The organism is Pseudomonas delhiensis (assembly GCF_900187975.1).
Taxonomy (GTDB): domain Bacteria; phylum Pseudomonadota; class Gammaproteobacteria; order Pseudomonadales; family Pseudomonadaceae; genus Pseudomonas; species Pseudomonas delhiensis.
Map to the genome: position 1 here is coordinate 109845 of NZ_FZPC01000009.1, position 93859 is coordinate 203703.

The following is a 93859-nucleotide window of genomic DNA, read 5'->3' on the forward strand; positions in this document are numbered from 1 at the left end:
AACACGGACTGCTTCACCTTCCCTTCGCAATCCTGTCAGTTGCACGGGCACCCAGCCAACCGTTACTTACACTGCAATCGGGGTTTTCGCGACCTGAATCGGGTAGTGGCGCAAATGTGAATTCGTATCATTCACACCTATCTCATTCAGGCGTGAATTCCATGGCCCGCACTCCCCTCTTCCAGTCTGCCCGCTGCCTCCTTCTGTTCTGCGGCCCCCTGCCGTTGCTGCAAACCGCCCAGGCGGCCGATTCCGCCCCCAGGGAACTGGATGCCACCGTCATCACCGCCACCAAGCAGGACACCCCGGCGTTCAACACCGCCAACAGCGTCAGCGTGGTGAACGGGGAAAAGCTCGCGGACAGCCACCTGGACACGCTGGGTGACGTGGCCCAGCGCCTGCCCAACGTGTATTTCAGCACCTTCACCCAGCACACACCGTCGTTGACCATCCGCGGCCTGGGTTTCTCAGACGACGAAGGCGACAGCATCAGCAACAGCGTGTACATCGATGGTGTGCCGATGAATGGCATGGTCCTCGGCCAGCTCTACGACCTGGAGCAGATCGAGGTGCTGCGCGGCCCGCAAAACACGCTCTATGGCCAGAACAGCATGGGTGGCCTGGTAGCCCTGCGTACCCGCGACCCGGCGTTCGATGCCGGCGGCAGGCTCAAGCTCGAATACGGCAGTCACAACCGGCAGCGCGCCGAGTTCGCCGGCAACCTGCCGCTTTCCGGGAATACCGCGTTGCGGCTCAGCGCCGGCGGCGAGCAGAGTGACGGCATGGTGGCCAACCCCACCCTCGGGCGCCACGACAGCGCCGGCTGGAACAGCGGTTTCGGCCGTATCAAGCTGTTGCACCTGGACGATGACGGTGGTGAATGGCGCTTTGCCCTGCACCAGATGAACACCCATGGCGACAACGACTACTTCGCCCCCCGCGAGTTGGCCAGGAAGCACGAATCCAACGCCACCGACACCGGCAGAAACGACACCGCATATACCCTGTTCGGCGGTGAATACCGCAAGCGCTACGCCGACGACACGCAACTGGTAGTCAACCTCGGCGCCAACCGGACCGAGTGGGACTACTGGTTGCCCGAATCGATTTTCGGCGGCGAGGCCGGCTACGACATGGAGACCCGCCAGTACAGTGCCGAGGCCCGCCTGAACGGCGAACGGGGAAAATGGGACTGGCTGGTGGGCGGCTTCCTCTCCCATGTGCGCCGGGACGCGCCCTACACCTTCGACCTGAGCCCGTACTACCTGAGCGATACCAAAGCCAAGGTCACCGGCGACACCGCGGCGGCTTTCGGTGAGCTGGGCTGGCGCTTCCAGCCGGACTGGCGCCTGGCCGCCGGCCTGCGCCTGGAGCACAACCGCCGCAGCATGGACTGGAGCAGCCAGCAGAGCGGCCTGTTCGACAGCAACGGCGACGGCGTGCCGGATACCCCGTTCGACAGCCTGGAAGCCTTCGACGACCGCAAGGTCAACGAAACCGAGGCCCTGCCGCGCCTGAGCCTGGAATACAGCCCCAGCGACCAGCACTTCAGCTACCTGGTGCTGGCCCGCGGCTACAAGGCCTCGGGATTCAACACCTATGCCACGGGTGCCGCCGCGGCGGGCAATGCCTATGATCCGGAATACGGCAACTACGTCGAGTTGGGCTACCGCTATCGCGCCCCGGACAATCTTTGGCAAGCGGGTGCGAACCTGTTCTACACCCGCCTGCGCGACCAGCAGGTGATCGTCGAAGATGTCGGCGGCCAGACCTTCACCAGCAACGCCGGCAAGTCCCACAACAAGGGGGTGGAACTGACCGCCACGCTTTTCCCGCTGGCATCGGTGCAACTCAACGCCTACGCCAGCTTTGTCGAAGCGGAGTTCGACGACTACAGCCGCGGCTCGGTGGACTACGCCGGCAAGCAGTTCCCCAGCACCCCCAGGCACAGTTTCGGGGTGTCCATGGACTGGGCCGTCACCGACTGCATCACCTTCGGCACCGGCCTGACCCGCCAGGGCGAATCGAACCTGTACCCCAGCGCCAACATCGAAAACGACGCCTACACCCTGTGGGACGCCAACCTCGACTACCGCCTCAGGCAATGGAGCATCGGCCTGTTCGGCAAGAACCTCAGCGACGCCACCTACTACACCCGCGCCATGGCCAACGACATGGTCATCGCCGGCCAGCCGAGGACAGTGGGAATGCGCGTGGGCATGGAGTTCTGAGCCTCTCGCCGAAGTGTGACCGAGGCTGCAGAAGTGGCGCCCGAATGTGGGAGCCACACTTGAAAATGATAATAATTTGCAATAACATGAATCCTTGAACGCTCGCAGGGATCTCCGAGCCCCATAGCGAATGGACTCGTTCCACCGCCATAAGCAGGGAGACCTGCGAGCCCTCTCCCTATGCCCAGCCCACCTGGGCGCAGGCCCGCGAGGACGACCATGTACCAGCTTCGCGCTTCCACCTTTTTCGACACGGCAATACCGGAGACCGGCCCGCCTGGCTGCCATGTACGCACCCAGGTTTTGCAGCCGGGCCTGGAAGTCTCCCTGGTGTCTTTCGATGCCACCCGCAACCTGAGTATCAGCACCATCGACGACAGTTCGCATCTGCACTTCAGTTGCATGCTCAACGGCGACGTCGACGTCCGTACCGGACAGAGGGGCCTGCGCCTGGGCCAGAACCAGCTGATGGCCAGCTTTGCTCCGGCCGAGCGTTTCGAGCTGGAGTTCGCGCCGGCCCACCGTAACCTCGAACTGCGCATCACCCCGCAACGCCTGCACGAACTGGCCGGCGACGATTACCAACGCCTGGGGGACAGCATCGAACGCAGCTTCTACCTGCAGGTCAGCCACGGCAACCAGAGGATCAAGGACGCGGCGCTGCGCCTGGAACGCCTGCTGGGCGACGAGACCGCCTTACCGTTGCTGGTGCATTCGGCCACCCTGGAGTTTCTCGCCTGGCACCTCAAGGCCTGTACCCCGCAGGACCAGGGGGAACGGGTATCCAAGCGTGAACAGCGGCTGCTGCTTGCCGCCCGCGAGCGCTTGCTGATGGACCTCAGCGCGCCCCCCACCATCGAGCAACTGGCACGGGAAATCGGGCTCAACCAGCTCAAGCTCAAGCGCGGCTTCAAGGCCCTGTTCGATACCAGCATCTACGCGCTGTTCCAGCGTGAGCGCATGGGCAAGGCCCGACAATTGCTGCAGCAGCATGGCGTCACCGATACCGCATCGATGCTCGGCTACAGCAATATCAGCCACTTCAGCGCAGCCTTTCGCAAACAGTACGGGGTACTGCCCCGCGATGCCCGCAAAGGCGCGCTGGAGTAACGCCTCAACCTGCCTGCTGGCGGCGCCACAGTTCGGCATACAGGCCATCCTCGGCCAGTAGTTGTTCGTGGCGACCGCGCTCGACGACACACCCTCCTTCCAACACCAGAATCAGGTCGGCATGGCATACCGTGCCCAGACGGTGGGCAACCACGATCAGCGTGCGCCCCTGGGCCAACTGCGAGAGCCCCCGCTGGATCTCGTACTGCGCCAGTGGGTCCACCGAGGCGGTAGCCTCGTCGAGCAACAGTATCGGCGCATCCTTGAGCAGCGCCCGGGCAATCGACAGGCGCTGACGCTCACCGCCGGACAGGCGCTGGCCATTCTCGCCGATCCGTGTGTCATAGCCCTCGGGCAGGCTGCGAATGAACTCATCGCAGCAGGTCTGGCGACACACCTCGACCACCTCCTCCAGGCTGGCCTCGGGCTTCGCCAGACACAGGTTGTCCAGCACGCTGCCGTCGAACAGCTGCACATCCTGGAAGACGAAACTCGACTGCTGGTAGAGCTGCTCCAGGCGTATCTGCCGCAGGTCGACGCCTCCCAGTTCAATGCTCCCCTGCTGCGGGTCGTGAAAGCGCGCCAACAAGTGCAGCAGGCTGCTCTTGCCGGCACCGGAGGGACCGACGATCGCCACCATCTGCCCTTCCTCGACGACGAACTCCACCCCCTGCAGCGCCCATTGCGCTTGACCCGGATAGCGCAGGCCGACATTTCTGAAGACGACCCGATGGCCATGCAGCGAGGCCGGCGCCAGAGGTTCCTGCACCTCGGGCAATTGCATCAGTTCCTGCAGACGGGTTTGCGCCTGGGCCAGGCCGCGCAACTCACTCAGGTAGGCCGCGGCATCCAGCAAGGGATCGAGCAACCGGTTGGCCACCAGGGCGAACAGCATCCAGCTCAGGGCCGACAGCTGCGACGTCGCCGCCAACCAGGCCGCAACGGCCAGCATGAGCGCCAGGCTCATGTCGATGCAGATGCGATACAGCTGAATCGCACTGCCGGCCCAGGCTTCCACCCCCAGGCTGTGACGCTCGATGGCGCGGAACTGGCAGTCCAGCCGGGTACGCCAGGGCTCGGCACGATCGAACAGACGCAAGGTACGCAGACCGCCGATGAACTCCACCAGCAACCCCGCCGCTTCGAGAAAGCCCTGCTGCTTGCGCCGCCCCACCGCGAGGAAGAAGCCGCTCAGCAGGTTGAGCATGGCGAACGCCAGGGGCAAGGTCACCAGCAGCGCCAGGGTCAAGCGCCAGTCGACCCATACCAGCACCAGCATGAACATCAGGGGCACGCTCAAGGCCGCCAGCAGCTCGGCCAGGACATGGGTGAAAATGCTTTCGATACGCTTGACGTCCTCGGTCAAGCGCTCCCCCAGCTGGCCGATCCGCTCACGCCGCAATGCCCCCAGGGGCAGCCGCCCGACATGGTCCAGCAAGCTCCGGCGATAGCCGTGCATCAGTTGATAGCCGCCGAGAAATGTATTGAGCTGGCCGAAGTGCGAACACAGCAGCTGTACCATCAGCAATGCCAGCAGCCCCACTGCCAGCCAACCCGGCGACGCAGACTGTGCCAGGCCCTGGTTGCCCGACGCGGGATCACCCAGCCAGAAAAAGCCGAGGAAGAACGGCGCCATGGCGCAGGCCCGCTCCAGCACCCGCAGGGCCAAGCCCAGCCAGAGGCGCGGCGCCCGCGTATCCGCAGTGGCCATCACCTGACGCAGCCCTTCAGTCAGCCACTGCATGCTGCGGGCTCCTGTTGCGGATGGACCACTGCTCGGTCTCGAACTGGCGCCGCCATTGCTGCGCATACAGGGGGCTGCGCTCCAGCAATTGCGGATGCTGCCCCCGGTCGGACAGTACGCCGCGTTCCAGCACCACGATCTGCTCGGCATCGCGGACGCTACCCAGACGATGGGCAATCACCAGCACGGTCTGCTCCGGCCAGGCCTGGCGCAGATCGCGATAAAAGCGCTGCTCGGTACGGCTATCGGCGAAGGCCGTGGCTTCGTCCAGCACCAGGACCGGCGTCTCGGCCAACAACGCCCGGGCCAGCCCGATGCGTTGCCGTTCGCCACCGGACAAGCGCACGCCCCGCTCGTCCAGCGGCGTATGCAGGCCCTGGGGCAAGGCACGCACGAAGTCTTCGGCCTGTGCCACGCGCAAGGCGGTGAACAGTTGTTCCTCGCTGGCGTCGGGGCGGCCGATCAACAGGTTGTCCAGCACGGAGCCCCGAAAGACGAAAGCCTCCTGGGAAACCACGCCGACCGTCGCCGCCCGCGTCGCGTCGCTCATCGCGGCCAGGGGCCTGCCGCCGACGGTCACCCGCCCGGAATCGGCGTCAAGAAGGCCGCCAAGCAGCCAGGCCAGGGTACTTTTGCCGCTCCCCGACGGGCCGACCAACGCAGTCATCTGCCCGGCAGGCAGGCACAGGTCGATCTCGCGGAGCACCGGCCGCCCGTCATAGCTGAAACACACCGCCTCGAAACGTACCTCCAGCGCCCCCTGTGGCACCTGCTCGTTCCCTTCTGCGGGTTGCGGCCACTGCAGCAGAGGGGCGAAGCGCCGTACGCCACCGATGATTTCCTGAATCTGCGAGTTGAACCGCGCCACCCGCAACAATGGCCTGAGCATGCCGGTGCCGAGGATCAGCACCAGTACCAGGTCGGACAGCCCCACTTCGCCCCGCGCATGCAGCCACAGGCCCAAAGGGAAGAGGATGGCCACGTTGGCCCCCAGCAGCACCGTGAACGCCGACCAGCCAGGCACGCTCAGGGCGATCATGCGGCCGATCAGGCGCCGGTAGCGATCCAGGGCTTCACGCATACGCTTGAACGAGCGCGAGTCCTGGCGGAAGGCTTTCATCAACAGGGCATTGCGCAGGTATTCCAGTGTCGCGCCGTCCAGATCGTCCACGGCGCCGGCGTACTCCCGCAGCCGTCCCTCCAGGCCGCGCATCATCCAGCCCTGGGCGAGCAACGCCAGGGGTACGGGAAGCAAGGCACAGAGGGCCAGGCGCCAATCGACGGCGCACAGCAACGCGAACGCCCACAAGGGGCTCAGCAATGCCGCCACGCACTCGACGCTGTGGTGGGCGATGAATTGCTCCATGCGCTCCACGTCCTGGATCAGCCGCCGCTTGAGTTCACCGCTGGACAAGCGGACGAGCCAAGGCAGGGGCGCCCATGACAAATGCCGCACCAGGGCCCTGCGGGTGTTGAACAGTACCCGATAGGCCGCCACGTGGCTGAGGTAGTAGGCGAAGGTGTAGAGCACGTACTTGAGCAGCACGCACAGGGCCATCCAGCCGGCCAGCTCCAGCAGACTGGCGCTTGGCGCCGGTTCCTGCAGAACCAGGTTCACCGCCTGGGCCAGCAGCACGAAAGGCAGCAACTCGACGCCGGCAGCCAGCACCGCCATCGCCACCGCCCCGCCCAGACGCCAACCCTGCCCACGCAACAGCCAGCGCCAGGCAGGCCTTTGCCCTCTGCTGAACTCGCCCCCCATGACCGTCCCCACTCGCCAACAGTGCCGACAGCATCCGCTACGCCCTGGCCAGGGGACTGCCCTGATCGGTTCTGACAGACCCCGGATGAGGACTATTGCCCTCCCGCCATGGCCCTGCGCCCTGCCATCCGGGAACGTCGACGGCTTGGGCATAAGCTCATGACAAAAAATGCCGATCGGGGCTGAGGCGTTCGGTTTCGGGGAGTCCCTCTACAAAACATAACAATAATCATTCTCAAATTTTGGAATTTCCTGCGACCCTGCAAAAGGAGCAAGCCCATGCCCACTCTTCACTGGCGTGACACCCAGGCCCGGAAATTCGTGCAACAAGGCTATTGGGAACCCCGGAGCCTGAATGAGCACTTGCAGGAGTGGAGCCACCGATTCGGCCCGCGCATCGCCCTGGTTGAAGGCGAACAACAGCTCAGCTATTTCGACTTCGAACAGCAAGTCTGCTGCCTGGCCGGTGGCCTGGCCGACCTGGGTATCCAATGCGGTGACCGGGTACTGCTGCAACTGCCCAATGGCATCGCTTTCGCCAGCAGTTTCTTCGCCCTGCTGCGCCTCGGCGCCTGGCCGATCCTGGCCATGCCGGCCCACCGCGAACGGGAGATCCAGGCCCTGTGCGAGCTGGCCGAGCCGACTGCCTACATAGTCGCCGAACGTTTTCTCGGCTACGACTACCGGCCCATGGCCGAGCGGCAACTGGGCAGGCAAGCGAGCCTGAGGCACCTGATCATCGCCGGCAAGCCAAGCAATGCCGGGGTCCCCCTGAGCGCGTTGAACGGAGAAATTCGCCGCCCAGCCGTCGTGGATCCCCTGGACACCGCCCTGTTGCTGCTGTCCGGCGGGACCACCGGCACCCCGAAGCTGATTCCCCGCAGCCATGCCGACTATGCCTATAACGCCAAGGCATCGGCTCGCCTGTGCGGCTTTGCTGGCGACTCGGTATACCTGGCCGCCCTGCCCATTGCCCATAACTTCCCACTGGCCTGTCCAGGTCTGATCGGAACCCTGTCGATGGGCGGCAAGGTGGTGTTCGCTCTTACCCCGGGGGCCGACGAAGCCTTTGGCCTGATCGCGCGCGAAGGCGTTACCCACACCGCGTTGGTACCATCTCTGGTCAAGCTGTGGCTACAGGCCCGGGAATGGGACAAGAGCGACCTGTCCAGCCTGCGCCTGTTGCAAGTGGGTGGCGCACGCTTGCCGGCGGAACTGGCGGCGCAGGTCACACCGATATTGGGCTGCGCCCTGCAACAGGTGTTCGGCATGGCCGAAGGCCTGCTCTGCTACACCCGCCTGGACGATCCTCAGCAGGTGGTACTCAATACCCAAGGCCGCCCCCTTAGCGAAGCTGATGAAGTGCGTCTGATCAGTGCCGACGGGCAACCGGTAGGCGACGGTCAAACCGGTGAACTGATCGTGCGCGGCCCTTATACCATTCACGGTTATTACCGCGCCGAGGCACACAACCAGCAGGTGTTCGACGCCGAAGGTTTCTACCACTCCGGCGACCTGGCGCGCTGGTCCCCGGATGGAAATCTGGTGGTCGAAGGCCGCCTCAAGGAACAGATCAACCGTGCCGGCGAGAAAATCGCCGCTGCTGAAATAGAGCAGTTGCTGCGTGAACACCCCCAGATCCAGGACGCCGCGGTGATCGCCCTGGCCGATAAGCGTCTGGGTGAACGACTGTGCGCCTGCGTGATTGTGCGAGGCGACCAAACTCTCGAACTGACTGACCTGCGCCAGCACTTCCAGGCCCTGGGTCTACCCCGCCACAAATGGCCAGACCAGTTGGAAACCCTGCACAGTTGGCCGCTGACCAGCATCGGCAAACTCGACAAGCGCCAGCTGCAACAACGCTTCCAGGATGAAGCCGCGTCGCGCGCGGCCTATCTGGAGTGCTGCGTGCCCATCCGCGAAAAACCTCAGGAACTGGCAGCAGCGCTGGTCAAGCATTACCTGCCCGACGACCTCACCCTCTACGAGCACAACGGTGAGTGGGCCCTAGGCATTGGCAGCGCGGCATGCATCCGCTTGCTTGGCAACCAACTGCAATTGAGCATCGCCGAGCAGCGCAGGCAATGGCCCGCAGAGGACCTGCCCGAAGCCCTGGGCAAAGCCCTGGGGGAGCTGCCCTTCCAGGACTGGCGAGCCTACGGTACCGCCTGCTTCGAACTGGCCCGGCGCCTCCATGGCCTGCCTGTGCAGGATGGCAGCCGTCCGCCGCTTCGGTTGGATATCCCGGCCGTGGATATTCGTCTGCGCGACGGCACGGCGCTGATCCGGGCCCTGCAGCCCGAGGCACTGGCCAGCGCAAAAGCTCGCTTGCAGGAACTGGATGCCAAGCCACTTGCTCCCATCCGCACCGGCCATGCCCAGCCGAACGTGGCAACCCACGACGCCGCGCTTTATCGCGGTCAGGTGGCCAGCGCCGTGGCGGAAATCCGGCAAGGCCGATACCAGAAGCTCATCCTGTCACGCAAAGTGCCACTCAAAGGCAATCTGGATCTGGTGGCCAGCTATCGTGCCGGGCGCCAGGCCAACACCCCGGCCCGCTCCTTCATCCATCACCAGGGCGACTTCGCCTGCGTTGGCTTCAGCCCGGAAACCGTGGTCGAGGTCAGTGCCCAAGGCCTGGTCGGCACCCAGCCCCTGGCCGGCACCCGCGCGCTGGGAGACAGCGTCGAGAAAGAAGCGCAACTGCGTGACGAGCTGTACAGCGACCCCAAGGAAATCGCTGAACATGCGGTTTCGGTCAAGCTGGCTTTCGAGGAACTGCAGGCGATCTGCGAGCCGCAACAGCTGGGGGTCAGCGAGTTCATGGCAGTTTCCCGGCGTGGCAGCGTGCAACATCTGAGCTCGCGGCTCAGAGGCCAGCTCCGGGACGGCTGCAACGCCTGGCATGCCTTCGCCGCGCTGTTCCCGGCGGTCACCGCCTCGGGCATTCCCAAACGTGAGGCCCTGCAGGCCATCGCGGCCCATGAGGGGGCCCCCCGTGACCTCTACAGCGGCTGCGTGATGATCTGCGACAGCCACGGCATGCTCGACGCCGCGCTGGTGCTGCGCACAGCGTTCCAGCATCGCGACCAGGCCTGGGTCCAGGCCGGCGCTGGTATCGTCTCCCTCTCGCTGCCGGAGCGCGAACTGGAAGAAACCCGTGAGAAGCTCGCCAGCATCGCGCCCTACGTACACCTGGCCGAACCTCAGCTGGCAACCGTGCGGCAAACAGCCGAGGTGCAGCCATGAGCACGCTGCACGCTACCCTGCTACGCCAGCAGATTCGTGCCTTGCTACCCCAGGGCGAGTTGTTGGACGACAGCGCCAACCTGATCGAACGAGGCCTGGACTCACTACACCTGATGCGTTTGGTCAACGAATGGCGCCAGGCTGGTGCCCAGGTCACCTTTGCCGAACTGATCGAACAACCGTTCCTTGAGCACTGGCTGCCGCTGCTAACCAAAACCAGCGGGATACCAGTAGCACTCCTGCCTCTGCCTCGTGACGAACCACCCCCACAGGCGCCCTTCGCCCTGACCGATGTACAGCACGCGTACTGGATAGGCCGCGGCGATGAACAACTACTCGGCGGAGTCGGTTGCCACGCCTACCTGGAATTCGACGGTGCGACTCTACAACCCCGGTGCCTGGCAACGGCCTGGCAAGAGGTGCAGCAATGGCACGGTATGCTGCGTGCCCGCTTCGACGATGAAGGCAGGCAGCAGGTGTTGGAACGGGGCCAGTCCCGGTTACGCGTGCAGGACCTGCGTCAGCTGGACGAGGCCACCGTACAGCAGGCCCTGGTGGCGACCCGTGAACGCTTGTCGCACCGGCGCCTGGCGGTGGAGCGCGGCGAAGTCGCCGGGCTGGAGCTGAGCCTGTTGCCAACGGGCGCCTGTCGCCTGCATTTCGACATCGACCTGCTGGTGGCCGACGTCCATAGCCTGCATCTGATCCTGCGAGATCTGGCTACTCGCTACCGTGGCGAAGCACTGCCGGAAGCCGGCCGGGACTGGTATTTCGCCCGTTACCTGGCCGTACGCCCAGCCCCTTCGGCCAGTTCCGCCCTTTATTGGCAGGCACGCCTGGACCAGTTGCCGGCGGGACCGGAGCTGCCGCTCGCACGTCCTCCCGAGTCGATCGAGCAGGTACGCTTCTCCCGTCGCCAGCAACGGCTGTCGGTCGAGGTCTGGACGCGCCTGCGCGAACAGGCTGCACGGCACTGCGTGACCCCTGCCATGCTGCTGGCCGGATGCTTCGCCCAGGTGCTGGGGCGCTGGAGCCGCGTGCCGCACTTTCTCCTCAACCTGCCGCTGTTCGATCGCCAGGGCGGCCAGCCAACACTGGACCAGGTGGTAGCGGACTTCACCAACCTGCTGTTGCTGGAGGTCGACCTGCGTAAGCCCGGCACCTTCGCCGAACAGCTGAAACGCCTGCAGACGCAGTTCCACCGAGACATGGCCCATGCCGACTATTCCGGCGTCCAGGTGCAACGAGACCTGGCTCAACGCCATGATGGCCAGCGCAGTTTTTCCCCCGTGGTGTTCGCCTGCAACCTCGGCACGCCGCTGCTCGACCCGGCGGACGCCGACGTCCTGGGTCGCCTGAACTACATGATCTCGCAGACCCCGCAGGTCTGGCTCGACCATCAGGTATACGAAGAGGACGGCACCCTGCTGCTGGCCTGGGATGCCCAGGACACGCTGTTTCCGGAAGGCCTGCTCGACGCCATGTTCGGTACCTACATCGACCTCTTGCATGACCTGCAGGGGCCAGCAGCCTGGGATTCACCAGTGCTACCGGATCTACCTGAGGAGCAGCAGGCGCTGCGCCAACGGGTCAATGCCACCCAGGCCAAGATCCCCGTCCGTACCCTGCTGGAAGCGCCCTTCGCCATTGCTGGCGAACGCCTGGCGCTGATCGATGGTGAACGCCGGTTGAGCTACACCGCCTTGCGGGACGGTACCCTGAGAATTGCCAGTTACCTGCTGGAACAGGGAATACAGCCCGGTGACGCAGTGGGCGTGTGCCTGCCACGTGGCAGCGACGCAGTGATCGCCCTGTTCGGCGTACTGGCCGCTGGTGCCTGTTATGTGCCGATCAGTCCCGGCCAACCACCTGCCCGCCGCGAGCGCATAGCGCAACGTGCCAACATTCGCAGCCTGATAGATATGGAACTGCTGCAGCAAGCCCTCGATTACGTGCCCTTGTCCGCTCCCGTATACGTCGATCCGCAGAGCCCGGCCTATGTGATCTTCACCTCCGGCTCCACCGGTGAACCCAAGGGCGTGCAGGTCAGCCACCGTGCCGCCTGCAATACCCTGGACGATCTCAACCAGCGCTTTGCCGTCGGCCCCGAGGACCGCGTACTGGCGGTCTCGGCGTTGGATTTCGATCTGTCGGTCCACGACCTGTTCGGCGTGTTGGCGGCAGGTGGCTCTGTGGTACTGCTGGATGAACAGCAACGCCGCGACGCCACTGCCTGGCTCAGGCTGATCCAGCAACACCAAGTGACCTTGTGGAACTCGGTGCCATTGTTGCTGGACATGCTGCTGACAGTGGCCGAAAGCGATGGGCGCACCCTGCCCTTGCGCCTGGCCTACCTGTCCGGCGACTGGATCGGCCTCGACCTGCCGGCCCGCCTGGACGCCGCCACTGCCGGCGGCTGCCGACTGATTGCCATGGGCGGCGCCACCGAAGCCGCCATCTGGTCGAACTGGCAACCCGTGACGCTGCCCTTGCCTGAACACTGGACCTCGATCCCCTACGGCACGCCCCTGGCCAACCAGTGCTTCCGCGTGGTCGACAGCCTGGGCCGCGACTGTCCGGACTGGGTCTCCGGCGAGCTGTGGATCGGCGGGGTCGGCGTCGCCGACGGCTATCGCGGTTCGGAACAGCTCAGCGCCGAGCGTTTCGTCCAGCATGAGGGCCAGCGCTGGTACCGCACTGGCGACATGGGTCGTTACTGGCCCGACGGTTGCCTGGAGTTCCTCGGCCGCCGCGACCAGCAAGTCAAGGTCCGTGGCCACCGCATCGAACTGGGTGAAGTGGAAAGCGCCCTGCTCACCCTGCCCGAGGTACGCCAGGTAGTGGTGCTCGCCACGGGGAAACCGCTACGACTGATGGCCGCAGTGGTCGGCAGCATCGATTGCAGCGACGATCTCTGTCAGCACCTGGCCCAGCAGTTGCCCGAGTACATGCTGCCCAGCCAATGGTTGCTGCTCCCCAGCCTGCCCCTGAGCGCCAACGGCAAGCTCGACCGGCAACAGTTGTTGCAACTGGCCGAACAGCAGGCACCGCAAACCGACCAGCAACGGCAGCCGCCTTGCGGAGAAGTGGAGCAGCGGGTCGCGGCGATCTGGCGTGAGCTGCTGCATTGCCCGCAGGTCCACCGCCAGGACGATTTCTTCCGCCTGGGCGGCGACAGCCTCCTGGCCACTCGATGTAGCACCCGTTTGCGCCGGGAAGGTCTGGCTAGCAACCATAGCCTGCGCCAATTGTTCGCCACACCGCGCCTGGCCGATTTTGCCGCAACCCTGCTGCCGGTCGGCGCCCCCCCAACGTTGCAGGTAGTACCGGACCTCGCCAACCGCTATCGAGGCTTCCCCCTGACCGAAGTCCAACAGGCCTACTGGCGCGGGCAAAGCCAGGACTTGCCATTGTCCTGTGGCACTACCTACCTGATCGAACTGGATGGCGAACGCCTGGATGTGCCGCGTTTCGAGCGGGCCTGGCAGCGTCTTGTACAGCGCCATGAAATGCTCCGCGCCGAATTGCTTGACGACGACCGCCAAGTAATCCTGCAACAGGTGCCACCAGTACAGGTGCAGCAGCATTGGCTGAAGTGCGGCGACGCCGAAACCGCACGACAGCAGTTGGCCAAACTCTGGGCGCAGCGGCCACGCCAGCGGCGCAGCTGGCCACTGTTCGAAGTGCATGCGGTGAATTACACCGGGCAACGCTGTCGCCTGGGGCTGTTCTTCAACTACCTGACGTTGGACGGCCTGAGCATCAAGCTCCTGCTGGGAGAACTGGCCCAGCTCTACACCGAGCCCGATCATCCGTTATCGCCAATCGGCTTGTCGTTCCGCGACTATGTTCTGCAGGTCCAGCCCAGCCCCGAACAGCTGGAACAGGCCCACGCCTATTGGCGTGAACGCCTCGACGATCTGCCTGGGCCTCCAACCCTCCCTCTGCGCTGTTCGCCGCAGAGCCTTGAGGAAACCAGTTTCAGTCGCCGTGAATTCCGCCTGGAAGCCAACCAGTGGCAAGCGCTACGCCAGCGGGCACGAGAGTCGGGGATCACTGCCTCGGTACTGCTGCTCAGCGTCTATGCCCAGGTGCTGGCCCGCTGGAGCAACGGCCATGCCCATACCCTGAATCTGACACTGTTCGACCGGCAGGACATCCATCCGGACATCGGGCGAGTGCTTGGTGACTTCACCTCGCTGGTGCCGGTGAGCTTCTACCCCGAGGTTGGCCGCAGCTTCCTGCTCCAGGCCCAGCAGATACAGGCGCAGATCGCCGATGTGCTGCAACACGCTGCCTGTTCCTCGATCTGGGTCCAACGGCAACGGGCACACCGGGTCGGTCCGCAGGCCGCGGCATTGCCAGTGGTGTTCACCAGTACCCTGGGGTTGGCCGACGATCTGCTGGGCGAGCTACCCGAGGACTTTCCGGATATCGTCCCCGGCGGTCTATCGGAAACCCCGCAGGTCTGGCTCGACCATCAGTTGTATGAACATCGCGGCGCCCTGGTGCTGTGCTGGGACGCCGTGGACGCACTGTTTCCGGAAGGCCTGCTGGACGCGTCGTTCGCTACCTATACCGAAGCGCTGGTGCGATTGATCGACGCCGACTGGCAGTACCCCCTGGCGCTGCCACTGCCTCCTATGCAGGCCGCTGTGCGCCGGCAGGTCAATGCCACAGCCCGCCCCATAGCCCCACGTACCCTACTCTCCGCCCCCTTTGCCATGAGTGCCGAACGCCTGGCGCTGATAGACGGAGAAAGCCGGCTGAGCTATGGCCAGTTGCGCGAGGCAGCCTTGCGCGTGGCAGCGGGTCTGCTGGCCCAGGGCGTAAAGCCTGGCGAGGCCGTTGGCGTATGCCTGCCACGTGGCAGCGACGCAGTGATCGCCCTGTTCGGAGTGCTCGCCGCTGGCGCCTGCTATGTACCGATCGGCATCGCTCAGCCCACGGCACGGCGCAAGCGTATCGAGCAACGCGCCACTATCCGCTACACCCTCGATACCCAGCAACTGCCGCAACTGCTGGCGCAAGCGCCGCTGTCAGCCCCCGTAGACGTCAGCGTGGACAGTCCGGCCTATGTGATCTTCACCTCCGGCTCCACTGGCGAACCCAAGGGCGTGCAGGTCAGCCACCGTGCCGCCTGCAATACCCTGGACGATCTCAACCAGCGCTTTGCCGTCGGCCCCGAGGACCGCGTACTGGCGGTCTCGGCGTTGGATTTCGATCTGTCGGTCCACGACCTGTTCGGCGTGTTGGCGGCAGGTGGCTCTGTGGTACTGCTGGATGAACAGCAACGCCGCGACGCCACTGCCTGGCTCAGGCTGATCCAGCAACACCAAGTGACCTTGTGGAACTCGGTGCCATTGTTGCTGGACATGCTGCTGACAGTGGCCGAAAGCGATGGGCGCACCCTGCCCTTGCGCCTGGCCTACCTGTCCGGCGACTGGATCGGCCTCGACCTGCCGGCCCGCCTGGACGCCGCCACTGCCGGCGGCTGCCGACTGATCGCCATGGGCGGCGCCACCGAAGCCGCCATCTGGTCGAACTGGCAACCCGTGACGCTGCCCTTGCCTGAACACTGGACCTCGATCCCCTACGGCACGCCCCTGGCCAACCAGTGCTTCCGCGTGGTCGACAGCCTGGGCCGCGACTGTCCGGACTGGGTCTCCGGCGAGCTGTGGATCGGCGGGGTCGGCGTCGCCGACGGCTATCGCGGTTCGGAACAGCTCAGCGCCGAGCGTTTCGTCCAGCATGAGGGCCAGCGCTGGTACCGCACTGGCGACATGGGTCGTTACTGGCCCGACGGTTGCCTGGAGTTCCTCGGCCGCCGCGACCAGCAAGTCAAGCTCCGTGGCCACCGCATCGAACTGGGTGAAGTGGAAAGCGCCCTGCTCGCCCTGCCCGAGGTACGCCAGGCCATGGCCGTGGTGCTGGGTGACCCGCCCAGACTGGCGGTGGCGGTAGTGCTGCATCGGGAAGTCGCGCCGGACCACCTGCGCCAGCAGCTGCGCGACAGTCTGCCGGACTACATGATTCCTGCCAGCCTGCATACCCTCGACAGCCTGCCCTCGAGCATCAACGGCAAAGCCGACCGCGCGGCCCTGCGCCAGCAGTTGCTGGCCTGTCGCGGAGCAGAGACCGACAGTACCGGTGAGGCCCCACAGGGAACCACCGAGCAGGAAATGGCAGCGCTGTGGAGCGAGATACTGCAACGCCCGGTTGTCGATCGACACATCGACTTCTTCCTCCTGGGCGGCGACAGCCTCAGCGCCACGCGCCTGATCGAAGCCGTGAAACGTCAGAGAACGGGCAACCGCTCCCTCACTCTGCGCGAACTCTTCGCCCATCCCAGCATCGCCGAGCTGTGCGCGTACCTGATCGCGCCTGGTGAAGCCCCCCAGCATCCTCACGCCACGCACTTCGAGGAAGGCAGCCTATGAACGCCCTCGACATCTCCGCTCTCCTGGCCGACTGCGAAGCCCTGGGCATCCAGCTTTGGACCGAGGACGGCCAATTGCGATACCGCGCGCCGAACGGCGTCATGGACGACACCCTCAAGCAACGCCTGCGCGAGCACAAGAACGGGCTACTGGCCCTGCTCGCACCGCAGGAAGTCCAGGTGCAGGCCGATCCCCGGCATCAGTTCGAACCCTTCATCCTGACCGACGTACAGGCGGCCTACCTGGTGGGACGCAGCGACGCCTATGACTATGGAGGCGTAGGCTGCCACGGCTACGTAGAACTGGATGGCCCAGGCCTGGACCCGAAGCGTCTGGAACTAGCCTGGCACACCCTGATCCTGCGTCATCCGATGTTACGTGCAGTCATCGCCCAAGCCGGCTTCCAGCAGGTCCAGCAGCGGGTGCGCCTGCCTCCATTGGTTTGCAACGACCTACGCGGGCACAGCGCCTCGCAGGAAGAACAGGCGTTGCTTGCCACCCGTACGGAACTGGCCAACCGCGTCTACTGCGCCGATACCTGGCCCCTCTATGAACTTCGCCTGAGCCAGCGTGACCAGGGTAGCCGAGTACATCTGTCCATCGATCTGCTGATCGCCGACTTCGTCAGCATCCAGTGCCTGCTATGCGAGCTCGACCAGCTTTACCACGAACCCGAACAAGCATTGCCGGAGCTGCAACTGACTTTCCGCGACATCCTCCTGGCCGAACGCGCGGCCCGTGACGCCCCGGCGGCCCGCGCTCGACGCGAGCGCGACCGCGACTACTGGCTGCAGCGCCTGCCGACACTGCCAGACGCTCCCGAACTGCCACTACTGGAACAACAGCAGCCAGGCACAGGCTTCGATCGTCATGCCTTGTACCTGGACTCCCGGCAATGGCAAGGCTTCTGCCAACAGGCCGCCGAATTGCGTCTGACGCCCTCGGCAGCAGTGCTCGCGGTGTTCGCCGAAACCCTTGGCCACTGGTCGCGGCGCCCGCACTTCAGCCTCAGCGTCACGGTGCTCAGACGTCCGCCGTATCATCCGGACATCGGGCGCATCGTCGGCGACTTCACCGCAATCAACGTGCTGGCGGTGGAGCCACCCGGCGCCAGTGACTTCAACCAGCGCGCCCAGGCCTTGCAGCAGCGCCTATGGCAAGACCTGGAACACGAAGCGTTTTCCGGCGTAGAGGTGCTGCGCGAGCGGGCCCGGCTGCAATCCCGCAGCCTGCTGCCAGTAGTGTTCACCAGCACCCTGGGCGTGGGCGACAACCGCCATGCCGAGGGCGACTTCCTGCGCGGAGCCAGGCTGGGCTACGGCATCACCCAGACCCCGCAGGTGTGGCTCGACTGCCAGGTGTCCGAACGCAATGGCAGCCTGCTGATCAACTGGGACGTGCGCCAGGGCCTGTTCGCCGAAGGCCTGATCGAGGCCGCGTTCAGCAGCTTCCACGGTCTGCTGCTGGAGCTGGCCCAGGGGCCCGGCGCCTGGCACCGGACGCAGCCACTAACCCTGCCGGCGACCATGGCCGAGCGCCGGCAGGCCAGCAATGCCACCGAACGAGACTTGCCGGTACGTTGCCTGCACGACGGCTTTCTCGACAGCCTGCGCGCCATTCCAGACGCTTGCGCACTGATCTGTGCCAGCGGCCACTACAGCTACCACCAGTTGGCAGAACGAGCCAATGCCGTAGCCGAATGTCTGCGCGACAGCGGCTGCCAGCCGGGCAGTCCGGTGGCAATCATCCTCGACAAAGGACTTGAGCAGGTTGCCGCGGTACTCGGCACCCTGTTGGCAGGTGCGGTCTACGTGCCAGTGGACAGTGGCCAGCCGGATGCCCGACGTGATGCCATTCTCGATGATGCGCGAATTCGCTGGGTGCTGACCGACGCCGGGCAGCGCGAAAGCCGCGCATGGCCTGGCAACGTGGCCCTGATCGCCGTGGACAGCCTGTCCCCACTGCCGTTCCGCCAACTGCCCCGACACCACCTCTGTGACCCGGCCAACCTGGCTTATGTGATCTACACCTCGGGCACCACCGGCCGCCCCAAGGGCGTGATGATGAGCCACCGCGCCGCCTTCAACACCGTGGCCGACATCAACCAGCGCTTTGCGGTAGACGCCAACGACCGCCTGCTGGGCCTGGCCAACCTGGGCTTCGACCTGTCGGTCTACGACCTTTTCGGCACCTTCCTCGCCGGCGCGACTCTGGTGCTGCCATCTCCCGCGCAGCGCAGCGACCCGGCGCACTGGGCCAGCCTCATCAACCGCCACGCTGTCAGCCTGTGGAACTCGGTACCGGCACAAATGCAGATGCTCTGCAGTTACCTTGACGCGGAACCAGCCACCACACCCCTCAGCCTGCGCCTGGCGATGCTTTCCGGCGACTGGGTCGGCGTCGGCCTGCCCGCCGCGATCCGCCACCATTGCCCGGCATTACGCCTGATCAGTCTGGGCGGCGCCACCGAAGCGGCCATCTGGTCGATCAGCCATGAGATCCACCAGGTACCGCCAGGGACGCGCAGCATTCCCTATGGCACGCCACTGGCCAACCAGCGCTTCCATGTGCTCGACAGCGAGTTGCAGACGCGCCCGGACGGCGTAGCCGGCGAGCTGTACATCGGCGGCGCCGGCCTGGCCGAGGGGTACCTCAACGATGCCGCACGCACGGCCGAACGCTTTATTCACCATCCCCATAGCGGCGAACGCCTGTACCGTACCGGCGACTTCGGCCGTTACCGTAGCGACGGCCTGATCGAGTTCCTCGGCCGCGAAGATACCCAGGTCAAGCTGCGTGGCCACCGCATAGAACTCAGTGAGATCGAAAGCCTGCTGCAGGAGCATCCGGACGTGGCCCAAGCGGTGGTGGTGCTGGCCGGCGAGGCCCAGGAGCGGCGCCTGGCCGCCTTCGTTACGCCTCGGGGCCTGACCACCGCCACGCACGACAGCTGGAACGCCGAACTGGCGGCTTGCGCCATGGATTGTGGCGAACGGGCCACCCTCGGGCTCGACCGGGCGCTGCTCGCACAATGGGTGGACATGGCCAACCACATCGCCCTGCTGGATATGCTCAAGACCCTACGTGGCGCCGGCCTTTTCGTCGATCCACAGGCCTGCCACAGCATTGCAAATGTACAGCAGCAATGCCGCGTTGCTCCGGCCCATAGACGCCTGATGCGACGCTGGCTCAAGGCACTGGCCAGCGAAGGCTGGCTAATCGAGGACAAGGCCACGGCCAGCTATAGACTCGGCAATGCGCCGGACGAGCGACAGAGCGCCCAATGCTGGCAAGCCATGGACGAACTGGAAGCACGCCTGCACTACGGCACTGAGCTGCTGCGCTACCTGCGTGACTCCAGCGACCGCCTGCCACAGTTGCTCAGCGGTGAGGTCGACCCGCTGGCCCTGCTGTTCCCCCAGGGGCGCATGGACACGGCGCTGGCGGCTTATAACGACAACCTGCTGATGCGCTGCATGAACCAGGTGATCTGTGCCTGCGTGCTCCAGATCGCCAGTACCCGGGCGCACAGCGGACGACCCTTGCGGATCCTGGAAGTCGGCGCCGGCGTGGGCGGGACCAGTCGCGAGCTGATCCCGGCGCTGGACGGTTTCGCCGTGGACTACCTGTTCACCGATGTTTCGGCCTTCTTTCTCAACGAAGCGCGGGAGCAGTTCGCCGACCGGCCCTGGGTGCGCTTCGGTCTGTTCGACATCAACGCCGACGCCCTCGGCCAGGGCCTGCACGGCAGCAGCTGGGACGTGATCGTCTGCGCCAACGTGTTGCACAATGCCCGCCACGCCCCGACGGTGCTACGCAACCTGCGCGAACTGGCTGTACCCGGCGGGCACCTGTTGGTGATGGAAGCAACCCGGGAGATTCTCTCGCTGCTGACTTCCATGGAGTTCAAGGAAGGCCTGGACAACTTCACCGACTTGCGCGCCGACAAAGACCAGACCTTCATCAGCCGTCATCAATGGCAGGAACTGTTCGAGGATACCGGAGCTGAGCTGGTCGCCGCGTGGCCGGTAGCCGAAGACCCGCTGGACTGTGCCGGGCAAACCACCTTCATCGTCCGCTTCCCATGCGAACAGGTCGAACTGAACCGCGAGGACCTGCTGCATTACCTGCAACGATGCCTGCCGAGCTACATGCTGCCCAGCTACCTGGAAGTGTTGGAATGCATGCCGTTGTCGCCCAATGGCAAGATCGACCGTACGTGCCTGAGCGCTCGCCTGCCCGGCCACGGCAGCCGCCAGATGGTCCTCGGCGAAGCCCCCCGAGGAGACCTGGAACAGCGCATCGCCGCGCTCTGGAGCGCCGCCCTGGGTTGCAACGACATCGCCCGTGACCAGGACTTCTTCGCCGCCGGCGGCGACTCGCTGCTGGTGGCACAGATCGTCGCCAGGATGCGTGAACAGATTCCGGAAAGCGCGTGCTGGGAGTGGGATCGACTATTGCGTGAAGTCCTGCGCGAACCGACAGTGCAAGCCTTGGCCACACGCTTGCAGGAAAGCCCCGATGAGCGCGACGACGAGCCCGCCAGCCGGCACTCGCCCCTGAACGTGCTGGCCCCGGCCCGAAGCATCGATTGCAACACCGTGCATGTGCTGGTGCACGATGGCAGCGGCACCCTCGCGCCCTACCGCGCCTTGCTCGGCGCCTTGCGCAATGAGCCAGCGCGCCAGGGCGCGATCCTCGGCCTGAGCCTGCCAGGGGAAGCCGACTACCTGGCGCGCCCTGCCGCAGGTTTGATCGAATGGCTCGGTGCCGAGTACGCCCGCTACTTGCTCGATTACGGAGTGCAGCGCTTCGAGCTGGTGGGTTACTGCATGGGTGGCTTGCTGGCCATCGAGACTGCCCGGGGGTTGCTGGAAGCCGGGGCCGAGGTAGGTATGGTCAGCGTCATCAGTAGCGACCGCTTCCGTTACCAGATCGACGACGAACTGCTGCTGGAACGGGCCTTCGGCCGCCTGCTCGGCGCCACCATCGAAGCCGCTGGCCACGAGATAGAAGATGCCGTACTGCACCGGGCCCTGGAGCATCTGGTCAAGCGCCACGGCCCGCGGTTGCCGGCCGGTTGCCTACAAGACCTGGACGGTGAATGGGCCCCGGTCGCCGAGTGTTATCGCCGCCTCGCACAATGTCCCGCCGAACAGCGCCTGGCAACCCTCGCCAGCTGTGTGCCGACCCAGGCCGCCCCCCTGTCGGCCGTGCAGGCACACAGCCTGTTCCGGGTATTCCGCCATAGCCTCGACGCCGTCGCGGGGTATCGGCCCGCCCCCTTCGCCGGCAACCTGCAGGTACTGCTGGACGACCAGAGCCTGCATTTCCTGCCGGGTCTGCAAGGTAACATGCGAGGCTTCTGGAGAGACCTCGCTCTTGGCGACATTCGCCTGCTGAACATCAATGGCAACCACGTGAGTTGCATGCAGCCTCCCCATGTTGACCAGTTGCTGCCGGTGCTGATGGGTGAGGTGTCATGAGCGCGCCACTGATCGGCCTGGTCGGCTCCGGCGGCAGCGTCGGTGGCGCAGCACTGGCCCTGCTGCGCCACCGACCGGGGCTGCGCCTGCGCTGCGGACAGCGACGCCCACAGGCCCAGTCGGCAACGCTGGAGACACATCCGCTGGATGTTTTCGATGCCGCGCAACTGGAGAGGTTCTGCGAAGGTTGCCAGGTGGTGCTCAACTGCGCCGGCCCCTCCTGGCTGATCGGTGAGCGTGTTGCCTGTGCTGCCCACCGGGCCGGCGCGGCCTATGTCGATGCCTTCGGCAATACCGCCTTGCTGGAGGCGCTGCAAGGAGCCGATAGGCCCTCGATCATCGGCGCCGGGGTCTTCCCCGGCCTCACCGCCCTGCTGCCACGCTGGCTGGTCAACCAGGGCCTGGAACGCCCGACCCACCTGCGAATCCTCTCTGGCGGCCGCGAACCTTGCAGCAGCGCCGGCGGCGCCGATGTACTGCTCAGTGCGCTGGGCGGCTTCGGTACGCCCAACGCCCACTGGTACGACGGCCAGGTGCAGGCCCTGGTACTCCCCCCGGGCACCGAGGAACTACCGGGCTTCCCCGAACTGGCCCACCGCTCGTCCTACCTGACCAATGAACTGCTGCAACTGGCCCAAGCTCTGGAACTGCGCGAAGCGAGTTTCTGCAACGTGTTTTCCAACCCCGAGTTGCCCACGCTGATCGCCAGTCTGTGCCAGCGCCTGAGCCAATCGCATGACCCGCACAGCCTGCAACAGGCAGTGGCGCAACTGGTTCGCGCGGCAGACCTGGAGCTGCAAGGGCGCACATCGTACTACCGCCTGGTGGTGGAGCTGGAGGGTTGGCGCAGCCAGCGACCCTACTGCCAACGGGCGGTATTGCGCAGCCACGACAGCTACAGCCTGAGTGCCACAGTAGCGGTATGCGCCACCGTACGGCTGCTGGAAGACGATGCCTGGAGTGGTGCCCATTGGGCGGCACAGGCCCTGCAACCCGCCACCGTCATCGACGCCGTCCTTCAGCAGGCCTGCAATGACCTGAGCCTGGTCGAACTGCCCGGACAACAGGCCCGTAATTCCGGCAAAGAAGAAGGAGCCCTATGAACCAGCCTCTGCGTGTCATCGTTTGCGGCACCACCTTTGGCGCCATCTACCTGCAAGGTATCGCCCGCCTGCCACAACACTACCGGCTGGTAGGCATCCTCGGGCGGGGCAGCGAGCACTCCCGCGCCTGCGCCAAGCGTTGGCAGGTCCCCTTGTACGAGTGCGTCGCGGCTCTGCCGTCCGAAGTCGATCTTGCCTGCGTGGCGGTACGCTCGGCGGTAGTCGGCGGCCCGGGCACCGAGCTGGCCAAGGCTCTGCTCGAGCGAGGCGTTCATGTGATCCAGGAACATCCGGTGCACCACGACGAGGTCGCCGCATGCCTGCGCATAGCCCGGCAAAGGGATCTGCAGTACCGGCTCAATCCGTTCTACAGCGACCTGGCGCCGGTACGTTGTTTCATCGATGCCGCGCGACACGTCCTGGGCCAGCGGGAGGCGTTGTATGTCGACGCCGCTTGCAGCGTGCACGTGCTGTTCCCGCTGGTGGAAATACTCGGCCAGGCCCTTGGCGGCCTGCGCCCCTGGGCTTTCACCGTGCAACCCCAAGACACAGGCCCCTTCCTCAACGTAGCGGGTAACCTGGCCGGGGTGCCCCTGGCCTTGCGCGTGCAGAACCAGCTAAACCCGGCCGATCCAGACAACCACACCCAGGTGTTGCATCGCATCACCCTGGGCACCAGCGGCGGTACCCTGAGCCTGACCGATACACATGGCAGTGTACTGTGGAGCCCGCGGGCCCATGTCCACCGCAACCCCCAGGGCGTGCTGGAAATGGATGGTGACTCGGCGGCCCTGGACCTGGCCGTCAGCAGCCTGATAGGCCACCCGCAGCCACCGACTCTGCGCCAGGTATTCGCCAAGCTGTGGCCAGCCAGCATCGCCTGCAGCCTGGAGCGTTTCCACCTGAGTCTGCAAAAGCCCGCCGAGCCAGCCCTGGCACAATTCCACCTGAGTTGCTGCAAGGCCTGGCAGCAGTTGGGTGCCGAGTTGGGCCCGCCCCAGATCATCAACCCGGCGCCTCCGCTGCCACTGGACCTGGGTCAATGGCCTCCGCCGCGGGAGAGCATCTCATGCTGAACGAAATCAGACAGTTGCAGCAGTACCAGCAACGCTGGTTCCGCCGTTTTACAGAGCGGCCCCGAGCACGCCTGCGCCTGTTCTGTCTGGCCCACGCTGGTGGCGGTGCACGCTTCTTCGCCAACTGGGCACAACTGTTGCCCGAAAGCATCGAACTGGTCGCCATCCAGCTACCAGGGCGCGAAGAGCGCATCGACGAGCCGCCAATCGAGCACATGACGCCACTGGTCAGCGCCATCAGCAATGTTCTGCAGCCTTGGCTGGACCGGCCTTACGCAATGTTCGGCCACAGCATGGGCGCCGCAGTGGCCCACGAACTGTGCCTGAGCATACAGCGCCAGGGGCTGCCACTCCCACTGCGCCTGCTGGTGTCCGGCCGCGAAGGACCTAGTCGCAATCACAGCAGCAAGCTGCACAAGGCCTCAGACGAGGACTTCCTGGCTGCGATCATGGCTCTAGGCGGCACCTCGCCGGCGTTGCGGGAATCCCCGGAGCTGTTCACCCTGGCGCTGCCGGTCCTGCGCAACGACTACCGCTTGATCGAGACCTACCACCCCAATCCACGGCGGCCGCCCTTGAGCCTGCCGATCGAGGTGCTGTTCGGACAGGACGACCCGGAACTGCACCCAGGTGATGCCCAGGCCTGGACGTTGGAGAGCAGTCAGGGCGTACGCCTGCACGGCTTCCATGGCGGACATTTCTACCTGACGCCGCAGCGTCAGGCAGTGACGCAATGCATCAGCCGATGCCTGGGAGAGTACTCCCCGGAGTCCCTGGAAATGCCCTAGGTTCGGCCATCGTCCAGACCAGCTCCGGCGGTGCTGCTGCGAACCTGCCGCAGCACCGCCAGCGCCGCGCATAACGCCAGCAGGCCAATGCCGAGACCGCTGGCGTACCCCCAATAACCAGCCACGCCGATGGCCAGTGACGACACCAGGATTTCGCCAAGGGTTTGCAGCCCCTGGAACACCGAGCAGTCGGTACCGGGCTGCTCTCCTTGCTGGGCGAAACGCATCGCCAGGGTATAGGACGCTACGCTGGTGACACCGATACCCAACCCACCCAGCAATGTCGCCAGCCCCACATAGCCGCTGCCGGCGAGGCTTGGTTGCAGTACCAGGGCAAGCCATAACAGCCCGGCAGCCCCCACCAGAAGCAAGCCGCAGAGCAGAGTGTTCCAGCGCGAAACCCGACGCAGCAGCAACCCGGCCAGACCGCAGCCGAGGATGATCGCCAGCAATTGGCCAACCCCGGCCAGCACACCGACATCGCTCATCGACCAGCCGATGTCCAGCAGGATGAGCCTGGCCAGGCCGAAGAAGATCGCCCCAGCAAGGGTCACCAGCATCACCAGGGCCGTGAGCCGCCCGGAAAAGCGCCGCTTGAAAAAGCGGCGCAGGCTGGCCTTGGACGGAGCCACCAGCGGCGCCGGCTCGCGCCAGAACAGCGCCGGCAGGCCACACAGCAGCGCCACCGCAGCCAGTAGAAGAAAGGCAGCGGACGCATCGAAATGATCGAACAGCACCATGGTGCCCGGCCCCCCAAGCAGCATGCCGCCCATGAAGCCGGCAACCTGGAAGGTATTCACCCGGCCCAGGCTGGCGCTGGGCAAACGCTCTGCGGCCAGGCCGTCGACAGCGATGTCCTGGGTGGCGCAAAGCAGCGAGAGCAAGGCGATCAGGCCCAACAGCACCCCCATGTTGGCTACGTCGAACGGTACCAGCGCCATCAACGTCAGGGTCGCTACCGAGCCGGCCTGCAACGGCAGGATCCAGCTACGGCGGCGACCGATGCGCTCACTCCAGCGGTTCTCCACCGCCGACGCCCACAGCAGCTTGGCGACCCACGGCAAGCTGGCCAGGGGCGTGAGCGCTACCAGGTCCAGCGAGGCACCCATGTTGCGCAAGAGAGTCGGATACGCCTGGAAGGCCAGCCCCACGGGTAAGCCTTGGGCCAGATACAACCCACCCACCAACAGCAGAACCTGCCATGCACGCCCCTGCTCACGCGGCAGGGGCTTCGCTTCTACGGCAACCGACGTCATGTGCTCCCCCAAAACCAAAGCTGCAAAGGCGCCATGGAAGTCCATGCCCCCTCAAGGCGCCACCCGAAACCAGCGGCGCATCCCCCGAATAGGAATTAACTGTGTGGACGGCGGCGCAGCACCGCGGCCGGGATCAGTGCGTCGCCCAGCGGCTCCAGGACAAAACCCGCTACGCCAGCCTCCTGGGCAACCTGTTCCAGGCCAAAGGTGTGCCAGTCATGCTTGGCGCTGAAACGGCGCACCACGCTGTTGCCGGCCAGCACCTGGTAGTCGAGGGTCCAGTGCATCAGGTCCCCACCCGCCGGCTCACCCTGCAGGAAGACCCGGTAGAGGTGCTCGCCGATCTCGGCACAGGCCACCTGCATCAGCGGCACCGGCTGCGGCGTGTCGAGCATCATCACATCGACAATCACGATGCCGAGCTCATCCAGGCGCTCCGACAATTGCTGCCATAGGCATTGGCGCTGGAGTGCATCGAGGTAGCCGAGAGTGCCGCAGATCACCGCCGCTGACAGTTGTGGCGGCAAGGTCACCTGCTCTAGCGTGCCTGCCAGCACAGTGACCCGCTGACGCAGATCGGCGCTGCGCATCAGCCGGCCAAGCAACGCCGCTCGCATGGCCGCCGAGGGTTCCAGCGCAAGAATCCGAGCCTGGGGCAAGGCATCGGCGATCACTTGCACGCACGGCCCGGTGCCAGCGCCGACATCGAGAATCAGCCCCTGCGGATCGACCTCCTGCAACGCCGCGCTTATGGAGTCTCGACGTTTCAACCATTGCTGCTCGCTGAGCACGTCATAGAATTCTGCGGACAAGGCATAGGGATCGGAGTACTGAATGGACACCATGGGAAACCTCCCGGGGTACTGAAATTTAAATGATAAAAAGTCTCACTATCATTTAAACATCATCAGCGTCCCTCGTCCTATGCCAGGGAGCGGATGCATTCTCCGACAAAGATTGTTGGCCTGGCTTGAATTTCCGTCTGAATTCGTCCATAGCCATTTGGCGAGGGCTGACAAGCTTCCAGCGCTACGTTGAAACCGAATGTGCCATCAGTGTCTGGTGCAATTGCGGAAGATGGCACTCCCCTGCCACCAGCCGGGACGGTATGGGTGATGTAGAGAAGGCAAGAAGCCAGCCCCCGAGACCTGAAGTGCCTGATGCCGAGGTTCGGCCCTCTCCTGTTGGAGAGAGGGCCGAAGCCCGTTTCTCAGGCGAACTCGCAGCGGAACGCGCCCTCCTCCACGCCGACGCTCAGTTGGCGGTAGCGATGGCCCTCGCGGGTGGCGCTGAGCAGGCTGTGGCTGATCTGCGGCAGCAGGGCGTTGACCAGGATGGCGTCGACCATCCGCCCGCCCGACTCCACCTCGGTGCAGCGGCTGACGATGAGTTGCACCAGCGCGTCGTCGAAATGGCAGTCGATACCGTGGTTGTCGAGCATGCGCTGGCCGATGCGCTGCAGCTGCAGGCGGATGATCTCGCCCAGGGTGGCGTCGTCGAGCGGGTAGTAGGGCACCACCAGCAGCCGCCCCAGCAGGGCCGCCGGGAAGACCTCCAGCAGCGGCGCGCGCAGCGCCTCGGCCAGGGCATCGGGGCTGGGGCGTTCGGCGCCTTCGCGGCACAGCGCCTCGACCACTTCGCTGCCGACGTTGGAGGTGAGGATGATCACGCTGTTGCGGAAGTCGATGTGGCGGCCCTCGCCGTCCTCCATCCAGCCCTTGTCGAAGACCTGGTAGAAGACCTCGTGGATGTCCGGGTGGGCCTTCTCGATCTCGTCCAGCAGCACCACGCTGTAGGGCCGGCGGCGCACCGCCTCGGTGAGCACGCCGCCCTCGCCGTAGCCCACGTAGCCGGGCGGCGCGCCCTTGAGCGTGGAGACGCTGTGGGCTTCCTGGAACTCGCTCATGTTCAGCACGATGGCGTTCTGCTCGCCGCCGTAGAGGGTTTCCGCCAGGGCCAGGGCGGTCTCGGTCTTGCCCACGCCGGAGGGCCCGCAGAGCAGGAACACGCCCACCGGCTTGCGCGGGTCGTCCAGCCGCGCGCGCGAGGTGCGGATGCGCCGGGCGATGGCGTCCAGCCCCTGGCGCTGGCCGATCACCCGCTGGCCGAGGGTCTCGCCCAGTTGCAGCACCGCCTGGATCTCGTCCTTGAGCATCCGTCCCAGGGGGATGCCGGTCCAGTCGCAGACCACCGCCGCCACGGTGTTGGCGTCCACCGCCGGGAAGATCAGCGGGGCCTCGCCCTGCAGCGCCTGCAACTGTTCCTGCAGTTCGGCCAGGCGCTGGCGGGCCTCCGTTTGATCGTCGCGGGCATCGGCCTGGGGTTCGCCGGCCAGCGCCTGGCGCAGGGCGATGATCTCCAGGCCCAGGCATCTTTCCTCCTGCCAGCGCAGTTGCAGCGCCTGCAACTCGCCACGCGCCTGCTCCAGGCGCGCGCCCAGGGCCTGCACGGCCTCGGGCTCGCCCAGGCCGATGCCGCGCTCGCGTTCAATGACCTCCAGTTCGATCTCCAGCGCCTGGATGCGCTGGCGGCAGTCCTCGATGGGCGCGGGCTCGGCGTCCTGGCTCACCGCCACCCGCGCGCAGGCGGTGTCGAGCAGGGCCACCGCCTTGTCCGGCAGCTGCCGGGCGGGGATGTAGCGGTGCGACAGGCGCACCGCGGTGACCACCGCCTCGTCCAGCAGCAGCACGCCATGGTGGCTCTCCAGGGCGGCGGCGATGCGCCGCAGCATCAGCAGGGCGCGCTGCTCGTCCGGCTCCTGCACCTGCACCACCTGGAAGCGCCGCGTCAGCGCCGGGTCCTTCTCGATGTACTTCTTGTACTCCGACCAGGTGGTGGCGCCGATGGTGCGCAGCTGGCCGCGGGCCAATGCCGGCTTCATCAGGTTGGCGGCGTCACCGGTGCCCTGGGTGCCGCCGGCGCCGACCAGGGTGTGGATCTCGTCGATGAACAGCACCGTGGGCACGGTGCTGGCCTGCACCTCCTCGATCAGCGCCTGCAGGCGCGCCTCGAACTCGCCCTTGACCCCGGCACCGGCCTGCAGCAGGCCGATGTCCAGCAGGCACAGGCGCACCCCGCGCAGCGGCGCCGGCACGTCGCCGCTGGCGATGCGCAGGGCCAGGCCCTCGACCACCGCGGTCTTGCCCACGCCGGCCTCGCCGGTGAGCAGCGGGTTGTTCTGCCGGCGGCGCATGAGGATGTCGATGATCTGGCGGATTTCCTCCTCGCGCCCGGCCACCGGGTCCAGCTCGCCGCGCCGCGCCCGTTCGGTGAGGTCCTGGGCGAAGCGCTGCAGGGCACCCTGCCCGGCCGCCTGCGCCGGTGCGGCCTGCTCGGCGTGCAGGCCCAGGGCCGACTCGCTGGAGCCTTCGACGATGCTGTGCAGGCGCTGCTGCAGGGTCTCGGCGTTGATCCGCGAGAACTGCGGCGAGATGGCCCGCAGCTGGTTGCGCAGGTTGACGGTGGTGAGCAGGCCCAGCAGCAGGTGGGCGCCGCGGATGCTGGCGCTGCCGTCCTGCAGCGAGGCGAACACCCAGGCGCGCTCCACGGCGCTGTCGATGTGCTCGCCCAGGTCCTGCACCGAGCCGGCGCCGCGCGGCAGCCGGTCGAGCACCGCCAGCAGGTCCTCCTGCAGGGCCTCGGCTTGCAGGTCAAAGTAGGCCATGACCCGCTGCAGGTCGCCCTGCGGCCGCTGCAGCAGCTGGTAGAGCCAGTGGGCCAGCTCGACGTAGGGGTTGCCCCGGAGCTTGCACAGGGCGGTGGCTTGCTCCAGCGCATCCAGCAGTTCGCGGTTGAGCTTGCTGAAGAGGACGTTTCGACTGATCTCGGCCATGGGCCAGAACTCCGTTCAGGGGGTTGGAAAGACGGTGCAGCCGCGGTCCAGCGGCTCCACGGTGTAGGCCAGGTCGCCGGCGTCGGCTTCGCTGTGGCGCTGTCCGCACCAGCTGCTCAGGCCCAGCCGGGCGCCATCGCCCAGGCTGGCGCCCTGGACCTGGTCGCAACGCAGCAGCAGGCGCAGTTGCCAGAAGAACTCCAGGCCCAGGTATTGGCGGACCCAGTCGCGCAGCTCGCCGGTGCGCGCCGCGCCGGGCAGGAAGGCCTGGTAGTCGGCCATCTCCAGCGGCCCCAGTTCGATGCAGAAGCCGTGCTGCAGGTCCAGGCGCGCCAGCCCCAGCAGCATGGCCTCGCCCAGGCGCGCCACCTGGCGCCCGGCGCTCAGCTGGGCACGCTCGGCGGCCTCGATGGGCAGCCAGGTCGGGCAGTTCTCGACAAGGCGCAGCGGCAGGCCGAAGTAGTGCCGCAGGACCTTTTCCAGGCCTTCGGCGTCGCGGCACTGGCGCGCCAGGTGGCCGGCCAGGGCGTACTTGGCGTGGCTGGGCAGGCTGTCCCGCGGGGTGGCGTCGGGGCCCAGGCCGATCAGGCAGGCCAGGTAGCGGTCGAAGTTGCGTTGCTCGGCGCGGTCCAGCGAGACCGTCGGCTGCGCGTCAGCCCAGGCCCGGTAGAACAGCAGGATCAGGCGGTGGTGGAAGAGGTCGCAGAAGTCCTGCAGGCTGCGGTCGCCGTGGTGCTGCACACGCTCGCGGACGTATTCCGTGAGGTGCAGCGGCAGCGGCCCGTTGGGCCCGAACAGGCCGAAGCTGAAGATGCTCAGCTCGTGCAGCGGGCTGCCGGGGCGCGGCTTCACCGCCGCCAGGGTCGAGGACGCGAAGGACATGGACGCCTCCTGCCCCAGGCGCAGCGGCTCGTCCCGCGGGTAAGGCGCGCGGCCCAGGCGCCAGGGGCTGCCGCCCTGGGCGTCGAGGCGGCGCAGTAGCTGGAACAGGTCGTGGCGGTGGGGCTCGGCCATCAGCCGCTGCCAGAAGTCCTCCGCCAGGCGCGCAGTGGGGGCGGCGGCGCTCACAGCAGCCCCCGGCGGCCACGCCGCGCGGCCCAGCGGCCGATCTCGCCGCGCTGCTGGCCGAGCAGGCGCGTCTCGACGAAGCTGTTGAGCGTGACCAGGCGGCCGAACAGGCGGTCGAGCACTGCCCCCAGCAGGTAGGGGCTGGCGCCGGAGAAGGCCTGCTCGTCGACCATCAGTTCCACCGCCAGGCCCCGGCAGAAAGCCGCCGGGCCGGGTTCGGCGAGGTTGCGGTAGATCGGCCGCAGGCGGCACCGCGTCAGCCCCTGCACCTGCCGGGCGACGCCGGGCTCGGCGAGGTCGGCGTACAGGCTCAGCAACTGGCGCAGGGCGCTTTCGCCATGCTCGCCGTCCATCAGGCTCAGGTAGCTGAACTGCAACTGGCTGATCAGCCCCCAGGCCACCTGGTCCTGGGCCAGCGCCGGGCGCGGCGGCGTCGGCCCGCGCAGCAGGCGCACGGCGCTCACCGGCATGGCGTCGGGGACCAGGAAGCGCCCCGGGTCCTGCCCGCGCAGCAGCAGCGGCAGGTCGCGGCTGCTGCACAGCACCTCGGCGCTCAGGTACTTGAGGTCGCCGCGCCAGGGCGACTCGCGTTCGTCCACCAGCGAGACGAAGACCTCGCTGCCGGCGTACTGCGCGCCGGCCCCGCCGCGCCGCGCGCGCTCGGCCAGCAGGCGCGGCTCGCGGCGCAGCGAGAAGTAGGCGCCATGGTTGGCGTGGTCCGCCGCGTAGGTGCAATAGAACGGCCGGAACGCCTGCTCGCTGTCCAGCGCGGCGGACAGCCCGTGCACGCTGCGCACGCAGAACACCTCATGGTCCAGCGGGCGCGCCCGGTCGACCACCAGGTGGTATTCGGGCGTGCGCTCGCTGAGCACGATGCGTTCGGCGGTGCGCGGGAACAGGTTGATCACCGGCGTGCAGTGCAGCGCCAGGTGGGAGGCGTCGACGTGGCGCGCCAGTTCGGTGTCCTGGCGGTCGAGCAGCACGATGAGTTCGAAGCCCTGCCCTTGCAGGTCCGCCGCGCCATCGAAGAACGCCTGCAGGCCGCCGATGCTGAGGAACAGCAGGCGCGCGGGGAAGGCGAAGTATTCCTGCAGCAGCCGGTAGCCGTCGAAGTTGCGCAGGTCCACCGGCAGCAGCGCCTCGTCCTCGGCGAAACCGTCGTGGCGCAGCGCATCGGCATCCAGCAGCAACCGCCGCGGCTGCTCGCCGAGGCCCTGGCAGACCACCCCGACGCTGTGCTGCATGAGCAGCTCCAGCAGCGCCTGGGCCTGGACCTCGGCAGCGCTCAGGTGGAACGCCAGGCGCTCCAGGCGCAGGTCCTTCAGGGCCAGTTGGCCGAGGGTGCGCAGGCGGATGCGCAGCGCCGCGCGGCAACGCCCGGCGTCGGCGCCCAGGCCGGCCAGCGGCAGGTCCGGCGGCAGCCCGCCGAGTTCCACCAGCTCCAGCGCCAGCGGCTGCAGGGTCACTTCGTGGGCGGTCAGGTAGCTGCAGGCGGTGCCGCTGCGGCGCAACGCATCGGATTCGATGGCGGTGCCACGCGGCACCCGGTAGCCGCCGTTGATCTCGCCCTTGCGGATGTCCGGGCGCAGCTCGGCGATGGCCATCGACGGCAGCGGCGACAGGTAGTGGGGATGGAGGATTTCCAGCAGGCGCTGGGAGAAGCGCGGGAACTCGGCGTCCATCTTCAGCTGGATGCGCGCGCAGAGGAAGGCGAAGCCCTCCAGCAGCCGCTCGACGTAGGGGTCGGCCACTTCGCTGCCGCTCATGCCCAGGCGCGCGGCGATCTTCGGGTGGCGCTCGGCGAACTCGCCGCCCATCTCGCGCAGGTACAGCAGTTCACGCTGGTAGTAGTCGAGGAATTTGCCGTCCATGCTCAGCCCAGGTCCTTGAGGTCGAAGGTGCCGCTCTCCAGGTCGACGTCGGTGCGGAACAGGAACTCCTGTGGGACCGGGGTGCACCACAGGCGGCCCTTGATCTCCAGCGCCAGGCTGTTGCCGCAGGTGCCGCCCTCCTGCGGCGCGAGGCAGCGCACCTGCAGGCCCTCGGCGAGGATGCGCGGCTCGAAATCGAGGATGGCCTGGGCGATGCCCTGTTGCAGGCGTTGCAGGGGGATTTCCGAGAGGCAGCGGCCGGCCAGCGGCGCGATGCCGAAGTTGAGCGTCGAGCGCCCGGCCAGCGGGTGCGCGGCGAAGTCCTCGCGGTCGCCCGCGGCCACCGAGTTGAGCAGCCAGCCGAGGTCGCGCAGGACCATCCGGCGCAGGGCGCTCTGGCAGATGAAACGCTGCTGCGCGGATTCCTGCCGCTGCTGCGGCTGGTCGTCGGTCAGGCGGTCCAGCAGCGAGGGCTGCAGGCGCGGCTGGCCGGCCCGGGGCGCCGGCCCCATGGCTTCGCGGCCGTGCCGGGCGCCGCGGCGCGCCAGGAGCGTGGCCGGCGCGGGTCTTTCCAGGCCGCTCATGGCCGCCCCTCCCCGCCATGCGCTATCTGCTGCCCTGCGCCCAGGGACGCCCGCAGCGCCGCGCACTGCTTGTCGTAGGCCTGGCGGAAGGTGCGGCCGAAGGCGCCGCGGATGTCGCTGTCGGCGTCGGCCTGCAGGTAACGGTAGCGCTGGACGAAGGCATCCCAGCACTGCGCCTTGCGGCGCATCGCCAGGAACCGCAGCGGGCCCTGTGGCGCCTGGGCTTCCAGGGCCTCGGGGGCGAACTCGGCGAAGACCGCGGCGAGGATGGCACGGATGCCCTCGACCATGCCGACCTGGTGCGCCTGCAACTCGACCATGGCCGCCTGCGCGGCCTGTTCCGGGGCCATGAAGCCGGGCATGGGCGTGCAGAACATCTGCATCAGCGCGGCCTGGCCCGAAGGCAGTATCTGCAAGGGGTTGCCGGGCGCGCCCGAGGGCGCCTCGGTGCCCGCGCGGATGCCGCGGCGGAAGATCTCCCGCGAGGCCAGCAAGGCCACGCTGCCCTGGGCCAGCACGGCGAGCACCCGGCCCAGTTGCTGCAGTTGTTCGGCCGACCAGTGCGGCTCGGCGCCCAGGCCGTCCAGGCCGAGGCCGCCGAGCAACGCGCCAAGCCCCGTCGGCCCGGCGGGGTCCACGGCCGGGGCTTCCGGCGCGGGCGCCGGCCCGATCTCGGCGGCCGGCGATGCCTGTTCCTCAGCAGCGGGCTCCTGGGCCAGCGGCGGCGGCGCCTCCAGCGAGGCCGTCAGCGGCACCGCGCCGCCGAGCAGGAAGTCGAAATCATTGGCGCCAGCCTCCGGCTCGCACGGCGCGTCGAAAGCCACGACGTCGGCCGGAGCTGCCGGTGCGGCCGCTGCCGCCGACAAGGGCATCTCCAGGGCGTCGCCCTCGGCGAGCTGGGCCACCGACTGGCTCAGCGGCAGCATGCCGATGTCGATCAGGTCGTCGATGAAGCTGCTGTTGGCGGCCGGCAGGCCGTCGAAGAGCACGGTGGGGCTGGTGTCGGCGAGGATGTCGGGCTGCGCGGCGGCGTACTCGTCCACCGGGAACAGCCGGTGCGGGCTCTCCACCGGCGGCGCCAGTCCCCCCAGCGCCAGCAGTGACGCGCAGCCCAGCAGGGGGTCGGCCGCCTCCTCTACAGCGGCCGCCGGCGCCAGCAGCGGGTCCAGTGGCGGCTGCGGCGCGAGCGCGTCCAGCGGAGCGACGAATTCGTTGTCCAGCGCCGCCCAGACCTCGCTGGGCACCGGCGCCTGCTTCACTGCCGGCGGCGGCGTATCGTCCCCCGCGGCCTCGGCCAGTGGCTGGCAGGCCTGTAGGCGGTAGCCGGCGATCTGCAGGACGTCGCCCTCCTGTACCCGGTACTGGCGGCCGGCCTCCAGCGGCGTGCCGTTGAGCGTCTCGGCACGGGCACCGCCGCAGCTGCTCAGGTGGCAGTCGCCGCGGGAGGAGATGTAGACGATGCTCTGCAGCGACGCGATGGTCTGGGTGCTGTCCGGCAGAACCAGGTGGTTGTGCGTGTCCTGGCCGATGCTGCCGCCAGGCACGCTGAAATCATGGAACCCCTTCGGCGGCCGCTCGGCCGCGGGGCTTTCGACGATGGTGAAGCGCATGGGGCTTGCTTCCCTCTCCGACTGGGCCGGCTGGACCGGCACGCCCGCTGCGGGGCGCAGGTTGGCGGCCGGCCGGGGCTCACCCGGCCGGCCGCGAAGGTGGAAAAGGCGCCCCGGCGGGGGCGCCTGCGTGGTCAGGCCACGCGGTTCTGCTTGATGTCCCAGGCGGCGCTGCTCTCCGCCCCCTTGCTACCCTGCTCGGTCTGTTCCCAGTACTGCTGGGTGACCTTCGCGGCCTGGAAGCTGTAGAGCATGCTGACCAGGTCGCCGGTGTCGGCGCCGGTGTACTTGACGCCGGTCACCAGCACCTCCTCGAGGATGATCCGCGTGTACTCCACCTGGGAGCCGCCGGCCTTGCACACCGAGACCTCGACCTTGGGGATGTGCTTGCCGCTGGCGCAGTACTTGAGCAGCGCCGGCGTGGACTTGTCGATCTGCGCATTGATCAGCAGGTCGTCGAAGTGCACCTTGCCGGCGCCACCGCCGCCGCCGACGCCCATGTTGCCCGGTTGCACGGCCCCCCAGGTGAAGGACACGACATCGGTCCAGCCCTTGTGGTTGGAATCCTTGGACTCGCCGGTTGCGCCCTCGACGCGCATGAACATATCGATAGACATATGGTTACCTATGAATGACTGATGATCTCGCCGCCCCTACCGGGGCGGTGCCAAACGTCCCTGCCTTCGCGGCCGCGCGAGCCGCTTTGGCGGGTTTCTGTTTTCCTGCACGCAAGTCAATGCCTTCAGCCGGCCTGGCCCTCCCCGCCCTTGAGCGATGGCAGCTTGGAGACCAGGCGCAGGGACACCGTCAGGCCTTCGAGCTGGTAGTGCGGGCGCAGGAAGAACTTGGCCGCGTAGTAGCCGGGGTTGTCCTCGATCTCCTCGACCTTCACCTCGGCCGCCGCCAATGGCTTGCGCGCCTTGACCTCCTGGGAGGAGTTGGCCGGGTCGCCGTCGACGTAGTTCATCACCCAGTCGTTGAGCCACAGCTCCATCTCGGCGCGCTCGCGGAAGGAGCCGACCTTGTCGCGCACGATGCACTTCAGGTAGTGGGCGAAGCGGCAGCAGGCGAACAGGTACGGCAGGCGCGTGGCCAGTTGGGCGTTGGCGGTGGCGTCGGCGTCGTAGTACTCGGCCGGCTTCTGCAGCGACTGGGCGCCGATGAAGGCGGCGAAGTCGGAGTTCTTGCGGTGCACCAGGGAGATGAAGCCGTTCTTGGCCAGCTCCGCCTCGCGGCGGTCGCTGATGGCGATCTCGGTGGGACACTTCATGTCCACCCCGCCGTCGTCGCTGGGGAAGCTGTGGCACGGCAGGTCGCCCACCGCGCCGCCGGACTCGACGCCGCGGATCGCGGTGCACCAGCCGTACTCCTTGAACGAGCGGTTGATGTTCGCGGCCATGGCGAAGGCGGCGTTGGTCCAGGTGTAGTTGCCGTGGGTGGCGCCGTCGGTGTCTTCCTCGAAGTCGAACTCGTCCACCGGGTTGGTGCGGATGCCATAGGGCAGGCGCGCCAGGAAGCGCGGCATGACCAGGCCGATGTAGCGCGAGTCCTCGGATTCGCGCAGGCTGCGCCAGGGCGCGTACTCGGTGTTCTGGAAGATCTTGGTCAGGTCGCGCGGGTTGGCCAGTTCCTGCCAGGACTCCATCTGCATCACGCTGGGCGCCGCGCCGCCGATGAACGGGCAGTGCGCCGCCGCGGCGATGCGCGCCAGTTCGCCGAGCATTTCCACGTCCTGCGGGCCGTGGTCGAAGTAGTAGTCGCCCACCAGGCAGCCGAAGGGCTCGCCGCCGAACTGGCCGTACTCCTGCTCGTAGATGTGCTTGAACACCGGGCTCTGGTCCCAGCCCACGCCCTTGTAGCGCTTGAGGGTGCGGCCCAGTTCGCGCTTGCCGACGTTCATCACGCGGATCTTGAGCATCTCGTCGGTTTCGGTGTTGTTGACCAGGTAGTGCAGCCCGTGCCAGGTCCCTTCCAACTGCTGGAAGTCGGGGTGGTGGATGATCTGGTTGACCTGCGCGGAGAGCTTCTCGTCGATCTCGCCGATCAGCGCCTGGATCGCCCGGTAGGCGTCGGCGCTGGTCACCACGCAATGCTCCAGGGCCTGCTGGGCGAGGGTCTTCACCGCGTTCTCGACCGCCTCGCGGGCCTGGTCGGTCCTGGGCCGGAACTCCTTCTGCAGCAATGCGCTGAACTCGTCGCTGGTGACGCTCTGCAGCGCCTCGGCCGGTCGTTGCACCTGGGTATTCATGGGCGTCCCTCCTCTGCGGTCTCGACGGCATCGACGGGCGCGTCCGGCTCCACGGGGGCCGCGCGGTTGGGCAGGCGGCTGAGCGACTGCATCAGCTCGGGGTTGGCGAGGATCTGCGAGATCAGCTCCTCGGCGCCGCTCTTGCCGTCCATGTAGGAGAGCAGGTTGAACAGCTGGGTGCGCGCCTCCAGCAGTTGCCGCAGCGGCTCGACCTTGTTGGCCACCGCCGCCGGCGAGAAGTCGTCCATGCTCTGGAAGCTCAGCTCGACGTTCAGCCGCCCCTCGCCGGTCAGGGTGTTGTCGACGTCGAAGGCCACCCGTGGGCGGATCGACTTCATGCGGTCGTCGAAGTTGTCGACGTCGATCTCCAGGAACCTGCGCTCGTCCACCGGTGCCAGCGGCTCGGCCGGCTTGCCGGAGAGGTCCGCCATCACCCCCATGACGAAGGGCAGCTGGACCTTGTGCTCGGCCCCGTACATTTCCACGTCGTACTCGATCTGTACCCGTGGCGCGCGGTTGCGGGCGATGAATTTCTGCCCGCTGCGGTACTTCTTGTGCTTCTGGCTCACTTGCCAATCTCCTGTGCGTACAACGCTTCGAATCGATGCCCTGGGGCACTCCCGGGCGGCCTCATGGCGAATCCCTGGAGGTGCCCAGCACCAGGTTCAACCGGTCCATGGCCTCCGGCGCCAGGTCCTCGACGATGCCGAGGAAGTCGCGGGCCACCAGCCGGCGGATGCGCTCGATCAACAGCGGCGCCGGATGGCTCGGCTCATGGGCCTGGAAGTAGTCGCGCACGCCGTCCAGCGCCTGCAGGGCCTGCTCCCGCGAGGCGATGCGGGTACCGGGGCGGTACGCTTCGTCGGTGGCGCCGGCGGCGCCACCAGGCACATCGGCGGCCGGTGCCGCCGTGCCCTCCTGCAACAGCAGGGCGAGGCCGCGGCGCAGTTGCTGCATGTCCGGTTGCGCGGCCTCGTCCAGTTGCCGGCCGGCCAGTTCGCGCAGCGCCTCCAGGCGCTCGGCCATGCCGGCCAGGGTCGCGTGCAGCGGCGTGCCCGCCTGCAGCAACTGCTGCAGGCGCGGCCGCCCACCGGGGAAGCCTTCGGGCGCCGCGCCGCTGCCATCGAGCAGCGCCACCGCATCGCGCAGGGAAAGCGGTGCGGCGCCGCCCACCAGCGGGCAGGCGCGCAGCATCTGGGTCAGCTCGCCGCGGTCGCCCAGTTCGGCCAGGCAGCCGATGCGCGGCAGCGGGTCGAACTCGCCGTCGAACTCCAGCGCCGGGTGCAATCCGTCCCAGTAGCGCTCCAGGCTGGCGTGGATCAGCGCCAGGGCCCGGGCGTAGCCGTCCAGGCCGTGCAGCTGGGTCCAGGCCTTGCCCAACTGCACCATCACCCGCAGGTCGCGGGTGCGCTGGCACAGCTCCAGCGCCAGGCGCTCGACCTGTTGCCAGTCCGGTGCCTCGGCGGCGATCAGGGTGCTGCCGAACTCCTGCTCCGGGCGGTAGGTGGCGGCCTGCTCCATGGCCAGGAAGCCGGCGTCGTATTCCAGGTTCTCGCCGCAGGGCAGCGGGCCCTCGATGGGTTGCAGCAGGGCTTGCAGGTCGAATTCGCTCATGGGCGATCTCCTTCTCCGGCGTTGCCGAACAAACGGATGAACAGCGCCACGTCGGGCTCGCCGCAGTGGTGCAGCAGGTCGACGCCGGGGCCGTCGTCGAGCCAGCGCCACCAGTAGCTGGAAGCGCCGCCGGCGATGCATTCGCCCAGCGCCGGCAGCGCCGCGGCGGCCTCCTGGCGGCTGTCCAGGGTGAGCAGGGCATGGTCGAGCGCCTCCACCGCCCAGCGCTCGTGCAGGCCCTGGCGCAGCAGGCTGCCCAGGCGGGCGAACCAGGCCGCCAGCACGGCCGGGGAAAGCCGCGCCCAGTCCATCGCCGTGCAACTGCGCAGGGCGCACAGCGGGTAGCGCCGCCCTACCCTGTCGCTGCCGGCCAGCAGGCAGCCGATCAGCAGTTGCGGCCGCGGCCGCTGCAACGGCAGGACGAAGTTCCACAGCCGCTGCTCGGCGGCGAAGCCGTGGCCGTCCTGGCGCAGGCGCAGCAGCCCGGCGTCGCACCAGTCGACCCAACTGTCCTCGAGTTCGGGGGCCAGGCGCCGGCCGACGAAATCGCCGGCGCTGGGAATCTTGCCGTACCAACCGATGTCGCCCATCAGCGACTCCACGCGAATCATGCCGGGATCATCCTCAGGGGCAGTTGAAGGCCATGGCCTCGAAGGGGTTGCGGATGCTGTTGGGGGTGAACTCCAGGGTCACCCGCCGGCCGTCCAGCTCGAAGGTCGCCAGGCGCGACAGGCGCGAGCTGCCGGGCGCCAGGCGGGCCTTGTCGAGCAGGCGGTTCAGCGCCCAGTCGCCGGTGGTGCCCAGGCTGCTGCTGGCGCCGTTGACCAGGTTCAGCTGCAGGTTGACCCGCGAGCTGTTGCGCGTGCCCGGCCAGCCGATGGCCATGGGCACCTGCGGCCCGTGGCTGTAGCGCAGCACCTGGCCGTCGACGTCCAGCACCATGTTCAGCACCTCGCTGTCCATGCTCACCGGCGTCACCGTGAGGCGGTAGCCGGGCAGTTCCTGGCTGGCGTTGAAATAGGTGTCGCGGATCGAGCGCGCCTGCTGGAAGGCGCGCAGCAGGCCCTCGCCGCCGGGCAGCGTCTTGCCGTCCACCCCCGGGTTGAAGCGCCATGTGCGCCCGGAGGTGTCGATGCGGCCTTCCAGGTTCTGCCGGAAGAAGCTCTCCATCAGGCCCTTGTTGGGGGCGAACATGCGGGCGAAGTCGGCGGCGGCGATGTCCATGGCGGCGCCGCGCTGCAACGGATAGCGGCCGGCGATGGCCTGCCGGCAGAAACTGCCGACCTCGGCGCCGATGCGCCTGCGGGTGCTCTCCATTTCCTGCAGCTGGGTGTCGGTGCTGGCGCCCACGCTGAGCGACAGCAGCATGCCCTGGAACGGCTGCGGCAGGCGCCCGGCCTCGGCCTGCAGGCGGGTGATGACGTCCCCCGCCGGCACCGGCATGCCGCTGTTGGCCGCGCCCTGCACCGCGGTCAGGTAGTTGTAGAGGCCATCGGTCTGCTTGAGCACGGCGTCGAAGGGGATGCCGCCCTCGGCCTTGTCCGCGCCGGGGCTGCCGGCCAGTTCGATGAAGGCGCCATAGTGGTTGATCACCACTTGCTCGGGCTGGCTGGCGGCGTCGATCTCGACGTGGCTCTCGCGCTGGGAGAACAGCGCGTCGAACAGCCCGCCGGGGCTGCTCGGCGAGGCCGAGGCCTTCTCGTTGACCAGCGACTTGGCGGCGCGGTCCACGCGCTCGTCGGTGAGGTTGACGTTCTTCACCAGGTTGAGCAGCAGCCGGCGCAGCGGCGAGTCGGCCGCCGACAGCAGGCGCGCGGTGCCGATGCGCTGGGCGAGGCTGGCCACGTTGGTCAGCTCCAGGTCCGCCAGCAGGCCGTCCCAGGTGCGGATGAAGTCGCGCATGTAGAGCAGCCGCACGGTCTTCTCGACGTCCTCGCGGGCCTCGGCCTGGGCCGTGAAGCCGAGCACCCAGCCGTCCTCGCGGCCAAGCACCTCGACCACGCCGGGCAGTTGCTTGTCGAACGCCAGCCAGTAGCCCTGCGGGGTGAACAGGCCCGGCAGGCCCTCGCCCAGGGGCAGGCCGCTGCGGCGCTTGAAGGCCAGCTCCGCCTGGGGCCCGGCCAGTTCGGCGACGCTCAGCGACTTCAGCGCCTCGGGCTTGAGCAGCATGCGCTTGAGGCGCCCGTAGATGCGTTGCGCCAGGGGCACCTGGGCCAGGTAGGCGCGCACGGCGTCCTCCAGCTTTTCGTCGCGCAGGTAGGGCGAGGCCTGGACCTGCTCGTCGAGCAGTTGCCCCAGGTGCCATTCCAGCTGCTGCCACTGGGCCTTGGTGCCGGCCTGGGGCTGGCTGCGCTGCAGGTTGTAGATCAGCCAGGCGCGCAGGAAGCGGCCGTCGTACTGTTCGGGCAGGTAGAGCATGCGGTAGGCCTTGAGCGCCTCGAAGCTGAAGTCCGGGTCGGTGCGCGGGTCCTGCCGCAGGATGTGCTGCACCTGGAAGGCGGCCAGCGGCAGCAGCAGCTCCTTGAGGGCGCGCCGGTACAGCGCCTGGCCGGCGCTGCCGACCAGTTCGCCGCGGTACAGGCCGAAGCCGTAGCGGCCGGGCGGCGCCTGCAGGGCGAACTGCTGGCTCTGCGGCAGGTGCAGGATGTCGTCGAGGTAGGGCAGCAGGCGGAAGAAGTCCTGGGCGTCCAGGCGCTGCAGCGTCTCGCCCTGGCGCTCCAGGGGCGCGACCTTGGCGCGCACCTCGTCCAGGTAGGCCAGGTTGTTGCGGTAGCTCCAGGCCCAGCAGAAGCCAGCGGCGCCCAGCGCCAGCAGCAGGCACAGGTAGCCCAGCCAGTGCAGCGCGCGGTTGCGGTATTCCCACCAGCGGTTGCTGCCGGCAAGGCCCGCCTCGCGGAACACCACCTCGCGCAGCACGCCGAGGAGGAAGAAGCTGCGCCCGCGCTCGGGCAGCGCGGCCTGCTCGCCGGCGGCCTGGCCGGGCGCCGGCGCGGCCAGGCCCAGGTAGCGGTTCAGCTCGCCCATCACGCGGTCGAAGGGCTGCCCTTCCTGGGTGCCGCTGGTGAAGTAGATGCCGCGCGGGGTGAAGCTGGCGCTCTCGAAGCTGGACGAGGCGAAGACCGTGAGCAGGTAGGCCTTGAGCGGCTCGCGCAGGGCCAGGAACTCCTGCGGGAAGCGGTAGCAGGCGCCGCGCTCGGCCAGCCCGCTGGCGGCGCCCAGGACCTCCGGCAGCGCGCTCTGCAAGCGGTCGTGGAGCAGGGCGAACTCCTGGTCGTAGGCGCCGGGCAGGTCGAAGTCGGCCTGGCCGCCCCAGGCGCGCGGGAAGGTGAAGCCCCAGACCTGGGCGCGCTGCTCGGCGTCGAGGTCGGCGAAGTAGGCGGCGAAGCCGTCGAGCAGGTCGGCCTTGGTCAGCAGCACGTAGACCGGGAAGTCGATCTTCAGTTGCTCGTGCAGCTCCAGCAGGCGCCGGTGCAGGGCCTGGGCCTGCTCGTACAGCTCCGCCTCGGAGGCGCCCAGCAGGTCGGCGATGCTGATGGTCACCAGCACGCCATTGATCGGCTGGCGCGCCCGGTACTTGCGCAGCAGGCCGAGGAAGCCGAGCCACTCGCCGGCGTCCTGCTCGCGCTGGCTTTCCTGGGTGGTGTAGCGGCCGGCGGTGTCCAGCAGCACCGCCTCGTCGGTGAACCACCAGTCGCAGTTGCGGGTGCCGCCGACGCCGCGCAGGGCGGCGCTGCCGAAGCGCTCGGCAAGGGGGAAGTGCAGCCCCGAGTTGACCAGGGCGGTGGTCTTGCCGGCGCCCGGCGCACCGATGATCACGTACCAGGGCAACTGGTACAGGTGCTGCCGGCCGAAGCGCAGCAGGCCGAACAGCCAGCGCGGCCAGCCGGAGGCGCGGGCGTCGCGGTCGAAGCGCATCCGCCGCAGCAGGCGGGTGGCCTCCTCGAAACGCTCGCGCAGGCGCGGCTCGGCCCCCTGCCCGCCGCCGGCGGCGCTCTCCCCTTCCTGGCTCATGCGCTTGAGCAGGTGCCGGTTGCGCCAGCTGCGGTACAGCGCCGGCAACAGCCGCGCCAGGCCCCACAGCAGACAGATCAGGGTGATCGTCAGGGTGCGGTTGACCTCGCTCTCCAGCGGGCGCAGGTCGCCGACGGCCAGCAGCGGGCCGGCGGTCCAGATCAGCATGGACAGCGCGGCTATCCCCATGCCGCCCCAGAACAGGCGGCTGGCGAATACCGAGAGCAGCGAGTTGAACAGCGAAGCGAACATCAATGGGCCTCCGTCAGTGGGCCACGCCAGGGGTGCGCCGGTCTGCGCGGGGGAACCTGCAGGGCGATCTCCACCCGCCGGTTGAGCGCCTTGTTGGCGCGGCTGTCGTTGGGCGCCAGCGGCTCCCGCTCGCCGCGCCCCTCGGCCTGGATACGGCCAGCCAGCGCCGCGGAATCCAGCAGCAGGCGGCCGACCGACTCGGCACGGGCCTGGGACAGTTCCCAGTTGGAGGCGAAGCGTGCGCTGCGGATGGGGTCGGAGTCGGTGTAGCCGAGCACCAGCACCTTGCCTTCCAGCTCGCCGAGCACCTGGGCCACGCGCCGCACCAGCGGCAGGTAGGCCGGCTGCATGCTCGAGGCGCCGGAGGCGAACAGGCCATCGCCGCGCATGATCACCACGCTCTGGTGCTCGTCGTCGCGCACCGTGACCAGGCCTTCGGCGATCTCCTTGTGGAAGAAGCGCTTGAGGCTGATGCGCGGTTCCAGCGGCCTCGCCGCCGGCATCTCCAGCTCGACACGCGGCAGTTGCACCTGGTAGATGGCGCTGAGCACCGGTTCGGTGGCGTCGCCCAGGCGCCAGTTCAGGTTGATGTAGGTCAGGCAGGCGCACAGGCCGAACAGTGCCGCGCAGGCCCACAGCGGCAACATCGGCCGCCAGGTGCGGCTGCCCACGGGGGTGTCCAGGGCATGCGCCGACAGCGCTCCGGAATAGGCGCCACGGCTCGTGCGGATCACCTGCTGCAGGCGCTGCCGGAGGGTTTCCAGATGGCTGCGGCCGCCATCGAGGACGCGGTAGCGGCCCTCGAAGCCGAACAGCAGGCAGAGGTTCAGCAGTTCCAGCAGCGGCAGGTTCTCCCTGGGGTTCTGCGACAGGCGCGCCAACAGCTGGAAGAACTTCTCGCCGCCCCAGGTCTCGTTGTGGAAGGTCACCAGCAGGCCGTTGCGCGACCAGACGCAGGCCTGGCCCCAGGGCGTCAGCGAGATGGCCTCGTCGAGCACCGTGCACAGGCAGTAGCGCGCGCCGATCAGCACCTCGTGGCCGAGGCCGGCCTTCTGCCCGTTCACCTCGAAGCGCCGCACCTGTTCGATGAGCTGGTGCCGCAGCGCGGCCGGGTCGGCATGCAGCGGCGCATGGCGCAGCTGCGGTATGGCGTTCAACAGCGGCGTCGCCGCCTCCACCAGCGGGTTGCGCGCCCGCAGCGGCAACCGCTCTCCCGCGCGCCGGTCCATCCCGACCTGGCGCGCTGCCTTGGCTGACTCTTCCATCGTCGTCCTCAACATCCTCTCCTGGAACCACGGGGCCCTTCCCCGCGGCGCCTAACCTCGCCGCCGCTCAACCCTGCTCGTTGCGGATGGCCCAGAACTCCATTTCCAACCCGGGAAAATGCCCCGCCACGTGCAGCGCGAAGGCCCCGGAACGTTCCATCTGCGACCACAGTTCCCCGCCCCGCTCGATCTCGAAGTAGGTGAAGCCGGAGTGGTAGGGAATCTGCCGCGGCGCCACCGGCATCGGCTGCAGGGCGATGCCCGGCAGTTGCAGTTGCACCAGGTCGCGGATGCGCTGCACCGGCGCCACCTTCAGTTGCGCCGGCAGGTGCGTGCGCAGGCTCTCCGCCGGCAGGTCGGCGCGCGCGGCCAGGACGAAGCCGAAGTCGTCGAGCATCGCCGGGTTGGCCAGCGAGGCCACGCTCAGGCCGTGGGAGCGCTCGACGATGGGGATCTGCAGGGCGCTGTCCTCGTGGATCACCGACAGGCCCTGGCGCAGCAGCAGTTGCAGGCGGCCGAAGCAGCCCGCCAGGTCGTCGTGGTCGTACACCGGCAGCTCGCCGGCGCTGAGCATGCGCCGCGGGGTGAAGGTGGCCAGCTCGCCGGCCAGCGCCAGCCAGTCGGCGAACAGCCGCTCCGGGTGCAGGCTGGCCAGGCTGATGGCGTGGCTGACCTGGCCGAGGTGGCGGTTGATCAACTGCAGCAGCAGGAAATCGGCGATCTCCGAGACGCCGGCACGCCCGGCCTGCTCCAGGCGCTGGCCCATCTGCTGGCTGCGCTGCTGCAGCAGACCCTGCAGGTCGCGTTGCAAGGCCAGCAGGTTGTCGTCGCGGCGACAATTCAGGGTCGGCGGGATGTAGCCGGCGTCCAGGCGCAGGCCGTTGTCCGCGCCGCGCTCCAGCACCCGCACCACGCCCATGGCGATCCAGTTGGCGTTCAGCTCGTTGGCCGGCATCAGCCGCAGGCGCAGGCGGCTGGCCTGGATCTGCGCGCTGCCCACCGCCACCGCGTTGAAGTCGTCCACCTCGGCCTCGTAGGCCAGGTGCCGCGCCAGGGAGTCGGCGCGCTCGGCGAAGATCACTTCCTCGCGCCCCGGCAGTTGCACCGGCAGGGCCAGCACCACCGCCTGGCCGCCCTTGCTTTCGCCGAGGGCCAGGGGCGGCGGCGCCTCGCGGGCGCCGCGGAAGGCGAAGTAGGTGCCGTCGGGCATCACCCCGCTGGCGGCGTCGAGCGCCACCAGCCCCTGGCGCAGCGCGGCCTGGTCGACGTCCAGTTCGAGGAAGCCCCAGTGGTGGCCGTGCAGGGCCATACCCCAGTCGGCGATGCTGCGCTCCAGGTAGCTGACCGACTGCTGGAAGTGGTGGGGCCGCAGGAACATCCCTTCGGTCCAGACGATCTTGTGTGCTTGTTTCATGCTGGGCTTTCTCCTTCAGCGGCAGTCCGCGCCTTCCGGGGCGCAGGGGGTCAGGCGCAACCCGCCGGCGCCGGCGAACACCTGCGCATCCCAGCGCGGCGTGCGCGCGCCTTCGCCGGCGGCCTCCGGCCACAACTGCGCCAGGGGCGCCACGCCCGGCTCGGGCAGGCTCAGCACCAGGCGCCAGGTGTTCGCCTGCAGGTCCTGGAACTCGCCGAGCACACCCAGGTAGCGCATGCCCGGCGGCACCTCGAAGCGCACTGCCCTGCCCTGCTGTCCGGGCAGCAGGAAGAACTGCTCGCTGCCCAGCAGGCTGTCGCCCAGCACCGTGGCCGGCTCGTTCTGCAGCGAGAAGAAGTCGCCGTTGAGGAACTCCTCCTGGCGCCGCAGGTGGAACAGCCGCAGCTTCAGCGGCGCCGGCTGCAGGCTGGTGCGGTTGGCGTTGAGCCGGGCGTCGGCGTTGAACAGCACGCCGTACTCCAGCGGCGCGGCCGGCTTGAGCTGCTCCAGCGGCGCCGGCTCGCTCCAGGGCCACAGGCCACAGCCGGTGGCCGAGGCCAGCAGCAGGCCGAGCAACAGGCGCCGGCAGGCGGCGGTGATGGATGCTCCGTGCATGCCGCTCAGCTCCCCATCAACGCGATCTTCAGTTGGCTGGGCAGCAGGCGCGCGCCGACGACGTTGGTCAGGTTCTGCAGCGTCAGGCTGGTCATGCGCGTGGCCGGCAGGCCCTGGAGGATGAAGCTGCCGACCCCGGTGATGTGCCGCGAGGGGCCCATCACCGTGCCCGAGACCACGCCGCCGCAGCTCCCGGGCGCGTCGCCGAGGGTCAGCGGCACCAGGGTGCCGAGGTTGTGCACCGGCCCGCCGACGAACAGGATGTTGGTGATGTTGGGCACCGCCGTCGCTCCCAGGGCGAGGTTGACGTAGGGCACCGGCAAGGGCACCGGCGGCGTCAGGCAGACGTCCGGGACCGCGATATCGAGGCCACCGGCTTGGCAATTGGCGAACATCAGCGTGCTCCTTCTTCAGCCGACGTGGATCTGCTGGGCATCGAGCTTGGCCAGGTCCTGGGAAGTGATCAGCGTGTTGCGCGCATGCAGGCGCAGGCTGTCGTCGGCCTGGTAGTCGAGGTGGCCGGCGCGCACGTGCTCCACGCCGCCGACCTGGCGGAACAGCGACTGGCTGACCTGGCTCAGGGTGCGCCACAGCGTCTCGCAGGTGCCGCCCACCCAGCGCGCCGCGCCGACCCAGGCCGACAGTTCGTCGCCGCTGTAGCGCAGCGCCTGCACGCGGCATTCGCCGGTATCGGCCTCCAGGGCGAAGGCCGGCGCCGCCATGGCCAGGCGCTGGCCGGCGTCCAGGCGCAGTGCGCCGCCGGGGGCGCAGATGCTCAGGTCGCCGGCTACGCTCAGCCGCGACGGCGTCTGCGCCCGGGCCCGCTCCAGCACCGCGAGCATCCAGTAGCGGCGCTCGGCCAGCGCCAGCAGCACGCTGTCGCCTTCCTCCGGCGCCAGCAGGCAACTGGCCGAGCGCTGGCAATGCCAGCCGCGCCCCTGCGCCTGCACCATGAAACTGCCGTCGGCCAGGCAATCCACCACGCTGCCCTGCAGCAGCCCCAGCGACGGCGCCGGCATCGCCGCGGCGTGTTCGACATTGATCATCGTTGCTTCCTCCGAATTGAACCGGCTCATGCCTGCCCTCCGGCATTGCGCTCGGCGCTGAAAAGCTCGGCCGCGGCCAGCTCCGGATCGCTCCAGAGCACGCCCTCGTCCCCCGTCCACTGGCTGTCCTGGGTGTTCGCCCCATGGAAGACCGTGCGCTGGCAGTACGCCTCGCGGAAATCCGCGCCAGCGAGGTCGGCGCGGGTGAAATCGGCATGGGCCAGGCGTGCGCCGGCGAACACCGCGCGTTCGCCATGACAGCCCTGGAACACCGCCTGGCGCAGGTCGGCGCCCTGGAAACTGGCGCCGGCCAGTTGCGCCAGCGGCCACAGGCTCTGCCGCAGCAGGCTGGCGTCCAGGCGCGCGGCGCACGCATCGGCGCCGGCGAACAGCGCCTGCTCGGCGCGCACCTCGGACAGGTCGGCGCCCCGCAGCGAGGCCCCCTGGAAATTCGCCCGGACCAGGCTGCAGCCGTTCAGACGGGCGCCGTCGAGGTGGCTCTCGGTGAACAGGCAGGCGTCCAGGACCTGGCCGGCCAGGTCCATGGCGCGCAGGTCGCAGCGGTAGAACAGGCACTGGGCGAAGCGCGCGCCGGCCAGTTGCACGGCGCGCAGGTCGAGGTCGTGGAAGCCCGCGCGCTCCAGCTGGCAGCCGGCGAGTTTCAGCTGCGCCAGGGCGGTCCGCGAGAAGCTGCTCTGCAGCAACTGGCCACCGCTGAATTCGACGGCCTCGACCTCGCCTTCCAGCCATTGCACCTGCTCCAGGCGGCAGGCGGAGAAGTCGCAGGCCCGCACCTGGCTCTGGTTGAACAGGGTGCGTTGCAGGTGCGCCCCGGCCAGGCTGCAGCGCTCCAGGTGGCAGGAAAGGAACTGGCCGCCCTCCAGGGACGCGCCGCGCAAGTCGCAATCCTCGAAGCGGCACTGCTCGAACAGGCAGTCGCGCAGTTGCATGCCATGCAGGTCCAGGCCCTGCCAGCGGACCTGGCGGAAGATGCTCCCGTCCAGATCCAGCCCTTGCAGGTCGATGCCCTCCAGGCTGCAGGCCTCGATCACCTCGCCGCGCGCCAGGCGCGCCTGCAATTGCTCGCGGTCGATCATGCCCTGGCCTCCTGGCGTGTTACCTCGGGTGGCACGCCGCGCGTCCGCGCCCAGTACGCGCCGTCGAAGCGCGTTCGGCCATCCAGGCGCACCTGTGAGAGGTCGGCGCGGAACAGGTTGGCGCGGCTGAAGTCGGCCCCCGGCAGGCGCGCCTTGCCCAGCAGCGCCTCGATCAGGTCGGCGGCCAGCAGGCTGGCCTCGCCCAGGTCGCTGCGGATGAACAGGCAGCCGCTGGCGTCGCAGTCGTCGAAGTCGGCGCCGCGCAGGCAAGCCTCGGAGAAATCCGTCAGGCGCAGGCGGGCATGGCGGAAGTACGCCCCGGCCAGTTGGCCGCCGCGGAAACTGCATTGCTCCAGCAGGGTGCCGGCGAACACCGCGCGCTCCAGGCTGGCCTGGGGGAAGGCGCACTTGCGCAGGCTGGCGCCGCTGAAGTCGGGGCGCAGCGCGGGGCTGCCGATCCAGGCGCAATGGGCCAGGCTGGCCTGGCTGAAGTCCAGGTCGACCAGGCGGCAGTCGCGCCAGGTCAGCTTGTGCAGCTGGGCCTGCTGGAAGCGGCAACCCTGCAGCAGCGCCTCGCTGATCGCCAGGTTGTCGAGGCTGGCGCCGTCGAACAGGCAGTCGATCAGGATGACCCGCTCCAGTTCCGTCGAATGCAGGCGGGCGGCGCTGAAGTCGCAGCGCTGGAAGCGCACCTCGCCGAACAGCGCCCCGTCCAGGCAGGCCTCGTGGAAATCGGCGCCCTCGCCGAACGCCTGGGCCAGGCTCGCGCCCTCCAGCTGCGCGCCGCGCAGCGAGGCGCCGGTGAGGTCCGCGCGGGCCAGCATGGCCTCCCGGCAGTCGCCGGCGTCCAGCACGCATCTGCTCAGGTCCGCGCCTTCCAGCAAGGCCTGGCGCAGGCAGGCGCCGCGCAGGTCCAGGCCGGACAGGTCGGCGCCGGTGAGGTCCAGGCCCGACAGGTCGCGGGTGGTGCGCAGGCGTTCTTCCACCTGCTCGCGCAGTTCCCTCGCCTGCTCCTGGGGCAGGCGCTCGGCCGCCTCCTGGGCCAGCGCCGCGCGCAGGTACAGGCGGTGCAGCAGGTCCTGGCTGTGGGCCAGGCGCTCGCCGCTCCATTGCTGCGGTTGCGCAGCGGCGTTCTCCTCCAGCAGGCGGCGCATCCGGCGAATGCCCTCCGGCCCCTTCTCCGGCGCCTGCTGGATGTGCTGGGCCGACGGCTGTTGGCGCGCCGCCTCGGCGCGCGCCAGGGCGTCGCTCTTGAGCGCCATGGCCTGGGCGTGGACCTGGTCGTAGAAGGCCGGCAGCTCGTCCAGGCGCGGCGGCGGCAGGCTCGAGGGTGGCAGGTCCGCAGGCATGTCCGCGCGCTCGCCGACGCGGGCCTGGCGCTGCGCCTGCAATTGCTGGCGCTGCGCCTCGCGACGCTTGAACTGTGGGTGCTCGAAGGCCGGCACCTCGGTGTCGAACCAGGCGCCCAGGGCCTCGGCGGGCAGCAGGTCGGCGTCGCGGAAGGCGTGCAGGGCGCCGCGTTCCTTGTCGCTGCGCTGCCGCCAGACTTGCTGGTAATGCTCCAGGCCGCGCGGCTGCCCGGCGCTTTCCAGCGCCGGCATCAGCGCCAGCACGTCGTGGGCATCGTCCTCGGCGATGGGCACGGCGGCGTGGTAGACCAGCACCATCTGCTCGCGGTGCGGGAACAGCCACAGCGTGGTCGGGCGCAGGTCGAGCAGTTCGCAGCGCTCTTCGCCGTCCTGCTGGCGCAGCACCAGGCAGCGCGCCCGCCAGTCCGGCAGGCGGCCCTGCTGGCAGGCCTGGCTGGGGTGCATGTTGCGGATTTCGAAGGCCGCGCCCGGCGGCAGGTGGTCCTGGTCGAAACGCTGGTCGGGCGGCGCCATGTTGAAGAACCCGGCGTCGCAGTCCTCGGCGAAGCCCTGCCCACCCATCTCCGCATGGCCATCGCCGAGCAGCCGCAGGCGGCACGGCCAGTCGGCCTGCAGGGGGCCGAAACCGGCGGCGCGGCCCTCCTCCCCCGGCCGCGTCGGCCACTGCGGGTACTCGATGTTGGGCAGCGCCTGTGGTCCGGCCGGCGCCTCACCGGCGCCAGGCATGCCGCGGCCCAGCGGGTTGTCGGCGCAGCCCTCGCCGCCATAGGCCAGGTCCCAGCCCAGGCGCATCCGCTCGAAGGCCAACGGCGGCGTGCAGCCATGTTCCGGCGTCCATTGCCGGTCGCCACTCACCCGCAGCGTCTTGCGCAGCCCGCCGAGGGCCAGGCTGACCTCGCAGGCCGTCTTGTCGCGCTGGTGCGCGGTGCTGGCGAAGCCGCAGGCCAGCACCTCGGCCCTGGCCTTGGGCAGCGCCAGGTCGAGCACCCCGCCGCAGTCGGCCAGTTCCTCGCCGGCCAGCGACCAGAGCTCCGGTTCCGGCCTGAGCAGGGCCGGGCCCTGCAGGTTGGTCAGCGCCATCGTGGCGATGCCCAGGTAATGCCGTCCGGCCCAGGTATAAGGTCGGCTGAGAAGTGCGAGTCGAAATGGCTTGACGATTTTCACGCCGTTCCCCGTTCCGTTTCGATGAGACGAAAGTGTCCTTCAGCCGCCATTGCATGGCGGCCGTGGAAAGTCTTTTTCAATGAACGATGTCGAACTTACAGATAGACCGTGAGGTCCTGGGAGTTCAACTCCAGCTTGCCCATGTTTATGCGCTGCCTGAATACCTTCAGCACGGTATGGTCGATATTTATCTTGGCCCCGGTGATGGCCAGGAGTACCGGATATATATCCGCTTCCAAGCTGGCCATATCGATGGAAACCCCGGCAAGTTCCGCGCGTATTCCAATAAGCCCGATATCGTAGTTATAAACACGCAGGGCATTCGTGGAGAACATGTTCGCGGTCGGTGCGATCAAAGTGAATACCGGCATGTCAGCCCCCCAGGACAATGGTCATGTTATTGGTGATCTTGATATTCACGTCGTTGAGCACATTGGTGTTCTGGTCATGTGCCACCGTGGTGTTCTGGTCATTCTCGACCGAGATGTTCTGGTCGTTTTCCACCGAGATGTTCATATCCCTTTCCGCGTGCATGTCGAAGCGCTCGACGCCGCGGGTGTCGTCCAGGCAGAAGAAGCTCGCGTTCTGCGCCGTGCCGTCCTTGCTGCGGCTGACGATGCCCATCCTGGTGGCCTGCGCCGGCAGGTCCCAGGGCGGCATGTTGTCCTCGTTGTACACGCGCCCGGTGATCAGCGGGCGGTCCGGGTCGCCGTTGACGAAGTCGACGATCACCTCCTCGCCCACCCGCGGCACCTGCACCGCGCCGTACTTCCAGCCCGCCCACCAGCCGCTGGACACCCTCACCCAGCAGGAGCTGGTGTCGTCGCCGGCGGCGTAACGGTCCCAGTGGAAGCGCAGCTTGACCCGCCCGTACTGGTCGGTCCAGATGCTCTCGCCTTCCGGGCCGACCACCTCCGCGGTCTGCGGGCCGCTGGTCTTCGGCCAGGGCGTGAGCCGCTGCGGCCGCCAGTTGACGGTGGCCGGGATGGCGTCGAAGTCGATGCGGTGCTCGGGACGGTCCTCGCTGTTGCTGGCGTAGCTGTTCTCCTGGAAGAAGTAGCGGGCGCGGTGCACCAGGTATTGCTGGTCGTCCGCCTGCCGCGGCGCGCCCTGCAGCTGGAACACCCGGCCCGGCGCCGGGCCCAGGGACGAGGCGCTGCCGTGCATGCTGGCGTGGCGGGCTTCCAGCGCCTGCTGGCGCACGCGCACGTAGAAGTCGCCCTGGTCGCGCTCGGTGTAGACCCCCGGCCACTCGAACAGCCGGGCCTTGTCCTGGGCGTGGGAAGCGGGGTTCTGGCCCACGCTGAGCAGCCTGGCGCGCGGCTTGAGGTAGTTGTAGTCGTCCAGGCTGACCTGGCTGGAATGGATGGAAGCGGCCACCGTCCACTCGCGGATGCAGGCCCGCAGGTCCACCGCGCCGCCCTCGGCCAGGCGGTAGTCGATGCTGGCGTAGCCGGGCAGCGCGTCGTGCCCCTGGGGCGCGTCGGCCAGCACCAGCACGTGCTCGCCCTGCTGGTGGGTGAAGTAATAGTAGATGCCCTCGTGCTCCATCAGCCGGCTGACGAAGGCGAAGTCCGTCTCCTGGTACTGCACGCAGTAGTTCCACACGCGGTAGCCGGCGGACAGGCGATTGACGAAGCCGATGCGGTACTCGCCCAGCACCTGGGCGAGGATTTCCGGCACCGACTTCTCCTGGAAGATGCGGCAGTCGCTGCTCTGCGTCAGGTACCACAGCCCCGGGCGCACCAGGGCGCGGTAGATGTAGTGGCGGTTGCCGCCGGCCTCGCGGCCGGACAGCGCCATGCGCGTGATCTTGCCGTTCAGGTAGCGGCTGCTGGCCGGTATGTCGCGAATCTCCAGGGTCAGGCTCTTGCCCAGCAGCGCCGCGATATCCAGGTTGTTGTGCGGATGCAGCAAAGTAACTTCGAACTCATACAGATCGGAAAGCGCTTCCGTCCCGGAAAGGGAATGGAACAGCAACTCCCCGACACCCAGTGACTCAATATCCACCACGAACAAGCGACTCGAAAGATCCATCTCTCCTCCGGCCAATTCACCACTCGTTTATATGAGAAAGCTGCTGGCGAAACAGTCTTTTAAACTTCCGACAAAGAATACACCCAACTTATCCGGCAACAAGCGCCAAATTGCCACAGTCATGCCAAACGACCACAGGAATTCAAATATCTCCATGCAAATCAAGGCATTGTAGAAGTCCACGAGAAAACAAATTAGCACCAGAAAAATACAAGTAACCAACAATAAAAACAGCACAATTAGATTTGTCCCAAACATAAAATCAAACTCATGATACTTGTCCCAAAAAAACTTCCAGAACTTGGTGCAAAACTCCTGCCGTTACCTGCAAGGTTCAACCCACGGTGGACACTCGAACGGTTGCCGATGGCGTTTACCGCTTGCAGCGGAACCCTGGATTGAAAAACGCCGCTTCACCCTTCGGAGAAACGGCGTCTTCGCCTGATGCAGGTCCGGCGCACCGCAGCCCCTCGGCCACGACCTCAGACCCTGACGTGGTCCATCAGGCCCTGCTGGTGGTTCGCCAGGTCGTTCAGCGACCGGCTGATCCACGCCGACTCCCGGGCCTGGCCGGACAGCGACTCGGTCACGTCGCGGACACCCGCCACGTTGCGGTTGGTCTCCTCGACGGCGCTGGCGATCTGCAGGTTCATGTCGTTGATCACCGTCACCGCCTCGCCGCCGGCATGACATGAGCGGCTGTCTCCAACTAGGTGCCGCGCTTCAGCAGCATCCTCTCGATATGCCCGATGGCCGCCCGCGGCTTGAGCTTTTTCGGGCAGAAGGCGATGCAGTTGTAGATCGAGCGGCAACGGAACACGCTGAAGGGGTCGTCCAGCGCCGCCAGCCGCGCCTCGGTGGCCGTGTCGCGGGAATCGGCGAGGAAGCGGTAGGCGTTCAACAGGCCCGCCGGGCCGATGAAGCGGTCCGGGTTCCACCACCAGGACGGGCACTGCGTCGAGCAGCAGGCGCACAGGATGCACTCGTACAGGCCATCCAGCCTGGCCCGCTCCTCCGGCGACTGCAGCCGCTCGATGGCCGGTGGTGGCTCGTCGTTGATGAGGTAGGGCTTTATCCGTTCGTACTGCCTGTAGAACGTCCGCATGTCGACGACCAGGTCCCGTATCACCGGCAGGCCGGGCAATGGCCGGATGACGATGTCCACGTCGCCGCGCAACGGCCTGATCGCCTGCCCGGATGGCAGTTGCCCGCCGTGGAGCAGGGTCGAGACACTGGTGATGCAGGCCAGGCAGTTGGCGCCGTTGATGTTCATGCCGTCGGAGCCGCAGACGCCTTCGCGGCAGCTGCGCCGGTAGGTCAGCGTCTGGTCCTGGGTCTTCAGGTGCTCGAGCAGGTCGAGCACCATCAGGTCCTCGCCCGGCTGCAAGTCGTAGGTGTAGTCCTGCAGGCGCGGCGCTGCATCCTGTTCCGGGAGATAACGGTAGATACGGACTTTCATCTCGCTCACCTCCGGGCCGATCTCCAGCGTGGACCTTCCAGGCGATCTGGCCAGGCCTCTGTCGGCAGCCCAGGAATTATACGACTCATCGATATGAGCAGCACCGGCAGCGGCGCCGAGTTGCTGGCCAATGGCAAGCTATGTGATGATTAGTATCGATTCTCATTTACCAAAAGACTCTGATGGCCGCGGGACACCACCCAGCGGCGTGGTGACTGTCTGTGAGTTCATCTGCCTATGCCACTCCCCCATCGCTGGAGACGCTGTACTGCGACCATCACGGCTGGCTGCAGGCGTGGCTGCGCAGGCGCCTGGGGCACGCCAGCGATGCCGCGGACCTGGCCCACGACACCTTCCTGCGGCTGATCGGCGGGGCCAGCCAGCCGCGCTTCGCCAGCATGGCCGAAGTGCGCGCCTACCTGCGAACCACCGCCAGGAACCTGTGCATCAACCTGTGGCGGCGCCAGGAAATCGAACGCGCCTGGCTCGACACCTTGGCGGCGCTGCCGGAAGAGCAGTGCCCCTCCGCCGAGCGGCAGGCCGCGGTTCTGCAGGCCCTGGAGGAAATCAGCTGCATGCTGCAGACGCTGTCCGCCAAGGCGGCACGGGCCTTTACCCTCGCCGTGGTGTGCGATATGACCGACGACGAGGTCGGTGCGCAGCTTGGGGTTTCCGGGCGCATGGTGCGCAAGTACGTGGCCCAGGCCATGCTCGCGTGCCTGACGTTGCGCGCCGGCGAGACGGCTGCCGCGTTGCGCCAGGAGCCGCTCTACTGATGGCGGGCCCCGGTCACGAAAGGCCCCTGCCCTCGCACGCCGTGCTGGAGCAGGCGGCCTACTGGTACGCCACCCTGCGTGACGGCCAGGCCAGCGCCCAGCAGCGCGCCCACTGGCAGGCATGGCTGGGCGCGGATCAGATGCACGAGCAGGCCTGGCGTTATGTCGAAGGCGTCAGCCGCAACTTCGAGCCGCTGCGTGGCCGGCCCGACACGCACCTGGCTGCCGATGCGCTGGGTATCGCCGCCGAACGCATGCATTCGCGTCGCCGGCTGCTGACCGCGATGGCGGCCGTCACCACTGGCACCCTGTGCGGCTGGCTGGGCTGGCGTGAAGCGCTGCTGCCGCCCGCCCTGGTGGCCTGGGGCGCGGATTACCGTACCGCCACTGGCGAGCAACGTGCGATAACCCTGGCCGATGGCTCCCGCGCCTGGCTCAACACCGCCAGTGCCATCGACCTGGCGTTCAGTGCCCGGGCCCGCCGCGTCACCTTGCTGCGCGGCGAGGTGTTCATCGCCACCGCCAAGGGCGCGCGGCCCTTTTACGTCGAGACCGAACATGGGCGCCTGCAAGCCCTGGGCACGCGCTTCAACGTGCGCTGCGAGGGCGAGCGAACCTGGCTGGCCGTCTATGAAGGCGCTGTGGAAATACGCACTGCCAAGGGCCCCGTCCGCGTGCTGAAGGCCGGCCAGCAGGCGCATTTCAGCGCCAGCCACATCGGTGACAGCCAGGCCGCCGACGCGGCCCGTGAAGCCTGGACCCAGGGCTCGCTGCTGGCCGACAACATTTCCCTGCGCGAGGTGGTGCAGGAGCTGCGCCGCTATCGCCACGGCCACCTCGGCGTTGCCGACGAGGTGGCCGACCTGCGGGTGTATGGCAACTTCCCCATCCAGGACCCCGAGCGTGTGCTGCGCATGCTGGCCTCGGCGTTGCCGATCCGTATCGAACAGCCCCTGCCCTGGTGGGCGAGCATCGAAGCCCAGCGCTGAGCAAGGCGGGCAAAAAAATCGGAAAAAGGGTTCCGGGTTTCGCCTGCTCGCTGGTTTACCCAGTGAGAAGACGTGAAACATCGCCGCATCGGTGCCTCGAGGGGCCGTATGGCATCGGCTGTCGAGGGTCTTCGCTCATCAACCCTTGTCCCCAGAGGAATGCCGTCCATGTCCCTCCGCTGTCACCCGCGCGCTGCCCACCCGGGTGTTGTCGCACACGCTTTTGCCCTGCGCCCGCTGACCCTGGCGCTTCACCTGGCGCTCTCGGGTAGCGCCATGGGCCTGGCCGGCTGGTCGCCGGTCGCCATGGCCGGGGACGGCGTCGTGGCCAGCGCCGAGCGCAGCTACGACATTCCCGCCGGCCCGCTGGCCAGCGCGCTCACGCGTTTTTCCCGTGAGGCAGGCGTGTACCTGGTCGGTGCCGGCAGCGTGGCCGAGGGCGTGACCAGCCCGGGCCTGCAAGGCAGCTACACGGTGTCGGACGGCCTGGCCGCGCTGCTTTCCGGAACCGGCCTGGAGGCCGTTCAGCAGGCCGATGGCAGCTATGGGCTGCAGAGGGCGCCAAGCGCGGAGCCCTATCGCCTGGCTCCCGTCATCGTCAACGCCCAGGCGGTAGCGGACGACCCCTCCGCCTCGGTGGTGACCCGGGAACTGTGGGTCGGCGGCAAGGTGGCGACCAACATCCAGAATACCCCGGCCTCGGTTTCCGTCGTGACCCAGAAGGAAATCGAGCAGCGCAGCGCCAGCACGACCGAGGAAATCCTCCAGTACACCCCGGGGACCATCACCGACTACTACGGCACCGATGACCGCAACGACTACTTCCTGATTCGCGGCTTCCAGGCCACCACCTACCGCGATGGCCTGACCCTGGGCTCGATGCGCGGCGTGCGCGAGGAGCCTTTCGCCTATGAGCGCGTCGAGGTGCTGCGCGGCGCCAACTCCACGCTGTTCGGCCCGGCCGACCCGGGCGGCTCGGTGAACTTCGTGACCAAGCAGCCGCGTTTCAGCAGGTTCGGCCAGGTCTATGCGACCTACGGCTCGTTCAACCACATGGAGGCCGGCCTGGACACCGGCGACGCGAACGAAGACAAGACCCTGGCCTACCGCTTCACCGGCAAGTTCCAGGACAGCGATCGCGAATACGACCACTCCCAGGACGACAACAACTTCCTCATGGGCGGCCTGACCTGGGCGCCGACGGCCTATACCTCCGCTACCCTGGTGGTGGATCACCTGCGCCAGGACAACACGCCCAACAGTGGCGGTTACCCCATGGACAGGGAGTATGACCGCGACAAGTTCTTCGGCGAGCCGAGCTACAACTTCCACGACGTCGAGCGCACCAACGTCAGCGCCAACTTCACCCATGATTTCGACAACGGTTTCACCCTGCGCAGCAACCTGCGCCACAGCGACCTGAGCGATGAATACGGCTATGCCTATATCAGCGACGCTTCCGGGCATACCGGAACCCTGGTCGACCGTGGCTACCTGGGCTCCGACAGCGACGCCGAGCAGTTCAACGGCAACCTGATGCTGCAGTACGACGCGCGCTTCGAGAACATCGACAGCAGCAGCATCGTCGGCGTGGAATATCTCGACTCCTCTGCCAAGAACGTTTCCGTCTATGGCTCCGCCGACCCGATAGACGTTGCCAACCCGGTATACCGCGGCGTTTCGCCGGCCATCGTCTACCAGGACAAGGACCAGGACAGCACCATCAAGTCGGTGTTCCTGCAGCAGAACCTGTCGTTCTTCGAGCGTTTCATCGTCACCGCCGGCATGCGCAACGACTCCATGGACGTTTCCGAAACCGACCACCTCTCCGGCATCAAGTCCTCGGACAATTTCTCGGAAAACTCTTTCCGTGGCGCGTTGACCTATATCGTCAACGATGAGGTTTCCACCTACGTCAGCATGGTGGAGTCGGTTTCCCCGCCCGAGGTCGGCGTCACTCCTGAGCGCGGCACCCAATACGAAGTGGGTGTGAAGTATTCGCCCCAGGAGATGAACGCGCTGTTCTCCGCTGCCGTCTACCAGCTGACCCAAGACGACGTCGCCACCGCGGTCGTGCAGCCGAACGGCGTCATCGACCAGCAGACCGTGGGCTCGCAGCGTGTGCGTGGCCTCGACCTGGAGGTCAAGGCCGAGCTGACGGAGAACCTGAGCCTGGTCGGCGGCTACTCCTACATGGACACCGAGGTGCTTCGCGGTGCGCTGCAGGTATGGGCCGGGACGGGTTACGAGGTCGTGTCGATCAAGGGCAACCAGCTCGTCTCCGCGCCCAAGCACTCGGCTTCGCTCTGGAGCTATTACAGCGTGCCGGGAACGGATGTCAGCGTCGGCCTGGGCGCCCGCTACACAGGGGCCTACTATTTCGGCGACTTCAACGACACCGGCAAGAGCGACGCCACCACGCTCTTCGATGCCGCGTTCAACTACCAGATACTCAAGGACACCGACCTGGCCATCAACGTCAGCAACCTGTTCGACGAGCAGCACGTGGTCGGTCGCGGTAGCGCGGACTACTACAACCCGGGCCGCGAGATCACGGCCAAGGTGAGTTACAACTGGTGAGACCGGGACGCGCTACCCGATCGATTCCGCTCGGGTAGCGCGCCCGGCTGCAGCTTGTGTGTGGGCAATGCCGCGAATTGAAAAGACCGCCTGGGGCAACCCGGCGGTCTTTTCTGTCTGGGGCTCGGCGGGAGGGAGGGCTGAGCGCGCCTTCTTCAGGCGGGGCAGTGTACCGCTGTCGATCAGCATCGCATGCACCGGCATGCACCTGCTCCGGCCCGCACTGGGCTGGCCACATGCGCAGGACATGCTCAGTTACCGGATGAACCATCCTTTCCAGTCGCTTTAGGACTGTGCTTAAAAGTCCGGGCTGGGGGTGGATTCCAGTGGCTTTCGCAGAAACGAAAAAAGGGCCTTTCGGCCCTTTCTTCAGCGACTTACAGCATTCACCGAACCCTGCAAGTCAATATTTGGAGCGGGAAACGAGACTCGAACTCGCGACCCCGACCTTGGCAAGGTCGTGCTCTACCAACTGAGCTATTCCCGCGTCGTGTTGACGGGCGCCATTCTATCTTTTTCTGGAGCCTCGTCAACCCTTTGATTCAAAAAAAGTTATTTCTCTTTCGGGGTGGTGCTCAGGTGCGGCCAGGCGGCCAGCAGGTAGTGCAGCATGGACCACAGGGTCAGGGCCGCGGCGACGATCAGCAGCCCGTAGCCCAGCAGCACCCAGAAGGTGAACACCGGGGCGTTGGCCAGCAGGATCACCAGGGCCGCCATCTGCGCGGCGGTCTTCCACTTGCCCAGGTTGGACACGGCGACGTGGGCGCGGGCGCCCAGTTCGGCCATCCATTCGCGCAGCGCCGAGACCACGATCTCGCGGCCGATGATGATCACCGCCGGCAGCGTCAGCCACAGGTTGGCGTGCTCTTCCACCAGCAGCACCAGGGCCACCGCGACCATCAGCTTATCCGCCACCGGGTCGAGGAAGGCGCCGAACGGCGTGCTCTGGCCCAGCTTGCGCGCCAGGTATCCATCCAGCCAGTCGGTCGCCGCGGCCAGGGCGAATACCGCGCTGGAGGCCAGGTGGCTGCCCGGGAACGGCATGTAGAACAGCAGGATGAAGATCGGGATGAGCAGGACGCGGAGCAGAGTGAGCAGGTTCGGAATATTCATCGGGACCACTGGCCGGTGAGTTGAGCCCGGCATTCTACTCGCTGTGCAGGGCAGCATAAATCTGCTCGGCCAGCTTTTTGCTGATGCCCGGGGCTTTGGCGATCTCCTCGATACTGGCCCGGCCCAGTTCCTGCAACCCACCGAAATGCTTGAGCAGCTCGCGGCGGCGCTTGGGCCCCACGCCCGCCACCTCTTCCAGGCTCGAGGTGCGCCGGGCCTTGCCGCGGCGCGCGCGGTGGCCGGTGATGGCGAAACGGTGCGACTCGTCGCGGATCTGCTGGATCAGGTGCAGCGCCGGGGAATTCCCCGGCAGGGTGAATTCGTGCTCGGCATCGTTGAGGTAGAGGGTCTCCAGGCCCGGCTTGCGCGTCACGCCCTTGGCCACGCCGAGCAGGATCAGCCCGCTCACCGCCAGCTCCTGGAGCACTTCCCGGGCCATGGCCAACTGGCCCTTGCCACCGTCCACCAGGAGGATGTCGGGCATCTTGCCCTCCCCCTCCTTCAGGCGGCTGAAGCGCCGCGTCAGGGCCTGGTGCATGGCGGCGTAGTCGTCGCCGGGGGTGATGCCCTCGATGTTGAAGCGGCGGTAGTCGGACTTCAGCGGGCCCTCGGGGCCGAACACCACGCAGGAGGCCACCGTGGCCTCGCCGCTGGAGTGGCTGATGTCGAAGCACTCCAGGCGTTGCGGCGGCTCGTCCAGGTCCAGCGCCTCGGCCAGGGACTCGAAGCGCGCGGCGACGTGCTGGCGGTTGGCCAGGCGCGCGGCCAGGGCCTGCTCGGCATTGGTGATCGCCAGTTGCTGCCAGCGTGCGCGGGTGCCGCGCACCCGGTGGCTGATCTCCAGTTCGCGGCCGCGGGCGCTGGCGATGGCCTCCACCAGCACGGGGAAGTCCTCGTGCACGGCGTTGACGATCAGCTCGGCCGGCAGTTCGCGCTCGTGGTGGCTCAGGTAGTACTGGCCGAGGAAGGCCAGCAGCACCTCGCTCAGGTCTTCCTCGATGCCCACCTGGGGGAAGAAGTTCTTGCTGCCCAGCACCCGCCCGCCGCGCACGCTGATCAGGTGCACGCAGGCGCCGCCGGGGTTGACCATGGCGGCGATGACGTCGACGTCGCCGTTGCCGCCCTCCATGCTCTGCTGGTCCTGCACGCGCCGCAGGATGGCGACCTGGTCGCGCAGCTCGGCGGCGCGCTCGAAGTCCAGGCGCATCGCCGCCTGCTCCATGTCGCTGCTCAGCTCGTCGGCCAGCTGGTTGCTGCGGCCTTCGAGGAACATCACCGAGTGGCGCACGTCCTCGGCGTACTCCTCGGGGCTGACCAGGCCGACGCAGGGGCCCTTGCAGCGCTTGATCTGGTACTGCAGGCAGGGCCGGGTGCGGTTGCGGAAGTAGCTGTCCTCGCACTGCCGCACCAGGAAGGCCTTCTGCAGCAGGGCCAGGCTCTCGCGGATGGCGCCGGCGCTCGGGTAGGGCCCGAAATAGCGGCCCTTGGCCTTCTTGGCACCGCGGTGCAGGGCCAGGCGCGGGTATTCGTCCTCGCTCGACAGGTAGACGTAGGGGTAGGACTTGTCGTCGCGCAGGAGGATGTTGTACGGCGGCCGCCATTCCTTGATCAGCGTCTGCTCCAGCAGCAGCGCCTCGGTCTCGTTGGCGGTGATGGTGGTCTCGACCTGGGCGATGCGCGCCACCAGGGCAGCCGTCTTGGGCGCCAGGCCGGTCTTGCGGAAATAGCTGGCCAGGCGCTTCTTGAGGTTCTTCGCCTTGCCGACGTAGAGCAGCTTGGCGTCCGCATCGAACATGCGGTAGACGCCGGGGCGGCCGCTGCAGGTGGCGAGGTAGGCCGCCGAATCGAACACCGCGCTCATCTAGTTGCTGGCATCCACCATGCCGTGGCGCACCGCCAGCAGCGCCAGCTCGACGTCGCTGGTGATGGAGAGCTTCTCGTAGATGCGGTAGCGGTAGGTGTTCACCGTCTTGGGCGACAGGCAGAGCTTGTCGGAGATGCTCTGCACCTTGTGGCAGTTGGCGATCATCAGGGCGATCTGGATCTCGCGCTCGGACAGCGAGTCGAACGGCGAGCCGCCCTTCTCCGGCTCGAAGGACTTCAGCGCCAGGCTCTGGGCGATCTGCGGGCTGATGTAGCGCTGCCCGGCGAAGACCTGGCGGATGGCCTGGACCATTTCCTCAAGCGCCGCGCCCTTGGTCAGGTAGCCGGAGGCGCCGGCCTGCATGAGGCGCGTGGGGAACGGGTCTTCCTCGCAGACGGTCACGGCCAGGACGCGCACGTCCGGCTGGCTGCGCATCAGCTTGCGGGTGGCTTCGAGGCCGCCGATGCCGGGCATCTTCACGTCCATCAGGACGACGTCGGGCCTGAGCTCGCGGGCCAGCCGCAGGGCGTCCTCGCCGGACTCCGCCTGCCCCACCACCTGCAGGCCCTCGATGTCGGCCAGCATGCGGGTAATTCCGGTGCGCACCAGATCGTGGTCATCGACCACCAGCACCTTGATCACACAGCACCTCATGCATAAAGAGTGGAACCGGGCGCTGTGCGAGCGCCATCGAATCCGCGAACCTTAACAGAAAGCGATGCCCTGACCTAGCTTGGAACACAGCTGTCAAATTGCAAGCGCCAACGAACCAGCGAGCCCCCCCCTGGGCGCCCGCGCCAAGCTCACCAGGCCGCCAGCGAAGCGTCAAGGATGGGCATCACGGCCATCCTTTCGGCTGAGACCGACGGTCGCGGGCCATGCATCGACGCTCGCCCGGGCGGCCGCGACACGGCCGGCCGGGGCCCGCCCCGACGAACGTCCCCGCCGCGTTACCAAAAGTGCCCGCCACGCACCAGCATGACGCACGCCGCGGCCAGGAAGTTACCTTTCGATGCTCCACCGGCAGCCTGCCGCCCTCCCCCATTCCCCCCGAATTCCCGGCAGATCAAATACTTGCACCTCGGACAGCCGTCCTGGCACGGCATCTGCTTGATTGCATGCATGGATAATTGGATACATAAATCCAAAAGGAGCGCCCCATGCGCCTGGTACCCAACTACGACCGCCAACCCGTCACCGCCGAGGAAGAGGCCTACAGCTACCTGCTGGACGCCATCTGCAAGGGCCAGTACCGCACCGGCGACCGCCTGATCGCCGAAGACATCGCCAACGACATCGGCATGAGCCGCATGCCGGTGCGCGAGGCCTTCCGCCGCCTGGCCGCCGAGGGCCTGGTGACGCTGCGGCCGAACCGCGGGGCCATCGTCAGCGGGCTGAACCTCGAGGAAATGCGCGAAGTCTTCGAGATGCGCAGCGCCCTGGAAGGCCTGGCCATCCGCCTCGCCGTGCCGAAGCTGGGCGAACGCCAGCTGGCGCGCCTGGAACGCCTGCTGGACGAGATGGACGACTACCGCGACGACAGCGCCGAGTGGGTGAGCCGCCACCGCGTCTTCCACGAATACCTCTGCAGCCTGGCCGAGCGCCCGCGGCTGCTGCGGCAGATCAACGCGCTGTACTCGGTGATCGAACCGCACATGCGCCTGTGGCTGCAGCACGTCGACAAGCCGATGAGCGCCCGCGAGGAGCACGCGGTGATCCTCGACGCCCTGCGCAGCGGCGACGCCCGCGAAGCCGAGCGGGTGCTCTGCGAGCACATCGAGGGCACGGTGCCCTCGCTGCTGAAGTTCCTCGAAGCGGCGGGCGCCTGAGACCCGGCCTTCGCCTGTCCCGTTGAACTGCCACGGCAACCCCCCCACTGGAGCTGAACATGTTCGTACGCAGGATTCCGCAGTGCCTTCTCGCCCTCTGCCTCACCGCCCCGCTGGCCCACGCCGACGCGGTGAAGATCCCCGACCGCCTGCAGGCCGCCGACAAGGTGGTGTTCTGCGGCGGCATGGACTCCCCGCCCATGGGCTTCTACGACGCCTCGCAGAAGCTCACCGGGGTGACCGTCGACCTCGGCGAGGCCATCGCCAAGCGCCTGGGCGACAAGCGCATCGAATGGCGGGTGACGCCCTTCTCCGGGCTGATCCCGGCGCTGCTGGCCAGGCAGTGCGACATGCTGGTGGACCAGCTGTTCGACAAGCCCGAGCGGCGCGAAGTGATCGACATGGTCAACTACATGTACTCCAGCCAGGCCGTGGTGGTCGCCAAGGGCAACCCCAAGGGCATCCACACCCTGGACGACCTGTCCGGGAAGAAGGTGGCGGTGCTCAACGGCTCGACCATCCGCACCCTGCTCGACGCCCATAACGAGAAGCTGAAGCAGGCCGGCAAGGCGCCGATGAAAGTCATCGTCTACAACACCGACACCGACGCCTTCCAGGCCCTGCGCATCCAGCAGGCCGACGCCTACGGCACCACCGTGGAAACCGCCGGCTACTACCAGGGCATGGCCCCGGACCTGTTCGAGATCGGCGTGCCGGCCTTCGCCCGCATCCTCACCGGCCTGGGCATCCGCAAGGAAGACAAGCAGCTCAGCGAAGCGGTGCAGCAGATCATCAGGAACATGCAGGCCGACGGCAGCTACCAGGCGTTGCTCGCCAAGTGGCACATCGAAGGCGACAAGCTCGACTGAGCCGAGGTAAGCGACCATGAACTTCAGCTGGGACGTGTTCTGGCAATACCTGCTCAAGCCGAGCGACATCTACCTGTACGGGCTCTGGCTGACCTGCGTGATCGCCGTCAGCGCCATGCTCCTGGGCTGCGTGCTCGGGCTGCTGGCGGCGCTGATGCGGCTGTCGTCCAACCCGCTGCTGCAGTACCCGGTGCGCTTCTACGTGTGGCTGATGCGCGGCACCCCGCTGCTGGTGCAGATCGTCTTCCTCTACACGGCGCTGGCCGCGGGCGGGGTGTTCCGCTTCGAGGACCTGGACCTTGGGCTGTTCGTCCTGCCCGGCAACATCCAGGCGGCGATCATCGCCCTGGGCCTGAACGAGGGCGCCTACATGGCCGAGATCATCCGCGCCGGCATAGGCGCGGTGGACAAGGGCCAGTACGAGGCCGGGCGCTCCCTGGGCATGACCTTCGCCAAGCTGATGCGGCGCATCGTCCTGCCCCAGGCCTTCCGCGTCATCGTCCCGCCGCTGGGCAACGAGTTCAACGTGATGCTCAAGAACACCACCCTGGTCAGCGTGATCGGCGTGCAGGAGCTGCTGCTGAGCACCCAGATGGTCACCTCGGCGACCTTCCGCGTGTTCGAGCTGTACCTGGTGGTGGCCATCTACTTCCTGCTGCTGACCACCCTCTGGGGCTTCTTCCAGCGCTGGCTGGAGAAGCGCTTCGGCAAGTCCGAGGGCAACGCCCCGGCGGCGCCGAGCCGGATGTTCGGCCAGCAGGCCATGAAACTGCTGAGGGGGCGCTGAGATGATCCCGACCGCGAAAGAAGTGGTGATCCAGGCCCGCGACGTGCACAAGGCCTTCGGCGAGCTGGAGATCCTCAAGGGCGTGTCGCTGGACGTGCACAAGGGCGAGGTGGTGGTGCTGATCGGCGCCTCCGGCTCGGGCAAGACCACCTTCATCCGCTGCATCAACCTGCTGGAGGACATCCAGGGCGGCAGCATCCGCGTCAACGGCGCGCTGATGGGCTACCGCGAGCGCGCCGACGGCAAGCTGGTGCGCGACTCGGAGAGCAACATCGCCCGCCGCCGCCGCGACATCGGCATGGTGTTCCAGCGCTTCAACCTGTTCCCGCACATGACCGTGCTGGAGAACATCATCGAGGCGCCGACCCAGGTGCTCGGCCTCCCCCGCGGCGAAGCCATCGAACTGGCCCGCCGGCTGCTGGCCCGGGTGCGCCTGGCGGACAAGGCCGAGCACTACCCGGCGCAGCTCTCCGGCGGCCAGCAGCAGCGCGTGGCCATCGCCCGCGCCCTGGCGATGAAGCCCCAGGCGATGCTGTTCGACGAACCCACCAGCGCGCTGGACCCGGAAACCGTGGGCGAGGTGCTGCAGGTGATGAAGGAGCTGGCCGAGGAAGGCATGACCATGGTGGTGGTCACCCACGAGATGGGCTTCGCCCGCGAAGTGGCCGACCGCGTGGTGGTGCTGCACCAGGGCGAGCTGATCGAAGAAGGCCCGCCGGCCCAGGTGTTCGGCAACCCCCACCACCCGCGCACGCGGGAATTCCTCAGCCGCGTACTCTGATTCAAGGACGCCCTCCATGCTGCGTTTCTCCGCCCACGAATACCCCTATGCCTCCCAGCGCCAGAGCGTCTTCGCCCGTAACGGCATGGTCGCCGCCTCGCAGCCGCTGGCCGCCGAGGCCGGCATCGCCATGCTGCGCGCCGGCGGCAACGCCATCGACGCCGCCATCGCCACCGCGGCGGCGCTGACGGTGGTCGAGCCTACCGGCTGCGCCATCGGCGGCGACGCCTTCGCCCTGGTCTGGGTCAAGGACAAGCTGCACGGCCTGGACGCCAGCGGCCATGCTCCGGCCTCGCTGAGCATCGACGCGGTGAAGTCCGCCGGCCACGCGAAGATGCCGGTGCACGGCTGGCTGCCGGTCACCGTGCCGGGCATTCCCTCGGCCTGGGCCGCGCTGTCCGAGCGCTTCGGCAAGCTGCCCTTCGCCGACCTGCTGCAACCGGCCATCGCCCTGGCCCGCGACGGCTTCCCGGTGTCGCCGGTGGTGGCCCACCAGTGGGAAATCGCCCGCCGCGAATACCAGGCCAGCCGCGAGCGCGAACCGGCCCTGGAAGCCTGGTTCGCCACCTTCCTGGTCGACGGCGAGGCGCCGCGGGCCGGCCAGCTGTTCCGCAACCCGGCCCAGGCGCGGACCCTCGCCGAACTGGCCGAGACGAAGTGCGAAAGCTTCTACCGCGGCGCCATCGCCCGGCGCCTGGCCGCCCATGCCGCCGCCAGCGGCGGCCACCTGGGCGCGGCGGACCTGGCCGGCTACCGGCCGAAGTGGGTCGAGCCGATCAAGGCCAGCTACCGCGGCTACGACGTCTGGGAAATCCCGCCCAGCGGCCAGGGCCTGATCGCCCTGATGACGCTGAACATCCTCCAGGGCTTCGACTTCGACCAGCGCGACAGCCAGCTCACCTGGCACCGCCAGCTGGAAGCGATGAAGAAGGCCTACGCCGACGGCCTGCACTACATCACCGACCCCGAGCACATGCGCGTGGCCTGCGCCGACCTGCTCGGCGCCGACTACGCCGCCCGCCGCCGCCAGGAGATCGGCGAGCGCGCGCAGCCACCGCGCCACGGCGACCCGCACGCCAGCGGCACGGTGTACATCGCCGCCGCCGACGGCGAGGGCAACATGGTCTCCTTCATCCAGAGCGCCTACCACGGCTTCGGCTCCGGCGTGGTGCTGCCGGACAGCGGCATCGCCCTGCAGAACCGCGGCTCGGAATTCAGCCTCGAGCCCGACCACGCCAACGCCCTGGCCCCGGGCAAGCAGACCTTCCACACCATCATCCCCGGCTTCCTCAGCAAGGACGGCGTGGCGGTCGGCCCCTTCGGCGTGATGGGCGGCTACATGCAGCCGCAAGGCCACGTGCAGGTGGTGATGAACCTGGTGGACTTCGGCCTCAACCCGCAAGCGGCGCTGGACGCCCCGCGCTGGCAATGGCTGGGCGGGATGAAGGTGGGCATCGAGCAGACCGCCCCGCGCGACCTGGCCTTCGCCCTCGCCCGCCGCGGCCACGAGGTGCAGGTGGCCTGCGACCTGACCGACTACGGCCGCGGCCAGATCATCGTCCGCGACCCCGTCACCGGTGTGCTCTGCGGCGGCACCGAACCACGGGCGGATTCGCATATCGCGGTGTGCTGAGCCGCCCCGCTCCTACGGGGTGGGAAAGCCGTGTCTCACGGCAACTGCAGGAGCGGGCCCTGCCCGCGATTCGCGCGCAGGGCGCGCTCCTACAAGGGGGCACGGTGCATGAGCAACCCGGAGCGGATCTCATCCGCAAATCGCGCCGGAACGTCCGGCTATCGCGGACAGTGGAATACCATGCCTCATGATGAACTGTAGGAGCGGGCCCTGCCCGCGATTCGCGCGCAGGGCGCGCTCCTACAAGGGGGCACGGTGCATGAGCAACCCGGAGCGAATCTCATCCGCGAATCGCGCCGGAACGTCCGGCTATCGCGGACGGAGTCCGCTCCTACAGGGTGATACCGCCCATCTTCCCCGTCGGCCCATCACCGCGTAGGGCGCATAACGCCTACGGCGTTATCCGCCGCCCCCAGGGACCGCAACGGCTCAGGCCGCCAGGCACTGCTCCAGGCCGGCCTCCAGCCTTTCGCGCAGGCCGGCATCGGCGCTGGCGATGAACACCAGGCAGTTCTCCCCCTCCTGCGCCTGCGCCTCCAGGAACTGGCTGCGGCCGCCCACGTACTGCAGCCACAACGGCTGTTCGCGGCCGCGGAGCTGGACGCGGCCCTTGAGGCGGAACAGGCCCTCCGGCAACTGCTCGAGCCAGGCGCGCAGGCGCTGCGGGTCGAGCTGGCCGGTGTGGCGCCAGGTCCAGCTGTCGAACAGCTCGCCGTGGTTCTGCCTGCCCACCGCCTGCAGGCGCTGCGGGCGGGCGTCCGGGCGTTCGCCGTAGAGCAGCGCGTCGGGGATCTGCGCCTGCACCGTCTGCAGCATCCGCCGCGGCTCGCCGAAGCGCTGGCGCAGGGCCTGCAGTTGCTCCGGCGCGGCGATGTCGGCCTTGTTCAGCAGCAGCAGGTCGGCCGCGGCCGCCTGGCGCCTTTCCAGTTGCGCGTATTCGCCTTCCAGCGGCTGGCTGCGAGCGGCGTCCACCAGGGTGACCAGCGCATCCAGGTGCATGTGCCTGCGCAGTTGCGGGTAGCCCAGGGCCTGGACGATCGGCTGCGGGTCGGCCACGCCGCTGCATTCGATGACGATGCGCTCCACCGGCGGCTGGACCTGGGCCAGGCGGCCGAGCTGGGCCAGCAGGTCGTCCTGCATGGTGCAGCACAGGCAGCCGTTCTGCAGGGCGTACACCGCGTCGCTCTGCTCGGCGATCATCTCGGCGTCCACGTTCAGCTCGCCGAAGTCGTTGACGATCAGCGCCAGGCGCTGCCCGGCGCATTGCCGCACCAGGCGGCGCAGCAGGGTGGTCTTGCCGGCGCCGAGGAAGCCGGCGACCACGGTCACCGGGATGCTCATCGGTCGTCCCCCATCACCTGCGGCACCTCGCCCTGCCATACCGCCTGCAGCGGGCCGTTGGCGAAGGTGCCCTGGCGGTCGTACACCGGGCGGCCCTCGACGAAGGTCTGCTCGACCTGGGTACGGTGGATGTAGCCGCGCGGCGGCTGGGCGAAAAGGTTGCGGTCGAGGACGATGAAGTCCGCCGACTTGCCGGCCTCGATGCTCCCGGTCAGCGCCTCCAGGCCCATGGCGTGGGCGCCGTTGAGGGTCGCCACCTTCAGCGCCTGCTCCAGGCCGATGGGCTCGCCGAAGCAGGCCGGGTCGTCGTTCCAGGGGTTCTGCCGGGTGACCATGGTCTCCAGGGCCAGCCAGGGGTCGATGGAGGCCACCGGCCAGTCGGTGCCCATCACCGCGATGCCGCCGGCGGCCAGCACGCCCTTGTAGTCGTAGATGCGCTTCAGCCGCTCGGCGCCGTAGCCGGAGCGCGCGCCGCTGGCGAAGGGCGTGGGGTACCAGGCCGCCGGGGAGAACTCGGCGATCACCTCCAGCTCGCGGAAGCGCCTGAGGTTGCCCGGGTGCAGGATAGTGCTGTGCGCGCACTGGTGGCGGATGCCGCTGAAGCCGTTGCGCCGGCGCGCCTCGGCCACGGCGTCGAGGAACACGTCGGAGGCGCCGTCGCCGGTGCAGTGGGCGATGACGCGGATGCCGCGGCGGTCCATGTCCACCACCATGTCGGTGATGTGCTCGGGGGTCAGGTTGAGCTTGCCGCGCCAGCTGTCCTCGCCCGGCCAGGGGCTGATGAGGAAGGACGAGCGCGGCTCCACGGTGCCGTCGAAGTGGAACTTCACCGCGTTGGCCGACAGCCGCGCGCTGCGGTAGTAGTGGCGCTCGCCGCCGAGCAGTTCCCAGCGCCGGCGCACCGGGAAGATGTCGTCCTGCCAGCTGATGGCCGCTTCCACCCGCAGGGTCAGCTGGCCGGCGTCGTCCAGCTCCTTGAGCGCCTGCAGGCGGCGTTCGCAGACGTGCACGTACTTGCTGGCGGTCACGCCGCGGGCGCTCTGGAAATGCACGCCGTCGCGGTAGGCGCGGCGCAGCACCTCGATGGGCGTCGGCGGCATGGCGGCGTGGATCAGCGCGTAGGCGCCGTCGATCAGCAGGCCGTTGGGCTCCCCGGTCAGCTCGTCGCGCTCCAGGTAGCCGTTGCGCGGGTCGGGGGTGCTGGCGTCGATGCCGGCCAGCGCCAGGGCGCGGGAGTTGGCCATCATGGTCCCCCACATGCGGTCGAGCAGCGCCACCGGGCGGTCCGGCAGCACGCTGTCGAGCCACTCGCGGCCCGGCTTCAGCCCGGCCTCGCGGAAGGTGTAGCGCACCCAGTACTGGCCGTAGACCCAGCCGTCGCCGGGGTGGCTGTCGGCGTAGGCGCGGATGGCCGCGGCCAGTTGCTCGGGGCTCGGGTCCTCGATGCCCACGTCGAGGTCGTCGGCGTAGCGCGGCGCCAGGGCCAGGTCCGGGTGGGTGTGCATGTCGTGCAGGCCGGGCATGCAGAAGGCCCCGCCGAGGTCGTGCTGCAGGGTCCGCGGCCCCACCAGGTGCTCCAGCGCCTCGGCGCGGCCGACGGCGAGGAAGCGGCCGTCGCGGATGGCCACGGCCTCGGCCCAGGGCTGCGCCGGGTCGAGGGTGTAGAAGCGGCCGTTGCGCAGCAGCAGGTCGGCGTGGCGGTTGGCAGGCGAATGGGACGAACGGAAAGTATCGGGCGCCGTCATCTCGGTGCTCCCTTGTCGTTTTGCGCCGAGTATAGGGAGCTGCCAGCGGCCGCGGACTAGCATAAGATGACAACTCGCTAGCCTCAGATAACAACAACATCCATGCCCGACCAGCAGTCCGAGATCGACTACGCCGCGCGCCAGCTGTACCAGCGCTTCCTCGAGGAATGGCAGGCCCGCCCGCACCTGCCGCCCCTGGCGCCGCTGCTCGCCGGCCTGGGCGTGCCGGCCGCCGAGGCCGCCGCCGGCATGACCTTCGCCCGCTACTACCGCCTGCTGCGCCAGGCCGCCGGGCTGCTCGGCGCCAGCGACTTCTTCCTGCGCCTGGGCCAGCGCTACAACCTGTTCGACCTCGGGGTGATCGGCTACGCGCTGATCAGCGCGGCCAACCTGCGACGCTCCTGGGACATCTCCCTGGGCCAGCCCTCCAGCCTGCTGCCCCACCCCATCCACGTGGCCCGCGAGGAACACGGCGAGCACCTGGTGCTGGCCCTGCAGGCGCCGCCCTACAGCCCGATGGAAAGCCAGGCGCTGCTGGAGGAATGGTTCAGCAGCACCTGGCGCTGGCTGTGCCAGCGCCTGCCGGAGCTGGCCGAGTGCGACGGCATGCAGGTGCGCCTGCCGTTCGCCGCGCCGGCCCACGCCGCGCTCTATGGCGACATCTTCCCCGGCCGCGTGGAATTCGCCACCAGCCGCGCCGAACTGCGCATCCCCAGGGCCTTCCACGACCGCCCCTTCTCCACCTCCAACCCCTCGGTGCTGCGCCTGTGCCAGGCCCAGGGCGCGGCCACCCTGGCCAGTTTCGAGAGCGGCGAGGCGCTGCCCGACGACCTGCGCTTCTACCTGCTGCAGAACGCCCGCGTGCCGCTGCCGGACCTGGAGCAGGCCGCCGCGCACTTCCGCCTGCCGCCGCACACCCTGCAGCGGCGCCTGCGCGCCCACGGCCTGACCTTCAAGGGCGTGGTCTACGAGGTGCGCATGGCCCTGGCCGAGCGCTACCTGCTGGCCAGCCACATGAGCCTGCAGGAGATCGCCTTCCTGCTCGGCTACGAGCACGTCACCAGCTTCCACCGTGCCTTCCTGCGCCATGCCGGGACCACCCCGGAAGGCTTCCGCCAGCGGCGCGCGCAAGCGCGCCAGGAGTGACCCCATGCGTTTCCCCTCGATGACCGCCCTGCGCGTGCTCGACGCCGTCGCCCGCCTGGGCAGCCTGTCCGCCGCGGCCAGCGAGCTGAGCCTCACCCGCAGCGCGGTGAGCCACCAGTTGCACAGCCTGGAGGACTGCCTGGGCACCGCGCTGATCGAGAAGGCCGGGCGCGGCATCGTGCTGACCTACCGCGGCGAATACTTCGCCCGCGAGACCCAGCGCGCCCTGGCCATCCTCAACGAGGCGCGGCGCTTCACCGACGCCCAGGAGATCGCCGGGCGCCTGTGCGTGAGCTGCACCCCGGGCTTCGCCACCTACTGGCTGTGCCATCAGATCGGCCAGTTCCAGCGCGCCCACCCGCAGGTGGAGCTGAACCTGGTGGCGCCGCGCATCCCCGACGACGTCAGCAACCGCGACGTCGACCTGTTCATCGCCTACGGCGTGGGCGACTGGCCGGACCTGCACGTGGAGCTGATCGCCACCCTCGACACCTTCCCGGTGTGCAGCCCCTCGCTGCTCAACGCCGCCGGCGGCCTGGACTCGCCCGAGGACCTGGCCAACCTGCCGCTGCTGCACATGGTCGACCACTCCGACTGGCTGCTGTGGGCCGCGGCCGCCGGGGTGCGCGACCTCAACGTGCGCAACGGCATCGTCTTCTCCGACGCGCACCTGGTGCAGTCGGCGGCCATCGCCGGCCAGGGCGTGGCCATGGGCGACGCCCTGGTCAGCGGCGACGCCATGGCCAAGGGGCAGTTGGTGCGGCTGTTCAACGTCTCCATCGAGCCGCCGAACCGCTACTACTTCGTCACCGACGCGGCCAAGACCGAACGCCCCGACGTGCAGGCCTTCAAGGCCTGGATGAAGGCCGAGCTGCGGCTGTCCGAGCAATTCCGCAAGGGCAGCCGCGGCGGCGTGATAGGTGAAGGAAACAGGTGAAGGAATTTGAACAATGACGGCGAAAAAACGCGATTGAAGCGAAGAGGGATTTGACAATACTGCGCAAAAGGGCTGCTGACCGAAGGGTCGGCAACCCGAGAAGAACAAGAAAAAACGAGGTAAATGCAGTGGAGCGACAGCCCCAACTTCGTGCCATCGACATCGGCAAGCGCTATGGCGATTTCCACGCACTGAACGATGTCTCCATCGACATTCGCCAGGGCGAGTTCCTCACCCTCCTCGGCCCCTCCGGCTCCGGCAAGACCACCTTCCTGATGATCCTCGCCGGCTTCCAGGACCCATCCAGCGGGCGCCTGGAGGCCCACGGCCAGGACATCACCCGGCGCCCGGCCGAGAAGCGCAACTTCGGCATGGTGTTCCAGGGCTACGCGCTGTTCCCGCACATGAGCATCGACGACAACGTCGCCTTCCCGCTGAAGATCCGCGGCGTGAAAGCCGAGGAGCGCAACCGCCGGGTGCGCCGGATGCTGGAAGTGGTGGGCCTGGGCGAGCACCGCGGCAAGCGCCCCGGCGAGCTGTCCGGCGGCCAGCAGCAGCGCGTGGCCATCGCCCGCGCGCTGGTCTTCGAGCCCGACCTGCTGCTGCTCGACGAGCCGCTCTCGGCGCTGGACAAGAACCTGCGCGAGCAGCTGCAGGCGGAGCTGCAGCGCATCCACCGCCAGGTCGGCACCACCTTCGTCTTCGTCACCCACGACCAGAACGAGGCCCTGGCGCTGTCCACCCGCATCGCCATCTTCAACCGCGGCCGCGTGGCGCAGATCGACAGCCCGCAGACCATCTACAACCAGCCCAGCAACCGCTTCGTCGCCGAGTTCCTCGGCAAGATGAACCTGTTCCCGCTGAGCCAGGTGGGCCGCGCCGGCGCCCTGGCCCGCGGGCGCTTCGGCGACGCCGAGCTGCACGCCGAACCCTCGGCCGCCCTGGACGCCGCCGCGCCGCTGCTGGCGGTGCGCCCGGAGCACATGCAGCTGCACAGCGCGCCGCCACTGGTGGAAGGCCACAACGTGGTGCAGGCGGTGCTGACCACCAAGACCTACCAGGGCGCCAGCACCGAGCTGGGCCTGGCCACCGCCGCCGAGGGCGCGCCGCCCATGAGCCTGGCGGTGCACGCCGAGCACCAGGCCGCGCGCCTGGACCAGGGCGCCCGCGTGTGGCTGAGCTGGCCCATCGAGAAGAGCCTGCTGCTCGCCTGATCGCCGGGGCGCCCGCGCGCGCCCTCCCCCTTTCGCCATCCCCTGTCTGGGAGCTGCACACATGTTCAACCCGCACCAGCAAGACTGCATCGAAGTCCTCATGGACAAGGCCCGTCGCGGCCAGGTCGACCGCCGCACCTTCCTCAAGGGCATGGGCCTGCTGGCCGCCCTGCCCCTGGCCCTGCGCAGCGGCGTCGGCTTCGCCGCCGGCGACAAGCCGCTGGTGGTGGTGAACTGGGGCGGCGACGCCATCAAGGCATTCGGCAAGGCCTGGACCGAGGGCTTCTCCAAGGCCACCGGCATCCCGGTGAAGATCGACGGCAGCGGCCCCACCGAGGGCGCCATCCGCACCCAGATGAGCAGCGGCCGGGTGAGCTGGGACGTGGTCGACGCGGAAAGCTCCATCCTGCAGAACCTCGGCAAGGAAAACCTGGTCGAGCCCATCGACTACAGCATCGTGTCGAAGGACAAGGTGCTGCCCGGCTTCGCCTACGAATACGGCATCGCCGACTACATGCTCAGCTACGTGATCGCCTACGACAGCGAGCGCTTCGGCGACAAGGCGCCGAAGACCTGGAAGGACTTCTGGGACGTCGAGACCTTCCCCGGCAAGCGCACCCTGTACAAGTGGATGAACGGCATGCTGGAAGCCGCGCTGCTGGCCGACGGCGTGCCGGCGGACCAGCTCTACCCGCTGGACGTGCCGCGGGCGCTGAAGAAGATCGACGAACTCAAGCCGCACATCCTGGCCTTCTGGGGCTCGGGCGCCGAGACCCAGCAACTGTTGATCGAGGGCGAGGTGAGCATGGGCGCGATCTGGAACACCCGCGCCCAGGTGATCACCGAGGACAGCGAAGGGCGCATCAAGTGGAACTTCGACAACGCCCTGCTCGGCTGCAGCAACTGGGGCGTGCTCAAGGGCAACCCGGCGGGCAAGGACGCGGCCATGCGCTTCATTGCCTACGCCCAGGACCCGCAGTCCCAGGTGGAACTGTTCAAGCTGTTCGGCAACGGCCCGGCCAACCCCGCCGCCGCCTCGCTGATCCCGGCCGACCGCAGGCACCTGAACTGCACCGACCCGGACAACCTGCCGCGGCAGATCATGCTCAGCCACGAGTGGTACACCGACCACTACGCGGCGACCCTGGAGCAATACCTGACCCACGTTTCCAAGTGAGGTGAGCGCCATGGCGGAGAATCCTTCGCGGCTGAAGCTGGCCTTCCTGCTGGCGCCGCTGCCGCTGGTGCTGCTGCTGTTCTACGTGCTGCCCTTCGCCGGGGTGGTGGGCTGGAGTTTCAGCCTGCCCACCCCGGGCATCGAGCAGTACCAGCGCATCGCCAGCGACCCGGCGATCCACGACGTGCTCTGGCGCACCTTCCGCCTGTGCACCACGGTGAGCGTGGCGTCGCTGCTGATCGCCTACCTGATGGCCTACTGCTGGGTGTACAGCCCGCCGTTCTGGCAGCGCATGGTGGAAATCTGCGTGTTCATCCCCTTCTGGCTGTCGGTGCTGGTGCGCGCCTTCGGCTGGCTGATCGCGCTGCGCAGCAACGGCCTGCTCAACGGCTGGCTGCAGGCCCTGGGCATCACCAGCGAGCCGCTGCAGCTCACGCGCAACGAGCTGGGCGTGGTGATCGGCATGGTCCACTTCATGGTGCCCTTCGCGCTCTTCCCGCTGGTCTCGACCATGCGCCGCCTCGACCCGCGCGTGCTGCTGGCCGCGCGCGGCCTGGGCGCCGGGCAGCTGCGCACCTTCTGGAGCATCTTCGTGCCGCAGACGGTGCCCGGCATCCTCGGCGCCTTCATCATCGTCTTCGTGTTCTGCCTGGGCTTCTTCATCACCCCGGCGATCCTCGGCGGCGGGCAGACGGTGATGGTGGCCGAGTACGTCTACCTGCAGATGTTCCAGACCAGCAACTGGGGCCTGGGCGCGGCGCTCAGCGTGGTACTGCTGGCGCTGGTGGCCGGGCTGATCTGGGCGCTGCTGCGCATGACCCGCGTCGATAAACTGGTGGGCTGACGAGATGAACGCACACGAAAGCAAGGCACCAAGCCGCCTGCTCGCCGCGATGGCGATGATCTTCATGCTGTTCCCGCTGCTGGCGGTGATCCCGGTGTCCTTCACCGGCAAGCGCTTCCTCTCGATGCCCGACGGCAACTGGTCGCTGCGCCACTACAAGGCGCTGCTGGACAGCCCCGAGTGGCTCTCGGCGGTGGGCCAGAGCCTGGTGGTGGCCAGCGCCACCTGCGTGGTCGCCACCGCCCTGGCGGTGAGCTTCGCCCTGGGCATCTGGTACCTGCGCTCGCGCTGGGCGACCCTGCTGATCGGCCTGGTGCTGCTGCCCATGGCCATCCCGCCGATGATCTCGGCGATGGTCCTGTACTTCATGGAAACCACCGTCAGCAAATTCGCCCCGGGCCTGGGCTACGACACCCTGTTCGGCCTGACCATCGCCCACATCGTGATGGTGGTGCCCTACGGCGTGGTGACCATGCTGGTGGCGCTGAGCCAGCTGGACCGGCGCATCGAGCTGGCCGCGCGCAACCTCGGCGCCAGCCTGGCACAGACCACCTTCCTGGTGGTGCTGCCGAACCTCAAGCTGGGCGTGGCCAGCACCGCGCTGCTGTGCTTCGCGCTCTCCTGGGAAGAGATCGCCGTGACCCTGTTCGTCACCAGCACCGAGGTCAACACCCTGCCCCGGCAAATCTGGTCGGGCCTGCGCGACAACATCGACCCGGCGGTGGCGGCCATCTCGGTGCTGCTGATCGCCCTCACCCTCCTCGCCCTGCTCGGCCGCATGCTCGCCGGGCGCGCCGCCGCAAGGCCCGCCGGGCACTGAGCAGCCAAGCCGGCGGCGTTGTCCGGGGGATTGTCGGCGCCCCGGACAGCGCCGCCGGCCTGGTTCACCTACAGGCACCACGGGGCCGCTTTTCGTAGGAGCGAGCTTGCTCGCGAAGGGGGCTTGCCGGTAGCTGCTGTGTTTGTGGTGGAGACCGTCCCCTCTCCCCAGCCCTCGGCTGCGCGCCCCGCCCTGAAGGGAGAGGGGGCTTGTTCGTGCCGAGAGAAAGAATGGTTTCAGCCGGAAACCTTCGGTGCTACCGGCTAACTCCAGAACACCCAACTCTGCCCAACGGTCCCCTCTCCCTTCAGGGAGAGGGTTAGGGAGAGGGAGCGGAGTCAACCCAAAACACTGCGGTTGCCGGCAAGCTCGCTCCTACGAGAAGCCGAGCCCGCCCGTATGGAGCGGACCTCGTCCGCGATAGCCGGAGGTTCCGGCGCGGTTCGCGGATGAGATCCGCTCCTGCGCTGCGCCACTCACGCCATTCCCATGTAGGAGCGCGCCCTGCGCGCGAATCGCAGGCAGGGCCTGCTCCTACAGGTTTCCATGAGGCACCTGTCCCACCGTAGGAGCGGACTCCGTCCGCGATCCCGCCGACATCTGGCAAGCACATCCAAGCACTTGGCAGACAGGCACAAGGCCAGCAGCGCCCGTGGCCTTAGCATCCCAGGCAGTTTCGTCCCCTGCCAACAATAACGATACGGATGCACGCCATGACCAGACCCACCGTCCTGCGCCCGACGCTGCTCGCCCTGCTGATCGCGGGCAGCGGCCAGGCCAGCGCCTATTCGCTGTATTCCACCGACGACACCCACCTCAACGCCGACCTCACCGCGGTCTACGCGCTGCTGCACAGCCAGGAGAACTACGCGCAGAGCGGCACCAAGGACAAGGGCTCGTCCTCCTGGCAGGAAGGCTTCATCAAGTACGGCCTGAGCGGCGACCAGCGCCTGGGCGAGGCCGGCACGGCCTATGGCGCCTTCGCCCTGCTCAGCTCGGCGACCTGGGGCGACGGCGACGCCGCCGGCTTCACCGACGGCTCCGAGCGCACCACCAAGATCGAGGACGCCTACCTGGGCTGGCGCTCCGGCAAGCTGTTCCCGGTGCTGGGCGAGGACGGCATCGACCTGTCCTTCGGCCGCCAGAACATCGTGGTCGGCGACGGCTTCCTGATCAACGGCGACGCCCTCAACTTCGGCAACGGCCTGGCCGACGGCATGTTCGACCGCGGCGGCGCCTACTACCTGGCCGGCCGCCGCAGCTTCGACGAGACCGCGGTGCTGCGCATCGGCGGCAAGCAGGGCTGGCGCGGCGACATCATGCGCCTGAAGTCCGACAACCCGGCCCAGGCCAAGCCCGAGCTGTACGTCGGCACCCTGGAACACGTCGACGAGGCCGGCACCCTGGGCCTGACCTACATCGACATCACCGACATCGACGAGCAGTACGCCTCCCCCGCGCAGCTCGACCGCAAGGACATGAAGACCTGGAGCGTTCGCGGCCAGGGCAATGCCGGCGTCGAGAACCTGTTCCTCTCCGGCGAGTACGCCTGGCAGGACAAGCGCCACGCCGACGACGAGAACGCCTGGTACCTGGAAGCCGGCTGGACCTTCGCCGACGCCGCCTGGAAGCCCTACCTCAGCTACCGCTTCAGCCGCTTCTCGGAAGGCTTCGACCCGCTGTTCTACGGCTTCAGCCGCGGCTTCGGCACCTGGTTCCAGGGCGAGGTGGCGGGCAACTACTCCGGCCCCTTCAACAGCAACACCCGGGTCCACAACGTCGGTGCCAAAATCCAGCCGACGGAGACCTTCGACGTCGGTCTGCAGTGGTTCCGCTTCGACACCATCGACAAGGACCTGGGCAACCTCGGCGGCCACGAGATCGACCTGTACGCCGACTGGACCCTCAGCCCGCACCTGACCATCACCCCGCTGGTCGGCGTGTACAAGCCGAAGAAGAGCGCCGAGCAAGGCGGCACCCAGATCGGCGGCAACGACGACAACCTCTACACCCAGCTGATCTTCACCAGCACCTTCTAAGCCACGCACCGCAAGCCCGCCCCGCGCCACCGCCGGCCCCCATCCCGGCCATGGCGCGGCGGCGGGTTTCGCGGTTTTCATGGAGGCCTTTGCATGCGCAGCATCCTGTCCACCCTCCAGGGCCGCATCACCTGCCTGGCCGGCCTGTGCCTGCTGGGCGTCGCCGCCACCCTGATCGGCCTGTCGCTGTACCAGGCGCGCCAGGACAGCCAGGTGATCAAGGACGACAGCGGCAAGCTGTTCGCCGACGCCGCCCGCGCCAGCCTGCAGACCCAGGGCCAAGTGCAGGCCCTGCAGCTGCAACGCCAGTTGCAGGACAAGCTGCTGCTCGGCGAAGGCCTGTCGCGCACCCTGCTGGCGCTGCGCGAGCAGAACCGCCAGGGCAACCTCGGCGCCGAGGCACTGCGGCGCAAGCTGGTGGCGGAAATGGGCGGCACCCTGGGCGCACACCCGGAGCTGCTCGGGCTCTTCGTGGTGTTCGGCGTCGACACCCTGGACGGCGCCGACGCCAGCTTCAAGGGCCGCGACGAACTGGGCAGCAACGAGAACGGCCGCTTCACCCTCTACCTGCTGCGCAGCGGCGGCCAGCAGCAGAGCGTGGTCGGCACCGAGCAGGTGCTGGCCGACACCACCCCCGGCCCCAGCGGCCAGCCGTACAACGCCTTCTTCACCTGCCCGCGGGAGAGTCTGGCGCCCTGCGTGCTCGACCCCTACTTCGACGACGCCTCCGGGCAGCGCCGGCTGGTCACCAGCATCACCCTGCCGCTGCTGGAGAACGGCAAGTTCGTCGCCGCCGTGGGCTTCGACATCGACCTCGCCGCGCTGCAGCAGAGCAGCGTGGCCGGCAGCCGCCAGTTGTTCGACGGCCAGGGCCGCATCCGCATCCTCAGCCCCAACGGCCTGCTGGCCAGCGACAGCGCCAACGCCGCCGGCCTCGGCCAGCCGTTCAAGGACGCGGCGCTGCCCCAGGTGCTGGGCGACATGGCCCGGGACCGCTCGCTGACCTACGACCAGAGCGCCGACGTTTCCGTACTCAGCAGCCTGGCGCCGCTGCCAGGGGCCAAACCCTGGGGCATCCTGCTCAGCGTGCCGCGCCAGGTGCTGCTGGCCCCGGCGCAATCGCTGAAGAACACCCTGGACGCCCTGCGCGCGCGCAGCACCTGGCTGGAAATCGGCCTGGGCGTGCTGGTGGCGCTGCTGGGCATGGGCGTCATCACCCTCACCGCGCGCGGCATCAGCCGGCCGATCCTGGGCCTGGCGCGCATGCTGGAAGACATCGCCGACGGCGAAGGCGACCTCACCCGCCGCCTGAACCACCCGCGCCACGACGAGCTGGGCCGCCTGGCCCTGGCCTTCAACCGCTTCCTCGACAAGCTCCAGCCGAGCATCGCCGCGGTACAGGCGGCCAGTGGCGAGGCCCGCGCCGGCGCCGACCAGTCCGCCGCCATCGCCCGCCGGACCAGCGACGGCATCCAGCAGCAGTTCCGCGAGATCGACATGGTGGCCACCGCCCTGCAGGAGATGTCCGCCACCGCCAACGCCTCGGCCCAGAGCGCGGCCAGCGCCGCCCAGGCCGCCGGCGAGGCCGAGCGCGCCAGCCAGGACGGCTACGCCACCATCGCGGCCACCAGCGCCGGCATCGACGCCCTGGCCGGCGACATGAACCAGGCCATGGGCGAGCTGCAGAACCTGGCGCGCAGCAACGAGCAGATAGGCGCGATCCTGGAGGTGATCCAGGGCATCGCCGCGCAGACCAACCTGCTGGCCCTCAACGCCGCCATCGAGGCGGCGCGCGCCGGCGAGTCCGGGCGCGGCTTCGCCGTGGTCGCCGACGAGGTGCGCGGCCTGGCGCGGCGCACCCAGGACTCGGTAGAGGAAATCCGCCAGGTGATCGAGAACCTGCAGGCGCGCAGCCTGTCGGTGGCCGACGCCATGCACGCCAGCTACCGCCAGGCCCAGGACAACGTCGAGCAGGCGCGCCAGGCCATAGACGCGCTGCAGCGCATCACCGGCGCGGTGAACCTGATCAGCGACATGAACCTGCAGATCGCCAGCGCCGCCGAGGAGCAGAGCAGCGTGGCCGAGGAGATCGGCCGCAACATCGGCACCATCCGCGACGTCACCCAGGCCCTGTCGGACCAGGCCGAGCGCTCGGCGCACCTGAGCCAGCAGCTGAACCAGAGCGCCGAGCAGCAGCACCGCCTGGTGCAGCAGTTCAAGGCCTGATCAGCGCGGGCGGTAGCCCTGGCTCAGCAGCCAGCCCTGGAAGATGCGCCGCTGCTCCGCCGGCAGCGCGGCCAGCACCCGGTCCTGCGGCTCGCTGCGCAGGCGCCGCAGCCAGGGCGCCAGCTCCAGGCCCTGCAGGTGCCAGATGCCCAGGGGCTGGTCGGGGCTGACCACCACCTCGGCCTCGTCCACCAGGCCGTCGCGCAGCACCGGGGCGCGCTCGATGCGCAGGGCGTCGAAATCCGCCGGGGCATGGCTGGGCTGCGCGTCCGGCCAGGCGCGGCGGGCCTGCCAGAAGGGCTGGTCGGCCCACTGTTTTTCCTCGGCGTAGAAGTCGCGGCCGACGCGGGCGAAGCGCAGGAACAGCTGCTCCACCCGGCGCTGGTGGAAGCGCCTGGCCAGGTCGCCGCGCGCCGGCGCGCGCAACAGCGTGTTGATGACCGCAGGGGCCTGCAGCGCCGAGGACAGCGACTGGAAGATGCCGTTGCCGGACAGCGGGTCCACCGCCATAGCCGCATCGCCCACGCGAATCCAGTTCTCGCCGCAGGCCTCCAGGCAGAGGATCGGCGTGCTGCTGCGGGCATGCAGCTCCAGGCCCTGCTCGGGGTGGCCGCCGAAGAATGCCTGGCTGAGTTCGGCGCGCTGGCGGCGTTCGCGGCAGTAGTCGAGTAGCTGCTCCTTGGGTGGCAGAGCGCTGCTGGCCACGTCCAGGGTCAGCTGCCAGTAGCAGCGCCCATCGGCCAGCCGCGCCATCCACGCCCAGCCGTCGGCCAGGCTCTGCACCGCGCTGGCCACCGGCCCCGGCGCACCCTGCCAGCGACTGAGCAGGCTGAGGGTTTCCGGGCCGCGGCGGGCCTTGCCGGCCTTCTGGTTCAGCGGTGCCTGGCGGCCACGGGCTTCCACCAGAAATGGGGTTTGCAGTTGCTGGCCGCTTTCCAGGCGCACGTGGTGGCCCGTGGCGTCGGAGTCTACGCCGAGCACGCGGTCTTCCTGCACCTGGATGCCGGCCTCATGCAGGTCCTGACGCAAGCCCTGGTCGAACAGCGGGCGGTCGAGGATGAATTCGACGTTCTGCGCGCTCTCGGCGCCGTTCCAGTTCACCCGCCGTTGCGAAGGCGGCGCGGCGCAGGCCAGGGCGTGGTTCAGCCCGGCGTGGCGCAGGCCGTCGAGCACGCGTTGGGAGACGCCTTCGACGGCGGCGAAGCGGCGCCATTCGCTGATGACGGTGACGGGGTAGCCGAGGCGGCGCAGGCCGATGGCGGTGGCGGTTCCGGCGGGGCCGGCGCCGAGGATCAGGATTGGGGGCATGGGGGTGTTCGCTGGGGGGGTTGGTGATGGCTGCAGGTCCGTTCCCTCTCCCTAACCCTCTCCCTGAAGGGAGAGGGGACTGTACGGAGCAGTGGCGAAGTTAGGCATGTAGCCGGCAGTCGCGGAGCAACAGGATGACTCCGGACTCCCAACCACGCCGAACGGCCCCCTCTCCCTTCAGGGAGAGGGCTGGGGAGAGGGAAAGAAACCCCAACCCCACTCATAACCCCACCTTCCGCTCGATCCCCTTGTACACGGCCCCCTCACGCATCAACGCCAACAATTCTTCATTCGATAACGCCGGCCGCTCCCCCAGCAAAGCCACCAGGTGCCCACAAAAAGCCGCACACCCCAGACTCGCCCCCGCCTGCCCCCCAACCCGCACAGCCGCCCCGAAATCCGCCTGCGCACTGCCCAGCCAGGACCACTCGCCCTCGCCACACCGCGCATCCCCGGTCACCCGCACCACCCCCGGATAGGCCGCCGGAAACACCGGCTCGCCCCGCGCCGGGCTGGATGCGCAGACCAGCACCCCGGCCGCCACCAGCTCGGCCACCGCCTCACGCAGCAGAGGCCGGTCCTGGCGCACCCCCAGGCTCAGGTTGACCACGCGCACGCCCTGCCCGCCCAGCCACTGCAGCGCGGCGGCGATCTGCAACGGGCTGGTCACGCCGCGCCCGTCGAACACCTGGGCCACGCTGAAGCGCGCTTGCGGCGCGCGGGAAAGAATCGCCTGGATCACGGCCGAGCCATGGCCCAGGGCATCCGTCGCCAATGGCAGTCGGTCCAGTCCATCATCGGCCAGACAGAAACGCTGGCCGGCCAGCACGACACCGGTCTGTACCTCGGCGTGGCCGCTATCGACCACGCCCACCCGGATCTCAGCCACCCTGCCCTCCCACGGCCACCAGCGGCACCTCGCGCACGCTCAGCCGGCCGTCCTGCAGTTCCAGGCGCAGGTCGGCCTCGGCCAGGGTCGAGGGGCGGTGGCTGACGAGGATGCGGGTGCGCCCGGCGAACAGCCGGTCGATGGCGGCTATCACTTCGCGCTCGGTGCTTTCGTCCACCTGCGAGGTGGCTTCGTCGAGGATCAGCACCAGCGGGTCCTGCAGCAAGGCGCGGGCGATGGCGATGCGCTGCTTCTGCCCGCCGGAAAGCTGCTGGCCGCGCTCGCCCAGGGGGCTGTCGAGGCCCTCGGGCAGGCTGGCGACCAGGCCGTCCAGCTGGGCCAGGGTCGCCACCCTTTCGATCTCTTCGCGGCTGACGTGGGGCGCGCTGTACGACAGGTTGTCCGCCAGGCTGCCGCGGAACAGCACCAGCTCCTGGCTGACCACGGCGATGCGCCGGCGCAGCTCGAACAGGTCCAGCTCGCGCAGGTCCACGCCGTCGAGCAGGATGCGCCCCTGGTCCGGGTCGTAGAAGCGTTGCAGCAGGTCGGTCAGGGTCGACTTGCCGACGCCCGACGGCCCGCTCAGGGCCACCTTGCGTCCGGCCGGGATGCAGGCGTCCACGCCCTCCAGCAGCGGCTGGCTGCGGCCGGCGTGGTTGAAGCTCACGCCCTCCAGGCGCAGCTCGCCGACGCTCGGCATCGGCCGCGGCTGCGCCGGCGACGCCACGCCCGGCGCCTCGCCGCGCAGCTCCATCACCCGGCCCAGGCTGACGGTCATGCGTTGCAGCGCCACGTACAGGCCCAGCAGGCTCTGCACCGGGCCGATGGCCATGCCCAGGTAGGTGGAGAAGGCGATCAGCGAGCCCAGCTGCCAGGTGCCCTGCACCACCCAGTAGCCGCCGACCAGGAAGGCGCAGGCGCGCGACAGCGACATCAGCGTTCCCGGCAGCGCCTGGGTGAAGAACTCGGTGACCTGCAGGCGCAGCAGCTGGCCCAGGTAGCCCTGCCCGAGGCCCTCCAGGCGCCGCGCCTCGCGGCCCTGCTGGCCGGCGGACTGGATGAACTTCATCGCCGGCAGGGTCTCGACGAAGAACGACGACAGGTCCGCCGAGCGCTCGCGCAGCTGGCGCGCCTCGCGCTCCACCTTCTTGCGCATCCAGCGCAGCCAGAGCACGTCCAGCGGGATCAGCACGGCCACCAGCAGCGACAGCTTCCAGCTCAGCGTCAGCAGCAGCGCCAGCGAGCCGACCAGGCCGATCACCGCGGACACCGCGGAGAACAGCGAATCCACGGCGAAGCGCTGGATCTCGGCGACGTCGCCGTCCAGCCGCGACATCAGGTCGCCGATGCGGCGGCGTGCGAAGAAGGTCGGCGAGAGGCTCTGCAGGTGGCGGTACAGCGCATCGCGCAGGGCGAACAGGATGCGCCCGGACAGGCGCGTGTGCAGGTAGCGGTTGAGCCCCGAGAGGACCGTGCCCACCAGCCCGATCACGATCATCGCCCCGGCCAGCAGCGCCAGCATGGGGAAGTCGCGGGCCAGCAGGCCGTCGTCGATCAGCAGCTTGGTCAGCCAGGGTTGCGCCAGCGCCAGCAGCGAGGCGCACAGGGCCAGGCCCAGCAGGCCGAGGATGGCCAGGCGCTGCGGGCGGACGAAGCCGTACAGCCAGTGCAGCGCGTCCTTGAGGGCCTTGGGGTCGTCGCTGTCGATCAGGCGGGTGAAGAACATCAGCCGCCCTTCAGTTGCTTGAGCTTGCGGTACAGGGTGGCGCGGCTGATGCCCAGCGCGTCGGCCGCCGCCGAGACGTTGCCCTGGTGGCGGTCCAGGGCCTGGCGGATCAGCTCCATCTCGGTCTCGCGGATGCGCCCGCAGGGCTGCCGCTCGCCGGCGGCGAGCTCTTCCAGGGTACTGTCGGGCAGGTGCTCCAGGCCCAGCGTGGCCTCGCCTTCCCCGCGCATGGCCAGGGCGGTGCGCAGGACCATCTCCAGCTGGCGGATGTTGCCCGGCCAGTGGTAGTCGGCCAGCAGCGCGAAGAGTTCGTCGTCCAGGCGCACCCCGGGCGCGCCCAGCCTGGCCAGCAGGCCCTGGGCCAGCTCGCCGAGGTCGTCGCGCTCGCGCAATGCCGGCAGGCGCACGCTGATGCCGTTGACGCGGTAGTAGAGGTCCTCGCGGAACTGCTTCTCTTCCACCTGGCGCTTGAGGTCGCGGTGGGTGGCGCAGATCAGCGCCACGTCGATGTCCTGCTCCTCGCCCGCGCCCAGCGGCGCCACCTTGCGCTCCTGCAGCACGCGCAGCAGCCGCGCCTGCAGGGCCAGGGGCATGTCGCCGATCTCGTCGAGGAACAGGGTGCCGCCGTGGGCCTGCTGCAGCCGGCCGACCATGCCGCCGCGGCGCGAGCCGGTGAAGGCACCCTCGCGGTAGCCGAACAGTTCGGATTCGATCAGGCCTTCGGGGATGGCCGCGCAGTTCACCGCGATGAACGGCTTGCCGGCCCGCGCACTGCCCTGGTGCAGGGCGCGCGCCACCACCTCCTTGCCGCTGCCGGTCTCGCCCAGCAGCAGCACCGGCAACTCGTTCAGCAGGCCCTGGCGGGCCATGCGCAGGGCGCGGGCGTAGCGCGGGTTGCCGCCAGCCAGGGCCTCCAGGTCCGGCGCAGCCGGGGCCGGGCGCTGCGGCTGGCGCGCCGGCACCGACACCGCGGTGCTGCGCAGCGGCGCCTGCAGCACCTTGTAGAAGAACTCGCCCTTGGCCGTCTGCAGGCTGCCCAGGGCGCCGGGCTGCAGGCGCGCCAGCAGCTGTTCGCCGCGGGCACCCAGCAGGTCCTCGCAGCGGCGCCCTATCAGTACCTCGCGGGCGGCGCCGAGCAGTTGGCAGGCCGGCGTGCTGAGGGCCAGGATGCGGCCCTCCAGGCTCAGCGCCAGCAGGCCCTGCCAGGGCGAATCCAGGTACTGGCGGCGGCTGTGGAAGGACAGCACCACCTGCCCCGGGAAGCTGGCGGCGAACAGCCGCTCCTCGATCTGCACCGCGGCGCGGTTGAGCAGGCTGAGGCTTTCCACCGGGCCGGCCAGGGGACCTTCGCGGGTCAGGTCGAGCACGCCGAGCAGCGTGCCCTGGGGGCAACTGATGGGCACCGAGGTGCAGGAGAAGCGGCTGAGGCGTTCCAGGTAGTGCTCGCCGCAGTCGATCTGGGTGGCGCGCCCTTCCACCAGGGCGGTGCCCAGGGCGTTGGTGCCGCGCGCGGCCTCGCTCCAGCAGGCGCCCAGGGTGATGTCTTCCAGGCCGATGCGGCGCAGGCGCTCGTGGGCGCCGGCCACCGAGACGATGGTGGCGTCGGCGTTGGCAAGGATCACCAGGGCGTCGTGGCCCTGGCGCTGGCGCAGGAAATCCAGCTCGGGGGTGGCGGCGTCGAGCAGCAGGCGGTTGTTCTCCAGCAGCAGCTCGATGCCGGCGCGATTGTCCAGTTCCTGGTCGTTGGCGCCGCCGCAATCCAGGCCGTGGCCCAGGCTGCGCCGCCAGGAGGCGTCGATTTCCTCGCGCAGCACGCCGGCGGGTAGCTCGCCCTCGCGCTGCAGGCGTTCACGGGCCCGGTGGGCCTCGCGCAGCAGGTCGCTGCCTATTGTTCTTGTCATGTCGATCTCGGCTCCGCTTGTCCGCGCAGTGCATGGCCGCGCGGGACGCTCAGGCTGGTCAGGGACTGTCTACACCCGTCCTCCCCTTGAGTAAAGAGGACGCTCGGTTGCCCGGCAACGCACGCAATTAGCGGGCCAGCCGGCTTGAGGCGAAGTGATTGACAGCCCCTCGACGCAGGTTTACGTTAACGTAAAGGTAAACGAACGAGCAAGCCCGATGCCGACCACCTACAGCATTTCCGACCTGGCCCGCGAACTGGACGTGACCACCCGCGCCATCCGCTTCTACGAGGAGCAGGGCATGCTCAGCCCGGAGCGCCGCGGCCAGGAGCGCATCTACAGCCCCAAGGACCTGGTGGCGCTGAAGCTGATCCTGCGCGGCAAGCGCATCGGCTTCTCGCTGGCCGAGTGCAAGGAGCTGATCGACCTCTACGACCCCAGCAGCGGCAACCGCAAGCAGCTGGAGACCTTCATGCAGAAGATCGCCGCCCGCCGCGCGCAGTTGGAGCAGCAGTTGCTCGACATCGAGCAGATGAAGCTGGAACTGGACACGGCCGAGGAACGCTGCCTGGCGGCCCTGGCCGAGACCGAGAAGAAACAGCGCGCCAACGCCTGACGCGCCCTACCCCGCATTCCAAGTACAACAAAGGTGCAACCATGAGCTACCCGTCCCTCAACTTCGGCCTCGGCGAAACCATCGACATGCTCCGCGAGCAGGTGCAGGGCTTCGTCGCCAGCGAACTGGCCCCGCGCGCCGCGCAGATCGACGCCGACAACCTGTTCCCCGTGGACATGTGGAAGAAGTTCGGCGACATGGGCCTGCTCGGCATCACCGTCGCCGAGGAGTACGGCGGCGCCAACATGGGCTACCTGGCCCACGTCATCGCCATCGAGGAGATCAGCCGTGGTTCGGCTTCCGTCGGCCTGTCCTACGGCGCGCATTCCAACCTGTGCGTCAACCAGATCAAGCGCAACGGCAACGCCGAACAGAAGGCCAAGTACCTGCCCAGGCTGATCAGCGGCGAGCACATAGGCGCGCTGGCCATGAGCGAGCCCAACGCCGGTTCCGACGTGGTCTCCATGAAGCTGCGCGCCGAGAAGCGCGGCGACCGCTTCGTGCTCAACGGCAGCAAGACCTGGATCACCAACGGCCCGGACGCCAACACCTACGTGATCTACGCCAAGACCGAGCCGGAAAAGGGCGCCCACGGCATCACCGCGTTCATCGTCGAGCGTGACTGGAAGGGCTTCAGCCGTGGCAACAAGTTCGACAAGCTGGGCATGCGCGGCTCGAACACCTGCGAGCTGTTCTTCGACGACGTGGAAGTGCCGGAAGAGAACGTGCTCGGCGCGGTCAACGGCGGCGTGAAGGTGCTGATGAGCGGCCTGGACTACGAGCGCGTGGTGCTCGCCGGCGGCCCGATCGGCATCATGCAGGCGTGCATGGACGTGGTCGTGCCCTACATCCACGACCGCAAGCAGTTCGGCCAGAGCATCGGCGAGTTCCAGCTGATCCAGGGCAAGGTCGCCGACATGTACACCCAGCTCAACGCCAGCCGCGCCTACCTGTACGCGGTGGCCCAGGCCTGCGACCGCGGCGAGACCACCCGCAAGGACGCCGCCGGGGTGATCCTCTACACCGCCGAGCGCGCGACGCAAATGGCCCTGGACGCCATCCAGATCCTCGGCGGCAACGGCTACATCAACGAGTTCCCCACCGGCCGCCTGCTGCGCGACGCCAAGCTCTACGAGATCGGCGCCGGCACCAGCGAGATCCGCCGCATGCTGATCGGGCGCGAGCTGTTCAACGAAACGAAGTGATAGCCACAAGCGGCAAGCTTCAAGCTGCAAGCCGAAGCCAGAGCACCCGCTTGCGGCTTGAAGCTTGTAGCTTGCAGCGCGCGGAGAACCTATGACCATCCTTAGCACCCAGATCAATACGCGCTCTCCTGAATACGCCGCCAACGCCGCGACCATGCTGGAGAGCGTCCAGGACCTGCGCGCCCTGCTCGGCCGCGTTCACGAAGGCGGCGGCGCCGCCGCACAGGCCAAGCACACCGCGCGCGGCAAGCTGCTGGTGCGCGAGCGCATCAACCGCCTGCTCGATGCCGGCTCGCCGTTCCTCGAGGTTTCCGCCCTCGCCGCCCACGGGGTTTACGGCGAAGACGTGGCCGCCGCCGGCGTGGTCGCCGGCATCGGCCGCGTGGAAGGCGTGGAATGCATGATCGTCGGCAACGACGCCACGGTGAAAGGCGGCAGCTACTACCCGCTGACCGTGAAGAAGCACCTGCGCGCCCAGGCCATCGCCCAGCAGAACCGCCTGCCGTGCATCTACCTGGTGGACTCCGGCGGCGCCAACCTGCCGCGCCAGGACGAGGTGTTCCCCGACCGCGAGCACTTCGGCCGGATCTTCTTCAACCAGGCCAACATGAGCGCCCGGGGCATCCCGCAGATCGCCGTGGTGATGGGCTCGTGCACCGCCGGCGGCGCCTACGTGCCGGCCATGAGCGACGAGACCATCATGGTCCGCGAGCAGGCCACCATCTTCCTCGCCGGCCCGCCGCTGGTGAAGGCCGCCACCGGCGAGGTGGTCAGCGCCGAGGACCTCGGCGGCGCCGACGTGCACTGCAAGACTTCCGGCGTGGCCGACCACTACGCCGAGGACGACGAGCACGCCCTGGCCATCGCCCGCCGCTGCATCGCCAACCTCAACTGGAGCAAGCAGGGCAAGCTCAACACCCTGCCCCCGCGCGCGCCGCTGTACCCCGCCGAGGAGCTGTACGGGGTGATCCCGGTGGACAGCAAGCAGCCGTTCGACGTGCGCGAGATCATCGCCCGCCTGGTCGACGGCAGCGAATTCGACGAGTTCAAGGCGCTGTTCGGCACCACCCTGGTGTGCGGCTTCGCCCACCTGCACGGCTACCCCGTCGCCATCCTCGCCAACAACGGCATCCTCTTCGCCGAGGCCGCGCAGAAAGGCGCGCACTTCATCGAACTGGCCTGCCAGCGCGGCATCCCGCTGCTGTTCCTGCAGAACATCACCGGCTTCATGGTCGGCCAGAAGTACGAGGCCGGCGGCATCGCCAAGCACGGCGCCAAGCTGGTCACCGCGGTGGCCTGTGCCCAGGTGCCGAAGTTCACCGTGATCATCGGCGGCAGCTTCGGCGCCGGCAACTACGGCATGTGCGGCCGCGCCTACGACCCGCGCTTCCTGTGGATGTGGCCCAACGCGCGGATCGGCGTGATGGGCGGCGAGCAGGCCGCAGGCGTGCTGGCCCAGGTCAAGCGCGAACAGGCCGAACGCGCCGGCAACGCGCTGAGTGCCGAGGACGAGGCGAAGATCAAGGCGCCGATCCTCGAACAGTACGAGCGCCAGGGCCACCCCTACTACTCCAGCGCGCGGCTGTGGGACGACGGCGTGATCGACCCGGCGCAGACCCGCGAGGTCCTCGCCCTGGCCCTCTCCGCCTCGCTCAACGCGCCCATCGAGCCGACCAGATTCGGCGTATTCAGGATGTAAGCGGCTGCAGGCTACAGGCTACAGGCTGCAGGCGAGAGCGCTTCTGCCTGCAGCCTGTAGCCTGCGGCCTGCAGCCCAAGAGGCCCTTATGACTACTTTTGAAAACATTCAGCTCGACATCGACGACCGTGGCGTGGCCAGCCTCTGGCTGAACCGGCCGGACAAGAACAACGCCTTTAACGCCCAGACCATCGCCGAGCTGATCCGGGCGCTGGACCAGGTGGCCGACGACGCGCGCGTGCGCCTGCTGGTGCTGCGCGGGCGCGGCAAGCACTTCTGCGGCGGCGCCGACCTGGCCTGGATGCAGGAGGCGGTGAAGCTCGACTACCAGGGCAACCTGGCCGACGCCCAGCAACTGGCCGAATTGCTGAACAACCTGCACCTGCTGAAGAAACCGACCCTGGCCGTGGTCCAGGGCGCGGCCTTCGGCGGCGGCGTGGGCCTGGTGGCCTGCTGCGACATGGCCCTGGGCAGCGAGCAGGCGCAGTTCTGCCTGTCCGAAGTGCGCATCGGGCTGATCCCGGCGACCATCGGGCCCTTCGTCACCAAGGCCATCGGCCAGCGCGCGGCCACCCGCTACGCCCTCACCGCCGAGCGCTTCGACGGCAAGCGCGCCCGCGAGCTGGGCCTGCTGGACGAGTGCTACGGCGCCGAGGAACTGGATGAGAAGGTCGAGGCCTGGATCGCCAACCTGCTGAACAACAGCCCGGCCGCGCTGGTGGCCTGCAAGGCGCTGTTCCAGGAGATCGGCGCCGGCGAGCTGAGCCCCAACCTGCGCCGCTACACCGAGGCCGCCATCGCCCGCATCCGCATCAGCCCCGAGGGGCAGGAAGGCCTGCACGCCTTCCTCGAAAAGCGCAAGCCGGCCTGGCAGAAGAGCAGCTAGAAGCTTTAGGCCGCAAGCCCCAAGCGGCTTGCCGCCCTCCAACGGAGCAGAACAATGATTACAACGCTACTGATTGCCAACCGCGGCGAGATCGCCTGCCGGGTGATGCGCACCGCCAAGGCCCTGGGCCTGACCACCGTGGCCGTGCACAGCGCCACCGACCGCCACGCCCGCCACGTCGAGGAGGCGGACATCGCCATCGACCTGGGCGGCGCCAAGCCGGCCGAATCCTACCTGCGCGCCGACGCCGTGCTGGCCGCGGCCAAGGCCGCCGGGGCCCAGGCCATCCACCCCGGCTACGGCTTCCTCTCGGAGAACGCCGGCTTCGCCCGTGCCTGCGAAGCGGCCGGGCTGGTGTTCCTCGGCCCGCCGGCCAGCGCCATCGACGCCATGGGCAGCAAGTCCGCGGCCAAGGCGCTGATGGAAGACGCCGGCGTGCCGCTGGTGCCCGGCTACCACGGCGAAGCCCAGGACTACGCCACCTTCCAGCGCGAGGCCGCGCGCATCGGCTACCCGGTGCTGCTCAAGGCCGCCGCCGGCGGTGGCGGCAAGGGCATGAAGGTGGTGGAGCGCGAAAGCGAGCTGGCCGAGGCCCTGGAATCCGCCCAGCGCGAAGCCCAGTCCGGCTTCGGCGACGCGCGCATGCTGGTGGAGAAGTACCTGACCAAGCCGCGCCACGTGGAAATCCAGGTGTTCGCCGATAAGCACGGCAACTGCCTGTACCTCAACGAGCGCGACTGCTCGATCCAGCGCCGCCACCAGAAGGTGGTGGAGGAAGCCCCCGCCCCCGGCCTTTCCGCCGAGCTGCGCCGCGGCATGGGCGAAGCCGCCGTGCGCGCCGCCCAGGCCATCGGCTACGTCGGCGCCGGCACCGTGGAATTCCTCTACGACGAGGGCAGCGGCCAGTTCTTCTTCATGGAAATGAACACCCGCCTGCAGGTGGAACACCCGGTCACCGAAGCCATCACCGGCCTCGACCTGGTGGCGTGGCAGATCCGCGTGGCCCGTGGCGAAGCGCTGCCGATCAGCCAGGAACAGGTGCCGCTGAACGGCCACGCCATCGAAGTGCGGCTCTACGCCGAGGACCCGGAAGGCGGCTTCCTGCCCGCCAGCGGCCACCTGGCGCTGTACCGCGAACCGCCGGCCGGCCCCGGCCGCCGGGTGGACAGCGGCATCCGCGAGGGCGACGACATCTCGCCGTTCTACGACCCCATGCTGGCCAAGCTGATCGCCTGGGGCGAGAACCGCGAGGAAGCCCGCCAGCGCCTGCTGGCGATGCTCGCCGAAACCGCCGTGGGCGGCTTCAAGACCAACCTGGCGTTCCTGCGCCGCGTGCTGGCCCACCCGGCCTTCGCCGCCGCCGAACTGGACACCGGCTTCATCGGCCGCCACCAGGAACAACTGCTGCCGGCGGCGAGCGAGCTGCCGCCGCCGTTCTGGCAACTGGCCGGCGAAGCCTGGGCGCAGAGCGAGGCCGAGCGCGTGCGCGGCGACGACGCCCACTCGCCGTGGAGCGCCCGCGACGGCTGGCGCAGCGGCCTGCCGGGGGAAACCGACCTGCACCTGCTGGCCAAGGGCGAAGCCCGGGTGGTGCGCCTGCGCCATGCCAATGGCGTGCGCGGCGCAACGCTGAAGGGCGAATGGCTGGAAGTGGACGTCGAAGGCGTGCGCCGCCGCCACCTGGCCCTGCGCCAGGGCGACAGCCTGTACCTGGAATGGCAGGGCGAACTGGTGCCGGTGCGCCGCTACGACGCCATCGCCGAGGCCGAGGCGGCCCACGCCCACCACGGCGGCCTGGGCGCGCCGATGAACGGCAGCATCGTGCGCATCCTGGTCGAGCCCGGGCAAACGGTGGAAGCCGGCGCCGCCCTGGTGGTGCTCGAAGCGATGAAGATGGAACACAGCATTCGCGCGCCGCACGCCGGCGTGGTGAAATCGCTGTATTGCAGCGAAGGCGAACTGGTGGCCGAGGGTACGGCGCTGGTCGAACTGGAAGAAGCCAGCGCCTGAGGCTGGCCTCTTCGTAGGGCAATGAAATGGACTCCTCCCTCCTACGGCATCTAGGTGCCAGACTGATGTGTTGGCAACAGTCCCGGAGGGGGAGTCACGATGAACAT

Annotated in this window: 62 protein-coding genes, 1 tRNA gene and 4 pseudogenes; 31 read left to right on the plus strand and 36 right to left on the minus strand. The window is 68.2% G+C overall.

Annotated features, from left to right (window positions below; genetic code table 11):
• Positions 1–161: 161 nt before the first annotated feature.
• Both CHC02_RS10200 and CHC02_RS10205 read left to right on the plus strand, forming a co-directional pair.
• On the plus strand, positions 162–2231 hold the full coding sequence (locus tag CHC02_RS10200) for a TonB-dependent receptor (protein WP_089391355.1): 2070 nt from the start codon (positions 162–164) through the stop codon (positions 2229–2231).
• Positions 2232–2561: 330 nt separating this feature from the next.
• Positions 2562–3341 (plus strand): helix-turn-helix transcriptional regulator, encoded by a 780-nt coding sequence (locus tag CHC02_RS10205; protein ID WP_244160945.1) that lies wholly within the window; start codon positions 2562–2564, stop codon positions 3339–3341.
• A 4-nt stretch (positions 3342–3345) separates the two neighbouring features.
• On the opposite strand, the gene CHC02_RS10210 is transcribed toward CHC02_RS10205, so the two are convergent.
• Entirely contained in the window at positions 3346–5085 is a 1740-nt protein-coding gene (locus CHC02_RS10210; protein WP_089391357.1) for an ABC transporter ATP-binding protein, read from the minus strand.
• On the minus strand, positions 5069–6760 hold the full coding sequence (locus CHC02_RS10215; RefSeq protein ID WP_208604349.1) for an ABC transporter ATP-binding protein: 1692 nt from the start codon (positions 6758–6760) through the stop codon (positions 5069–5071). The genes CHC02_RS10210 and CHC02_RS10215 overlap by 17 nt, the downstream gene beginning before the upstream one ends.
• 366 nt (positions 6761–7126) lie before the next feature.
• On the opposite strand from CHC02_RS10215, the pseudogene CHC02_RS30845 reads away from it, so the two are divergent.
• The 7 genes and pseudogenes from CHC02_RS30845 to CHC02_RS10245 all read left to right on the plus strand — a co-directional run.
• Positions 7127–8701, plus strand: a pseudogene (locus CHC02_RS30845) ((2,3-dihydroxybenzoyl)adenylate synthase); the annotation flags it as partial.
• Between the two features lie 81 nt (positions 8702–8782).
• Positions 8783–10096 (plus strand): annotated as a pseudogene (locus tag CHC02_RS30850) (salicylate synthase); the annotation flags it as partial.
• Positions 10093–16536, plus strand: a complete 6444-nt coding sequence (locus tag CHC02_RS10225; RefSeq protein WP_089391360.1) for a non-ribosomal peptide synthetase — start codon at positions 10093–10095, stop codon at positions 16534–16536. The pseudogene CHC02_RS30850 and the gene CHC02_RS10225, both read left to right, overlap by 4 nt.
• The gene (locus tag CHC02_RS10230) at positions 16533–22022 is read left to right on the plus strand and encodes a non-ribosomal peptide synthetase (protein WP_089391361.1); all 5490 of its coding nucleotides are present in this window, start codon (positions 16533–16535) and stop codon (positions 22020–22022) included. Before CHC02_RS10225 ends, CHC02_RS10230 begins: the two co-directional genes overlap by 4 nt.
• Complete coding sequence (locus tag CHC02_RS10235) at positions 22019–23125, plus strand: saccharopine dehydrogenase NADP-binding domain-containing protein (RefSeq protein ID WP_089391362.1); 1107 nt, start codon at positions 22019–22021, stop codon at positions 23123–23125. The genes CHC02_RS10230 and CHC02_RS10235 overlap by 4 nt, the downstream gene beginning before the upstream one ends.
• Complete coding sequence (locus CHC02_RS10240) at positions 23122–24201, plus strand: Gfo/Idh/MocA family oxidoreductase (RefSeq protein ID WP_089391363.1); 1080 nt, start codon at positions 23122–23124, stop codon at positions 24199–24201. Before CHC02_RS10235 ends, CHC02_RS10240 begins: the two co-directional genes overlap by 4 nt.
• A complete protein-coding gene (locus CHC02_RS10245; RefSeq protein ID WP_167364834.1) occupies positions 24195–24989 on the plus strand; it encodes a thioesterase II family protein in 795 nt (264 codons plus the stop codon). Before CHC02_RS10240 ends, CHC02_RS10245 begins: the two co-directional genes overlap by 7 nt.
• Here the strand turns inward: CHC02_RS10245 and CHC02_RS10250 are convergent.
• The 24 genes and pseudogenes from CHC02_RS10250 to CHC02_RS10370 all read right to left on the minus strand — a co-directional run bounded on the left by CHC02_RS10250 (position 24986) and on the right by CHC02_RS10370 (position 54802).
• Positions 24986–26290, minus strand: coding sequence for an MFS transporter (locus tag CHC02_RS10250; protein WP_208604358.1), 1305 nt, complete (start codon positions 26288–26290; stop codon positions 24986–24988). The genes CHC02_RS10245 and CHC02_RS10250 overlap by 4 nt on opposite strands.
• Positions 26291–26340: 50 nt before the next feature.
• Complete coding sequence (locus tag CHC02_RS10255) at positions 26341–27090, minus strand: class I SAM-dependent methyltransferase (RefSeq protein WP_089391365.1); 750 nt, start codon at positions 27088–27090, stop codon at positions 26341–26343.
• 365 nt (positions 27091–27455) lie between these two features.
• A complete protein-coding gene (gene tssH, locus CHC02_RS10260) occupies positions 27456–30077 on the minus strand; it encodes a type VI secretion system ATPase TssH (protein ID WP_089391366.1) in 2622 nt (873 codons plus the stop codon).
• 15 nt (positions 30078–30092) lie between these two features.
• Complete coding sequence (gene tssG / locus CHC02_RS10265; RefSeq protein ID WP_244160974.1) at positions 30093–31145, minus strand: type VI secretion system baseplate subunit TssG; 1053 nt, start codon at positions 31143–31145, stop codon at positions 30093–30095.
• The gene (gene tssF / locus CHC02_RS10270; protein ID WP_089391367.1) at positions 31142–33016 is read right to left on the minus strand and encodes a type VI secretion system baseplate subunit TssF; all 1875 of its coding nucleotides are present in this window, start codon (positions 33014–33016) and stop codon (positions 31142–31144) included. The genes tssG and tssF overlap by 4 nt, the downstream gene beginning before the upstream one ends.
• A 2-nt stretch (positions 33017–33018) precedes the next feature.
• Positions 33019–33600: a type VI secretion system baseplate subunit TssE gene (tssE, locus tag CHC02_RS10275; protein ID WP_089391368.1), complete on the minus strand. Its 582-nt coding sequence runs from the start codon at positions 33598–33600 to the stop codon at positions 33019–33021.
• On the minus strand, positions 33597–35210 hold the full coding sequence (tagH, locus tag CHC02_RS10280; RefSeq protein ID WP_089391369.1) for a type VI secretion system-associated FHA domain protein TagH: 1614 nt from the start codon (positions 35208–35210) through the stop codon (positions 33597–33599). Before tagH ends, tssE begins: the two co-directional genes overlap by 4 nt.
• Positions 35211–35344: 134 nt before the next feature.
• A complete protein-coding gene (locus tag CHC02_RS10285; RefSeq protein ID WP_089391370.1) occupies positions 35345–35827 on the minus strand; it encodes an Hcp family type VI secretion system effector in 483 nt (160 codons plus the stop codon).
• Positions 35828–35952: 125 nt separating this feature from the next.
• Positions 35953–37458: a type VI secretion system contractile sheath large subunit gene (gene tssC / locus CHC02_RS10290; RefSeq protein ID WP_089391371.1), complete on the minus strand. Its 1506-nt coding sequence runs from the start codon at positions 37456–37458 to the stop codon at positions 35953–35955.
• The gene (tssB, locus tag CHC02_RS10295) at positions 37455–38027 is read right to left on the minus strand and encodes a type VI secretion system contractile sheath small subunit (protein WP_089391372.1); all 573 of its coding nucleotides are present in this window, start codon (positions 38025–38027) and stop codon (positions 37455–37457) included. Before tssB ends, tssC begins: the two co-directional genes overlap by 4 nt.
• 61 nt (positions 38028–38088) lie before the next feature.
• On the minus strand, positions 38089–39072 hold the full coding sequence (gene tssA, locus CHC02_RS10300; protein ID WP_089391373.1) for a type VI secretion system protein TssA: 984 nt from the start codon (positions 39070–39072) through the stop codon (positions 38089–38091).
• A complete protein-coding gene (gene tagF / locus CHC02_RS10305) occupies positions 39069–39683 on the minus strand; it encodes a type VI secretion system-associated protein TagF (protein ID WP_089391374.1) in 615 nt (204 codons plus the stop codon). The genes tssA and tagF overlap by 4 nt, the downstream gene beginning before the upstream one ends.
• Positions 39684–39696: 13 nt before the next feature.
• On the minus strand, positions 39697–43335 hold the full coding sequence (tssM, locus tag CHC02_RS10310) for a type VI secretion system membrane subunit TssM (RefSeq protein WP_208604357.1): 3639 nt from the start codon (positions 43333–43335) through the stop codon (positions 39697–39699).
• Positions 43335–44600, minus strand: a complete 1266-nt coding sequence (locus tag CHC02_RS10315; RefSeq protein ID WP_208604356.1) for a DotU family type VI secretion system protein — start codon at positions 44598–44600, stop codon at positions 43335–43337. The genes tssM and CHC02_RS10315 overlap by 1 nt, the downstream gene beginning before the upstream one ends.
• 67 nt (positions 44601–44667) lie before the next feature.
• Positions 44668–46014 (minus strand): type VI secretion system baseplate subunit TssK, encoded by a 1347-nt coding sequence (gene tssK / locus CHC02_RS10320; RefSeq protein ID WP_089391376.1) that lies wholly within the window; start codon positions 46012–46014, stop codon positions 44668–44670.
• Positions 46015–46029: 15 nt separating this feature from the next.
• On the minus strand, positions 46030–46629 hold the full coding sequence (tssJ, locus tag CHC02_RS10325; protein ID WP_089391377.1) for a type VI secretion system lipoprotein TssJ: 600 nt from the start codon (positions 46627–46629) through the stop codon (positions 46030–46032).
• A gap of 5 nt (positions 46630–46634) precedes the next feature.
• Positions 46635–47024, minus strand: coding sequence for a DUF4150 domain-containing protein (locus tag CHC02_RS10330; RefSeq protein ID WP_089391378.1), 390 nt, complete (start codon positions 47022–47024; stop codon positions 46635–46637).
• A gap of 15 nt (positions 47025–47039) precedes the next feature.
• Positions 47040–47675: a DUF3540 domain-containing protein gene (locus CHC02_RS10335; RefSeq protein WP_208604355.1), complete on the minus strand. Its 636-nt coding sequence runs from the start codon at positions 47673–47675 to the stop codon at positions 47040–47042.
• A 26-nt stretch (positions 47676–47701) separates the two neighbouring features.
• Positions 47702–48772 carry a pentapeptide repeat-containing protein gene (locus CHC02_RS10340; protein ID WP_089391380.1) on the minus strand — a complete coding sequence of 357 codons (1071 nt, stop codon included), beginning with the start codon at positions 48770–48772 and terminating at the stop codon, positions 47702–47704.
• A complete protein-coding gene (locus CHC02_RS10345; RefSeq protein ID WP_279615559.1) occupies positions 48769–51306 on the minus strand; it encodes a DUF2169 family type VI secretion system accessory protein in 2538 nt (845 codons plus the stop codon). Before CHC02_RS10345 ends, CHC02_RS10340 begins: the two co-directional genes overlap by 4 nt.
• A gap of 95 nt (positions 51307–51401) precedes the next feature.
• Complete coding sequence (locus CHC02_RS10350; RefSeq protein ID WP_089391382.1) at positions 51402–51677, minus strand: hypothetical protein; 276 nt, start codon at positions 51675–51677, stop codon at positions 51402–51404.
• A 1-nt stretch (position 51678) separates the two neighbouring features.
• Complete coding sequence (locus CHC02_RS10355; RefSeq protein WP_089391383.1) at positions 51679–53343, minus strand: type VI secretion system Vgr family protein; 1665 nt, start codon at positions 53341–53343, stop codon at positions 51679–51681.
• Between the two features lie 482 nt (positions 53344–53825).
• A pseudogene (locus CHC02_RS10365) lies at positions 53826–54023 on the minus strand (hypothetical protein); the annotation flags it as partial.
• 29 nt (positions 54024–54052) lie between these two features.
• Positions 54053–54802, minus strand: coding sequence for a succinate dehydrogenase iron-sulfur subunit (locus CHC02_RS10370; protein ID WP_089391385.1), 750 nt, complete (start codon positions 54800–54802; stop codon positions 54053–54055).
• Between the two features lie 221 nt (positions 54803–55023).
• Here CHC02_RS10370 and CHC02_RS10375 point away from each other — a divergent pair, with 221 nt between their 5' ends.
• The 3 genes from CHC02_RS10375 to CHC02_RS10385 all read left to right on the plus strand — a co-directional run bounded on the left by CHC02_RS10375 (position 55024) and on the right by CHC02_RS10385 (position 59147).
• Positions 55024–55578 (plus strand): sigma-70 family RNA polymerase sigma factor, encoded by a 555-nt coding sequence (locus tag CHC02_RS10375; RefSeq protein WP_089391386.1) that lies wholly within the window; start codon positions 55024–55026, stop codon positions 55576–55578.
• Complete coding sequence (locus tag CHC02_RS10380) at positions 55578–56567, plus strand: FecR domain-containing protein (RefSeq protein WP_089391387.1); 990 nt, start codon at positions 55578–55580, stop codon at positions 56565–56567. The genes CHC02_RS10375 and CHC02_RS10380 overlap by 1 nt, the downstream gene beginning before the upstream one ends.
• 276 nt (positions 56568–56843) lie before the next feature.
• Complete coding sequence (locus CHC02_RS10385) at positions 56844–59147, plus strand: TonB-dependent siderophore receptor (RefSeq protein WP_244160975.1); 2304 nt, start codon at positions 56844–56846, stop codon at positions 59145–59147.
• Positions 59148–59558: 411 nt separating this feature from the next.
• Here CHC02_RS10385 and CHC02_RS10390 read toward each other — a convergent pair.
• From CHC02_RS10390 to gacA, 4 genes are all read right to left on the minus strand, one after another.
• A tRNA-Gly gene (locus CHC02_RS10390) sits at positions 59559–59634 on the minus strand.
• Between the two features lie 65 nt (positions 59635–59699).
• Positions 59700–60260 carry a CDP-diacylglycerol--glycerol-3-phosphate 3-phosphatidyltransferase gene (pgsA, locus tag CHC02_RS10395; RefSeq protein WP_009619678.1) on the minus strand — a complete coding sequence of 187 codons (561 nt, stop codon included), beginning with the start codon at positions 60258–60260 and terminating at the stop codon, positions 59700–59702.
• A 34-nt stretch (positions 60261–60294) separates the two neighbouring features.
• A complete protein-coding gene (uvrC, locus tag CHC02_RS10400; RefSeq protein ID WP_089391388.1) occupies positions 60295–62121 on the minus strand; it encodes an excinuclease ABC subunit UvrC in 1827 nt (608 codons plus the stop codon).
• The gene (gene gacA / locus CHC02_RS10405; protein WP_089391389.1) at positions 62122–62766 is read right to left on the minus strand and encodes a response regulator transcription factor GacA; all 645 of its coding nucleotides are present in this window, start codon (positions 62764–62766) and stop codon (positions 62122–62124) included.
• A gap of 518 nt (positions 62767–63284) precedes the next feature.
• Here gacA and CHC02_RS10410 point away from each other — a divergent pair.
• Genes CHC02_RS10410 through CHC02_RS10430 form a run of 5 tightly spaced genes read left to right on the plus strand, consistent with a single transcriptional unit; the run spans position 63285 to position 68023 of the window.
• On the plus strand, positions 63285–63953 hold the full coding sequence (locus CHC02_RS10410; RefSeq protein ID WP_089391390.1) for a GntR family transcriptional regulator: 669 nt from the start codon (positions 63285–63287) through the stop codon (positions 63951–63953).
• A 59-nt stretch (positions 63954–64012) separates the two neighbouring features.
• On the plus strand, positions 64013–64822 hold the full coding sequence (locus CHC02_RS10415) for an ABC transporter substrate-binding protein (RefSeq protein WP_089391391.1): 810 nt from the start codon (positions 64013–64015) through the stop codon (positions 64820–64822).
• 16 nt (positions 64823–64838) lie between these two features.
• Positions 64839–65609 (plus strand): amino acid ABC transporter permease, encoded by a 771-nt coding sequence (locus CHC02_RS10420; protein ID WP_089391392.1) that lies wholly within the window; start codon positions 64839–64841, stop codon positions 65607–65609.
• 1 nt (position 65610) lies between these two features.
• Entirely contained in the window at positions 65611–66390 is a 780-nt protein-coding gene (locus CHC02_RS10425) for an amino acid ABC transporter ATP-binding protein (RefSeq protein ID WP_089391393.1), read from the plus strand.
• A gap of 16 nt (positions 66391–66406) precedes the next feature.
• On the plus strand, positions 66407–68023 hold the full coding sequence (locus CHC02_RS10430) for a gamma-glutamyltransferase family protein (RefSeq protein ID WP_089391394.1): 1617 nt from the start codon (positions 66407–66409) through the stop codon (positions 68021–68023).
• Positions 68024–68452: 429 nt separating this feature from the next.
• On the opposite strand, the gene CHC02_RS10435 is transcribed toward CHC02_RS10430, so the two are convergent.
• Both CHC02_RS10435 and CHC02_RS10440 read right to left on the minus strand, forming a co-directional pair.
• Positions 68453–69364 (minus strand): CobW family GTP-binding protein, encoded by a 912-nt coding sequence (locus CHC02_RS10435; RefSeq protein ID WP_089391395.1) that lies wholly within the window; start codon positions 69362–69364, stop codon positions 68453–68455.
• The gene (locus CHC02_RS10440) at positions 69361–71109 is read right to left on the minus strand and encodes an amidohydrolase (RefSeq protein ID WP_089391396.1); all 1749 of its coding nucleotides are present in this window, start codon (positions 71107–71109) and stop codon (positions 69361–69363) included. The genes CHC02_RS10435 and CHC02_RS10440 overlap by 4 nt, the downstream gene beginning before the upstream one ends.
• 102 nt (positions 71110–71211) lie before the next feature.
• Between CHC02_RS10440 and CHC02_RS10445 the strand changes: the two genes are divergently transcribed.
• The 9 genes and pseudogenes from CHC02_RS10445 to CHC02_RS30935 all read left to right on the plus strand — a co-directional run bounded on the left by CHC02_RS10445 (position 71212) and on the right by CHC02_RS30935 (position 81512).
• The gene (locus CHC02_RS10445) at positions 71212–72255 is read left to right on the plus strand and encodes a helix-turn-helix transcriptional regulator (RefSeq protein WP_089391397.1); all 1044 of its coding nucleotides are present in this window, start codon (positions 71212–71214) and stop codon (positions 72253–72255) included.
• A 4-nt stretch (positions 72256–72259) separates the two neighbouring features.
• On the plus strand, positions 72260–73192 hold the full coding sequence (locus CHC02_RS10450) for a LysR substrate-binding domain-containing protein (RefSeq protein ID WP_089391398.1): 933 nt from the start codon (positions 72260–72262) through the stop codon (positions 73190–73192).
• Between the two features lie 128 nt (positions 73193–73320).
• Positions 73321–74406: an ABC transporter ATP-binding protein gene (locus CHC02_RS10455; protein ID WP_089391399.1), complete on the plus strand. Its 1086-nt coding sequence runs from the start codon at positions 73321–73323 to the stop codon at positions 74404–74406.
• Positions 74407–74467: 61 nt separating this feature from the next.
• Entirely contained in the window at positions 74468–75583 is a 1116-nt protein-coding gene (locus tag CHC02_RS10460; RefSeq protein WP_089391400.1) for an ABC transporter substrate-binding protein, read from the plus strand.
• 10 nt (positions 75584–75593) lie between these two features.
• Positions 75594–76427: an ABC transporter permease gene (locus CHC02_RS10465; RefSeq protein WP_089391420.1), complete on the plus strand. Its 834-nt coding sequence runs from the start codon at positions 75594–75596 to the stop codon at positions 76425–76427.
• A gap of 4 nt (positions 76428–76431) precedes the next feature.
• Positions 76432–77247, plus strand: coding sequence for an ABC transporter permease (locus CHC02_RS10470; protein WP_089391401.1), 816 nt, complete (start codon positions 76432–76434; stop codon positions 77245–77247).
• A 713-nt stretch (positions 77248–77960) separates the two neighbouring features.
• Positions 77961–79286, plus strand: coding sequence for an alginate export family protein (locus CHC02_RS10475; RefSeq protein ID WP_089391421.1), 1326 nt, complete (start codon positions 77961–77963; stop codon positions 79284–79286).
• Positions 79287–80489: 1203 nt separating this feature from the next.
• Positions 80490–80654 (plus strand): annotated as a pseudogene (locus CHC02_RS30930) (HAMP domain-containing protein); the annotation flags it as partial.
• Between the two features lie 129 nt (positions 80655–80783).
• Positions 80784–81512: a methyl-accepting chemotaxis protein gene (locus CHC02_RS30935; RefSeq protein WP_425320250.1), complete on the plus strand. Its 729-nt coding sequence runs from the start codon at positions 80784–80786 to the stop codon at positions 81510–81512.
• Here the strand turns inward: CHC02_RS30935 and qhpG are convergent, their stop codons facing one another.
• From qhpG to CHC02_RS10500, 4 genes are all read right to left on the minus strand, one after another.
• Positions 81513–82820, minus strand: a complete 1308-nt coding sequence (qhpG, locus tag CHC02_RS10485; protein WP_089391403.1) for a flavin-dependent monooxygenase QhpG — start codon at positions 82818–82820, stop codon at positions 81513–81515. It lies immediately after the preceding gene.
• 220 nt (positions 82821–83040) lie between these two features.
• The gene (gene qhpE, locus CHC02_RS10490) at positions 83041–83709 is read right to left on the minus strand and encodes a subtilisin-like serine protease QhpE (RefSeq protein WP_089391404.1); all 669 of its coding nucleotides are present in this window, start codon (positions 83707–83709) and stop codon (positions 83041–83043) included.
• Positions 83702–85435 carry an ABC transporter ATP-binding protein gene (locus tag CHC02_RS10495; RefSeq protein ID WP_089391405.1) on the minus strand — a complete coding sequence of 578 codons (1734 nt, stop codon included), beginning with the start codon at positions 85433–85435 and terminating at the stop codon, positions 83702–83704. Before CHC02_RS10495 ends, qhpE begins: the two co-directional genes overlap by 8 nt.
• Positions 85435–87342 (minus strand): sigma-54-dependent Fis family transcriptional regulator, encoded by a 1908-nt coding sequence (locus tag CHC02_RS10500; RefSeq protein WP_425262413.1) that lies wholly within the window; start codon positions 87340–87342, stop codon positions 85435–85437. The genes CHC02_RS10495 and CHC02_RS10500 overlap by 1 nt, the downstream gene beginning before the upstream one ends.
• A 211-nt stretch (positions 87343–87553) precedes the next feature.
• On the opposite strand from CHC02_RS10500, the gene CHC02_RS10505 reads away from it, so the two are divergent.
• The 5 genes from CHC02_RS10505 (at position 87554) to CHC02_RS10525 (ending at position 93752) form a co-directional block, all read left to right on the plus strand.
• Positions 87554–87952 (plus strand): MerR family transcriptional regulator, encoded by a 399-nt coding sequence (locus CHC02_RS10505; protein ID WP_089391407.1) that lies wholly within the window; start codon positions 87554–87556, stop codon positions 87950–87952.
• 41 nt (positions 87953–87993) lie between these two features.
• Positions 87994–89157, plus strand: coding sequence for an isovaleryl-CoA dehydrogenase (locus CHC02_RS10510; RefSeq protein ID WP_089391408.1), 1164 nt, complete (start codon positions 87994–87996; stop codon positions 89155–89157).
• Positions 89158–89248: 91 nt separating this feature from the next.
• Entirely contained in the window at positions 89249–90856 is a 1608-nt protein-coding gene (locus CHC02_RS10515) for a carboxyl transferase domain-containing protein (RefSeq protein ID WP_089391409.1), read from the plus strand.
• 88 nt (positions 90857–90944) lie between these two features.
• A complete protein-coding gene (locus CHC02_RS10520; RefSeq protein WP_089391410.1) occupies positions 90945–91742 on the plus strand; it encodes a gamma-carboxygeranoyl-CoA hydratase in 798 nt (265 codons plus the stop codon).
• 54 nt (positions 91743–91796) lie between these two features.
• Positions 91797–93752 (plus strand): acetyl/propionyl/methylcrotonyl-CoA carboxylase subunit alpha, encoded by a 1956-nt coding sequence (locus CHC02_RS10525; protein ID WP_089391411.1) that lies wholly within the window; start codon positions 91797–91799, stop codon positions 93750–93752.
• Positions 93753–93859: the final 107 nt, after the last annotated feature.

Excerpts from the sequence above, each read along its gene's own strand:
- CHC02_RS10200 (WP_089391355.1), top strand. The coding sequence starts at position 162 with ATGGCCCGCACTCCCCTCTTCCAGTCTGCCCGCTGCCTCCTTCTGTTC.
- CHC02_RS10210 (WP_089391357.1), bottom strand. The coding sequence starts at position 5,085 with ATGCAGTGGCTGACTGAAGGGCTGCGTCAGGTGATGGCCACTGCGGAT.
- CHC02_RS10215 (WP_208604349.1), bottom strand. The coding sequence starts at position 6,760 with ATGGCGGTGCTGGCTGCCGGCGTCGAGTTGCTGCCTTTCGTGCTGCTG.
- CHC02_RS10225 (WP_089391360.1), top strand. The coding sequence starts at position 10,093 with ATGAGCACGCTGCACGCTACCCTGCTACGCCAGCAGATTCGTGCCTTG.
- CHC02_RS10230 (WP_089391361.1), top strand. The coding sequence starts at position 16,533 with ATGAACGCCCTCGACATCTCCGCTCTCCTGGCCGACTGCGAAGCCCTG.
- CHC02_RS10235 (WP_089391362.1), top strand. The coding sequence starts at position 22,019 with ATGAGCGCGCCACTGATCGGCCTGGTCGGCTCCGGCGGCAGCGTCGGT.
- CHC02_RS10240 (WP_089391363.1), top strand. The coding sequence starts at position 23,122 with ATGAACCAGCCTCTGCGTGTCATCGTTTGCGGCACCACCTTTGGCGCC.
- CHC02_RS10245 (WP_167364834.1), top strand. The coding sequence starts at position 24,195 with ATGCTGAACGAAATCAGACAGTTGCAGCAGTACCAGCAACGCTGGTTC.
- CHC02_RS10250 (WP_208604358.1), bottom strand. The coding sequence starts at position 26,290 with ATGGACTTCCATGGCGCCTTTGCAGCTTTGGTTTTGGGGGAGCACATG.
- CHC02_RS10255 (WP_089391365.1), bottom strand. The coding sequence starts at position 27,090 with ATGGTGTCCATTCAGTACTCCGATCCCTATGCCTTGTCCGCAGAATTC.
- tssH (WP_089391366.1), bottom strand. The coding sequence starts at position 30,077 with ATGGCCGAGATCAGTCGAAACGTCCTCTTCAGCAAGCTCAACCGCGAA.
- tssF (WP_089391367.1), bottom strand. The coding sequence starts at position 33,016 with ATGGACGGCAAATTCCTCGACTACTACCAGCGTGAACTGCTGTACCTG.
- tssE (WP_089391368.1), bottom strand. The coding sequence starts at position 33,600 with ATGAGCGGCCTGGAAAGACCCGCGCCGGCCACGCTCCTGGCGCGCCGC.
- tagH (WP_089391369.1), bottom strand. The coding sequence starts at position 35,210 with ATGCGCTTCACCATCGTCGAAAGCCCCGCGGCCGAGCGGCCGCCGAAG.
- CHC02_RS10285 (WP_089391370.1), bottom strand. The coding sequence starts at position 35,827 with ATGTCTATCGATATGTTCATGCGCGTCGAGGGCGCAACCGGCGAGTCC.
- tssC (WP_089391371.1), bottom strand. The coding sequence starts at position 37,458 with ATGAATACCCAGGTGCAACGACCGGCCGAGGCGCTGCAGAGCGTCACC.
- tssA (WP_089391373.1), bottom strand. The coding sequence starts at position 39,072 with ATGAGCGAATTCGACCTGCAAGCCCTGCTGCAACCCATCGAGGGCCCG.
- tagF (WP_089391374.1), bottom strand. The coding sequence starts at position 39,683 with ATGATTCGCGTGGAGTCGCTGATGGGCGACATCGGTTGGTACGGCAAG.
- tssM (WP_208604357.1), bottom strand. The coding sequence starts at position 43,335 with ATGTTCGCTTCGCTGTTCAACTCGCTGCTCTCGGTATTCGCCAGCCGC.
- CHC02_RS10315 (WP_208604356.1), bottom strand. The coding sequence starts at position 44,600 with ATGGAAGAGTCAGCCAAGGCAGCGCGCCAGGTCGGGATGGACCGGCGC.
- tssK (WP_089391376.1), bottom strand. The coding sequence starts at position 46,014 with ATGAAACAAGCACACAAGATCGTCTGGACCGAAGGGATGTTCCTGCGG.
- tssJ (WP_089391377.1), bottom strand. The coding sequence starts at position 46,629 with ATGCACGGAGCATCCATCACCGCCGCCTGCCGGCGCCTGTTGCTCGGC.
- CHC02_RS10330 (WP_089391378.1), bottom strand. The coding sequence starts at position 47,024 with ATGTTCGCCAATTGCCAAGCCGGTGGCCTCGATATCGCGGTCCCGGAC.
- CHC02_RS10335 (WP_208604355.1), bottom strand. The coding sequence starts at position 47,675 with ATGATCAATGTCGAACACGCCGCGGCGATGCCGGCGCCGTCGCTGGGG.
- CHC02_RS10340 (WP_089391380.1), bottom strand. The coding sequence starts at position 48,772 with ATGATCGACCGCGAGCAATTGCAGGCGCGCCTGGCGCGCGGCGAGGTG.
- CHC02_RS10350 (WP_089391382.1), bottom strand. The coding sequence starts at position 51,677 with ATGCCGGTATTCACTTTGATCGCACCGACCGCGAACATGTTCTCCACG.
- CHC02_RS10355 (WP_089391383.1), bottom strand. The coding sequence starts at position 53,343 with ATGGATCTTTCGAGTCGCTTGTTCGTGGTGGATATTGAGTCACTGGGT.
- CHC02_RS10370 (WP_089391385.1), bottom strand. The coding sequence starts at position 54,802 with ATGAAAGTCCGTATCTACCGTTATCTCCCGGAACAGGATGCAGCGCCG.
- CHC02_RS10380 (WP_089391387.1), top strand. The coding sequence starts at position 55,578 with ATGGCGGGCCCCGGTCACGAAAGGCCCCTGCCCTCGCACGCCGTGCTG.
- CHC02_RS10385 (WP_244160975.1), top strand. The coding sequence starts at position 56,844 with ATGGGCCTGGCCGGCTGGTCGCCGGTCGCCATGGCCGGGGACGGCGTC.
- pgsA (WP_009619678.1), bottom strand. The coding sequence starts at position 60,260 with ATGAATATTCCGAACCTGCTCACTCTGCTCCGCGTCCTGCTCATCCCG.
- uvrC (WP_089391388.1), bottom strand. The coding sequence starts at position 62,121 with ATGAGCGCGGTGTTCGATTCGGCGGCCTACCTCGCCACCTGCAGCGGC.
- CHC02_RS10410 (WP_089391390.1), top strand. The coding sequence starts at position 63,285 with ATGCGCCTGGTACCCAACTACGACCGCCAACCCGTCACCGCCGAGGAA.
- CHC02_RS10415 (WP_089391391.1), top strand. The coding sequence starts at position 64,013 with ATGTTCGTACGCAGGATTCCGCAGTGCCTTCTCGCCCTCTGCCTCACC.
- CHC02_RS10420 (WP_089391392.1), top strand. The coding sequence starts at position 64,839 with ATGAACTTCAGCTGGGACGTGTTCTGGCAATACCTGCTCAAGCCGAGC.
- CHC02_RS10425 (WP_089391393.1), top strand. The coding sequence starts at position 65,611 with ATGATCCCGACCGCGAAAGAAGTGGTGATCCAGGCCCGCGACGTGCAC.
- CHC02_RS10430 (WP_089391394.1), top strand. The coding sequence starts at position 66,407 with ATGCTGCGTTTCTCCGCCCACGAATACCCCTATGCCTCCCAGCGCCAG.
- CHC02_RS10435 (WP_089391395.1), bottom strand. The coding sequence starts at position 69,364 with ATGAGCATCCCGGTGACCGTGGTCGCCGGCTTCCTCGGCGCCGGCAAG.
- CHC02_RS10440 (WP_089391396.1), bottom strand. The coding sequence starts at position 71,109 with ATGACGGCGCCCGATACTTTCCGTTCGTCCCATTCGCCTGCCAACCGC.
- CHC02_RS10445 (WP_089391397.1), top strand. The coding sequence starts at position 71,212 with ATGCCCGACCAGCAGTCCGAGATCGACTACGCCGCGCGCCAGCTGTAC.
- CHC02_RS10450 (WP_089391398.1), top strand. The coding sequence starts at position 72,260 with ATGCGTTTCCCCTCGATGACCGCCCTGCGCGTGCTCGACGCCGTCGCC.
- CHC02_RS10460 (WP_089391400.1), top strand. The coding sequence starts at position 74,468 with ATGTTCAACCCGCACCAGCAAGACTGCATCGAAGTCCTCATGGACAAG.
- CHC02_RS10465 (WP_089391420.1), top strand. The coding sequence starts at position 75,594 with ATGGCGGAGAATCCTTCGCGGCTGAAGCTGGCCTTCCTGCTGGCGCCG.
- CHC02_RS10470 (WP_089391401.1), top strand. The coding sequence starts at position 76,432 with ATGAACGCACACGAAAGCAAGGCACCAAGCCGCCTGCTCGCCGCGATG.
- CHC02_RS10475 (WP_089391421.1), top strand. The coding sequence starts at position 77,961 with ATGACCAGACCCACCGTCCTGCGCCCGACGCTGCTCGCCCTGCTGATC.
- CHC02_RS30935 (WP_425320250.1), top strand. The coding sequence starts at position 80,784 with ATGGTGGCCACCGCCCTGCAGGAGATGTCCGCCACCGCCAACGCCTCG.
- qhpG (WP_089391403.1), bottom strand. The coding sequence starts at position 82,820 with ATGCCCCCAATCCTGATCCTCGGCGCCGGCCCCGCCGGAACCGCCACC.
- CHC02_RS10495 (WP_089391405.1), bottom strand. The coding sequence starts at position 85,435 with ATGTTCTTCACCCGCCTGATCGACAGCGACGACCCCAAGGCCCTCAAG.
- CHC02_RS10505 (WP_089391407.1), top strand. The coding sequence starts at position 87,554 with ATGCCGACCACCTACAGCATTTCCGACCTGGCCCGCGAACTGGACGTG.
- CHC02_RS10510 (WP_089391408.1), top strand. The coding sequence starts at position 87,994 with ATGAGCTACCCGTCCCTCAACTTCGGCCTCGGCGAAACCATCGACATG.
- CHC02_RS10515 (WP_089391409.1), top strand. The coding sequence starts at position 89,249 with ATGACCATCCTTAGCACCCAGATCAATACGCGCTCTCCTGAATACGCC.
- CHC02_RS10520 (WP_089391410.1), top strand. The coding sequence starts at position 90,945 with ATGACTACTTTTGAAAACATTCAGCTCGACATCGACGACCGTGGCGTG.
- CHC02_RS10525 (WP_089391411.1), top strand. The coding sequence starts at position 91,797 with ATGATTACAACGCTACTGATTGCCAACCGCGGCGAGATCGCCTGCCGG.